This is a genomic window from Mesorhizobium sp. M0243 (genome assembly GCF_040321775.1).
Classification (GTDB): domain Bacteria; phylum Pseudomonadota; class Alphaproteobacteria; order Rhizobiales; family Rhizobiaceae; genus Mesorhizobium.
Genome location: NZ_JAMYSF010000016.1, coordinates 1 through 114,718, shown reverse-complemented (window position 1 = coordinate 114,718; position 114,718 = coordinate 1). Strand labels below are relative to the sequence as shown.

Below are 114,718 nucleotides of genomic sequence, written 5' to 3'. Positions count from 1 at the left end.
TCTGACCGCCGAGGATGAAGGACGCATTGAAATAGGAATCCGCCTTTTCGCCAGCGGGTGACGAATTGGCGATGACCTCCTTGACCGTGTCGCCAACAATGCGGACCGTTTGGTACATCGACGGCGTTTCGAGCACCGTAGAATGCCTTTCGGAGATCGCCTTGGTGCGCTCGTCGAGCAGGCTGACCACGGCCTGCGTCGTCGCCAGATTGCCCGCCGACATCAAAACGATGACACGCTCGCCCGGCTCTTCCCAGACATGCATCTTGCGAAAGGTGGAGATGGAATCCATGCCTGCATTGGTGCGCGTGTCCGACATGAACACGAGCCCGCGGTCGATCTTCAGGCCAACGCAATAGGTCATGGAATCTCTTCTAGAGCAATTCCAGGAAAAGTGTGAAGCGGTTTTCCGTGCGGAATTGCGTTAAAACAAGGGGATAGAGCGGTTCGGCGTTCCTTGAAACGATGAATCGCTCGGCAGCAATCGTGCGGAGGATTACTGCTCCACCGTGACGGTGACCGCAAGCCGTTCTTCCGCCTGTCCCAGCCGAATTCCCGACACCGGCGTGGCGTCGCGGTAATCGCGGCCCGTTGCCACCTTTACATAACGCTCGTCGGGTGAAATGCCATTGGCGGCATCAAAGGCAACCCAGCCGAGACCCGAGACATGCGCTTCGGCCCAGGCATGGCTGGCCGCCTGCTCGACCGTGGCATCCAGCATCAGATAGCCGCTGACATAGCGAGCTGGAAAGCCCATGGCGCGGGCGGCGGCGGCAAAGATATGGGTATGATCCTGGCAGACCCCGGTCTTGAGCGCCAAGGCTTCCTCCGCCGGCGTCGTCGCGTTGGTGGTGCCGGGCGTGTAGGCGACGCGTTCGCCGATGATGGCCATCAGCCGGTGCAGCCTTTCAATGTCGCTGCCCTTGCCGACCGACGCGGCGAGATCGCGAACACCGCTGCCGATCGTCGTCAATGGTGTCTCATGGCTGTACAGCCAGAGCGGCGTAAAGCCCTGGTGTGGTCCCGAGACACCCGCGGTGTCGCGCGTCACCACTTCGCCTGATGCTTCCACAGTGATGAAGTCGCGCTCGCCCTCGACGCTCAACAGCCTTGTGTCGTTGCCGAAATGGTCGACGAAGCGGACCTCTTCGCGCGCGCCTTCGATCGCCAGAGCCCAGGACAGAATGGTCTGCGTCGATCCGCTGACCGGAAGCAGCCGCAGCCGCTGCAACAGATAGTGCACCGGCGTATCGTAACGGTACTCGGTCCGGTGGGTGATCTTCAGCCGCATGCTTCTATTCCGTTTGTGAGCACGATCTCCGGACAAACGGTTTCCATTTGTCTGAGAAAACCGGCTCCACCTTTCGGGACCATGCTCAATTGAACCGATAATCTTGTGCGATCTCTTCGCCCAGCTTGGTGTTGTCGCGAATGAAATTGGCCAGGAACTCATGCAGGCCGGCGTCGAATATGCCCTTGATCGACCCGGCTCTCAGCATTGTCTGCGTCTTCTCGGCCGTTGCGTGGCAGGCATGGCGCTCGCCGTAATCGTCACCGAGGAATTTCAGATGCTCCGACAGGAAGCGATAGCAGAACATCAGCGAGCGCGGCATCCGGACATTGAGGATCAGATAATCGGCAATGTTGGTCGGCTTGTAATCGGCGTCGTAGACCCAGCGATAGGAGCGATGCGCCGAGACCGAACGCAGGATCGATTCCCACTGATAATTGTCGAGCGTCGAGCCGACCCAGGAGATCGACGGCAGCAGCACATAATATTTCACGTCGAGGATGCGCGCCGTGTTGTCCGCGCGCTCGACATAAGTGCCGAGCTGCGAGAAGTCGAAGATCTCGTTGCGCAGCATGGTGCCGTAGAATGAGCCGCGGATCAGCGCCGTCTCGCGCTTGATGGCGTCGAGCACGCTGGGTAGGTCGCGCTCGTCGATCGGCCTGGCCAGCATCCGCTTCAGCGACATCCAGGCTTCGTTGATGCTTTCCCAGGTTTCGCGCGTCAGCGCGGTACGCACCATGCGGGCATTGTTGCGGGCCGTCTCGATCGACGCCATCGTGCTCGACGGGTTCGACGTGTCGCGCAACAGGAAGTCGGCGACATTGGCGGCGGTATAGTCAGAATATTTCTGGCTGAAGGTGACGTCGGAACCGGCGCTGAGCAGCACCGAACTCCACTCTTCCGAGGCGCTCTGCGTGCGGGTCAGCGCCATGCGCAGGCCGGCATCGACCAAGCGCGCCATGTTTTCCGCCCGCTCGATATAGCGGTTCATCCAATAGAGCCCGTTGGCGGTGCGGCCTAAAAGCATTGAATTGGCCCCTCGGGCTAGTGAGTAGGGAATAGGCAGTAGGGAATAGTAAGAGTTTGAATCTCAATGGAATATGGCATTTCCCTGTCCTCTGCTTCCACTACTGCCTGCTGCCTGCTGCCTACTGCCTAATTCCTTACTCACTCACTTCAATCATCCAGCACCCACGTATCCTTCGTCCCGCCGCCCTGCGAGGAATTGACCACCAGCGAGCCTTCCTTCAGCGCGACGCGGGTCAGCCCGCCGGGCACGATCTGGATGCGGTCGGAGACCAGCACATAAGGCCTGAGATCGACATGGCGCGGCGCCAACCCCTTTTCCGTCAGGATCGGGCATGTCGACAGCGCGAGCGTCGGCTGGGCGATGTAATTCGAAGGTTTTGCCTGGAGTTTCTTGGCAAACGTCTCGCATTCCTTCTTGGTTGCTGCCGGCCCAACCAGCATGCCGTAGCCGCCGGAACCGTGCACTTCCTTGATCACCAGTTCGTCGATGTGTTCGAGCACGTATTTCAGGCTGTCCGGCTCCGAGCAGCGCCAGGTTGGGATGTTGCCCAGGATCGCCTTGCGGCCGGTGTAGAATTCGATGATCTCGGGCATGTAGGAATAGATCGCCTTGTCGTCGGCAATGCCGGTGCCCGGCGCGTTGGCGATGGTGATGTTGCCGGCCCGATAGACATCCATGATGCCGGGTATGCCAAGTGCGGAGTCCGGCCGGAAGGTCAGCGGGTCGAGGAAGGAATCATCGACGCGGCGGTAAAGCACATCGATCTGCTTGTAGCCTTCGGTCGTGCGCATCGCGACATGCCCGTCGACGACCCGCAGATCCTGGCCTTCGACCAGTTGCACGCCCATCTGGTCGGCGAGGAAGGCGTGTTCGAAATAGGCGGAGTTGAAACTGCCGGGCGTCAGCACCGCAATGGTCGGCGCACCCTTTGTGCTTTGCGGCCGCACCGCCGCCAGCGACTGGCGCAGAAGCTGAGGGTAGTTTTCCACCGGCCGCACCTTGATCTTCTGGAACAGCTCGGGGAACAGCTGCATCATCGTCTCGCGGTTCTCCAGCATATAGGAGACGCCCGACGGTGTGCGCGCATTGTCCTCCAGCACGTAGAATTCGTCCTCCGAGATGCGGACGATGTCGACGCCGATGATATGGGTGTAGACGCCGGCCGGCGGCCTGACCCCGATCATCTCCGGCAGGAAGGCCTCGTTCCTGGCGATCAATTCCCTGGGGACGCGCCCTGCGCGCAGGATTTCCTGGCGATGATAGATGTCGTCGAGGAAGGCGTTCAGCGCCTGCACGCGCTGCTCTATGCCCTGCGTGAGGCGCCGCCATTCATTGCCTGAAATGATGCGGGGAACGATGTCGAACGGGATCAGCCGCTCGGAGGCTTCCTGCTCGCCATAAACGGCGAAGGTGATACCGGTCTTGCGGAAGACGCGTTCGGCGTCCTGCATCTTCTCGGTCAACCTGGCTGGGTCCTGCTCCTTCAGCCAGCGATCATAAGCCGAATACGGTCTTCTCAATCCGGAGACTTCCGGAAGCATTTCATCGAACGCTGCCAATCGCATACTCCCCTGTGACGCCATTTCACTGGCGTCGCCGGAGAAAATCAAGCGCAATCGGTGATTTGGGAGATACGGACGATCAGTATGTTGCGCCTGCCTAAAATTGAGGCAGGTGAAATATGACCTTGGTCAGCCTTTGCCTCGTGCCCGGGCAAATGCGTTTGCCAGCTAGAAAGCGCGGAACGTGACGACGGTGAACGTGTCCTTGATGCCGGGGAGAATCTGCACCTTTTCGTTGACGAAATGGCCGACGTCTTCCTCGTCGTCGACGTAGAATTTGGCGAGCAGATCGTAATTGCCGGCGGTGGAGTAGATTTCCGAGGCGATCTCGGCATCGGCAAGCGCGCTGGCAACCTCATAGGATTTGCCGAGCTCGCATTTGATCTGCACGAAAAACGCCTTCATGGCTTCGTCCCGCTAAACGTCCAAGTCCAGCGGCCCTTCTGGCAGACTGGAGGCGGGCTTTCAAGCGCTGGAATCCGTACTCAGCCGGCCCAGGCCTGGGCTGCAACCTCCCGCAGCCCCTACACCAGCATGCAATCTGCCGCCGATCGCCAGCGATTATTCGCAATCGCTGAAACCGCGATGCGCTGCCAAGCGTATGTTATGATGCGTCTTCGGACAGCACCATTTTTGAGGGAAGATATTTCGCGGGATAACGGAGACAGGCCATGCGCCACGCCTTTTTCGCAATCGCAGTCGTTCCATTCCTCTTTGTATCGTCGGCATTGGCCGGCGATGCCGAGATCAAGGCGGGCCAGTCCGTCATCGACAGTCAGCTAGGGGCCCTCATTGCCGATGACGGCGCCACTGCCTACAGCTTCGCCGCCCCGAATGTGAAGCGGATCTTCCCGACCGTCGACGCCTTCATGAACATGGTGACCAACGGCTATCCGCCGGTGCGCAAGCCGCGGACCTATTCCTTCGGCAAGGTCGAGGAGACGGCTCCGGGTTCGATCGTCCAGCAGGTGCTGATCGTCGGCCCCAACGGCAAGGACTACGAGGCTGTCTACACGTTGCAGCAACAGCCCGACGGCACGTTCCAGATCACCGGTTGCAGCCTGCGCGCCTCGAATTCGCCCAGCACTTGAGGCCTCACAGCAACGGGATATCGCCCCTTGCCCAGCCCTCGGTGATTTCCGCGCCGCGCGCCTCGAAGGCGCCGGCCTCGATCGCAGCGCGGATATCCTGCATCAGCTTTTGATAGTAGGAAAGGTTGTTCCAGGTCAAAAGCATGGCGCCAAGTGCCTCCTGTGAGCGCACCAGATGATGCAGATAGGCGCGTGAGTAGTCCCGGGCGGCAGGGCAGTCGCTTTCCTCGTCGAGCGGCCGCGGATCGTCGGCATGGCGGGCGTTGCGCAGATTGACCTTGCCGCGCCTTGTATAGGCAAGGCCGTGGCGGCCGGCCCGCGTCGGCATTACGCAGTCGAACATGTCGATGCCGCGCGCCACCGATTTCAGGATATCGTCAGGCGTGCCGACGCCCATCAGATAGCGCGGCTTGTCCGCTGGCAATTCCGGACAGGTGATGTCGAGCATTTCGAGCATCACCGCTTGCGGCTCGCCGACGGCCAGGCCGCCAACCGCGTAGCCCTTCAGCTCCATCGCGCTCAGCGCCTGCGCCGAACGCACCCTGAGCGCTGCGTTGTCGCCGCCTTGCACGATGCCGAACATCGCCTTGCCCGGCTGATCGCCGAACGCCGTCTTGCAGCGCTCGGCCCAACGCAGCGACAGCTCCATGGCGCGCTCGATCTCCTTCATCTCGGCCGGCAGCGCCGTGCATTCGTCGAGCTGCATCTGGATGTCGGAATCAAGCAGTCCCTGGATCTCGATCGACCGCTCCGGCGACATCTCGTAGGCAGCGCCATCGATATGCGAACGGAAGGTGACGCCCTTTTCGGTCAGCTTTCTCAGCTTCGACAGCGACATCACCTGGAAACCACCGCTGTCGGTCAGAATCGGATGCGGCCAGCGGGCGAACTCGTGCAGGCCACCGAGCCGCGCCACACGCTCGGCGCCGGGCCGCAGCATCAGATGATAGGTGTTGCCCAGGATGATGTCGGCGCCGACACCGCGCACCTGGTCCATATACATCGCCTTGACGGTGCCGCCGGTGCCGACCGGCATGAAGGCCGGCGTGCGGATTTCGCCGCGCGGCATGTCGATCACGCCGCGTCGCGCCTTGCCGTCGGTTGCCAGAACCTTGAAGCTGAACGGCTTAGCCATTGAATTCCTTGTCGTGGACCGGGGCGTCCGGCGCCTGATTGTCAAGCGACTGGCGGTAGTGGATGCCGCGCATGGTGGAATCGCGGTGCTGGCGAATGCCCGCGCGCAGTTTTTTCACTTCCGCGACCAGCGCATCACGGTCAAAGGCTTGCAGATCATCGTCCATCGCTCGTCTCCGCTCGGAAAAGCAGGCTTGCGTCGCCATAGGAATAGAATCTGTAGCGGCTCTCGATGGCATGCGCATAGGCCGCGCGCATCGTGCCGAGGCCGCTGAAGGCCGAGACCAGCATGAACAGCGTCGAGCGCGGCAGATGGAAATTGGTCATCAGCACGTCGGCGGTGCGAAAACGGTAGCCGGGCGTGATGAAGATATCGGTCGGACCGGACCACGCAGCCAGAGTACCGTCCTCACGCGCCGCACTCTCCAGCAGACGCAGCGAGGTCGTTCCGACAGCGACGATGCGCCCGCCCCTTGCTCTTGCGGCATTCAGGGCGTCCGCAGTGGCTTCGCTGACCGAACCGGTCTCGGCATGCATCTTGTGGTCGGCGGTATCGTCCGCCTTCACCGGCAGGAACGTGCCTGCGCCGACATGCAAGGTGACGAAGCGGCGTTCGATGCCCTTGCTGTCAAGCGCTGCAAAAAGCTCCGGCGTGAAATGCAGGCCCGCTGTCGGAGCCGCAACGGCGCCTTCCTCGCTTGCATAGATGGTCTGGTAGTCGGCCCGGTCGCGTTCGTCGTCGTCGCGTTTCGAGGCGATGTAGGGCGGCAGCGGAATGTGGCCGACCGCGTGCAGCGCCTCGTCGAGGAACGGCCCCGACAGATCGAAGCCAAGCAGCGCTTCGCCGCCCTCGCCTTTCTCGATCACCGTGGCGTCGAGCTGACCGAGGAAACAGGAATTGCCGTCATGGCCGAAATGGATACGGTCGCCGGCTGCGATGCGCTTGCCCGGCCGCATGAAGGCCAGCCAGCGGTCCGGCGCCATGCGCATATGCAGCGTGGCTTCGACCTGCGCCGTCGCCTCACCCCGCCGCCGGATGCCTTTGAGCTGCGCTGGAATGACCTTGGTGTCGTTGAACACCAGCACGTCGCCGGCCCTGAGCAACGATGGCAGGTTGCCAACCGTCCGGTCGTCGAGCGCCTCGCCCGGCTTGACCACCAGCATCTTGGCGCTGTCGCGCGGCTCCGCCGGGCGAAGCGCGATGCGCTCCTCCGGCAAATCGAAGTCAAAGAGATCGACGCGCATCAGTAGAGCCGGACGAGCAGCGCTCCGACCAGCAGCAGCACCGCGCCGGCGATGCGACCGAGCGAGATTTCACGCACCGCGACGCCGAGGAAGCCGATGCGGTCGATGAGCATGCCGGCCAGCAACTGGCCGGCGACCAGAAACGCCATCAGCGCGGCCGCACCGATGCGTGGCGTCAGAATCGTCGACAGCGTGACATAGAAACCGCCCAGCATGCCGCCGGCCACGAACAGCCAGGGCGCCGGCGCCTTCCAGTCGAGCGAGATGCCCTGCAGCTTCACCACCGTGACGGAAATAATGCCGAGCACGATCGCGCCCGACAGGAACGAAAACGCAGCCGCCGCGACCGGGAGGCCCAGGCCGCGCGCCAGTTGCGAATTGATCGGCGCCTGAATGGCAATGAAGGCGCCGGACAGGATGCCGAGAAGCGACCAGACGACGCCCATCATTGTCGTTTGCCCTTACTTGACGTCGGCCGCGACCTTCAGCGAGACGATCTTGTCGGGATCCTGCACCGGCTCGCCGCGCTTGATCTTGTCGACATTGTCCATGCCTTCGATGACCTGGCCCCAGACCGTGTACTGACGATTGAGGAAGGCGGCATCGTCGAAGCAGATGAAGAACTGCGAATTGGCCGAGTTCGGGTTCTGCGAACGGGCCATCGAGCAGGTGCCGCGAGCATGGTTGGCGTTGGAGAATTCAGCCTTCAAATCCGGCTTTTCAGAGCCGCCCATGCCCGCGCGGGACGGCGCGAAGGAAGGCTTGCTGGAATTGCCGAACTTGACGTCGCCGGTTTGCGCCATGAAACCCTCGATAACGCGGTGGAAGACCACGCCGTCATAGGCGCCTTCCCTGGCCAGTTCCTTGATGCGGGCGACATGGCCCGGCGCCAGGTCGGGGAAAAGTTCGATGACCACATTGCCCTTGGTCGTTTCCATGATGAGCGCGTTCTCGCGGTCCTTGATTTCGGCCATGTCAGATATCCTTTTTCAGAAAAACAGAGTTATTCGACAATTTACTTGTCGGCGGCGATGCGCACCTTGATCATCCGGTCGGGATCGGTGACCGTGCCGTTGTCCGCCTGGTCGCCCTTCTTGATGTGATCCACCAGTTCCATGCCGCTGACGACATTGCCGACGATCGTGTACTGGCCATCGAGGGGCGGTGCCGGAGCGAACATGATGAAGAACTGCGAATTGGCCGAATTGGGGTCCTGCGAGCGGGCCATACCGACCACGCCGCGCTTATAATGTTCGGTCTGTGAGAATTCGGCGGGCAGGTCGGGCAGGTCGGAACCGCCGGTGCCAACGGCCTCGGCGCTGAAACCCTTTTTCATATTGCCGAACTTGACGTCGCCGGTCTGCGCCATGAAGCCGTCGATGACGCGGTGGAAGGCGACGTTGTCATAGGCGCCTTGGCGCACCAGCTTCTTGATCTGCTCGACATGCTTTGGCGCCAGATCGGGCCTCAGCGCAATGGTGACGTCGCCGTCCTTCAGCGTGATGATCATTGTGTTTTCCGGGTCGGCGGCGAAAGCCGAGACCGACGCAGCCACAAGACCGGCGAGCACGACAAGGAACGAGGCTAGCTTTTTCAGCTGCATGGTTTTCTCCGAAAACTTACTTCTTGAACTTGGCTGTGAGCGCGCCGGCAACCGCCGCCGGCACGAAGGGGCGAATGTCGCCGCCCATCGAGGCAATCTGGCGGACAAGTGTGGCGGTAATGGTGCGCACCGAAGGACTGGCGGGCAGAAAAACCGTCTGCAGTTCAGGCGCCATGGTCTCGTTCATGCCGGCCATCTGCATCTCATAGTCGAGGTCGGTGCCGTCGCGCAGGCCGCGGATCATGATCGAGGCGCCGTGCTTCCTGGCGGCGTCGATGACCAGCCCGTCGAAGGCGACGACCTTGATGCGGGCACCATCGCTGCCGAATTCCGTCTTCGTCGCCGTCTCGATCAGCTTCACCCGCTCCTCGAAGGAAAACAGCGGCTGCTTGCCCGGATGGATGCCGATCGCCGCATAAACGATATCGGCCACGGCCAGCGAGGCCTTCAGCACATCGAGATGGCCGTTGGTCAGCGGGTCGAAGGAGCCGGCATAGAGGGCGATGCGTTCAGTCATGGCTGGTGCTTCTAATGCATGATCCCAAAAAGTGGAAACCGGTTTTTGCGGACAAACGGTTTTTCGTTTGTCCTAGAGATCATGCTCAAATGAAAGCTAGAGCCTGTTCCATCTTCCGTCCATCAAGATGGAACAGGCTCTAGCGAGCCTCTCTCGCAAAGGCAAATCCGATCGGCGCGCCGGCCATGAACCTTTTCCGGCACATGAACGACAGATGAACACGCTGATCACGAAGCCTTCACGCAGCGTTCACTAGGTTGCACCTTAATAAGATGAAACCAAAATCCCACCTATCCGTTGTTAGGCGCAGGAGAACACGCACATGCTGATCTACATGCTCGCCACCGCAATGACCGTCGCCATGCTGATCGCCACCGTCTTTGGGCTGCATCACGAGGCACAACGCATCCGCGTCAAGGCAAACACCAAGCGCTTCGAAGGCTTCGGCCCGCGCAAGCCATATCGTCACTACTGATAAAGCCTGATTTGCTGCTGCGCCGGCCAACTGGCCGGCGTTGCCATGTCAAAACCTGGGTGCCGGACTTAGTCCGTACCCTCCGGACCGGCGTCAGGCGCCGGAGCGGCATCGGGACCGCCCTCGACCGTCTCGTCGCTTTCTTCGTCCGCTTGCGGTTCCGATATCCGCTCGACCGAAACCACCTTTTCACCTTCAGCCGTGTTGAAGATGGTCACGCCCTTGGTGGCGCGGCTGGCGAAACGGATGCCGTTGACCGGCACCCGGATGACGGTGCCGCCGTCCGACACCAGCATGATCTGGTCGTCATTGCCGACCGGGAACGTCGCCACCAGCCTGCCAATCTCGGCTGCCTTCGACACGTCGGTGGCGCGGATGCCTTTGCCGCCGCGTCCAGTCAGCCGGAAATCATAAGACGACGAACGCTTGCCGTAGCCGAACTCGGTCACCGTCAGCACGTATTGTTCGTGCGCCTTGAGCTCTTCGTATCGGCTTTCGGAAAGCTCCGTCTCCTCGCCGATCTCCTCATTGGTCAGCGCGATCTCTTCCTCTTCGCCGGCCGTTTCTGTGGCAAGACGCCGCTCCGCCGCCGCGCGCTTCAGGTAAGCGGCGCGTTCCGCCGGCGAAGCATCGACATGCTCTATCACCGACATCGAGATGATGCGGTCGGTCTCGGCCATGGTTATGCCACGCACGCCGACCGAATTGCGGCTCTGGAAGACGCGCACGTCGCCGACGGAGAAGCGTATGCACTGGCCGGAACTGGCGGTCAGCAGCACGTCGTCCTTGTCGGTGCAGGTCTCGACGCCGAGGATCTCGTCGCCTTCTTCCTCCAGCTTCATGGCGATCTTGCCGTTGCGGTTGACCTGGACGAAGTCGGATAGATCGTTACGGCGCACGGTGCCACGCGTGGTGGCGAACATCACGTAGAGTTCGCCCCAGCTGGCCTCGTCCTCGGGCAGCGGCATGATGGTGGTGATGCGCTCGCCCTGCTCCAGCGGCAGCATGTTGATCAGCGCCTTGCCCCGTGACTGCGGATTGCCGATCGGCAGCCGCCAGACCTTTTCCTTGTAGACGATGCCGCGCGAGGAGAAGAACAGCACCGGCGTGTGCGTGTTGGCCACGAACAGCCGGGTGACGAAATCCTCTTCCTTGGTCGACATGCCGGAGCGACCCTTGCCGCCGCGGCGCTGCGCCCGGTAGAGCGACAGCGGCACGCGCTTGATGTAGCCGGAATGGCTCACCGTCACGACCATGTCTTCGCGCTGGATCAGGTCCTCGTCTTCCATGTCCGAACCGCCTTCCGAGAGTTCGGTGCGGCGCGGCGTGCCGAACTCGTCGCGCACGGCGGCAAGCTCGTCCTTGACGATCTGCTGGACGCGCGCGCGGGAAGACAAAATGTCCAGGTAATCGATGATTTCGGCGCCGATCGTGTTCAACTCGTCTGCGATCTCGTCGCGGCCGAGCGCGGTCAGGCGCTGCAGGCGCAGTTCGAGGATGGCGCGCGCCTGTTCCTCTGACAGATTGTAGGTGCCGTCTTCATTGATCCGATGACGCGGGTCATCGATCAGGAGGATCAGAGATTCCACGTCGCCAGAGGGCCAGCGCCGCTCCATCAACTGCTCACGCGCCGTCTGCGGATCCGGAGCGGTGCGGATCAGCTTGATGATCTCGTCGATATTGGCGACGGCGATGGCGAGACCGACCAGCACATGGGCGCGGTCGCGCGCCTTGCGCAGCAGGAATTTCGTCCGCCTTGTGATCACCTCCTCGCGGAAGGCGACGAACGCCTTCAGCATATCGGTCAGGTTCATCACTTCCGGCTTGCCGCCGTTCAGTGCCACCATATTGGCGCCGAAGGAGGTCTGCAGCGGCGTGAAGCGATAGAGCTGGTTGAGGATGACGTCGGCAACGGCGTCGCGCTTCAATTCGATGACGACGCGGTAGCCCTGGCGGTCGCTCTCGTCGCGGATATCGGAAATGCCCTCGATGCGCTTGTCGCGCACCAGTTCAGCCATCTTCTCGATCATCGACGACTTGTTCACCTGGTAGGGAACTTCGGTGATGATGATCGACTCGCGGTCATTGCCGCGCTGTTCGATGTTGACCTTGCCGCGCATGACGATGGAGCCACGGCCGGTCGAATAGGCGTTGTAGATGCCCGAACGGCCAAGCACGATGCCGCCGGTCGGGAAATCCGGTCCCGGAATGATCTCCATCAACGCCGGCAGGTCGATCGCCGGATTGTCGATTAGGGCGATGGCGCCGTTGCAGATTTCGCTGAGATTGTGCGGCGGGATGTTGGTCGCCATGCCGACGGCGATGCCGCCCGAGCCGTTGACCAAAAGGTTGGGAAACCGTGCCGGCAGAACCTTCGGCTCGCTGCCCGACGCGTCATAAGTGTCCTGGAAATCGACGGTATCCTTGTCGATATCCTCCAGGAGCTCGTGCGCGACCTTGGTCAGGCGCGCTTCCGTGTAGCGCATCGCCGCAGGCGGATCGCCGTCGATGGAGCCGAAATTGCCCTGCCCGTCGATCAACGGAACGCGCAGCGACCAGTCCTGTGCCATGCGCACCAAGGCGTCATAGATGGAGGCGTCGCCATGCGGATGGTATTTACCCATCACGTCGGCGACAGGACGCGCCGACTTCACATATTTGCGGTTCCAGTGGTAGCCGCTCTCATGGGCGGCGAAGAGAATGCGGCGATGCACCGGCTTGAGGCCGTCGCGCACGTCCGGCAGCGCACGGCTGACGATCACGCTCATGGCGTAATCGAGATAGGAGCGCTGCATCTCCTCGACGATGGATATCGGCTCGATGCCGGTGGGGCCGCCGTCGGCGCCGCGCGGTGTCTTCTGGTCGGTCAAATCGGATCACAATCTAATCAGGAATCACTTGGTGCTTATATAGGAAGCAAGCCCGAAACTCCAACCTTCACGGCACTTTTCCAGTGTCATTTTTGATGGTAATTTCAAATGGATACCGCTGATTGCGACGATATGGCCAAGGCGGTTTTCGCCGCCCTCTCGCAAAAGCCTGCGTGTGTGCCTTTGCGGGCACGGGGCCGATTCACGAAGCAGAAACGGCCTGTGCGCCACGGCGGCTGCGATACTGGCCCGGCGTCTCCCCCATGATCCGCCGAAAACGACGATTGAAGGTCGACAGATCGTTGAAGCCGGCCTCGAAGGCGATCGCCGAGACCGTATCGTTCGACATGCGTAGCCGCACCGCTGCCCTGTGCAGCCGCGTCTTGAGCAAGAACTGATAGGGCGTCATGCCCGCGACCTGCCGGAAGATGCGCAGGAAATGGTAAGGACTGGTCGCAGTCTCATCCGCAAGCGCTGAAAGCGAGACCGGCCCGTCGGCATCCAACTCTATCCGCCGCACCACTTCGGCCACCCGTTTCTGATCGCGGCGGCTCGGCGCGCGCCTGACATGCGTGGCTCCGGTGGCAATCGTCGCGGCGGCACCGGCCATGCGCAGGGAAAGTTCCTCGAAGGCATCCATGTCAGCAGTCTCGCGCGCGGCTTCCGCCTCGGCCAGCAGTGGCGCCAGCACCGGCAAAGGCGGCAGACGCGGCGTGGCGAAGGCCAGCTTCCTGGCGCCCGGCACGCCGGCCACGACCCGCTCCATGTAAGACGGTCCGAAATGAAACGACAGGCAACGGTCGCCGCCGCCATGCTCATGCCCGCATTCGTAGCATGTGCCGGGATTGCCGAGCAGGAGCGCGCCGGGCGCCAGCATCGCCGTGCCTTGTTGCGCACGGTAGCGGAACGTGCCGCTGGTGACGGCAGCCACGCAGAAATCCTGATGTGCTTCCTCGAACGGCCGGTCGCCGGCACCGGCCGTGCAGATGACATCCGTCACGTGCCAGCCAGGTCCGGAGGCGAGAATATGTGTGGTCGCTGTCATGGCCGAAATATAGCAATTTTTCCCAAGCCCAGAACCCCTTCACCGCCTACCCTTCCCGGTCTCCTGACAAGAAGAGGCCACAACCATGTTCGATCAATCCTCGTTTGCCGAAGCCCTGCATAGCCCCGGACCGATCGAAGGGCTTGCCGAAAAACTGAGCCTTTACGGCCGCTTCGTCGGCGCCTGGACTTTCAACGCCTCGCGCCATCTCGAGGACGGTACGGTGCTGACCGGGCGTGGCGAGGTGCATTTCGGCTGGGTGCTGGAAGGCCGGGCGATTCAGGACGTGTGGATCCTGCCCGCGCGGGACACTGGTTCCCAGCCTTCGCTCGGCAAATGGACTTTTTATGGCACGACGCTGCGCGTCTATGATCCCGGCGCGGATGCCTGGCACATCTTCTGGAGCGATCCGCGCAACCAGTATTACAGCCGCCAGCTCGGTCGCGCCGAGGGCGACACGATCATGCAAGTGGGCGCCGACGGCACCGGCAGTTCAGTACGCTGGAGCTTTTCACGCATCACCGAAAACTCCTTCCGATGGCTGGGCGAACGCTCGCAAGACAATGGCGCGACATGGCGGCTGGAAGTCGAGTTCCTGGCGCGCCGAGAGGTTTGATCGCCGAGGAATGCAGCAGCAGCCCAGAATAAAAGCGTCGCGATCCTTTGCGCCGGCATCAACCACTTTCCCGCTGACAGTTCCCACCGACCGGGCTTTGCTCTACCAATATTCTGTCCGGGCACGGCCCGGCGGGAGGGTCAGAGATGCCGAGTTTCGACAGCCTGTTCAACGCCTTCGTCACCATTCTCGTGACCATCGATCCGCCTGGCCTGGCGCCGCTGTTCCTGGCCGTAACGCGCGGCATGAACCGCGAGGAGCGCCAGCAGGTTTCCGTCCGTGCCTCGATCATCGGCTTCCTGGTGATGGCGTTGTTTGCAGTTGCCGGCGCATCGATCCTGTCGGTGTTCGGCATAACGTTGCCGGCCTTCCGCGTCGCCGGCGGTTTCCTGCTGTTCTTCATCGCCTTCGAGATGGTGTTCGAGCGCCGGCAGGACCGTAAGGAGAAGATCGGCGACGTCGCCATCACCAAGGACATGATCCACAACATCGCCGCCTTCCCGCTGGCGATCCCGCTGATCGCCGGCCCCGGCGCGATTTCGGCGACGGTGCTGCTTTCCGGTTCATTTCAGGGATTTGCCGCGCAGGCAGCCCTGGTCGGCATCATCTTCGTCTGCCTCGCCATCACCTATCTGGTGTTCGTGCTGTCGGAACGCATCGACCGCATCCTCGGCCAGACTGGTCGTTCGATCCTGACCCGGCTGCTTGGCGTCATCCTGGCGGCACTGGCCGTGCAATTCGTGGCCGATGGCATCAAGGCGCTGATGGCGGGGTAACGCGACGAGCTGCCGCCGAAGCCGGCCCTATTTCACAGTCGTGTCGATCACTTCGAAATCGTGGGTAATCGTCGCGGTCTTGGCCAGCATCGCAGACGCCGAGCAATATTTTTCGATCGAAAGGTCGATCGCGCGTTTCACCTTGTCGCTGGAGAGTGCCCTGCCCTTGACGACGAAATGCATATGGATGCGTGTAAAAACCCTGGGCTCGGTTTCGGCCCGGTCGGAGTCGAGTTCGACGACGCAGTCCTCGACCGCCTCGCGGCCTTTTTCGAGGATATGCACGACATCATAGGCCGAACAGCCACCGGTGCCGATCAGCACCAGCTCCATCGGGCTTGGACCCGGCGTCTTGCCTTCCGATCCGTGCGCTGTTCCGAGCACGACCTTGTGACCGCTGCCGGATTCCCCGACGAAGGTGCGCTCCTCGACCCACTTTACGCGTGCTTTCACCGAACTCGTCCTTTCACCGTATTTCCTTGATCGGCCCGGTCAACCTCAATCACGATGCAAAACCCCGAAAGTCCATGAATGACTCTCGGGGCACTGTGTCTGACATAACTGTTGCGATCAGAACGGGATTTCGTCATCCAATTCGCGCGACGAACCGCCACCGCCGCCGCTCTTGGCACCGCCACCACCGCGATTGAAGCCTTCGCTCGGGCTGGACTGGCCGAAATCGGAACCACGGCTGCTGCCGCCACCGGTATAGCCGCCGACCTGACCGCCCTCGCCCTGTCCGCGTGCGTCTAGCATCTGCAGCTCACCGCGGAATTTCTGCAGCACGACTTCCGTCGTGTACTTGTCGGCACCGGTCTGGTCCTGCCATTTGCGCGTCTGCAACTGGCCCTCGACATAGACCTTCATGCCCTTCTTCAGATACTGCTCCGCCACCTTGGCGATGCCCTCATTGAAGATGACGACGTTGTGCCACTCGGTTTTTTCCTTGCGTTCGCCGGAATTCTTGTCGCGCCAGCTTTCCGATGTGGCGATGCGGATGTTGACGACCGGTTCACCCGAATTCAGGCGACGGATTTCGGGATCCGCGCCGAGATTGCCGACCAGAATGACCTTGTTGACGCTACCCGCCATGATATTTCTCCGCGCTCATCCGAAACAAATTTTTGTCGCAGCACCTTACAGGTTGCAGGCGATCGCCGCTTGCCATGGCTGCCTTTACCCACAAGGTTTTTGTTCCCTTTTCGTTCTTATCCGCATCGCTGCTTATTGTCAAGGAATGGCAGCAATGCCGAAGCCGATCATATGGGCTCGAAAAGACCGCTTGCCAAATCGATAAGTATGCACTTATGCTTTTGGCATGATCGAAGCAGAGATTTTTCGCGCACTGGCCGACCCGACGCGCCGCGCCGTCTTTGAGCGGCTGGCCGCCGGCGAGATGAGCGTGTCGGAATTGCGCACCGGGATGACGGTGTCGCAGCCCGCGGTGTCGCAGCATCTGGCGGTGCTGCGTGGCGCCGGGCTGGTGGTCGAGCGGCGAGCCGGCCGCAACGCCTATTACCGCGCCGATCCGCAGGGGCTCGCCCCCTTGCTCTCCTGGATCGAACGCTACCGGACCTTCTGGCCGGAACGCATCGAAAGGCTGAAGGCGGTTTTGAAGGACATGGATCAATGAAGAAGGCGGGATCAACGACCAACAACGGTCAAAGCGACGCCCCGGATGCGCTCGAGTTCGAGTACGAGCTTGCCGAGCCGCCGGAAAAGGTATGGCGGGCCCTGACCGTACCGGAATTGCTGGCCGCCTGGATGATGCCGAACGACATGAGACCCGAGATCGGCAACCGTTTTGCCTTCGCCGGAACGGGCGCGTCGATCGAATGCGAAATCCTCGACGCCGATCCCGAGAAGCTGCTGCGCTATTCCTGGCGGGAGCAGCCAGGCGACGCCGCGCGGCAGGATCCGCTCGACAGCCCATTGGACAGCATTGTCACCTTCACACTTGCCCGAACCGTTTCCGGCGGCACGCATCTGCGTGTCGTCCATGACGGCTTTGCCCGCAAGGCCATGCCTGCCGTCGCCATGGCAGGCGCCGGCTGCCGGGTTTCGCTCGGTGCAAACAGGTCATCTAAGCCAATCGCCGCAAACACGCCTCGCCTCCTGCTTCGCGCGGCCTGAAAACAAAACGGACGGAGAGAGATAATGAGCGGTGTTGCCAGTCTGGTGCCGATGGTTATCGAGCAATCGAGCCGCGGCGAGCGCGCCTTCGACATCTTTTCGCGGCTGCTGCGCGAGCGCATCATCTTCATCAACGGTGAGATCAACGACGACATCTCGGCGTTGGTCTGCGCGCAGCTTCTGTCGCTGGAATCGGACAATCCCGACAAGGAGATCTCGCTCTACATCAACTCGCCGGGCGGCGTGGTCACCAGCGGCTTCGCCATCTACGACACAATGCAATACATCAGCTGCCCGGTGTCGACCGTATGCATGGGCTTTGCCGCATCGATGGGCTCGTTCCTGCTGATGGCAGGCACACCGGGGCGCCGAATTTCCCTGCCGAACGCCACCATCCTGCTGCACCAGCCGCTGGGCGGCTTCCAGGGCCAGGCCTCCGACATCCAGCGCCATGCCGAGCGCATCGGCCGGACGAAACGGCACATGGCCGAACTCTACGCGCAGCATTGCGGCCGCAGCTATGAAGAGGTCGAGCGCACGCTGGACCGCGACCACTTCATGACCGCCCGCGAGGCCCAGGCATGGGGCATCGTCGACCATGTTTTCGACACGCGAAAAAAGGCGGCGTGAGCCAGGGCCGGATCGGAGTACGTCCGGCTGTCGAAGATTTGACGATGCCGGTCTGGTTCCATCGGCGGCGCGCCACTATAGTCTTGGGATGACCGACACTCATCAGTCCAGATCATTGCACCGCGTCATCGCCGTTATAGCGCTCGCCATTGGGGGCCTCACCAGCGGCGCGGCACTTGCCGAAGACAGTTCGCCGTCAACGCAAAAAGGCGCCCTGCCCGGCGTAACCGGTGACTACCGCATCGCCAAGCCGGCTCCGGAGTCCGACGACGCGTTTCCCGGCAACGGCCAGTTCAAGATCGGCGATACGGATGTCAGGATTTCCGGCAGCATCACCGTCGATGTCGGCGCCGGCTCGATCGGGCCGCCGCGCCACTGACAGTCTGTCGGCGCGTGCTGCGTTGCGCCAAACAGACAATCCGCACATGAAAACGGCCCCGCCGTGCTTTGCGCAAACGGACGGGGCCTTTTTGGATCTCAAATCCAATCTCTACCGGGAGTGTACTGCCGGCATTTGATTTCGGATGCAACGCGGCGTTCAACCGACGATCCGACTAACAGTCTCTGATTTTTACGGGGATATGGCAGGTCACGGTTTGTCGGGTGGCGAAAACGCTAAACCCTGGCACTTATGCCTGCCGCCGCTCCAGTAACAACTGGAACCCTATGGGACGATCCGGTGGCGTCATAGCTCCGCTCCTTTGTCCATTGCGACGTTGTCGTCACGAAGCACAAATCGCAAATGCCTGCGGCGTCTCGCAGGCCGCCTTTGGGCGGCGAGGCCATCGAAAGACGGCCGTCTTCGTTGACTGCTGGAGACTGCTCCCGTCAGCTGGTGGCGTCAACCATCAATAGCCGGTTACCGAAAAATGTGATCGCCGGGAGGTTACGTGCAGGTCAGCTTTTGCACAGCTTTGTCAGGAGCGTGTTCGGCCTTTGTTCTTTCCGCTTGCCCGTTCACGCGAAAGACGGTTAAACGCTTTGGTCGGGAATTGTGGCGTCTCTCGACGTGGCGGCAAAACTACCTACATAGGGGATGGCCGGGAAAACCCGCCATTCCAGGAAATTCCAGATTCTGAGGCGGCGACCGGCTATGGCCGACCATAAATATCTTTCCATTCGCGGGGCGCGCGAACACAATCTGAAGAATGTCGATCTCGACTTGCCGCGTGACAGCCTGATTGTCATGACCGGCCTGTCGGGGTCCGGCAAGTCATCGCTTGCCTTCGACACGATCTATGCCGAAGGCCAGCGCCGCTACGTCGAAAGCCTGTCGGCCTACGCGCGGCAATTCCTTGAGATGATGCAGAAGCCTGACGTCGACCAGATCGACGGCCTGTCGCCCGCCATTTCCATCGAGCAGAAGACCACCTCGAAGAACCCGCGTTCGACGGTCGGCACCGTCACCGAGATCTACGACTATATGCGGCTGCTTTTTGCGCGCGTCGGAATCCCCTATTCGCCGGCCACCGGCCTGCCGATCGAGAGCCAGACGGTTTCGCAGATGGTCGACCGCGTACTGGCGATCGAGGAAGGCACGCGCCTGTTCATCCTGGCGCCGATGGTGCGCGGCCGCAAAGGCGAATACCGCAAGGAATTGCTGGAGTTGCAAAAAAAGGGCTTTCAGCGCGTCAAGGTCGATGGCGTCTTCTATGAGATCGCCGACGTGCCGGCGCTCGACAAGAAGTACAAGCATGACCTCGACGTCGTCGTCGACCGCATCGTCGTGCGCGGCGATCTGGCGACGCGGCTTGCCGATTCCATCGAAACGGCGCTGAAGCTGGCCGATGGGCTTGCCGTGGCCGAATTCGCCGACAAGCCGCTCGATTCCAGCCAGACCGGCGAGGATTCGGTCAACAAGTCGAAGAACGAGACGCATGAGCGCATCCTGTTCTCGGAAAAGTTCGCTTGCCCGGTCTCCGGCTTCACCATTCCGGAAATCGAACCGCGGCTGTTCTCGTTCAACAACCCGTTCGGCGCCTGCCCGACCTGCGACGGTCTCGGCAGCCAGCGCGCCATCGATGGCAATCTGATCGTGCCGGACGAGAACATCTCGCTGCGCGACGGCGCCGTCAGCCCGTGGGCGAAGTCGACCTCACCCTATTACGCGCAGACGCTGGAAGCGCTGGGCAAGGCCTATGGCTTCAAGCTCGGCGACAAGTTCAAAGACCTGACCGAAGAGGCCCAGGAAGCCATTCTGCGCGGCACCGGCGAGCGCGAGATCACCTTCCAGTATGATGACGGCCTGCGCTCCTACAAGACGACAAAGACTTTCGAAGGGGTCATCCCCAATCTCGAGCGGCGCTGGAAAGAGACTGAATCCGCCTGGATGCGCGAGGAAATCGAGCGCTTCATGTCGGCGACGCCTTGCCCGGTCTGCAAGGGCTATCGGCTGAAGCCCGAGTCGCTGGCGGTGAAAATCGCCGGCAAGCACATCGGCGAAGTCACCGAACTTTCCATCCGCAAGGCCGACCAGTGGTTCACCGACCTGCCTGCGTCGCTCAACGACAAGCAGAACGAGATCGCGGTGCGGGTCTTGAAGGAGATCCGCGAGCGGCTGCGCTTCCTCAACGATGTCGGGCTCGACTATCTGACGCTGTCGCGCAATTCCGGCACGCTGTCGGGCGGCGAGAGCCAGCGCATCCGGCTGGCGTCGCAGATCGGCTCGGGTCTTACCGGTGTGCTCTATGTGCTGGACGAGCCATCGATCGGCCTGCACCAGCGCGACAATGCCCGTCTGCTCGATACGCTGAAGCATCTGCGCGACATCGGCAACACGGTGATCGTCGTCGAGCATGACGAGGACGCCATCCTGCATGCCGACTATGTCGTCGACATGGGCCCGGCCGCCGGCATCCATGGCGGCGAGATCATCGCCCAGGGCACGCCGCAGCAGGTGATGGCCAATCCCAATTCGATCACCGGCAAATACCTGTCGGGCGCGCTCGAAGTGGCGACGCCCGGCGTGCGACGTGAAGCGAAGAAGAACCGCCGCCTGAAGATCGTCGGCGCGCGCGGCAACAATCTGAAGAACGTCACCGCCGAAATACCGCTCGGCACCTTCACCGCCGTCACCGGCGTGTCCGGCGGCGGCAAGTCGACCTTCCTGATCGAGACGCTGTTCAAGGCTGCCTCGCGCCGCATCATGGGCTCGCGCGAACATCCGGCCGACCACGACCGCATCGAGGGCCTCGAATTCCTCGACAAGGTCATCGACATCGACCAGTCGCCGATCGGTCGCACGCCGCGTTCGAATCCCGCCACCTATACCGGCGCCTTCACGCCGATCCGCGACTGGTTCGCTGGCCTGCCCGAAGCCAAGGCGCGCGGCTACCAGCCGGGACGCTTCTCCTTCAACGTCAAGGGCGGCCGCTGCGAGGCCTGCCAGGGCGACGGCGTCATCAAGATCGAGATGCACTTTTTGCCCGACGTCTACGTCACCTGCGACGTCTGCCACGGCAAGCGCTACAACAGAGAGACGCTCGATGTCGTGTTCAAGGGCAAGTCGATCGCCGACGTGCTCGACATGACGGTCGAGGAAGGCGTCGACTTCTTCGCCGCCGTGCCCGGCGTGCGCGACAAGCTCGAAACGCTGAAGCAGGTCGGCCTCGGCTACATCCACATCGGCCAGCAGGCGACGACGCTGTCCGGCGGCGAGGCGCAGCGCATCAAGCTCGCCAAGGAACTGTCGCGCAAGGCAACTGGCAAGACGCTCTATATCCTCGACGAGCCGACCACCGGGCTGCATTTCCACGACGTCGCCAAGCTGTTGGAAGTGCTGCATGAACTGGTCGACCAGGGCAACACGGTGGTGGTCATCGAGCACAATCTCGAAGTGATCAAGACCGCCGACTGGGTGCTCGACCTCGGCCCCGAAGGCGGCGACGGCGGCGGCGAACTGGTTGCCTCCGGCACGCCGGAAGTAATCGTGCGCGAGAAGCGCAGCTACACCGGCCAGTTCCTCAAGGAGCTTCTGGAGCGGCGCCCCGGAGGCAAGCGCGAAGCGGCGGAGTGATCGGACCGGTTGGCGCCTGGAGAGCTTTTGAATGAAAATCAGAAGAGCGCTTGCCGGTGATCTCCAAACTGTCGTCTCGCTGACGGAAGCGGCCTATGCGCCTTACACTGCACTGTTAGGCGCACCGCCGATCCCAGTCACCGAAGACTATACGCCGCGCATCGCGCGCGGCGAGGTGTGGGTGTTGGAAAGCGGCAGCGAAATTGCCGGAGTACTCACACTGGAACGGCACGACGATCACGCGATGATCTTCTCCGTCGCGGTCTCTCCTGACTTTCAGGGCAAAGGCTTCGGTATTGCGTTGCTCAAACACGCGGACGAACAGACGCGGCTGTGGCGCTTGCCCGAGGTGCGGCTTTACACCAACGCCAGGATGGAGCGGAACATCGCGCTCTATCTGGCCTACGGTTTCCACGAAACGGGTCGCCGGCCCAATCCCTACCGGCCGGGATGGGTGCTCGTCGACATGGCAAAAGTCGTCGATGATACCACCGCGGCCTGATTTTTTCAGCACTGGGAGGATGACAATGAGCACATCGGGAACAATCCGCGCCGGCATGGGCGGCTGGACCTTCGAGCCCTGGGATACGTCCTTCTATCCCGACAAGCTTCCCAAGGCCAAGCAGCTGAACTACGCCACTCGCCAGGTGCCGAGCATCGAGGTCAACGGCACTTACTATTCCAGCTTCAAGGAGCCGACCTTCGTTAAATGGGCCAACGAGGCGCCGGACGGTTTCGTGTACTCGCTAAAGGGCAACCGCTTCGTCACCAACCGGCGCGTGCTCGGCGAGGCCGGCGAATCGATGATGCGCTTCCTCGGCTCGGGTGTTGCCGCGCTCGGTGAAAAGCTCGGGCCGATCCTGTGGCAGTTCGCGCCGACCAAGAAATTCGATCCGGACGATTTCGAAGCCTTTTTGAAACTGCTGCCGGAAAAGCAGGACGGCGTTGGGCTGCGCCATGCGCTCGAAGTCCGCAACGACAGTTTTGTCGTGCCGGAATTCGCAGCACTTGCCCGAAAATACAAGGCCGCGATCGTTTACGCCGACCATGCCAAATATCCCGACATCGCCGATGTCACCGGTGATTTCGTCTACGCCCGGCTGCAGACCGGCAGCGATGACAATCCCGACTGCTACACGCCGAAAGGCCTCGATGAATGGGCCGCGCGGGTAAAGATTTGGGCGCAAGGCAAGCAGCCGGCCGACCTGCGGCGCGCCGACCCCGCCACCGATGCGCCGGTCAAGCCGCGCGACGTGTTCGTCTACTTCATCACCGAGGGCAAGGTGCGCGCGCCGTTCGGCGCCATGGCACTGATGAAGCGAGTGGACCAGGGTCAGCCGGTGCCCTGACGCAGCGGAATCATGGCATCTTCGCTACCGTCGTAACCTTATCGATACCTCCTTGCTGCATGAATCCAGCCGAACCAGTCGCAGATTTGGGCCGCCGCGGGCAAGGACGAGGGGCATGTCGCTCGACTACACTTCACTTCTGCTGGCTGTCGGTTTTTCCGCTGCCTGCCTGAGCCTGACATTGTTTGGCATGTGGCTGACCGCTCGCTCGGAGAAATTCCTGCTGACATGGGCGATCAGTCTGGTGTTCGTGGTCGGCGATATTTTTGTCTATGACGCCTATATCGATATGCCCGGGCGCCTGCTCGGCATCGCCACGCTGGCTTTCCTCCTGCTCGGTTTCTCGACAATGCTGGGCGCGGCCTACCAGTTCAGAACCGGCGGCTCGCCAGTGCCGCGAACGGTGCTTGGCAGCGCCATTTCGCTGGCCGTGACGTTGCCTCCGATGGCTCTAGGCTATGACGGGCTGGGCTTCATGTTCGAAAATGCCTTCGCCGCCTTGCTTCTGTTCGCAACGGCGGTCGAATACTGGAAAGGCCGCGACGAAGCCCCTGCCCTGACGATCGGTATCACCGCGCTCTATTCCGCCACGGCCGCATCCTTCGCTCTCTGCGCCATGGTTCTAGCCTTGGATGGAAAGCTGGTCCTTGGACATGCGCCAAGCAACTGGGCCGAGGAACTGAGCCTCATCATCGTCATCGCCAGCATGACCGGGATCGGGGCGCTTTCCCTGGCCCTGAACCAGGGACGTCTGGCCCGGCATCACCGCCACAATGCCCTGACCGACCCGCTGACCGGCCTGCTCAACCGCCGCGCCCTGTTCGACCTGCACGGCGATGCGCCGGTCGGCGCCTTCACGGCGGTGGTCGTCTTCGATCTCGACAACTTCAAGGCCGTCAACGACGAATTCGGCCACGCCGCCGGCGATGAGGTGCTGAAGGTGTTCGCACGGGAACTCGCCGGCAATCTCCGCCCGGGCGACGTCGCCGCGCGCATGGGCGGCGAGGAATTCGCGCTGGTGCTGAAGCGGACCTTGCCCGAAACGGTGGAGGCCACCGCCGAGGCCATACGGACAGCTTTTGCCGCGCACCGCATCGAAACCGAGACAGGCTCGCTGATATGCACGGTCAGTGCCGGATTTGCTTTCGGCACCAAGGAAGGTCTCGGCTTCGACAAGGTGCTCAATACCGCCGACAAGGCGCTCTACGACGCCAAGCGCGGTGGCCGCAACCGCGTCACCGCCTCTCCGTTCAGGCGCGCAGGCTGATCGCGCATCTGTGGCAGCCACGATCACGATGAGCTGTGCGACTTCCAGAGCATTTCACCGTTTCAAGGAAACGGCGAGCTGCTCTAACCCGTTGTCTGATGCAATTATCCAGGGAAAGCGCTTCGCACTTTTCCCAGAATTGCTCTACGCCGCCATCACGATTTCATTGAATGCATCCAGGTCGACATAGAAGACCTTGGTGATCTCCTCGATCAGGTCGTCATGGCCGTAGCCTTGGGACTTCAAGATGTTGATGGCAGTGATGATATCGACGCGCTCGGTAAGCCGCCGCTTCTGGTAGTCCTCGACGTAACGTTCCATGGCTGTCCCTTAGCCTGTGTGCCCAAACGCGTTGAACGACAAAGATCGCAGGAGAGAAGCTAGGAAGCCTTGCTTGCGTGAGACTTGCCGGTGATAGCCGCGGCCTCGATCTGCGATAAACCAGACTGGTACGGAAGCGGCCGACTCACAAAAGCCTAGGAAAAGACTAGCACGCAGTTGCCGATGCACCAGAGACGCTGATGCAGGGCCGGAGAAATATTGGATTTGGCAAGGACTTCGGATCGTCAACTGAAGTGCGGCGGCGATTCTACACCGTCAGGAACTTCCGGACATCGGCACGGTCCAGATCTTCCGCCGGACCGGTATGGACGATCACGCCCCGGTCCATGATGTTGACCTCGTCGGCGAGTTCGCGGCAGAAATCGAGATATTGTTCGACCAAAAGCACGGCGATGCCGGCTTGGTCGCGCAGGTAGCGGATGGCGCGGCCGATGTCCTTGATGATCGACGGCTGGATGCCTTCGGTCGGCTCGTCGAGCACCAGCAGCTTCGGCCGCATCACCAATGCCCTCCCGATGGCGAGCTGCTGCTGCTGGCCCCCGGAAAGATCGCCACCGCGACGGCCGAGCATCTGCTTCAGCACCGGGAACAATTCGAAGACATGTGCAGGAATGTTGCGGTCGGCCCGTTTCAGCGGCGCGAAGCCTGATTCCAGGTTCTCCCGCACGGTGAGCAGCGGAAAGACCTCCCTGCCCTGCGGTACGAATGCGATGCCCGACCGGGCGCGGTCATACGCCGCGCTCCGGTCGAGCGCCTTCCCCTCGAAGGCAACGCTTCCGCTCGTCAGCCGGTGATGGCCGACGATCGATCTCATCAAACTGGTCTTGCCGACGCCATTGCGGCCGAGCACGCAGGTGATCTTGCCGGCGCCCGCCTTCAGCGACACGCCGCGCAGCGCCTGGGCGGCGCCGTAGTGCAGCGTGGCATTGGAAACTTCGAGCATGTCAGCGCCTTTTCCAGAACCGCAGAAACGACAAATCGAAGTGATGGAACTGCACCCGCCAAACCATGCTCATCTCCCCAGATAGACTTCGACGACACGCTCGTCGGCCGACACAAAATCGAGTGTGCCCTCACTCAGCACCGAGCCCTCATGCAGGCAGGTGACCTTGACGCCGAGCTCGCGCACGAAATGCATGTCGTGCTCGACGACGATGACCGAATGGTCGCGGGCAATATCCTTGAGCAGCCGCGCGGTTTCCTCGGTCTCGGCATCGGTCATGCCGGCGACCGGCTCGTCGACCAGAAGCAGCTTCGGATCCTGCGCCAAGAGCATGCCGATCTCGAGCCACTGCTTTTGTCCATGGCTGAGATTGGCCGCCAGTTCGTTACGCTTGTCGCCAAGCCGGATGATGCCGAGGATGTCATTGATCTGGCGCGTCTCGGCGGTTGAGCGGCGATGAAACAGCGCCGGGTAGATCGAGCGCGGCCCCTTTAGCGCCAGCATCAGGTTTTCCTCGATCGTGTGGCTTTCGAACACGGTCGGCTTCTGAAACTTGCGGCCGATGCCCATCATGGCGATCTCGGCCTCATCATGCTTGGTCAGATCGACCTCGCCGTCGAAGAACACGTCGCCTTCGTCGGGCCGCGTCTTGCCGGTGACGATGTCCATCATCGTCGTCTTGCCGGCGCCGTTGGGGCCGATGATGGCGCGCATCTCACCCTTGTCGAGCACCAGCGACAGATTGTTGATGGCGCGAAAGCCGTCGAAGGAGACCGAGACGCCGTCGAGATAAAGGATCGTGTTCGACTTTGACATGGTCGCTCACTCCGCCGGCTGCGGTTCGGGGTTGCTGGCGGACCAGTCGCCGGGCTTTCTCGCCTCGCTGCGAACGATTTTCGCCGGCGGCGGGACGTCGGCATCGGTGCCGGCTTCCTCGGCAATCGAAGCTGCCCGCAACGCCCTGGCGTTGCCGCGCCAGCTGTCCCACATGCCGATGATGCCCTTGGGCAGCAAGAGCGTGACGGCGACGAACAGCCCACCCAAGGCAAACAGCCAGAATTCCGGCAGCACGCCGGTGAACCAGGATTTGCCGGCATTGACCAGCAACGCACCGATGATCGGTCCGACAATGGTGCCGCGCCCGCCGACGGCGGCCCACACAACGACCTCGATCGAATTGGCCGGCTCGAATTCACCCGGATTGATGATGCCGACCTGCGGCACGTAGAGCGCGCCGGCTATGCCGGCCATGACGGCCGAGACGGTGAAGGCGAACAGTTTTACGTTCTCCGCCCGCCAGCCGAGGAAGCGCGTGCGGCTCTCGGCATCGCGCACAGCCATCAAGAGCTTGCCGTATTTGGAGCCGACGATCGCCCAGGTGACGAAGACGGCTAGCGCGAGCATCACGGCGCTGGCGGCAAACAGCGCCGAGCGCGTCGCGTCAGCCTGCACGTTGAAGCCCAGAATATCTTTGAAATCGGTCAGGCCGTTGTTGCCGCCGAACCCCATGTCGTTGCGAAAAAAGGCAAGCAGCAGCGCGTACGTCATCGCCTGGGTGATGATCGAGAGATAAACGCCGGTGACGCGGCTGCGGAAGGCGAACCAGCCAAAGACGAAAGCGAGCAGGCCGGGCACCGCGAGCACCATGAGGCCGGCGAACCAGAAATGGTCGAAACCGTACCAGAACCAGGGCAATTCCTTGTAGTTCAGGAACACCATGAAGTCGGGCAAGATGGGATTGCCGTAGACGCCGCGTGAGCCGATCTGGCGCATCAGATACATGCCCATCGCATAGCCGCCGAGCGCGAAGAAGGCGCCGTGACCGAGCGAGAGTATGCCGCAATAGCCCCAGACAAGATCGAGCGCCAAGGCGAGCAGCGCATAACAAAGATATTTGCCGGTGAGCGCGACGATGTAGGATGGGACGTAGAAGGCGCTGGTGGGAGACACCGCAAGGTTGAGCAGCGGCACAATGACGGCCACCGCCAGCAGGATGAAGATCGTGATGGCGACGCGGCGGTCCGCGCCGGCGGCAAAGAAGCGTCCCGTGATCATGCTTCCACCGCCCTGCCCTTGAGCGCGAACAGGCCGCGCGGGCGCTTCTGGATGAACAGGATGATCAGCACCAGCACGACGATCTTGCCGAGCACCGCGCCCGCATAGGGCTCGAGGAACTTGTTGACGATGCCGAGCGAGAAGGCGCCGACCAGCGTGCCCCACAGATTGCCGACGCCGCCGAAGACAACGACCATGAAACTGTCGATGATGTAGCCGCGACCGAGATTGGGCGAGACGTTGTCGATCTGGCTGAGCGCGACACCGGCAATGCCTGCAATGCCGGAGCCGAGCGCGAAAGTCAGCGCGTCTACCCATGGCGTCCTGATGCCCATCGAGGCGGCCATGCGCCGGTTGGCGGTGACGGCGCGCATCTGCAGGCCCCAGGGCGTGCGCTTCATCACGTAGAGCAGGATGCCGAAGACAGCGAGCGCGAAAACCAGGATCCACAGGCGGTTCCAGGTGATCGCCAACTGTCCGACATTGAACGAGCCCGACATCCACGAGGGGTTGCCCACCTCCTGGTTGGTCGGCCCGAAGATCGAACGCACGGCCTGTTGCAGGATCAGCGAGACGCCCCATGTCGCCAGCAGCGTTTCAAGCGGCCGGCCGTAGAGGAAACGGATGACGCCGCGCTCGATCATCAGGCCGACCAGGGCCGCGACGAGGAAAGCCAGCGGCAGCGCAATAACCAGCGACCAGTCGAACAGGCCGGGAAAGGAGGTGCGGATCACCTGCTGGACGACGAAGGTCGTGTAGGCGCCGAGCATGACCATCTCGCCATGCGCCATGTTGATGACGCCCATGACGCCGAAGGTGATGGCAAGGCCGATTGCCGCCAGCAGCAGCACCGAGCCCAGCGAAATGCCGTACCAGATGTTCTGGCCGGCATCCCAGAAGGCCAGCGTCGAATTGATGTTGGCGATCGCGGCTGTCGCCGCTTGCCTGACCGCGTCGGTGGAATTCACCTCGACAGACGTGAGCAACGAAACCGCGTCGCGGTCGCCCCGCGCCCCGATCAGCGCGATGGCAGCGAGCTTGTCGGCTTCAGGCCGGTCGGAGACCAGAACGGAGGCGGCACGAGCCTGTTCGAGCAGCGCCTTGACGCTTGCCACGCTCTCACTGGCGATTGCCGTGTCGAGCGGTCCGATGTTTGCGGCGTCGGGCGTCTTGAACATGGTGTCGGCGGCGGCAACGCGCACGGCCGGATCCTTGGCGCCAAGCGTCAGCGTGCCCAACGCATCGCGGATGACGCGACGCAGCGTGTTGTTGACCTTGACCTTGGTGATGCCGTCCTTGGCCGCCTCGCCCGATGCCTCGCCGCTCAACGGGTCGGAAAGCTGGACGCTTTCGCCCGCTTCCTTGCCGACAAACACCAGGGAATCGGCCTTGCGGACATAGAGGTTGCCGTCGGCAAGTGCCGCAAGCGGCCGCTCTACAGCCGGATCGCCGGCGGCCGCCAGTTCGTGGACGACGGCTCCGATCTCGGAAAAGCCCTTGGCCGTGGCGAATTTGGCGATGATGCCGCGCAGATCGGCTTCGCCGGCGCCGGAGGACGACAGCGTCGCCAGCAGGAACAACAGCATCAAACCAATCGTACGAAACAGGTTCATCGGTCTCTGGTAACCCCTGAAGGTTGAAGTGGGCGTCCGGACGGCGGAGGAAGCCGTCCAGACGCGCGCGGTCTGACTAGGTCAGCCCTGGGAGGGATCAGTTCGTGCCCTTGCCGCCGCACTTGCCGGTGGCAACATTGAAGTTGCCGCAGGACAGAGGCGCGCGCCAATCGGAGATCAGGTCCTTGGAATCAGGCAGATAGTCGGACCATTCGTCGCCCATCACCAGGCCCGGCGTGCGCGACACGGTTTCGAACTGGCCGTCGGCCTGGATTTCGCCGATCAGCACCGGCTTGGTGATGTGGTGGTTCGGCATCATCGTCGAATAGCCGCCGGTCAGGTTCGGCACCGAGACGCCGATCATGGCGTCGATGACCTTGTCCGGATCGGTGGTGCCGGCCTTCTCGACCGCCTTCACCCACATGTTGAAGCCGATATAATGGGCCTCCATCGGGTCGTTGGTGGTGCGCTTGTCGTTCTTGATGAACTTGTGCCAGTCGGCGATGAACTTCTTGTTCTCGGGCGTGTCGACGCTCTCGAAGTAGTTCCAGGCGGCGAGATGGCCGACCAGCGGCGCGGTGTCGAGACCGGCAAGCTCTTCCTCGCCGACCGAGAAGGCCATGACCGGAATATCCTCGGCCTTGACGCCCTGGTTGCCGAGTTCCTTGTAGAACGGCACGTTGGCGTCGCCGTTGACGGTCGAGACGACGGCGGTCTTCTTGCCGGCCGAACCGAACTTCTTGATCGCCGAAACCTCGGTCTGCCAGTCGGAGAAGCCGAACGGCGTGTAATTGACCATGATGTCTTCCGCAGCCACGCCCTTGGCCTTCAGATAGGCTTCGAGGATCTTGTTGGTGGTGCGCGGATAGACGTAGTCGGTGCCTTCCAGCACCCAGCGCTTCACCGAACCGCCATCCTCGCTCATCAGATAGTCGACGGCCGGAATGGCCTGCTGGTTTGGCGCCGCACCGGTGTAGAACACGTTGCGCTCACTTTCCTCGCCCTCATACTGGACCGGATAGAACAGGATGTTGTCGAGTTCCGAGAACACCGGCAGCACCGATTTGCGCGACACCGAGGTCCAGCAGCCGAACACCGCCGCGACCTTGTCCTTGGAGATCAGCTCGCGCGCCTTTTCGGCAAACAGCGGCCAGTTGGAAGCCGGATCGACGACGACCGCCTCGAGCTTCTTGCCGAGCAGGCCACCCTTGGCGTTCTGCTCGTCGATGAGCATCAGCATGGCGTCCTTCAGCGTCGTCTCCGAAATCGCCATGGTCCCCGACAGCGAATGGAGAATGCCGACCTTGATCGTGTCGTCGGCGGCCTTCGCCGGAGCGGACATCAACAGGCCGGCGGCGACCACGCTCGCCGAAAACATTTTTGTTATTGTCGAGAAATTACCCCTCATATTACGGACTCCCAAGCTGGTTGATTGCACCGCAACACTACAAAGCAACCCCCATGCCAACCGCTCTGGCAATCCCGAAAGGGCACAAATAAATTAGAAATATCAGCACCTTGGAATATAGAGCTTACAAAACAAAGAGAGGTGGCCAGAAATCGATTGAGGGAAATTTGCGCAGCTTGCGCTGCTGCTGCCTATTTTTCGATCATTTGCCCAATCTGCCTAGATTTTGGTCTCACCGGTGCCTCAGGCGACCGATGTTGCGGCGCGGTGCAAAAATAGGGCAAGCTCGCTCTTCAAGCGAGCGACGTCATGGTTTCAGGTATTTCACGTATTTTCATCGGCATAGTACTTCTGACGGCAGCAACCGGGGCAGCGCGAGCCGACTTCAGCGACGGCAAGATGCCTGACGGCGCCTATCATTGCGAAGTGTACCTGCTTGGCATGTTCCTCAGCCTCGGCGACATCACCATCAAGGGGAACGTCTACAGCGGCCCCGTCTACACCAGCCTCGGCGTCTTCGGCACCGCGCGGCAGGGCTATAACTATCAAATGGACGCAAACGGCGTGATCTCGTGGCTGGGGCCGCTGGGCGGATATACCGCCGGCGGCAATTCACTGTCGCTGACCCAGGCGACGCTGGACGGTGAAACCGCGCCTTCCTTCGACATCATCATGAAGCAGCCCGACGGCGCCTTCACCGCCTCGACCTGCACCAAGCAATGAGGCGGCAAGAAAAAGGCGCGGAACCTTGCGGGTTCCGCGCCAGCAGTCTGTCGGGAGGATGTGACTAGATCGTCTTTGCCGACATTTGCGCGGCGATGTAGTCGGCTTGGCGGATCGCGAGCGACACGATCGTCAGGGTCGGGTTTTCGGCGGCCCCGGTGGTGAACTGGCTGCCGTCCGACACGAACAGGTTCTTGATGTCGTGCGCTTGGCCGTGCTTGTTGACGACGCCGTCTTCCGCTTTCTCGCTCATCCGGTTGGTGCCGAGATTGTGGGTCGACGGATAGGGCGGCGTCGGGAAGGTGCGGGTGGCGCCGACCGCATCGTAAAGTGCCGTAGCCTGCTTGTAGGCGTGGTTGCGCATCGCGGTGTCGTTCGGATGGTCGTCGAAATGCACGTCGGCGATCGGCATGCCGTGCGCGTCCTTTTCGTCGGTATGCAGCGTGATGCGGTTCTCCGCACGCGGCATATCCTCACCGACGATCCACAGGCCGGCCATGTGGTCGTAGTGATCGAGTGCGGTGGTGAACGAGCGCCCCCAGGCACCCGGATCAAGGAACGCCGCCATGAACGGCAGGCCGAGCGACAGCGTCTCGAACTCGTAGCCACCCACGAACCCACGAGACGGATCGTGCCGCGCCTCGTCGCGGATGATGCCGGCCATGGTCGTGCCGCGATACATGTGCACCGGTCTGTCGAAGATGGCATAGACCGAGCCGGTGGTGTGACGCATGTAGTTCTTGCCGACCTGACCCGACGAGTTGGCAAGCCCATCGGGGAATTTTCCCGACGCCGAATTGAGCAGCAGCCGCGGGCTCTCGATCGAATTGCCGGCAACCGCGACGATGCGCGCCTTCTGCTCCTGCAGCTTGCCGTCCTTGTCGGCGTAGACGACGCCGGTCACCTTTCCGCTAGCGTCGTGGTTGATCTTGATCGCCATGGCGTTCGGCCTGACTTCGAGATGGCCTGTCGCCTCGCCCTTGGGGATCTCGGTGTAGAGCGTCGACCATTTGGCGCCCCATTTGCAGCCCTGGAAGCAGAAGCCGGTCTGCTGGCAAGACATGCGGTCGTCACGATCGACCGAATTGATCGCCATGTTGCCGGTGTGGCATTCCTTATAGCCGAGATTGTCGGCGCCGGCCTTCAGCACCTTGAAATTGTTGTTGCCCGGCAGCCGCGGCCAGTCATTGGTGCCGGTGACGCCCATCTTGGCTTCAGCCTTGGCATAGTAGGGCTCCAGCTCGGCCAGCGTGATCGGCCAATCGAGCAGGTTGGCGCCTTCCAATTTGCCGTAGGTCGACAGCGTCTTGAACTCATGCTCCTGGATGCGCAGCGAAGCTCCGGCCCAATGCGTGGTCGAACCGCCGACCGACTTGACGATCCAGGCCGGCAGGTTGGGAAAGTCTTTGGCCACACGCCAGTCACCCGACGTGGTGCGCTTGTCCGTCCAGGCGAGCTGGCTGAACGAACCCCACTCGTCATTGATGAAGTCTTCGTATTCGTGGCGCGCGCCGGCTTCCAGGATGACGACGTCGACACCCTTCTGGGCGAGTTCGTTGCCGAGCGTGCCGCCGCCCGCACCCGAGCCGATGATGACGACCACGCCGTCGTTGTTCAGATCAAATGAAGCTGCCATGGTTTCCTCCCATGATTTCTGTTTGCGGGTTCAGGAACGACGGGGCTCAGAGCCACTCGATGTCGTCGAAACCGCGCGCGATGTAGCCGCCCTTGGAATAGGACTCGCCCTCGTAACCGAAGATCGGCCACACCTCTTTCTGGTTGTAGAGGCTGACGACGAGGCCGCCTCTGATGGCCTGGAAGAATGGCGTCACCTCGATTTGCTTCAGCACGGCGATCCGCTGGTCCTCCCAGCCAAGGCCGCGATAGCCGCCGCCACCGGACTTCTTGTCGAGGTCGGCGATGCCGTCCTCGAGCATCGACTTGTAGGCGGCGTCCTTGCCGGCCTGCTCGTCATGACCTTTCACGGCAATGGCGTAATATTTGTCCGGAACCCGATCGTGCGGATAGATGTCACGCGCCATCTGGATCAGCGTCGCCATGGTTTCGGGCTTGAGTGCCGATGTCTCGAGCCCCCAGGCATGTTCGGGGCTGATGACGGCGCTGCCGGAGATGACGAGCAGCGCACCGATGCCGCCGCGTCTGAGAAGCTCTCGACGGGAAAGCCCAGGCTTCGCGTCATAGATCGTGACCATTTTATTCCTCCCTGCTTGCTATGTGCGCTCTGCTCAGAACGCCGTTGCTGGCGCGCCGCCCCTCAGAGGCGGCTGCGATGTCTCCTATTGGAAGCGACCTGTGCGTTGCAGAACTTCGATCTTGTAGCCGTCGGGGTCCTCGATGAAGAAAAAGCGGGCGATCAGCGATCCGTCGCGGTTGAACTCGACGATCTTCTTCGGATTGAGGCCAAGCGCACCGAGACGGTCATGTTCGCTGTCGAGATCGGCGACCGAGACAGCGAGGTGACCGTAGCCGTCGCCGAGCCCGTAAGGCTCTTGCCGATCCTTGTTCACGGTCAGTTCGAGTTCGAACCCCGACTCTGCGTTGCTGAGGTAAATGAGCGTGAATGTCTCGAAGTCCAGCCTGTCGGCGACATCGAGCCCGAATGCATTTCTGTAGAAATCGACCGATCGGGCCTCTTCGAGAACCCGGATCATGCTGTGGATCGCCTTGGCCAAATCAGTCTCCGCTCTGGTGTGGAGACGATTATGAGCGGCACGGACAAAAGGTGGTGGCAGCCGGTTACCACGCCCGAAGCCGTGAACCGTCCTCCATCGCCAACAAGGACAAAAGTTCGATTGCCGTGGCGGCGATTTTGCCCGAGAATGCATGTGGGGACAGGTCAAGCAGTATCAAACTGCACGCCCGTCCACCCAAGACCAACAATTATGGGAGGTTTGTCGGATGTGCAGGGTGTTTGCGGGCCAGGATCCCGAAGGCTATCGCCAGATCAACCGCTCGATTCGCATCGACGGCCACTCGACCAGCATCCAGCTTGAAGGAACATTCTGGGCGTTGCTCGACGAGATCGCCGAAAACCAGAACCTGACGACGCCGAAATTCATCTCCAAGCTCTATGACGAAGCCATAGAGATCAACGGCGCCATCCCGAACTTTGCGTCGATGCTGCGCACCACCTGCGCGCTCTATCTGCGCGGCCATCGGCCAGGGATGGATGAGCAGATGGTGCCGAAGCGGGAGGCCGCTTAGCGTATTGCGCTCAGCTGAGTTCTTGGGCGAGCCCGATGAGAAGCCCTCCAGGCCCTCGAATGTAACATAGCCGATACACGTCTCTATACTGGACGACTTCGCCTTCGAGCCGCGCACCGCGATTGCGGAGCCTTTCGAGCGTCCCGTCAATGTCGTCCACAGTGAACATGACGCGGAGGTAGCCCAGGGCGTTTACCGGGGCGTTGCGGTGATCCGCGACGACAGGCGGCGTGAGGAAACGGGACAGTTCGAGCCGGCTGTGGCCGTCCGGCGTCCGCATCATGGCAATCTCGACGCGCTGATCGCCCAGTCCCGTGACACGTCCGGCCCATTCTCCTTCGATCGTAGCCCGCCCTTCGAGCTCAAGGCCGAGCTCGCCAAAGAAACCAATCGTCTCTTCAAGGTCATCGACGACGATTCCTATGTTGTCCATCCGTTTGAGCGCCATGGTGTTCAGTCTACAAGGTGTCGTCCAGGTCGTAAACTCATTAGCCTGCTTGCCAGCTGAGCAAGTATGATCAAGGGATCTTGAGAGCCTGGTGATGCGTCGCGGTGGGCCTGGCATTGACCGCGACCTCGAACGCCACCCGGTCAGTGGCTGGTTCCTGATTCATGCCTGATGGCACGACGCTGTTTCTATCGGTCCAGCATCCGGGCAGGTAGGCGGATGCTTCGCGAGATCGTGGCCCGACTTTCGGGCAGCCATCCGGCTTCAACAACACACCCAGACCCGATCGGCAGTCGACCGAACCCTCGCTAACGATTTTGTGATGTGGTTGACGAGGTCATTTTCATCTCGCAGTCTATCGGCATTCGATCTGCGGATTAACCCAACTATCGTTGTCATGATTACTTGGGCGTCACTTCCCGGGCGCGTTCTCTTATTTTTGAGATTCCTAATATGAACCATCGCAATCCTGTTCGAATGAATCGGCGTCTTTTCCTGTCCTCGGTCGCAATATTTACGGCAACCGCGACATCGGCCGGTTTTGCGCGATCGTTCTCGGGCACTTTGCCCTGGACGCCAATGGCATCCGATCCACCCACGCAGGTCGTGGCCGGCGGCTGGCACTTTTTCTCAGCCCAGGAAGCAGCCCTTGTCGAGGCGATCGTCGACCGCATCATTCCGGCCGACGAGCTCAGCATGGGCGGCAAGGAAGCCGGTTGCGCCGTCTATATCGACAGGCAGTTGATGGGGGCGTTCGGAGCGTCGAGCCGGCTTTACACGCAAGGCCCGTTTCTGCCTGGACTGCCCACCCAGGGCTATCAGGGCGAGGCCAATCCGGCGCAGCGTTACCGCACCGGGCTTGCCGCCATCGACGCCTTCCTGAAACAGCGGGACGGCAAGACATTCGTCGAGCTCGCACCGGCCGAACAGGATGCCTTCCTGACGGCAATGGAGGCCGGGAAAGTCGACCTGCCCAATGGCGTCAAGGGTCCCGGTTTCTTCGGGCTTCTGCTGCAGAACACCATGGAAGGGTTTTTTGCCGACCCCGTCTATGGCGGCAACAAGGACATGGTCTCGTGGCGCATGCTTGGTTTTCCAGGTGCCCGCTACGACTACCGCGACCATGTCAGCAAACACAATCAGCCATATCCGCATCCGCCTGTCTCGATCATCGGGCGTCCCGAATGGCTCGGCAAAGGCGCCTGATCATGACCAAGATACTGCCTCGCAAAGACGTCGTGATCGTCGGCCTCGGCTGGACGGGATCCATTCTGGCCCACGAATTGACCGATCAGGGCCTGGACGTGGTGGCCATAGAGCGCGGCCCCTGGCGCGACACGGCAACCGATTTCAACATCGGCTATGCGCAGGACGAGTTGCGCTACAGCATCCGGCGCGACCTCTTCCTGCAGCCGACCGTGGAAACCATGACGGTGCGCAATGACCCGTCGCAGAAGGCGCTGCCGATGCGCGATTTCGGCTCCTTTCTCCCCGGCAACGGCGTCGGCGGCGCCGGCGTCCACTGGAACGGCCACACCTGGCGGTTCTGGGATTCGGACTTTCAGATAAAGACCAATCTGACGAAGAAATACGGTGCATCGAGAATCGCCGATCTCCAGGTCGAGGACTGGGGCGTGACCGGCGCGGAGATGGAGACCTATTACGACCAGTTCGAGTATCTGGCAGGCATCTCGGGCAAGGCCGGCAATATCAAGGGGCAGTTGCAGGAAGGCGGCAATCCGTTCGAGGATCCAAGGTCGCGGGATTATCCGAACCCGCCGATGCAGATGACCTACGCGCCAACCCTGTTCGCCGAGGTCGGCCGGTCGATCGGCCTGCATCCCTTCCCGACCCCATCCGCCAACATGTCGCGGGCCTATGTCAACCCGCTCGGCATCGCCATGGGTCAATGCACCTATTGCGGGTTCTGCGAACGCTTCGGCTGTGCCAACTATTCGAAGTCAAGCGCCCAGACCACCGTCCTTCCCGTGCTGATGAAGAAGTCGAATTTCGAGGTTCGCACCGACAGCGAGGTGCTGCATGTCGAGCTGGCCCCCGGAGGCAAGTCGGCGCGCGGCGTCACCTATGTCGATACGTCAGGCGAGGAATATTTCCAGCCGGCCGATCTGGTGCTGCTGTGCGCTTACGGCCTGCACAATGCCCGGCTGATGATGCTGTCCGGCATCGGCAAGATCTACGACCCCGGCAGTGGCGAAGGAACGGTTGGGCGCAATTACTGCTACCAGACAAATGCCGGCGTGCAGGTGTTCTTCGACGACAAGAACTTCAACCCGTTCATCGCCGCCGGCGCGCTCGGTCAGACGATCGACGATTACAATGGTGACGCGTTCGACCACGGCGCGCTGGACTTCGTCGGCGGCGCGGGCATCAACTGCATTCCCACCAACGGGCGCCCGATCGGAACCAGGCCGACCTTGCCCGGCACGCCGAAATGGGGCAGCGCCTGGAAGAAGGCAACGGTCGAGGGTTACAGGAGCACGCTTGGCTACTCGTCCCAGGGAAGCAGTTACGCGACGCGCAACAACTACCTCGACCTCGACCCGACCTACAAGGACCGTTTCGGTCGTCCGCTGATGCGCATGACGTTTGATTTTCCCGACAATGACATCCGCATGTCGAACTATGTCTGCGACCGGATGGAGGAAATCGCCAAGGCGCTCGGCGGCAAGCAGTACGCCGTCGGCCGCCGCAAGAAGGGCTGGGACAGCGTCCCCTACCAGAGCACCCACAATACGGGCGGCGCCATCATGGGAACGGACCCGAAGAAGAGCGCGGTCAACACCTTCCTCCAAAGCTGGGACGTCCCCAATGTCTTCGTCATCGGCGCGTCGGCCTTCCCGCAGAATGCCGGCAAGAACCCGACAGGAACCGTCGGCGCGCTCGCCTTCCGTGCCGCCGATGCCATCCGCAATCAATATCTGCGCAATCCCGGTGCACCCCTGGTGCAGGCATGAACAAGCTCGTTTTCACGCTCGCCATCGGCGCCGCGGCCCTCAACGCGGGCCCGGCACGGAGTGCCGACCAGGCGGACCAGATCATACGTGGACAGTATCAGGCCGTGCTCGGCGACTGCGCAGGCTGTCATACGCAGGCCGGGGGCAAACCGCTGGCTGGCGGACTGCCGCTCGAAACGCCGTTCGGCATGCTTGTCCCGCCCAACATAACCCCCGACGGCGAAACGGGCATCGGCAATTGGTCGGAAGCCGATTTCCGCAGCATGATGAAGTCAGGCATCGGCCACAATGGCGTGCGGCTCTACCCCGCAATGCCCTACCCCGCCTATACCAGGATGAACGATCGGGACATTTCCGACCTGTGGGCCTATCTGACGACGGTTGAACCGGTATCGAACAAGGTCGAGGCCAATCAGCTGCCCTTCCCGTTGAACATCCGGCTGGCGATGCTGGGCTGGAATGTCCTCAACTTTACCGAGGCAAGCTTTCAGCCGGATTCCTCCAAGTCGGCGGAGTGGAATCGCGGCGCCTATATCGTCCAGGGTGCTGGACATTGCGGCACCTGCCACTCGCCCAAATCTTTCCTTGGCGCCGACAAGGACAGCGAGTTCCTGCAAGGTGCCTCCCTGCAAGGCTGGTTTGCCCCCGACATCACCAACAATGCGCAATCGGGCCTTGGGAAATGGTCTCAGGAGGATCTGGTCCAATACCTCAAGACCGGCGTCAACGCGCATTCGATTGCATCAGGTCCGATGGCGGAGGCCATCGAGAACTCCACGTCGAAAATGACCGATCCCGATCTCAAGGCGGTTGCAGTCTACCTCAAGAGCCTGGGCTCGGATGTCGACAGCGTCCAACCGGCAAAGCCTGACGCGACACGGATGGCAACGGGCGAGGCAATCTATCGCGACAATTGCTCGGCTTGCCATGGTGGAGATGGTGCCGGGTCAGGCGTGCTTTTCCCTTCCCTTGCCGGCAATTCGATCGTCGCGCAGGGCAGTTCCGAAACATTGGCCCGGCTCGTCCTTGCCGGCAGCCAGGCCGTGCACACGGCTGATGCACCGACTACGCCCGCCATGCCCTCCCTGGCCTGGCGCCTGAAAGACCAGGAGGTCGCCGACGTCCTGACCTATGTGCGCGCCAGCTGGGGCAACGCCGCCCCGGCGGTCTCCTCTGACGATGTCGCTGCCGTACGCAAGGGGCTGACCCGGTAGACCCGTACTCTAGCTCTCTGCTGCGACAGCGAGCGCCAGACGGCTCATGTCTGCGAACAATTCCTGGCGCTCGGAATAGTCGGTCTGTTCGCCGGTCTCGATGTTGTCGACCACGACACACATCGACAGCGCACGCGCTCCGAAATGCTCCGATATGCGATAGAGCGCGCTGGTTTCCATGTCCACGGCCAGGGCTCCTTCCGACCGCGCAACGGCAAAACGGGCGCGCCCTTCCGGGTGATAGAAGATGTCGCTGCACACCGTCAGGCCGACATGATGGTCGATGCCGAATTCTACCGCCTTGGCCAGTGACGATGCGAGAAGCGCCGGGTCGGGGCCAGCGGGTCCATAGAGGCCGAAGACCTGGCCGCTCTGGGCGCTTTCCGCCTGTGCCGATTGTGAGATGACAAGGCTGCGCAGTTTCGCCTTTGCGGTCAGGCTGCCGCAGGTGCCGGTGCGGATCAAGGTCCGGGCGCCATAATGGTCCAGCAGTTCATGCGCATAGATCAGAAATGATGAAACGCCGATGCCCGTCGCCTGAATGCTGATGGACTTGCCACGAAACAGCCCGGTGAAGCCAAGCGTGCCGCGGCGGCGATTGATGCAGCGCGGCGCTTCCAGGAACGTTCGCGCCATCCACTCGGCACGCTGCGGATCACCCGGCAACAACACCGTGTCGGCGTAGTCGTCCTTGTCCGCTTCGTTGTGCGGCGTCACAAGTTGCTCCCCTAAGCCTTCCTGCCGTTTCACCCGCAATCATGGCGTTGTCACGGCGTTGTGCAAGGAGGAACATGGGAAAGGCTCTAAGACTCCAGCACGTCCTTGACGATCGTCGCCAGTTGCTTGAGCGAAAACGGCTTGGGCAGAAAGCCGAAATGCGCATCTGCCGGGAGGTTTCTGGCGAATGCGTCCTCGGCGTAGCCGGACACGAAGACGAACTTGATGTCCGGCTGGCGCTTGCGCAATTCACCAAGCAGTGTCGGTCCGTCCATTTCCGGCATGACCACGTCGGAAACGACGATATCGACCTTGCCGCCCAGCGCCTCGAACACTTCCAGCGCCTCGACGCCCGACGATGCCTCGTGCACGGTGTATCCACGCGAGGTCAGCGCCCGCATGCCGCCCATGCGCACGGCATCCTCGTCCTCGACGAGCAGCACCGTGGCCGAGCCCGACAGATCCTTGGCCGGATCGGCGACCTTTGCCGGCGCCGCCGGCGCATCGCCGGGCTCGCCTGCTTTTTTCGCTTCGGCGATGTGACGCGGCAGGAAAATGCGGAAAGTCGAGCCTTTGCCGACTTCGGAATCGCAGAAGATGAAGCCGCCGGTCTGCTTGATGATGCCGTAGACCATCGACAGACCAAGGCCGGTGCCCTTGCCGACTTCCTTGGTGGTGAAGAAGGGTTCGAAAATCTTCTTCAGCACGTCGGGCGCGATGCCGCTGCCGGTGTCCTCGACTTCGACCACGACATAGTCCGCCGGGGCGAGTTCGCGGTAGGAAAAGGCCTTGCACTCCTCGGCGGTGACATTGCGGGTGCGCACGGTGAGATCGCCGCCCGCCGGCATTGCGTCGCGCGCGTTGACCGCAAGGTTGACCACCACCTGCTCGAACTGCCCGATATCGACCTTGACCGGCCACAGGTCGCGGCCATGGTCGACCTTCAGCTTGATGTCGTTGCCGACCAGGCGGGCGAGCAGCATCCTGAGATCGGCGAGCACGTCGGTCAGGTTGAGCACTTCCGGTCGCAATGTCTGCTTGCGCGAGAAGGCCAGAAGCTGCCGCACCAGCGAAGCCGCCCGGTTGGCGTTCTGCTTGATGTTCATGATGTCGGGGAAGGACGGGTCCGACGGGCGGTGGTTGGTCAACAAAAGGTCGGACGCCATGATGATGGCAGTCAGCACATTGTTGAAATCATGCGCGATGCCGCCGGCAAGCTGGCCGACCGCCTGCATCTTCTGGCTTTGCGCCATCTGCCCTTCGAGCGCTTTCTGCTCCGTTGTCTCGACGGCGTAGACGATGGCCGACTCCTCGGCGCCCTCGCCGCCGGTGCCGTCGGCGACGGCGTTGACGTAGAAGCGGATGTGCCGTTCGTCGTTGCCGGGCAAAAGCGTGTCGATCGGCTCGATGTCGGCCTGCCGCTGCTGCGCTTTCTCGAAGGCAGCCGCGAAGGCCGGCCGGTCGCGTTCATGGATCACCGTGTCGAGCCGTACGCGACGGTCGACGGCGTCGCGATCGACGACAGACGAAAACAGCGACAGGAACGGCGCATTGGTACGCAGGATGCGCCCATTGTGGTCGACGCCGGCGATCGCCATCGGTGTCGAGTTGAAGAAGCGGGTGAAGCGCACTTCCGAAGCCCGCAAATCGGCAGAGGCATCCTCGCCTTGCGTGCGGTTGAGCACGATCGTGCGTGTCGGCCCGTTCAATCCTTCGCGGCTGGCCGAAACGCGGTGCATGAAGCGCACCGGCAGCGCTTCGCCCGTCGTGGTCGTCAGGTCGAGATCTATCACCGCGTTGCGTGTGGTGCCGGGGTCGGCCTTGACCGAGCGGACCAGCGCCATGCCGTCGCCGGCCACGATCTCCGACAGAGACACGGCGCCGGGCGTGAAGCTGGTGAGGTCGATGCCCAGCCATTCGGCGAGCGTGGCGTTGATATAGGTGACGCGGCCCTCCTGGTCGGCCGAAAAGAAGCCGGCCGGCGCGTGGTCGAGATGATCGATCGCCTTCTGCAGATCGAGGAAGAAGCGCTCCTGCTCGGCCCGCTCCTGCGAGATGTCGGCAAGCTGCCAGGCCAGCATCGGCAGCCGCTGGCCTGGAACGCTGAAGGCGCGGGCGCGTGCCCGGTACCAGCGGGCGCCAGGCTCGGCACCGGGCCGAATGGACTGTGCGAGCCTAAACTCGCCGTCGCCCGGCTGGCCGTCGCGCAGGCCGGATGCCAGGCGATAGATCGTCACCGAGGCTTCGGGGACATCCGAGAGCAATCCCTCGACGGTCTTCAGGTCGGCAGCGGACGATGCTCCGGTCATATCCGCATAGGCGCGATTGGCGTAGACGACGCGGCCCTTGGTGTCGGTGACGAGAAGCCCCTGCGACATCGAATCGACGAAGGATTTCGACAGTTCGTCGCCTGTCGAGCGTGGCGTGACCTGCACGAAGCCGATCGCCGTCGCGAACAGGAAGCCGACGCCGATCATCGCCAGCACGCCGAGCATGCCGAGCAGGAAAGGATCGCCGAGGCGCTCGCGGAAAAGCCCGAAGACGATCGCCGCCCCCGTCAGAACGACGATGAAAATGATAAGCCGGGTGACCGCGCCGGGTCGCGTATTCTGGTCGACGATCGGTACCGGATAGAAATCGCCGCGCGCTTCCTTGGCCATGTGCCCCCTGCTCGTGAATTCCGGTGTTCCGACACCCGCCCCTAGCGGGTTGAATCACATTCTCCTAGTCCGGAAAAGGCCTGGGCGGCAAATGTCGGATAAAAATGATGTCTTCCAGGCTTCGGAGTTTTTCTAGCTGTTCACCAGCGTGAAACGCAACTTGCGGTGGCCCGCTGCAACGGTCTAGTGTCTCTTCACTTCCAAGGGCGATCAGGGGAACCCAATGCAATGGCTCGATAGCGTGGCAGGTCCCGGTTATGCCGCAGCATTGTTGTGGACGTTTGCAGCGCTTGTCCTGCTGGTTATCGTTCTCGTTATCATCAAGCTGGTGCGCAACCTGACATTCGGAACCTTCGTCGCCGGTGGCCGGAACCGCAAGACGCGACTGGCCGTCATGGATGCCACCGCCGTCGACAGCCATCGCCGGCTGGTGCTGATACGCCGTGACGATATCGAGCACCTGCTTCTGATCGGCGGCCCGACCGACGTCGTCGTCGAGCGCGATATCCGACTTTCGGCGCTACGCCGGCCGGCATTGACCGGAGATGGCGGCTTGCAGCCGGTTCCGGCCGCCGCGGCCCCGGCAAGACCGCGTCCGCCGCAACCCGCTCCGCCGCCGGCGAGACAGGCTCCCGCTCCACAGCCGGTGAACACGACGCCACCCGCCCGCCCGCGTACAACAGCGCCGCCGGCACCTGCACCGAAGCCGGCAACGCAAAGCTATCAGCCGACCAATGTCACGCCGTTGCCTGCCTACGGCTCCGCCAACGCCAACACCGCCCGGCACGCGCCGCCCCCACCGCAGCCGGTGCAGGACAGCATCGACGACACGCTGATGAGGGAACTCGAAGTGTCGCTGGATCAGCCCCGTTCGGGCGGCCCGGTGGGCAAGCCGGCGGCGCCGCAGTCGCTCGACGACGAGATGACCAAGCTTCTCGGCGAACTCTCCAGTCAGAAGAGATGAGCAACCGCCGGGTCGCTATCCCCGCGGAAAACATCGTCGCCGGTCTACTGGTCTACTGCCGAACCACCTCGTCCGAAGCGCCAAATATCAAGGGTTTACTGCCTTCGCCCGCCCTGAGCGGTGGATGCCGCACCAATAAAAATGGCCGGAAAACCGGCCATTTCAGAATCGAGTTCGTTCGATGACAGCCGGCCGTGAGCCGCCGGCCTTGACCTTCAGTCGTCGCGATAGACTTTTTCGCGGCGCTCATGCCGCTCCTGCGCTTCGATCGACAATGTCGCGATCGGACGTGCATCGAGCCGCTTCAGCGCGATCGGCTCGCCGGTCTCTTCGCAATAGCCGTAAGTGCCTTCGTCGATGCGCTGCAGGGCGGAATCGATCTTTGCAATGAGCTTGCGCTGACGGTCGCGGGCCCTGAGTTCGATGGCGCGGTCGGTTTCCGAAGAGGCGCGATCGGCCAGATCGGGGTGGTTGGCGTTTTCTTGCTGCAGGATTTCCAGTGTTTCGCGCGCTTCGCGCAATATGTCATTCTTCCAGGTGACGAGCTTTGAGCGGAAGTAGGATTTCTGCCGCTCGTTCATGAACGGCTCGTCTTCGGAGGGTACGTAATCGGCGGTAACGATGTCGTTCATTCGACTCACCCAAACTGCCCCAATTTTGGCGCCTATATATTCGTCGTCCGACGCCTGCACAAGCGCAATCGGCCGCTGTCTCACGCAATTGTTAAAGTACCCGTCACGCGTCTCTGCGGCCGCGTACGGTCGCTTTGGTACAAAATTCGCCGAGACACTTTCGATCCGGTGGCACATGCTTTCCGAGATTGCCGTGACCCCGGGGGCCGATACGCAAGAGACCTTTGCAGCAAGCAGCATTGGGTGATTCGCCGTGTTGAAGAGCACGGGCCATTGTGCGCAACGCCGTTCTCGTGGCTAATCCCGGGACGCTTCGGCATTCGGAGGTTGGGTGAGCAGGCTTTATCTGTTGCGACATGCAAAGGCTGGCTGGGCACTGCCCGGCATGCGGGATTTCGATCGCCCGCTCGATGCCTCCGGCCGCGCCGATGCCGAAATGGTGGGGGCCGCCATGCGCTCCCGCCTCTATGTTCCGGACCGGACGCTCTGCTCCAATGCCAAGCGCGCCAAGGAGACGCTGGAAGGCCTGGCCGGCCAGACCGACACCGGCCGGGTTCTGTTCTTCGACGCGCTCTACAGCGCGGACGCGGCCGGGTACCTCCACCTTATCCGCGACAATGGCGGATCAGGCTCATTGCTGGTCATTGGCCACAACCCGATGATGGAAGACCTCACCATGGCAGTTTCGGGCGACGGCGACGAAACCGCGCGGGCCACGCTGAACCATGGGTTCCCGACCGCGGGCCTGGCGGTCGTCCGCTTCGACGGCGATCTTGCCAGCGCCGCCCAAGGCACCGGCTATCTCGAAGCGTTCCTGACGCCGGCCGATCTCTGAAGCCATTTCAAAGCCTGGTTGCAGAGCCTATATCGGACGGACCGAAGTCCGAGAGAGCAAATTTTGGCATCATCGCTGACCACCTTCACCGACGAAGCGAGGATTGCCCTCGACACGCTGTCGGGCCGCGCCACCGGGCTTTTTTCCCCATCGCTGCGCCTCGGCGTGACGGGATTGTCCCGCGCCGGCAAAACGGTGTTCATATCGGCCCTTGTCCACAATTTGATCCATGGCGGCCGCCTGCCGCTGTTCGAGGCGCAGAAATCTGGGCGCATCGCCCGCGCCTTCCTCGAGCAGCAGCCCGACGACGCGGTGCCGCGTTTCCAGTACGAGGACCACATCGCCGCCCTGGTCAACGACCGCGCCTGGCCCGATTCGACGCGTGCCATTTCGGAACTGCGGCTGACCATCGAATATGAATCGGCTTCCGGCTGGAGCCGCATGTTTTCCTCCGGCAGATTGTCGGTCGATATCGTCGACTATCCCGGCGAATGGCTGCTCGATCTGCCGCTGCTCGGCAAATCCTTTGCCGATTTTTCGCACGAAGCCTTCGAAATGGCCGTTCTGCCGGTGCGCGAGGATCTTTCGCAGAGTTGGCGGGCGCTGTCAGCCGGGGTCGACCCGAACGCCGATGCCGACGAGATGACGGCGCGCCGCCTGGCCGAAAGCTTCGCCGCCTATCTGAAGGCCTGCAAGCTCGACGAGCGGGCGCTTTCGACCTTGCCGCCCGGCCGCTTCCTGATGCCGGGCGATCTCGAAGGCTCGCCGGCACTGACCTTCGCGCCCTTGGCCGGGATCGGCGACAGGCGTCCGCGCCCGGGATCGCTGCACGCCATGATGGACAGGCGCTATGAGGCCTACAAGACGCATGTCGTCAAACCCTTCTTCCGCGAACACATCACCCGACTCGATCGCCAGATCGTGCTGATCGACGCCATGCAGGCGCTGAACGCCGGCCCCGGCGCCATGGCCGACCTGGAACGCGCGGTAACCGAGATCCTCAGCTGTTTCCGACCCGGCCGGGGCAGCTTCCTCACCGATCTGTTCTCGCGGCGCATCGACCGCATCCTGGTTGCCGCGACCAAGGCCGACCATCTGCATCACGAAAGCCATGACCGGCTGCAGGCGATCGTGCGGCGGCTTGCCGACCGCGCCGTGGCACGGGCGAATTTCACCGGCGCCGATGTCGATGTGGTCGCCATGGCGGCGGTGCGCGCGACGCGCGAAGGCACCGTCAAGCAAGGCCGAGAGACGTTGCCAGTCATTATCGGCACGCCGATCGCCGGCGAGAAGATCAATGGCGCAACCTTCGATGGAAAGACTGAAACAGCCATATTTCCCGGTGATTTACCGGAGAAAATTGATGCGGTTTTTGATCTTTCGGGAGCCGATCACAAGCAGGATGCCGCGGACCCTGCAATCCGCTTCGTCCGTTTCCGTCCCCCAAAGCTAGAACGCACGGCCGAAGGTATCACCCTGTCGCTGCCGCATATCAGGCTCGACCGTGCCTTGCAGTTCCTGATCGGAGATCATCTGGCATGACTGCGCCCCGCAAGCCGGCAGCGTTCCGCATCGAGCCGGAAGCCGAACCAAGGCAAGAGGCGCCGCAGGCGCGCCGTGCCCAGGCCGATGCCCAGCGCAAACCCCGCGCGATGAAGGCCGATGTCGCGATGGTCATCCCGGCGGAAGTCGATGTCTTCGACGAGCCTGACATCATTGCCGCGGAGCCGCCGCCGGCGATCGCCCCCAGAAAACGCTCACTGCTCGGCAGCATCTTCTTCGGCGCCTTTGGCGTGCTGGTTTCGCTAGCTGTCGGCCTGTGGACCGACCAGCTCATACGCGACCTCTTCGCGCGCGCCGAATGGCTGGGCTGGCTGGCCGCGGGCATGGCTGCCATCGCCGTGCTGGCGCTTATGGTGATCCTGATTCGCGAGTTCCTGGCGATCGCCCGCCTTGCCGAGGTCGAAAAACTGCAGAAGCGTGCGCTCGACGCGATCGCCCGCGACGATCCCAAGGCTGCACGATCGGTCGTCGACGAATTGTCGGCCTTTGTCGCGGCCAAACCCGAAACCGCGGCCGGCCGGCGCGCGCTGGCCGAACTGCGCGGCGAAATCATCGACGGCGGCAATCTCGTGCGCTTGGCCGAGGCTGAAATTCTCGGACCACTCGATGCCAGGGCGAAGGTGATGATTCTCGAAGCCGCCAAACGCGTTTCGCTGGTGACGGCGGTCAGTCCACGCGCACTGGTCGATGTCGCCTATGTCGTGTTCGAGGCCGGGCGGCTTATTCGCCGCCTGTCAGAACTCTATGGCGGACGGCCGGGAACGCTGGGTTTCTTCCGCCTGGCGCGCAGCGTGCTGGCGCATCTGGCGGTTACCGGCTCGATCGCGATCGGCGACAGTTTCGTCCAGCAGATCGTCGGCCACGGCCTGGCCGCGCGCCTTTCGGCCAAGCTTGGCGAGGGCGTCGTCAACGGCATGATGACGGCACGCATCGGCATTGCCGCGATGGAGACGGCGCGACCCCTGCCCTTCAGCGCCGCCAAGCGTCCCGGACTTGGTGATTTCCTCTCGGCGCTGACATCGTTCGCAACCAGGAAAGATGGTGAAACGACCCCATCCGGCAAGTGAGCCGGGCTGGAGTGTCTGGACCTTCGGAATTGTTACCGGACTGCTTTGCGGCGGCCCCGCGGTGACGAAGCATTAACCAATCTTGTTCATGGTCAGACGGGTTCCAAACAGCATCTTTGTTGCCGGGTGTCGTCGATGAAAAGCGTAATTCTATCCAGTGTCCTGCCCCTGGCAACGGTGATTACGGCAGTCGTCGGCATTGCCGGAGTGGCCTCTGCGGCGGAGCCGGACAAGCAGTTCTTCCAGTCCGCCGAAGGCAAGTGGATCGGTCCCGGCGAAATCGTCGCCGGCAAGTACAAAGGCACGAAGTTCAACTGCAGCTTCACCGGCTCGACGCCCGACGGCAAGGTCGGCATGTCGCTCGACGGCGGCTGTCGGGTCGGCATGTTCACCCAGCCGATGTCGGCCAAGATCGAGCGCAAGGGCCGTGAGGGCTACAAGGGCAGCTTCATGGGTGGCGCGACCGGTTCCGGCCTCGACATCATCGGGGGCAACGTCGTCGATCCCCGCAAGGTGGTCTTCACCATCAACCGCAACCAGCTGCGCGGCGTCATGCAGGCTCGCATCCCTGACGACAATTCGATGACGGTGACTATTGCCGTGCGCGTCGACGACCAGCTGGTGCCGGTGATCGGCATGAGCCTGAAGCGCGTCGACGCGGTCGAAGTCGGCTCCATCGCGCCGAACTGAACAATTCAAAAGAAAAGGCGGCGACCCAACGGTCGCCGCCTCGTTTGATCCAATCGAATCAGGGCGTTAGCCTTTGATCGTGGCCGTCAGTTCGTCATAGGCCTTGCAGGCGTCGGCCAATGTCGTAGCGCCCTGATACTTGGTTGTCACCGCCTGGACCTTGGCCGTCAGATCAGCCGCTTTGGACGGGTCCTTGGTAATCGCTTCCTGAAGTGCTGCAGCCATGTCCTGCGCCTTCTTGGTCGCGATCTCCGCCGTGCACTCGGGGGCCTTCGAGCAAGCCGAACCGGCAAGCACCGCCAGGCCGACGGCAACAAACAAAAACTTCTTCATGTCAGTCATCTCCTCAAAAAGGGCGCGACTTGATCGTCGATCACCCTCCAATGGCCGAAGCCGAGCGTCCTTAGCCTTCGATTGCGGCAAGATGCAACGTGTTCCCGGTGTCAACTTGTGTATCGCGCCTGCAACATCGGCGGCGGCAGGATTTGAGGCTATTTTATCAGCGGCAGCAAGTTCAGCTGCGTGGCTGCAGCAGCGCCAAGACGGCTGTCAATGCGGCAAGGACAGCAGTCAGAGTCAAAGGCCCAGTCGCGCCATAGGTGTCCACGACATAGCCGCCGACAACCGCGCCGATGGTGATGGCAATTTGGAAAGAGGTGACCATCAGGCCGCCCGCTGCCTCCAGCGCATCAGGCGCCGCGCGCGACATATTGGTCGGCAGCACCACCGGCGCCATGCCAAAGGCGAAACCCCACAGCGTAACGAAGCCGAAGGCAACGCCGATATGCGAGCCCCAAAGCACCAAAGTAAGTGCCGCAACCGCCATCAACGCCGCGGTGACTGCGAGGGCCATGTGGATGTTGGTGTCGGCCATGCGGCCGCCGGCAACATTACCGATCACGGCAGCGATGCCAAACCCGAGCAGAGCCAGGGCAATCGGTCCGGTTGTAAGGAGTGTCACCTGTTCGAGGAAGGGACGCACATAGACCGAGCCGGCAAAATGCCCCGTCATCAGCAAAACAATAGCCAGCATGCCGAGTTGGATGCCGCGCCGCCGGGTCAGCCGAAATACATCTGCAAGGCTGTTGCTTGCCGTTGCAGGCAAGGTCGGCAGGCTGAGAAACTGCAGCAGCATGGCAAGTGCGGCCAGCCCCGCCGTCATGGCCATGGCACTGCGCCACCCTATCCAGTCACTGATCAGCGCGCCCATCGACGGTGCGGCAATGGTGGCAAGCGAGACGCCGAGGGTGACGATCGCCATGCCCCGACCTGTCGCATTGGCGCCCACCAACCTCGCCACGACGGCGACCGAAAGTGCCCAGAAAGCGCTGAGAGCGATGCCCAGCCCGGCCCGGCCCAACAGCAACAGCCAGAAATCGGTCGCCAGCGCCGCCAGGATATTGGAACCGACCGCAAGGGCGCTGAGACCAACCAGCACCGCCTTGCGGTTCAAGCGGCCGATGAGAACATTGCTCAACATGGCCGTCACGGCGCCGACGGAAGCGGTGGCGGTGACGACCTGGCCGGCCGTCCCCTCGCTGATGCCGAGATCGCGTGCCATTGGCGTCAGCAGACCTGCGGGCAGGAATTCGGCCGACACCAGGGCAAAGCTGGTGGCCGCCAATGAAATGACCGCGAACCAGGTGGCTGAACTCCACGCGGCTGGTGCATCGGCATCAAGGCCAATCGCGGCGTCTTCAATCTGTAATGTTGTGTCAGTCACGGAAAGATCTCCAAAGTTTGGAGGTCTTAAATAGGCGAGTCCGCTCGGATGATATGTATCTTAGAATCCGAAATTCATATCCATTCGTCCGGGAATTGTGCGACGCACAACGCCCGGCGAGACATTGGTGATGCGCTTGAACGCGCGCGCGAACGATGCCTCGGAATCATAGCCCAAACGGGTAGCGACTTCGGCAACCGACAAGCCGTTTTGGCCCAGCAATTCGCGGGCAAGCTGCATGCGCAGGCGGGCGAGATAGTGTGCGGCACCCTCCCCCAATACCGCACTGAAACGCTCGGCGAAAATCGAACGCGATTGGCCTGCCACGCCGGCCAGGCTTCCCAGCGTCCAGTTGTGGCCGGGGTCGCGGTGCATGGCCGCCAAAGCGCGGCCTATATGGGGGTCGCGGATGGCTGCGAGCCAACCGGTGGTCGAGGCTCCATTGCAATTGACCCAGCAGCGTATGAGCCGTGCCGTCAGCAAGTCGGCCATACGCGAAAGAATCGTGGCGCTGCCCATCTGCGGTTGCGAGGCCTCCACCGTCATGGCCGCCAGCAAAGGACCGACGACCGGGTCATTGCCGGCCACGTCGCAACCCTTGATGAGAGGCGGCATCAACGTGATCAATGGGTTGAGCGCATAGGAGTCCAAGGCCATGGAGCCGCAGAAAAGGGTGCTCGTGGCGCCCGTTCCTTGCCGTACCACTTCGCAGACGTTGCCCCCCAACTTGATCACCTGGCAACCTTCGAGCGAGCCCCCTGCAACGTCCGGCGCGCTCGCCAGCCGATGGGCGATGCCTTGCGGCAGCAGCACCAGATCGCCATCGCGCAACTCCTGCCAGCCTTGCGATTCAGTATGAATCCAGCACGGGCCCTGGCCGACAAAGTGAAACCGAAGCAGCTGTTGTTGCGGAAAGTCTATGCTCCATGGGTGCCGGAGCTCGCAGCGGCCATAGTTGACACCACTCAAGCGAAAGTCTTGCAGAACTTCGCTGAGCGCATCCATCGGGATATGTGGCGTCGAAGACGGGCGGGACGAATAGTCAGGCATATACGTGATATAGATGCCGAACGTCCGGCAGGCAAGCGGGGACCGTTGTTCCACCAGGGGAATCGCTGCAGCGGCACCCTACCTTTCCCAGCAGATTTCTCGCCTTGCCTCCCACTCCAACTGCATGCAAGGAGTTCTGCTAGACACAGGGACAAGAGGCATGGCGGCGGAAGCATCGGGCAGCGATCTGATTCAGGTGGTGGCGCTACTTGCGGCCGGCGTCGTTGCCGTTCCGATCTTCAAGCGCATGGGCCTCGGCTCGATCCTCGGCTATCTGGCTGCCGGCGTGGTGATCGGCCCGTTCGGCCTCGGCGTCTTTTCCGAATCGGAAGCCATTCTTCATGTCGCCGAACTCGGCGTGGTGATGTTCCTGTTCATCATCGGGCTGGAAATGCAGCCGTCGCGGCTGTGGGGCCTGCGCCGTGAGATCTTCGGCCTCGGCGCGCTGCAGGTCGGCGTCTGCGCGCTCCTGCTGACCGGTGTCGGCATGGCTGGAGGGTTTCCGATCGCGCAATCCTTCGTCGCCGGCGCCGGCTTCGTGCTGACCTCGACGGCGATCGTCATGCAGCTTCTGGAGGAACGCGGTGAAATCGCCGCACCGAAAGGCCAGCGCATCGTATCGGTGCTGCTGCTCGAGGATCTTGCCATCGTGCCGCTGCTGGCCCTGATCGCGTTCCTGGCACCCGGTGGAGCCGACACCAGCCTGTCGGAGCGGCTGACCGAGGTCGGCATCGGCCTCGCCGCTATCGTCGGCCTGGTGGTGGCCGGCCGCTATCTGCTCAACCCGTTCTTCCGCATCCTGGCGGATGCCCGTGCCCGCGAGGTGATGACGGCGGCAGCGCTCCTGGTCGTTCTCGGATCCGCCCTCGCCATGCAGCTCAGCGGCCTGTCGATGGCGATGGGTGCCTTCCTGGCCGGCGTGCTTTTGTCCGAATCGACCTTCCGCCATCAGCTCGAGGCCGACGTCGAACCCTTCCGCGGCATCCTGCTCGGTCTGTTCTTCCTCGCGGTGGGCATGTCGCTCGACCTGCATGTGGTCGCGGCGAACTGGCGGCTGATCGCCGTCTATGTCGTCGCCTACATGGTGATGAAGGCGTTCGGCATCTACATCGTCGCCCGCATCCTGAAATCAGGCCACCGCGAAGCGCTTGAGCGCGCGGTCTTCATGGCACAAGGCGGCGAATTCGCCTTTGTCCTTTACTCGGCGGCCGCGGCGGTCGGCATCATCGACAGCCAGGCCAACGCGACGCTGACTGCGATCGTCATCATCTCCATGGTGCTGACGCCGCTGGCCATCATCGCCTTGCGCTATCTGACGCCGCGCGACGAGCAGTCGCTCGACGGCGTCGATGTCGCCGATGGCCTGACCGGCAGCGTCCTGGTCATCGGCTTCGGTCGCTTCGGCCAGATCGCCAGCCAGCCGCTGCTGCTGCGCGGCATCGACGTCTCAATCATCGACAATGACGTCGAAATGATCCAGGCGGCGGCCGATTTCGGCTTCAAGGTCTACTATGGCGACGGCACGCGACTGGACATCCTGCATGCGGCAGGCGCCGGCCGGGCGCGCGCCGTGCTGATCTGCGTCGACAAGGCCGATGCCGCCGTCCGCATCGCGGAGCTCATCAAGGCTGAGTTTCCTTTGCTCACCGTGCTGGCCCGCGCTTTCGATCGTGGTACCGCGCTGCAGCTCATTCGCGCCGGCGTTGATTACCAACTGCGTGAAACCTTCGAATCCGCACTTGTTTTCGGCGGCTCGGCCCTGGAATCGCTGGGCGTCGATCCCGAAGACGTGGCTGAAACGATCGAAGACGTCAGGCGCCGCGACACCGATCGCTTCGAAACCCAGCTTGCCGAAGGCATTCGCGCCGGACAGCGCTTCCTGAGAGGCAATATCGGCACGCCGATTCCGACACCGCTCTCCACGCCGCGCCGGCCTGGTCAGGCACTCAATGAAGAAACCGCGGGTGTGCTGCACAAGTCCGAACCCGCCGATTGAGCAAGGAACTATGCATGGAATTGGACAGCAGGGCCCTGTCGGTCACCAAATTCTGGCGGGATGCCGGCGAGGATGCCTGGTTCGAGAAGAACGAAGCATTCGATGCCGACTTCCGCGACCGCTTTCTCGGCCTGCACTACGCCGCCGCGCGGCGTGAATGCGACGATTGGCTGGAACACGCCGAAGGCGCGCTGGCGCTGATGATCCTGCTCGACCAGTTTCCCCGGAACTGTTTTCGCGGCACCGGCCATATGTACGCGACCGATCCGCTCGCCAGATATTTCGCAGAGAGGGCGATCGCGGCTGGTCATGACCTGGCACTCGAGGAAAGACTCCGTGTTTTCCTCTATCTGCCGTATGAGCATTCGGAACTGCTGGCCGACCAGGACATTTCGGTCGAGTTGACGCAAGCCAGGGCAGAGCCCTACCTGAAGTATGCTGTCGAACACCGCGATATCATTCAGAATTTCGGCCGTTTTCCGCACCGAAACAGGATGCTTGGCCGCGAAACCACCCCGCAGGAGCAGACGTTTCTGGATGGTGGCGGCTTCTCGGGCTAAAGTTCGGCCGTCGCCTTGCCCAGAAATCAGGCCAGCCACCAATCCCGGCCGGACGACAATCGCTCGATGCCTGAGGTATCGACGGCGACCAGCCGGTCGGTGATGCTGCGACCGCTGACAACCAGGCCGGGTGCGATCTCGGCCAGCGGCGCCAGCACGAAGGCGCGCTCCAGCATGCGCGGATGCGGCACCTCCAGCCCGGTCTCGTGGATGACGCGGTCGCCGAACACCAGAATGTCGATATCGATCAGCCGCGGCCCCCAGCGCTCCTCCCGGACCCGCTTCAGCTTGCGCTCCGCATCGAGGCAGAGATCGAGCAAGGCACGCGGTGCAAGCACGGTGGAAATCTCGGCGGCCGCATTGAGAAAATCCGGCTGATCGAGCTTGCCCCAGGGCGGCGTGCGATAAAGCGAGGAAACGCCGGTGACGCGCGTATCCGCGTCGGCATCCAGCATTCGCAGCGCCGCGCCCATGGATTTCGCCGGATCGCCAAGATTGCCGCCAAGGCTGAGATAAACGGTACTATTCGGGCCAGACAACGGTCACCTCGACATAATCGAGCACGCCGGGCACCGGTGCGTTCGGCTTGCGCACCGTGATCTCGGCTTTCTTTATCTGCGGAAAACGCGCCGTCAGCGCACGGGCCACTTCGAGCGCCAGCGACTCGATCAGAAAACGGCGCTGCCCGGTGATGATCTTTTCAATGACGGTGAATGCAATGCCGTAATGGACCGTATCCTCGATGGAATCCTCGGCAAGCGCCCGGCCTGGATCGACGGTGAGAACGGCATCGACATAGAAGCGCTGGCCGAGCCTTTCCTCCTCGTCCAGCACGCCGTGCCGGGCAAAGAAAGCGCAGTTCTTCATGCGGATGACATACATCGCTCAGTTTCTCGCCCGGTCCGTCTGACGCGCCAGCATAGCATCCGCGAGCGCCAAAGCGTCCACGTTGAATGCGACATCGTGGACGCGAAACAGATCGGCGCCCTGGAGCCTCAAGATGACGCTGGTCGCCGCTGTTCCGACCGCTCTGTCGGCGGCATCACGGCCGGTGACCGTGCCGATGAAGCGCTTTCGCGACGTACCGGCCATCAGCGGCAAGCCAAGTGCATGCAATTCCGAAAAGCGTGCCATCAGGTCGAGATTTTCCTCCGCCGTCTCCTTGGCGAATCCGAAACCGGGATCGAGCACGATACGATCGTCGGCGATGCCGTTCTGGCGGACGATTTCCAGCGACCTTCGCAGGAACGTCAATTGATCGGCAATCACATCCGGCAGTTTCTGGCGATCCCGCCCGGTATGCATGATGACAAGCCCGGCGCCGGTGTCGGCGGCGACACGCGCAATATCGGGCTCGCGCTGCAAACCCCATACATCGTTGACGATATGAGCGCCGGCGGCAACCGCCAGCCGCGCCGTGTCGGCGCGATAGGTGTCGACCGAAATCAGCACCTCACTCACGCCCGCCAGCGCTTCGATCACAGGCAGGATGCGGTCCTGTTCCTGACTGGCCGATACCGCGGCAGCACCTGGGCGCGTCGATTCTCCGCCGACATCGACGACCAGTGCCCCTTCCCCGATCATGCGGCGCGCCTGGGCCAGCGCCTTTTCAGGGGCGTCGAACTGGCCGCCATCGGAAAAGCTATCGGGCGTGACATTGAGGATGCCGACGACCACGGCCTTGCCGCCAAGGTCGAGATGGCGTCCATGCGCCAACTGCCATCGCCTGGCCGTCATTGCTCATCGACCATGGAGTTCATCAATCATGTGTGATCCCTGGCGGATCAATTTCATTGCGCCGGCAACGGCCGTAAAGCAAGGTGGTCGAAGAGGCAACATGATGAAACGATCCATGCTTGGCATGAAAAAACCGTCCTTGGGCGTGAAACAATCCTTGGCTTGCGCGCTGCTGCTCGCCATGAGCCCGCTTCCGGCGGCTGCCGCCAATCTCGTCAAGACGTACAGCTATTTCGCCATCGGCGGCAGCACGCTCGACGACATCGAGGCACAACTCTCCAAACGCGGGCCGGAGGTGAAAAGCACAGGCACGCGGCACCCGGGCGCCACGCAAATGGCCTTCACCACCCGGATCAGCTATGCGCAGACGCCGAGTTCCTGCCGGATCGCCGACGCGGTGGTGACCGTCAAGGTGAAGGTGATCCTTCCCGAGTGGCGCCGCCCGCGCAAAGCAGATGCCGATGTCAGGCTCTTCTGGGATACGCTGTCCGCCGACATCAAGCGCCATGAGGAGCGCCATGTCGAAATCGCCAAGAACCATGGCGGCGAACTCGAAGAGGCCTTGAAGGCCACCTACCCGCAAAAGAACTGCGACGCCGCCAAGGCCAAAGCGGCCGCGATCACCGCGGCTGTCCTGGCCAGGCACGACCGCGCCCAGCTTCAGTTCGACCGCGTCGAAAGCGTCAATTTCGAAAGCCGCATCTTGCGGCTGCTGCGCTACCGCATGGAGCGCATCGGGAACGGCCGACTGCCGCCGACCAGAACGCACCCGAACTGAAAGCCAAATTCGTCGAAGCGTAGTGCCAGATTCGAAAAACTTTCGAGCCCCTGTCGAAACCGGCCTATATGGGACGACATATATCAGGCTCGCCCGACGCGAGCTTAAAACACCAATGCGATCCAAACGGTCAAGAAACCGGAACGGCTGAACAGCGCCGGTCAAATCGCAAGCTTTTGGATGAACGATCATGGACCAGGCTGTCCATAACAAAACGATGGCGGAAACCGGCACGCCGATAAAAGAGAGCGAAAAGAACGCCATCATCGGCGGCGTGCTGTTGTCGATGCTGTTGGCGGCACTCGACCAGACCATTGTCGCGCCGGCCATGCCGACCATCGGGCATGCGCTCGGAAACGCACACTATCTGCCATGGATCGTCACCGGTTATCTCCTGACCGCTACCGCCGTGGCCCCGCTCTACGGCAAGATTTCCGATGTCTACGGCCGCCGGCCGACCGTCTATGCCGCGATCCTGATCTTTTTGGCGGGATCGCTGGTCAGTGCGATGGCTCCCAACATGTTTGTGCTGGTTGTCGGGCGGGCGATCCAGGGCGCCGGCGGCGGCGGCTTGTTCGCTTTGACGCAGACCGTCGTCGGCGATCTCGTTCCGCCGCGCGAGCGGGCACGCTATGCCGCCTGGTTCTCCGGCACATGGGCTGTCGCCAGCATTGCCGGTCCATTGCTCGGCGGCACTTTCGCAGAGCACCTGCACTGGTCACTGATCTTCTGGATCAACATTCCGCTTGGTGTTCTTGCGATGGCGATCATCAACAAGCCGCTCAAGAAACTGCCCGTTGCCGCAAAGCGCCATCGTATCGACGGCCTCGGCGCGTTGCTTCTGATCATTGCCACGGCGCTGCTGCTGCTCGCATTGAACTGGGGCGGCAGCGCCTATCCCTGGATTTCGCTTGAAGTCATCGGCGTTCTCTGCGGTTCGGCGATTTTCTGGGGCGCTTTTGCCTTGCGGCTTATGCGAGCCGCCGAGCCGCTCATCTCGCTTGAAGTGCTTGGCAATCCAATCGTTCTGGCAGGCACGCTTTCGATGTTCCTGCTTCAGGCCGCAAGCGTCGGCATGGCTGTGTACCTGCCCGTCTATCTTCAGGCGGTGCTCGGCCTGTCGGCAGCAGAGTCGGGCATCGCGATGCTTGGGCTTCTGCTGGGGACCGTCGGCGGCGCGGCATTCAGCGGGCGCATGATACCGCATTTCACCCACTACAAGCGCATTGCAATGGTGGGCGTCGTCTTCAGCATGCTGTGCCTCTGCCTGCTGGCCGTCGTCGCAGGATATGCAACGCTGCTGGAGGTAGAGGTCTTGACGATCTGCATCGGGTTTGGAACCGGAACGACGTTTCCGGTCACCACCGTGTCGGTCCAGAACGCCGTCGATCGCGTGCATCTCGGCGTCGCGACGGGCGTGCTGACATTCCTGCGTTCGCTTGGCAGTGCGCTTGGTGTCGCGATGCTCGGCGCGGTCGCTCTGGGCTACGGCCTGCCGCTTGCCGGTGAAGGCGTGCGGATCGTGGGCCATAGCGCGACGGTCGAGCCGTTCGTGATGATCTTTGCCGTCGCCGCCGCTACATTGCTGCTGGGGCTGATCACGCTGACGCTGATGCCCGAAAAGGAGCTTCGCGGTTACGCCGACAATGCGACGCCGATGCTCGCCGAGTAAGGTTCAGCCGGAGACGCCAAGCTTCTTCTGCAGGCTGGTCGACGAGGTCGTGTACTGGAAAACGATGCGCTCGCCGGGGCTGATGATGCGCTTGGCGGCCTGCGCCATCAGCGCCACTTCGTGGAAGCCCGACAGGATCAGCTTCAGCTTGCCCGGATACCAGTTGATATCGCCGACCGCGAAGATACCGGGCACCGATGTCTGGAACTTCTCGGTATCGACCGGAATAAGGTTCTCGTGAAGGTTGAGACCCCATTCCGCGATCGGTCCGAGCTTCATGGTCAGGCCGAAGAACGGCAGCATGCGCGTGCAAGGCACCTCGACATCGCCGTCCGGTCCCTTGATGGTGGCCGATGACAGTTGGCCGTCGGCACCGGTCAATCCGGTCACCTGCCCGACCTGGAATTCCAGCTGCCTCATTTCCTGCATGGCATACATCTTGTTGACGCTGTCGGGGGCGGCACGGAACTCGGGCCGCCGGTGCACCAGCGTCACGCTCTTTGCCACTGGCTGCAGGTTCAGCGTCCAGTCGAGTGCCGAGTCGCCGCCGCCGACGATAACGAGGTCATGGCCGCGAAAATCCTCCATCCGGCGCACCGAATAGAAGACACTCTTGCCTTCATAGGGCTCTATGCCGGGGATCGGCGGACGCTTGGGCTGGAAGGAGCCGCCGCCGGCGGCAATCACCACCACCTTGGCCTCGAACACCTCATTTTCGTCGGTGGTGACGCGAAAACTGCCGTCCTCCAGTTTTTCCAGGCTGGAAACCATTCGGTTGTAGCTGAAATCAGGCTTGAACGGCGCGATCTGCTCGAGCAATTTGTCGACCAGCCCCTGCGCCGAGATCGAAGGCCAGCCTGGAATGTCGTAGATCGGCTTTTCCGGATAGAGCTCCGCGCACTGGCCGCCCGGCCGATCCAGAATGTCGATCAGGTGGCACTTCATGTCGAACAGGCCGAGCTCGAACACGGCAAACAGGCCGACCGGCCCTGCCCCGACAATAAGCACGTCTGTCTTGGTGGTCTCGGTCATGCGATGTGCCTCGCTGCGAAGAGAGCAGGACACTGCATGACCAATGCTCCGCTGCCAAGCCGCAGCGGGAAAAATCAGTTGGCAAAGATCCTGCGCTTATCCCTGGCGGGCGGGCACGCGGACAACCAGGCCGTCAAGCGCATCGCGGACCTTGATCTGGCATGACAGGCGCGAGTTGGGCTGGACGTCGTAGGCGAAGTCCAGCATGTCCTCTTCCATCGCTTCCGGCTCGCCGACTTCAGCCGTCCAGGCTTCGTCGACATAGACGTGACAGGTGGCACAGGCGCAGGCACCGCCGCATTCGGCTTCGATCCCGGGCACGGCGTTGCGGATCGCGTTCTCCATGACCGTAGAGCCGTTCTCGGCGTCCATGTCGAAATGCGTGCCGTCATGGGCAATGAAAGTCAGCTTGGTCATTTGTCACCTGAAGGGAGTTCCAGCCGAGATAATCACTCCGGCTGACAAGTCAACTGCCGCATGAAAGCGCCGCCCGATGACGTTTTTCCGCAAATCGGGTTCGGCGCGGATTCAGCGGTTGATGGCGGCGATGAAATCGCGCACTTCGTCGATCAGCGTGCCAAGCCGCTTGAGCGTCTGGCCGTCTTCCGGCCGGTGCTCGATCTCGGTGGCGCAATCGGCAATGGCAAAGGCGCCGACGCCCCGTGCCGAACCCTTTAATCCATGGGCGAGCAGAAGCCGGTCCTTGATGTCGGCGTCGACTATTCTGTCGCGCACGGACAGCGCCTGCTGTACAAACAGCGCCAGCACCTCTTGCTCAAGGCTGCGGTCGCCCATCGTCTGGCGGGCAAGGTGTGCCAAATCGACCGGCCGTGACCGCCTTGGTCCGGATACGTCGCCCCCGGGCATTGAGAAGGCAATGCCGCTTTCGCCACGCATGAACTCGAACTCCGTTTCTTCGATTCGCCCAAAAACCTAGGCGAATCCAATGGACAACGGGTTAATGAATGGCCGGGAAAAATGTTGCCAAAGCGGCGCCCAAATCACAGTTCCGTTAACCTTATATTTAAAGTTTTACGTATCCCGCGGAATGCATGTTTTCTTTACCCCCCTGTGTCATTACGATACGAGGGGTCCATTTTCAGCCTCCTGCGCGGGGCAAGACAAACAGAATTATAAGCCCGCGGCAGCTAGTACAGGGTAGCGAAGGCATGGCAAAGAAACCAACGACGACGAGAACTCTCGACAGCGACGTGGCCAGGGAACTGGAAAAGGCGCTCGATCTCGACCTCAGCAACGAGATCGGCAGCGGCGACCTCGACATCGCGGCTTCGATGGAGGATCTGGAAGCTCAGATATCCCAGGCGGCCGACGAGCTGGCGCGCGAGGGACGCAATCATAAGCCGGAACAAAACCCGGAGCCTGTGGTCAATCAGAACCACGCCGCGAAACCCGCGCCCAAGGCCAAGCCTGCCGAATTGCGCCCCGTGGAACCGCGCAATGGCGCCCAGCCCGCGGGTTTCGCGCCGGCCAATGACGATCGCCAGAAGGACTACAAGACGCTTCTGCACAGCCTCAACAGGCGTGCCTCGAACACCATTTACTGGGTCGTCGCCTTCGTTTCGCTCGCCTGGTTCGCCGGCGCCGGCGGTTTGGCCAATCTGCTTTTCGGACCGAGCATCTGGAGAATCCGTACGCTCGACCAGTTCCTTGCCCGTCCGGAACTGATCGGCCTCGCTGTCGCGGCCATCGTGCCCGTCATCCTGTTCTGGGCCTTCGCCGCCATGATTCGCCGCGCCCAGGAAATGCGCATCGCCGCACAGTCCATGACCGAAGTGGCCTTCCGCCTGACCGAGCCGGAAAACCTTGCCCAGGATCGCGTCATGATGATCGGCCAGGCCGTTCGTCGCGAAGTCGCGGCCATGGGCGAAGGCATCGAACGCACACTTGCCCGCGCCGTCGAACTGGAAACGCTTGTCCACAGCGAAGTCAACCAGATCGAACGCTCCTATTCCGAGAATGAATCCCGCATCCGTTCGCTGGTCGACGGGCTCGGCAGCGAGCGCGAAGCCGTCGTCACCCATGCCGAGCGCGTCCGCGCCTCGATCACCGGCGCGCATGAGACGCTGAAGGACGAGATCGGCGCCGCCTCCGATATCATCCGCGACTCGATCCTGAATGCATCGACCAAATTGTCGATGACGATCACCAATTCCGGCGACACGCTGATCGATCGCATCAACGAAAGCTCGATGTCGATCTTCGATTCGGTCGAAGGCCGGCTCGATTCGATCACCGATCGGCTGTCGACCTCGGGCGAGGCCTTCGCCAGCCTTCTCGACACCCGCATTGCCAAGCTGACGGACACCACGGACGGCCTGACGCGGTCGTTGACCGATCTGCTCGACGATCGCACCACCGGCATGGTGTCGCTGCTCGGCGGCGCCGCGCGCACCCTCAATTCCGAATTCGAGGCCAGCCTCAACGGCATCGAGCGGACGCTCGCCGAACGCGGCCAGGCACTGATCAGCGAGTTCCAGACCCGCGCCGAGGCGCTCGACACCGGAACGCAGAAGCTCAATGCGGCACTCGAGGCCCGCGCCCGCCAGATCAACGAAACGCTGGTCGAGCGCGCCCGCGAAATCGCCCACACCTTTGCCGAGAGCAAGGACACGTTGTCGGCGATGATCGATCAGGGCAAGACCCAGATCGGCGCCGACATGGCCGACATCGTCACTTCGACCTCCTCTATGCTCGAAGCCCGCGCCAGCGACTTCGCCGGGCGCATGGAAGCCGCCCGCCACGTCGTGTCGCGTTCGTTCGACAGTGACATCCAGCGGCTCGCCGACGCCCGCGTCGGCATCGAGGAAGCCGTCGAGAACCACAGCAGGAAACTGTCAGAAAGCCGCGAACGCATGGCCACGGCCATGGAGGCCGACCTGGCGAAGTTCGCCGAGGGCCGCGCCGGCATCGATGCGGCGGTGACCAACCAGGTACAGAAGCTGGCCGAAGGCCGCAGCCTGATCTCGCGCGCTCTTGAAGAGGATCTGCGCAAGGTCAATGAATCGCGGGCGGCCATCGATGCATCGCTCGGCAGCCATCTAGAAAGGCTGGAAGAAGGCCGCAACAGGCTCTCCACTGCCTTGAACGAAGACTCCGGGAAACTGGTGCAAGCTCGTACGATCATTGATGAAATGGTCGCAGGTCATGTCGGAAAACTCGCCGAGGGCCGCAACATCCTGTCGCGCGCTTTGGAAGCCGATCTCGGCAAACTGTCCGACAGCCGCGCCGACATCGACGGTCTGGTCGCCGGTCAGGTGGAAAAGATCGCCGAAGGCCGCGCCGTGCTCGCCAAGGCGTTGGAAAACGACATCGTCGGCATCAAGAGCCTCATCGAAACCCATTCCGCCAAACTGGCAGAGGACCGCACACAGCTTTCCCATTCGCTCGACAATGATCTGTCCGGCATACGCGGCCTGATCGAAGGGCATTCAGGACGCCTCGCCGAAGACCGCAGCCTGCTGTCGCAGACCCTTGAAGCCGACCTTGCCAAGCTGGCCGAAAGCCGTTCGAGCATCGACGGTCTGGTCGCCGGTCAGGTCGAGAAGCTGGCCGAAGGCCGCGACATTCTCAAGCGCGCGCTGGAATCCGACCTGAACACGATCAAGGGCGTCATCTCAAGCCAGTCGGAAAAGCTGGCCGAGGATCGCGGGCAGCTTTCGCGGGTGCTGGAAACCGACCTGCAGAATGTGAACAGCGTCATCGCCGATCACATGAACAAGCTTGTCCAAGACCGCTCCGCCCTGTCCAGGGCACTTGAGGACGACCTCGCCAAGCTGGCCGACAGCCGCTCCAGCATCGACGGGCTCGTCGCCGGTCAGGTCGAGAAGCTTTCCGAGGGTCGCGACATCCTGCGGCGCGCTCTGGAATCCGACCTCAATGCGATCAAGGGAACCATTGCCGATCAGTCGCAGAAGCTGGTCGATGACCGGGCACAGTTCGCCCGGGCGCTCGAGGCTGATCTCGAAAGCGTCAACGGCTTGGTCAACAGCCATTCCGAAAGGCTCGTCCAGGATCGTTCAACGCTGTCGAAAGCGCTTGAAGCCGACCTCGAAAATGTCGGCGGCCTCGTCAACAGCCACGCGGAAAGGCTTGTCCAGGAACGCTCGACCCTGTCGAAGGCGCTCGAGGACGATCTCGCCAAGCTGGCCGAGAGCCGCTCCAGCATCGATGGCCTGGTCGCCGGCCAGGTCGAGAAGCTCGCCGAAGGCCGCGATGTTCTCAAGCGCGCGCTGGAAGCCGATCTCGCCAAGCTGGCCGAAAGCCGCTCCAGCATCGACGGTCTGGTCGCCGGCCAGGTCGAGAAACTGGCCGAGGGCCGCGACATTCTCAAACGCGCCCTCGAAGCTGACCTGCAGAAGCTTACCGAAAGCCGTGGCGATATCGACGACGTCATCGCCGGACATGTCGGCAAGCTGTCCGAGGGCCGTAATATGCTGGCCCGCGCACTGGAAGACGATCTGGGCAAGTTGGCCGAGGCCCGCAAGGACGTCGACCGGTCGCTGTCGGGTCACATCGACCAGATCGCCGCCAGAAGCACCGGCATTTCCGACGCGATCGCGGCGGATGTCGAAAAGATCGAGCAGGCGTTCAGCCGCCAGACGGGCATCATCGAGGAGCGCGCCGGCACCATGGAGCGTGCGCTCTCGACAGGCGTCGACAACGTCCGCGCCGTGCTCGAGAAGAGCGCCGTATTTGTCGCCGGCGCCCTGCGCGAGAAGGTGCTGGAAGTCACCAGCACCCTGCACGAGCAGGCCGGCGCCGCGTTCAGCGACGCCGACCGCAAGATCGCCGAGCGCGCCGAGCAGACCTCCGCCGCCCTGCTGGCGCGGGCCGAAGACATCGCCCGCACCTTCGAGGATGCAGACCGTCGCCTGCACGCCCGTGCGGAAGATACGTCGAGCGCCTTGCTTGCCCGTGCGGACGACACGTCCAGCTCGCTGCTGGCCCGCGCCCATGAAACCGCCGATCAACTGGCTGCTCGCGCAAGCGAGATCGCCGGCACCTTCGAAGCGGCGGACCAGAAGCTCGCCGCCCGCGCCCAGGAAACCGCCGATCAGCTGACCGCCCGGGCTCAGGACACCGCCGATCATCTGGCAGCTCGTGCAAGCGAGATTGCAGGCACGTTCGATGCCGCCGACCAGAAGCTGGTCGCCCGCGCCATCGAAACGGCCCAGTCGCTGGCCGCGCGCGCCGGCGACATCCTGCGCAACTTCGAAGGCGCCGACCAGCGGCTCGGCATGCGCATCGGCGAATCGGCCGAAGCGCTTGCCGCACGCGCATCGGACCTTGGCCGCATCTTCGATGCCGCCGACCAGCAGCTCGTCTCGCGCATCGCCGAAGGTTCGGAAGCGCTGTCGAGCCGTGCTTCGGAAATCGGCCGTATCTTCGACGACGCGGATCAGCGCCTGGTGTCGCGCATCGCCAGCAGCACCACCACGATCGGCGAGCATGCCGAGACCATCGTCGGTGCCTTTGCCGATACCGAGCAAAGGGTCGCCGAACGCGCCAGGCGGACCGGCCAGGACATGGCCGTGCACGCCCGCGAAATCGAGCAGGCGCTTGCCGGCGCCGACGAGCGGCTCGCCTCGAGCGCCGCGGCCGCGGCCGCCCGTGTCGAAGAGCAGGTCTCAGGCGTCGAGAACCGCCTCGCCTTCACAGCCGAGACGATGGGCCAGAAGCTCAACGAGCAGGTGTCGAATGCCGAGGCGCAACTCGTCTCGCGCGCCAATGTGATCGCCGAGACCTTCACCGCGGTCGGCCAGCATATCGGCCAGAGCACCAACGATGCCGCCAAGACGATCGGCGCCAACACCCGCGAACTCAACACCATGCTCGCCGCACGTTCGGCCGAAATGTCGAAGATCCTCGACGAAACCGCACGGCCCTTGGTCGAGCGTTTCGCCCAGGGCGGCTCGGACCTGCAAAAGAGCATGGAAGAGGTCACCGAACGCGCCACCGAGAAGCTGCGCACCGAGAATGCCGCGCTTGTCGACGCACTCGCGAACCGCACCGCCGAAACCTTGTCGGCGGTCGAGGGCGCCCGCTCGTCGCTGTCCGACAGCGTCGCCGATCTCATCGGCCGGATGACCAAGTCCAGTTCGCAGCTCGGCCAGCTGATCGAGCAGGCCGCGGTCAATCTCGGCCAGGTCGATGAACGCCTGAGCGGCAGCACGCAAAGCTTCGCCGCCACCACCGAGAAAGCCGCGCAGACCTTCGCCAGCTCGGCGCGACTGGTCGATTCGAACACGACAAGGCTGACGGAACTGTCGTCGTCCACCTTGCGCGAGGTGGCGTCGATCGCCACCAAGTTCGACGAACACAGCCGCCTGCTGTCCAGCGCTTCGGACCTGCTGAGCTCGGCCCAGAGCAATCTCGAACACACGCTCGAGAGGCAATCGTCGCTCGAAGACCTCGCCGTCGGCCTAGTCAAGAAGTCGGAAGATCTCGAAAGGGTCATGCGCTCGTTCGAAAATCTCGTCGGCCAGACGCTGCAGAATGCCGAAGGCAAGACGATGGAATCGGCCGACAAGATCCGCAATGCCATCACCGACGTCGTCGATTCGGCAACCAAGCGCTTTGCCGATGCGACCGAAGAGATGCGGCGCACCGCGGGCTCGATCAAGAGCGAACTCGACCTGACCCGGGCCGAGCTCAAGAAGGGCGTCATCGAAATGCCGGAAGAGGCAAAGGAATCGACCTCGGCCATCCGCCGCGCCGTTTCCGAGCAGATCAACGCCCTCAAGGAGCTTTCGGACATCGTGGCCAAGTCCGGCCGCGGCGGCGGTGACGGATCAGAACCACGCAACCTGCGCCCGGCGCCGCAAGCGCCGGCCGCACGCGCCGCCGAGCCGCCGCGCCGTGCACCGGCACCGCAGCCGGACCTGCGCACGCCTCAGGCGCCCTTGGGCGGCCCTGCATTGCGAGGCACGCTCGACCTTGAGCGTCCTGCCGAGGCGGCACCGCGTCCGCGCGGCGATGCCAGCGCCCGCACGCCTCAGGGCGGATGGGTGCGCGATCTGCTTACCGCGGCATCGAACGATGAGGACCTCAGGTCGGCAGCCCCTACGGCCCCCGTGGAAGCGCAGCGCGCTACCCCTGCCCAGCGCTCGCCCCTGCATGTCGTGGAATCGCTGAACTCGCTCTCCGTCGACATCGCGCGTGCCATCGACCACGATGCTTCGATCGAGCTGTGGAACCGCTACCGGCGTGGCGAGCGTGACGTCTTCACGCGGCGGCTCTACACGCTGAAGGGACAGCAGACGTTCGACGAGATTCGTCGCAAGTATCAGGCCGAGGCCGAGTTCCGCGCCGCCGTCGACCGCTACTGCGACGATTTCGAGAAGCTGCTCAAGGATGTCTCGCGCAACGACCGCGACAACATCATGGCGCAGACCTATCTGACGTCGGACACAGGCAAGGTCTACACCATGCTGGCCCATGCGAGCGGCCGCCTGCACTAAGACAGGAATTGAACAGGCGGGGCCATGGTCCCGCCTGTGACTGTGCTGAACCTCCGGCACGCGCCGAACCTGCCCGCAGCACGTTTGCAAGCCGATCGACGCGTTCGGGACTTGCCCAAGTCGGATTTCCGACGCACTGAAGTCCACCGACAATACCCGCTGCCCTGACGCTCGAAGGGTGTGATCGTGAAGACGGCAATCATATTCGACTGCGAGTTTCTTTGCCTGGAGGGCTCGCAACGCCGATTCTGGTGCGCGGCACACGACCCCGACCCGGTGATCGCGCAGATCGGCGCGGTCAGGCTTGGACTTGAAGGCGACTTTCCCCTGCTCGGCACACACAAGGCCTATATCAGACCGGTCGACCGGTTTGGTCAGAGATACGCCCTCGACCCGTTCTTCACCAAACTGACCGGCATCACCGAGGAAGATCTGGAGACCGAAGGCGTGGCGCTAGGAGATGCGCTCGCCGACGTCGATCGTTTTTCCGACGGGTCGCGATTCTGGTCCTGGGGCAAGGACGAATTGAACATGATCGCCATCAGTTGCTATGTCGCGGGCATTCAGCCTCCGGTCCCGGCCACCCGGTTTGACAATGCCGTCAAGCTGCTGATCGCGGCCGGAATGCCGATCGAGGATCTGGCGAGAACGCCGAGCAACAAGCTCGCCGATTACTACGGCGTCGAACACCCGCCATTGCAGGGGCACGACGCGCTCGGTGACGCGCTGTCCGTCACCTATACCCTGCAGTACCTGATGAAGACCGGAAAGCTCCGCCCGGAAATCTTCGACCGCTTGTAGGTAGAGAAGCCTGGGGGGATGAAGCTTTGTGGGATTCCGGCGCCCCCGCGCTCAGATCACCGAATCCGTCCAGCTCACGATCTGCCCGGCGGCGTCGCCGAACGCCTTGTCGAGCGCGCTGACATAGGCAGGATTGCCGCTGCCCGAGACGGGTGCGGCTGCGGTAAAGCTCTTGGAGGCACGGACCTCGCCGTTGCGATCGTTCAGGATCCGCACGAACAGATCGACCTCGGCATGTTCGCCGCCGTCGACACGCACCTCGAAGGAGCGGATTTCGACGATCACCTGATAGTCGATCGCCAGGCCCTCGCCCGGCTTGCCGACGCCGGCAAAGCTGCCCGAGCGCTGGAAGGTCTCGGCCAGCCGCGCCTGCACGATCAGCGGCAGCCGGTCGGCCCATTGCGCGCCCTTGAGATACTGGATCGAGCGATCCGACGGTTTGATGACGATGTTCTGGCTGTCCAGCGCCTTGAGCGCCGACGGCTGCGCGATCAGGATCTGCTTGCGGCTATGGCCATGCGCGTCGACCGAAGGCGCTGACAGCTCGAACGTATCGAGCGGCGCGGGCTTGCCGCCCAACGCCGCGCAGCCGGCCAGCGTCAAGGCAAGCAGTGCCGCAGCCGAAGTCAACCCGCCCGTTTTCACCCACACAGACTTCACGCGCGATCCCCGTTGTCCCCGGATCGTAAGATCGACCCGCTTTCGCGGCTCATGTTTCTGGGGCGCGCCGACGCCGAAGTCAACGCCGCGCCCTGCCATCGAATTGCCGAACCTCGCCATCCCCACCCGAAAGGATGCGCTGCGGATTGCGGCTGAGATCGGTTACCGCCTCTTCGATGCGGCTGATCGAACGACGGCTGTCCTGCACCAGCGCTTCGACATTCGAAAGCCCTTGGCCCGAGAATCGCGCCAGATTGTCGGTGATGACGCCAAGGCGGGCATTCAGCGTGTCGGCAACCTGTTTGAACGACTTCAGCGTCGCCCGGGCATCCGCCATCACGCCGTCGGCCTGGCCCGACCCGAGCAAGGTATCGACCTTGGCAAGAATGCCATCGACGCGCACCGAGGCATCGTTGAGCCGTTGCGCGAGCTGCTTTGCATCCTTGATCGTCTGGTCGATGTCGTCGGCCCGGTTGGCGAACTTGTGGGTCACCTCAGCGATGTCGGCGGCGGCCTTGTCGGCGCTCTCACTGGCCTTTTGAATGTTGGCGAGCGCCGAGCGCACTTGTGCGGGATCGATACCGTCGAGCACGTTGTCGACCTTGGCCAGCGTGCCTTGCGTCCGTTTGGTAAAATCGTTGACCGACCCCACGGCTGTATCGACGTTCTTGATCACGCCGTCGAGCTGCTTCGACGTCTCCTTGAGGTTACCGGTTACCGCGTCGACATTGGCGACGATGCTCTTGATCTTGTCCTTGTCGACGGCGTTGAGAAGGCCTTCGGCTGCTTTCAGCGTGCCGTCGAGTTTGCCGGAAACGCCTTTCAGCTCATCCGCCAGCGTGCTGGCGGCGGACAGGAACTTGTCGATCCCGTCCGAATTCTTGGCCAGCGCATCGGAGAAGGTCTGGACATTCTGGACGGTCTGCGTCAGCGGCCCGCGAACGTCCTTGGTGAAGCCTTCGAGCTCGGTCAGCACCTTGTCGGCGCGGGTGAAGATATTCTGCGCCGTCTGCAAGAGGTTGGTCACCGCCGACGGGTTGGCGACGATCTCGGCGACCTTACCTTCCTTTTCCGCCTGGTCGAGGAGTTTCACTTCCTTGGGGTCGGCGCCCTTGAGCTCGATGTTGGCCTGCCCGGTCAGGCCGGCAAGCCCGATATCGGCTTGCGTCGATTTGGTGATCGGCGTCATGCGGTCGATCTCGGTATCGGCGATGGCAACCGTCGGATTGTCGACGTCGATATAGACGCGCTTGACGTCGCCGACCTTGACGCCGTTGAACAGCACGAAACTGCCGCGGCCAAGCCCGGACGCCGAGCCCGGAATTCGCACGCGCAGCAACGTCGTCTCGCCCTTGTCGCCGATGGCCGCCGTCCAGTAGACGAAGGCAAACGCCGCCAGGATCGCGGCCAGCGTGAAGATGCCGACAATGACGTAGTTGGCTCTGGTTTCCATTGTCCCACTTATGGCTATGCGCGCGCCGCAAGATCAAGTTGCCGGGCGCGTTTTCCGCGGAAATAGGACTTTACCCACGGTTCCTCGCTCTTCAGCATGTCGTCGATGGTGCCTTCGACCAGCACTTTCTTCTTGCCGAGCACGGCCACCCGGTCGCAAGCGGTGAACAGCGTGTCGAGATCGTGCGTCACCATGTAGACGGTCAGATCCATCGTATCGCGCAGCTTGACCACCAGCTCGTCGAACTCCGCCGCGCTGATCGGATCGAGGCCCGATGTCGGCTCGTCGAGGAAGACGATGTCGGGATCGAGCGCGAGCGCCCGGGCCAGCGCGGCGCGCTTGATCATGCCGCCGGACAGTTCGGACGGGAATTTCTGCGCTGCATCGGGCGGCAGCCCGACCAGCTCGATCTTGAGCATCGCCAGTTCGTCCATCAGCTTTCGCGGCAGGTCGAGATATTCGCGCATCGGCACCTGGACGTTTTCCAGCACTGTCAGCGCCGAGAACAGCGCGCCGTGCTGGAACAGCACGCCAAGCCGCATGTCGATGCGCAGACGCTCCGCATCATCAGCTTTCTCGATATCGACGCCGAACAGCTTGATCGTACCCGACTGCTTGCGCGTCAGGCCGAGAATGGTGCGCAGCAGAACGGATTTACCAGCACCCGAGGCGCCGACAAATCCAAGGATTTCGCCGCGCCTTATGTCGAGCGACAGTCTGTCGAGGATAAGCTTGTCGGCGAAGGACACGCTGATGTCATGCGCGGATAGCACGATGTCGCCCTCACCCGCGTCATCAGCCAATGCGCCTGCCCTTTTCCTGTTTCGCAGCTTCATCTCAGAACTCGATCGCTGCGTAGAACATGGCGAAAAGTCCGTCGAGGATGATGACGACGAAGATCGACTTCACAACCGAAGCGGTAACATGCTGGCCGAGCGATTCGGCGCTGCCGCCGACCTTCATGCCTTCGACCGAGGCAATCGTGCCGATGATCATGGCCATGAACGGCGCCTTGATCAGGCCGGCAAAGATGGTGCTGAGATCGATGGCGACGCGCAGCCGGTCGATGAAGGCGGCGGGCGGGATGTCGGAATAGAGCCAGGCAGCCAGTATGCCGCCGCCGAGTGCGGCGAAATTGGCGATGATGGTCAGGCACGGCAAGGCGATGACCAGCGCCACGAGCCGCGGAAAGACCAGGACGCCGATCGGGTTGAGCCCGATGACTTTCAGCGCGTCGACCTCCTCGCGCATCTTCATCGAGCCGATCTCGGCGGTGATCGCGCTGCCGGAGCGGCCGGCGATCATGATTGCCGTCATCAGCACGCCGAGTTCGCGCAGGATCAGCACACCGACCAGGTCGACGACGAAGATATCGGCGCCGAAATAGCTGAGCTGATAGGCGCCTTGCTGGGCAACGATGGCGCCGACGATCGCCGACATCAGCACCACCACCGGAATGGCGCCGACGCCCATGCGGTCGATCTGGTTGAAAATCGCCGCCGGGTTGACGGCATGGCCACGGCCGAGCTTCATCTGCGCGCCACGGATGGTGGCGCCGAGGATGTTCATCGAGGCGAGAAAATCGTCGCGCATCTCGTAGACCCGGCGGCCAACCGCCTCCAGCGCGCGAATGACGATGTTGGGCGGTCGCGCCGGGCCGGATTCGGGTTCGCGCCGCACGGCCTCGCCGACAGCTTCGAGCAGGATCGAAGCGATCTCGCTCTGGCCTTGCATCTGGATCTCGACGCCCTTCTTCTCGAAGGCGCTGACCAGCCGGTCGATCAGCCAGGCGCCGGCGGTGTCCATCTTCTCGATCTTGGAAACATCGAGCGCCAAGGTTTTGAAGCCGCTTCGCTTTTCGATCTTGCGCATGTCGGCGTCGATGAGCGCGACGGTCCTTGTGGTCCAGATTCCGGAGAAAGCGCAGCCAAGAACGCCATCCTCCTCGCCGATCGCCACGCGCGGTTCGTGGTCAGCCTCCCCTGCGGTCGTGCCGCTTGCGTCGCGCTTGCCGATGGTCAACATGGCGTCCTGTTTAGCCTGACGGGTCTGACCTGTCGATTTGCCGACAACGGTTGTCGCATAGCAGGAGCAGAAAAATATGGCGCGTGTCATTTCGGTCGAGGCCGAGCGTTTTCCCATCGCCGGAACCTTCACCATTTCGCGCGGTTCCAAGACCGAAGCCGAGGTGATTTCCTGCACGATCGGCGACGGCGGCCACTTCGGCCGCGGCGAATGTGTCCCCTACAAGCGCTATGGCGAGACCATGGAGGGCGTGCGCGACGCCATCGAGGCCATGCGTGGCCGGATCGCCGGTGGCATCGGCCGGACCGCCTTGCTCGATGCGATGCCGGCCGGAGCCGCCCGCAACGCCATAGACTGCGCCCTGTGGGATCTGGAGGCAAAGCTCAGCGGAACCTCGGTAGCAGTCGCGATAGGTGCTCTTCCCTTGCAGGCGCTCGAAACCGCCTACACGCTGTCGCTGGGCGAGCCGGAGGCGATGGCGGCGCAGGCCCGCGCCAATGCCGCGCGGCCGCTACTCAAGGTCAAGATCGGCGGCGACAACGACATTGCCCGCATCCGCGCGGTCAGGCAGGCAGCGCCAGACAGCCGCATCATCCTCGACGCCAATGAGGGCTGGAGCGACGACAACATCGTTGCGAACCTCGCCTTTGCCGCCGAACAAGGCATCGCGCTGATCGAACAGCCGCTGCCGGCCGGTCGTGACGAGATCCTGCGCCATATCGCCCATCCCGTGCCGATCTGCGCCGATGAAAGCGTGCATGAGGCTGAGAATCTCGAAGCGCTTGTCGGTCTCTACGATGCCGTCAACATCAAGCTCGACAAGTCGGGAGGCCTGACTGCGGCACTGGTGCTGCGCGATCGCGCCCGCGAACTCGGTTTCGGCGTGATGGTCGGCTGCATGGTCGGCACGTCACTGGCGATGGCGCCAGCGGTGCTGCTTGCCCAGCATGCCGATTTCGTCGACCTCGACGGTCCGCTGCTGCTTGCCCGCGACCGGGTACCGGGCCTTATCTACCAGGGATCGCTGGTGTCACCGCCCGATGTGGCGCTGTGGGGCTGAGCGCGCAGCAAGCCCGATGAGCACCAGCCCGATCAAGGCGATCGGGATCATGGCAAAGAAGCCGTCCACGCCGAGACGGTCGTAGAGCGGGCCGGACGCCAGCGTCACCACCGCCATGAAGAAGCCGTTGGAGAAATAGGCAATGCCTTGCGCGGCACCTGTCCGCTCCTCGGAGACGGTTTCGCCGATCATCTTCTGCAGGCCGATCAGCCCAAGCGCCACCGAGACCGAGTGCAGCGACTGGACACCGAAGAAACCGGGAATGCCGAGGCCGAGCGGCCAGACCAGCGGAAAGGCGATCCAGCGCACGATGGAGCCGATCCCCGCCATCACCATGATCGACACGACGGAGAACCGGTCAAAAAAGCGGGTGAACATCATGAACATGCAGACTTCCGACACCACACCCCAAGCCCATAAGAGACCGACAACCGAATCACTGATGCCGATCGATTTCCAATAGATGGAGACGAAACCGTAGAGGAATGCGTGGCTGGCGGTGATGACACCGACGCCGACGGAAAAATACAGGAAATACGGGTTGAGAAGCTTCGGCGCCGAATGCTGAATGTCGGCGGCCGACAGCGGTGAGGCGCGCCGCGGACGGCCTAGACGCGGCGCCAGCAGGCCGGCGGCAAGGGCCGCGGCAAACGCCGCCAGAATGACAACCGGAACGGCCTGCGAGCCGGCTGCCGACAGAATGAAGCCGCCGGCGACATTGGCGCAGAGATAGGAGATCGAGCCCCATTTGCGCATGCTTGTGTAGTTCGAACCGAAGCGGCGGACACCCGAAAGCGCCAGCGAATCGGCGATCGGCGAATGCGGCGTCCAGACAATGGTCAGCGCCAATGAGACCGCCAGCACCATCGCATAGGTCGGCGGCAGGAAATAGCCTGCCGACAAGAGCAGTGATGCAGCCATCAGCGCGACATAGACATCGGCGCGGTCCCTGGCACGGTCGGCCAGCGCGGTCAGTAACGGCGTCGTCACCACGCGCAGGAACATCGGCGCCGCCAGAATGACGGCGATCTGCTCGGCGTGAAAACCCTTGGCCTGCAGCCACAGTGGAAAATAAGGCAAATGCGTTCCGAGCGGCACGTACAGCGTCGCGAAGATCAGGCTCATGCGCAGTTCGAAATGGCGCGGCTTGACGAGTTGTTCGGACGAGAGCTGCGGCAGGGCCATGAATCGATCCAATCGCGCTGTATTCGACCGGACGGCAACGCGTGTCGATCCCTTAACATGGACGAAAACCGGACGAAACCGGTTGGACTAATTGATTGATTCCGAAGCCCGAAAAGACTTCGGACTATGCCGCCTGCCCTACCCGGTCTTCGATGAGCAACGGGATAAAGGGCTCGTCCGGCGCTTCGGGCAGCACCTGCGCCCAGGTCAGAATTTCCATGCGGCCGTCAAAATGCTCGACCACGGCCGTACAACTTTCCACCCAGTCGCCGGTGTTGATGTACTGGACATCGCCAAAATTCTCGATGACGGCATGATGGATGTGGCCGCAGATGACGCCGTCGACATGCGAGCGGCGCGCCTCGTCCGCAAGCATGGTCTGGAACGAGCCGATGAAGTTCACCGCCTTCTTGACGTTGTGCTTGGCCCAGGACGAAAACGACCAATACGGCAGGCCGAGCAGTTGCCGCAGCCGCGTCACCACGCGATTGACCAGCATGGCCGCGTCATAGGCATGGTCGCCGAGATAGGCGAGCCAGCGCGCATTGTGGACCACGGTGTCGAACTGGTCGCCATGGATGACGAGCAGGCGCTTGCCGTCGGCGGTCTCGTGGATGGCGCTGTCGGCGACGACGATGCCGCCGAAATGCACGCCCTGGAACTGGCGGGCGAACTCGTCATGGTTGCCAGCGATGTAGGTGATGTTGGCGCCCTTGCGCGCCTTGCGCAGCAGTTTCTGCACGACGTCATTGTGGCTTTGCGGCCAATGCCAGCTCCGTCGCAGCCGCCAGCCGTCGACGATGTCGCCCACCAGATAGATGATATCGGCATCGTGATATCGAAGGAAATCGATCAGGAACTCGGCCTTGGCCGCCTTCGAGCCCAGATGGACGTCGGAAATGAACATGCTGCGGAAAGTGCGGGGCTCTTGGCCGGACATCGCGATTTCACCGTTGCTTTCGCGAGCCTATGCCCCGATTCATGCAACAACCGTATGACGGTTGCGATTGGTCCAGCCGAAGGACTAGCCTGCCGGCCAAATCACAGGAGAAATCGTCATGGATCTTGGTATCCGCGGAAAGAAGGCCATCGTCTGCGCTTCGAGCAAGGGGCTCGGAAAAGGCTGCGCCATGGCGCTGGCCGAGGCCGGTTGCGACATCGTCGTCAATGGCCGCAACGCCGAACTGGTGGCCAAGACCGCCGCGGAGCTGCGCGAGCGTTACGGCGTGTCGGTGACGGAAGTCGTCGGCGACGTCTCCAAGCCCGAGGTGCAGAAGGCGCTGCTCGCGGCCTGTCCCGAGCCAGATATCCTCGTAAACAACAATGGCGGGCCGCCGCTTCGCGACTTCCGCACGCTTGATCGCGAAAAAATCCTCGAAGGCGTCACCCAGAATATGGTGACGCCGATCGAGCTGGTGCAGGCTGTCATCGACGGCATGGCCAAGCGCGACTTCGGCCGCATCGTCAACATCACCTCGTTGTCGGTCTATGTGCCCATTCCCGGCCTTGATCTCTCGTCCGGCGCGCGCGCCGGCCTGACCTCGTTTCTTGCCGGCGTGGCCAGAACGGTGATCGACCGCAACGTGACCATCAACAGTCTTTTGCCGGGTAAGCTCGACACCGACCGGCTGCGCGGGCCGCACGAGGCCGGCAGTGTCGAAAGCCCTGAGGCCGCAGCCGCGCGCAAGACCCGCATCAGCGCCGACGTTCCGGCCAAGCGGCTCGGTACGCCGGAGGAATTCGGCCAGATCTGCGCCTTCCTGTGCTCGGTCCATGCCGGCTATCTGACCGGGCAGAACATACCGGTCGATGGTGGTCTCTACGTCAGCGCCTTCTGATCAACTTGTCCGTGAAACTGCAGGAATGGTCTGTCAGAAAATCAAGATAAGCATCTGATTAATTGTGGCTTTCGACGCGCCACCGGGTAAAGCTCTCGGCGCGTCAATTAGCGTCGCGAAAAACCACGGCTGCATGCTAAAAGGGAATCTCCAGCCAGATTTCGAGGGAGCGGCCGCATGGAAGGCGAGAGCAAAAAGACGGCACGTTCGGACCTCGACGAAGCCGCCCTCTACTTCCACAAGCACCCAAGGCCGGGAAAACTCGAGATCCAGGCGACCAAGCCGCTCGGCAATCAGCGCGACCTGGCGCTCGCCTATTCGCCTGGCGTCGCCGCCCCGTGCCTGGAAATCCGCGACGATCCGGCGACCGCCGCCGACTATACCGCGCGCGCCAATCTTGTCGGCGTCGTCACCAACGGATCGGCCGTTCTCGGCCTCGGCAATATCGGCCCGCTGGCCTCCAAACCGGTCATGGAAGGCAAGGCCGTCCTGTTTAAGAAGTTTGCCGGCATCGATGTCTTCGACATAGAGATCGACGCGCCCGGTATCGAGCGCATGGTCGAGACGATCTCGGCCCTGGAGCCGACCTTCGGCGGCATCAACCTCGAGGACATCAAGGCGCCGGAATGTTTCGAGGTCGAGGAGCAGTTGAAGGCCCGCATGGCCATACCGGTCTTTCACGACGACCAGCACGGCACCGCCATCATTGTCGCCGCCGCCGTGCTCAACGGGCTGGAATTCGCCGGAAAAACCATATCGGACATCAAGATCGTCACCTCCGGCGCCGGGGCTGCCGCCCTTGCCTGTCTCAACCTGCTGGTCTCGCTCGGCGCCAAAGTCGAAAACATCTGGGTCACCGACCGTTTCGGCGTTGCCTACAAGGGCCGCACTGATGAGATGGATCGCTGGAAAGACCCTTATGTAAAGGACACCGAGGCGCGCACGCTGGCCGACGTCATATCGGGCGCCGATGTCTTCCTCGGCTTGTCGGCGGCAGGCGTGCTGAAGCCGGAACTGCTTGAGCACATGGCGCCAAAACCGCTGATCCTGGCGCTGGCCAACCCCAATCCCGAGATCATGCCGGAAACGGCGCGTGCGGCGCGTCCCGATGCGATGATCTGCACAGGCAGGTCTGATTTTCCTAATCAGGTCAACAACGTACTTTGTTTTCCTTACATATTTCGCGGCGCGCTCGACTGTGGTGCCAGCGCTATCAACGAGGAGATGAAGATGGCGGCGGTGCGGGCGATCGCAGCGCTAGCACGCGAAGAGCCATCCGATGTCGCGGCACGCGCCTATTCCGGCGAGACGCCGATCTTCGGCCCTGAATTCCTGATCCCTTCGCCCTTCGATCCGCGCCTGATCCTGCGCATAGCGCCCGCGGTCGCCAAGGCAGCCTGCGACACCGGTGTCGCGACGCGGCCGATCACCGACTTCGCCGCCTATATCGACAAGCTGAACCGCTTCGTCTTCCGCTCCGGCCTGGTGATGAAGCCGGTGTTCTCCTCCGCCAAGGCATCGAGCGCCAAGCGCGTCATCTATGCCGACGGCGAGGATGAGCGCGTGTTGCGCGCCGCCCAGGTGGTGCTCGAAGAAGGCATCGCCGAGCCGATCCTGATCGGCCGCCCGCACGTCATCGAGGTGCGCCTGAAGCGCTACGGCTTGCGCATCAAGCCCGGTGTCGATTTCGGCCTGATCAACCCGGAAGACGATCCGCGCTATCGCCATTATGTCGACCTTTTGATCGAACTCGCGGGCCGGCGTGGCGTCACGACGGAAGCCGCGCGCACCATGGTCCGCACCGACAACACGGTGATCGCAGCACTTGCGCTGAAACGCGGCGATGCCGACGCCATGGTCTGTGGACTAGAAGGGCGCTTCGAGCGGCACCTGCGCAATGTCACCTTGATCATCGGCCCCCGTGCCGGCATCAAGGACCACGACCTGTCGACGCTTTCCATGCTGATCTCGCAGCGCGGCATCATCTTCCTGACCGACACCCACGTCTCCGTCGACCCGACGGCGGAAGAAATCGCCGAAATGACCGTGCTGGCGGCGGAAGAAATCCAGCGCTTCGGCATCGAGCCTAAGGCAGCGCTCTTGTCGCATTCCGATTTCGGCTCGCGCGATTCGCCCAGTGCCCTGAAGATGCGGCAAGCAGCGGCGATCCTGGCGCGCATCGCGCCTGACCTTGAATGCGATGGCGAGATGCATGCGGACACTGCTCTGTCGGAGCACCTGCGCCAGCGCGTCTATCCCCATTCGAGGCTGAAGGGCGAAGCCAATTTGCTGGTGTTCCCCAACCTCGATTCGGCCAACATCACGCTGACGGCGCTCAGAACCATGACGGATGCGCTACACGTCGGGCCGATCCTGCTCGGCACCGACATGCCGGCTCATATATTGACGCCGTCGGTCACCTCGCGCGGCGTCGTCAACATGACGGCGCTTGCCGTGGTCGAAGCCGCCCACAAGGCACAGGCGGTCGTCAATCTGGGCTGAACACGGATTTCGCGGTAAACTGCAGTTAACCGCGAACACGGTAGCCTTGCGGGCTAACAGTCGGATTTGGAAGGCGGAGTTTGGGCGGATGGCAAGCGGAGGGTGGAAGCAGGCGCATGCTGCCGTGCTGCTTGGCCTCCTGTTGTCCGCAACCTGGGGGGTGGCCGAGCCACAGGCTGCTTCGCGGGTCTGCCGCCAGCTGGAAGCCGATCTTGCCGCGTCCTCGCGCGGCGGCGGTGGCGGTCCGGCGCTGATCCGGAAATACGATTCCGCAATTGCCAGGCAGCATGAGCAGATTTCGAAGGCTCGCAGCCAAGCGAGCCGGGCCGGGTGCGGTTTTTCGCTGTTTGGTCGCAACCTCAATCAATGCGCCGGACTCAACGCCACGATCGACCGCATGAATGCCAATCTCGACGCCTTGCAGAACAAGCGCGAGCGGCTGGCCGGCGGCGGCTCTCGCCGCGACCGCGGACGCATCCTGGCGGCGCTTGACGCCAATGGCTGCCGCGACGACATCGTAGCGCCTCGGCGGACGCCTTTGCAGGAAGCCAACCGCGACGGCGGCAGCGCAAACCTGTTCAATCAGCTTTTTGGCGGCAACAGCCAGCAACTCGATATGCTTGATGCGCCTAGCCCGCCCGACGATCCAGGCGAGGAGCGCAATGTCCGCCGGGTGCTCAACCAGCCCGGCATACCCGATTTTCCGAGCGTCGGCGGTGAGTTCCACACCTCCTGTGTGCGCACCTGCGACGGCTACTTCTTCCCGATGTCGAACTCAGCCTCGGCTGGCGATTTCGAACGTGACCAGAAGAATTGCGAATCGAGCTGCCCCGGCACCGAAATGCAGGTTTTCTACTCGCGCGGCATGGGCGACGATTCGGCCTCGATGACGTCATCTGTCACCGGCCGGCCCTACAGCGAATTGCCGACCGCCTATCTCTACAAGCAGCCCGATATGTCGCGGCCGCCGGCTTGCGGCTGCAACGCCGCCGCGCAGGGTTTTCAGATCATCGCCGGCAACCCGCCGAATCCGGAACAGTTGCAACCCGAGACGGACTCCGCACCGTTCATTCCGGTGCCGATCTCCAAACCGGATCCAGGTGCCGATCCCGAAACGCTGGCCAATCAGGAAGGCGGGCTCGACCGCGAGACGATCAAGCGGGTTTCCGCCAAGCCGGTGACGTCGCCGATATCAGCCTTGCCGCCGGAACAGCGGAAGGTCAGGGTCGTCGGGCCAACGTTCCTTCCCGACCCATCAGCGGCAATAGATCTGCAAGCTCCGGCCCCGAAGGCAGTCCGGTAAGGGCTGTTCTGAGCGGCATGAACAACGCCTTGCCCTTGCGGCCGGTCGCTTCCCTGATGTTGCCCGTCCAGTCCTTCCAGATCGTCGCGGTCCAAGGTTCCTCCGGCAACAGGTCGAACGCCTGTCGAAGGAAATCGCGGTCGTCATCGGAAAATTCCGGCTTCTCCTGCGGTCCTTCGCGCAGGATACGCCACCAGTTGACCGCATCGGCCAGCCTGTCGAGATTGCCGCGCACCGTCAGCCAGAACGGTTCGGCCTGATCGCCGGAGACGCCGAGCACGATCAGACGGTCTTGTGCCTCGGCGAACGGCATGTGGTGCAGCAGCGACCGGTTGAGCACGAACAGCTCGTCCGGATCGAACTTGGCGGCGGATTTCGATGTCGCCGCCGGATCGAAGCGTTCGGCGAGTTCGCCCATCGTCGGCACCGCCGCGACATTCTCCGAAGTGCCGACCAGCACGGCCAATGATGCGACGGCCATCGGCTCGATGCCGTCCTCGCGCAGGCTCTCGATGGAGAGTGCGCCGGTGCGCTTCGACAAGCCCTCGCCCGATGCGGTGGTCAGGAGATTATGGTGGCCGAACACTGGCAGCTCGGCAGCCAGCGCCTGGAACAGGGCGATCTGCACGCCGGTGTTGGTGACGTGGTCGTCGCCGCGGATGATATGGCTGACGCCCATCTCGATGTCGTCGACGACAGAAGGCAGCGTGTAGAGATAGGTGCCGTCCTCACGTATCAGGACCGGATCGGAAAGCGAAGCGAGATCGACGGTTTCCTCGCCGCGCACCAGGTCGTTCCAGTGGATTTCGGTGCGTTCCGGCTGTTGTGGATCGCCTGAGAAATTGGGGAGGAGAAACCGCCAGTGCGGCTGGCGGCCATCGGCCTGGTATTCGGCGATCTGCTCGTGCGTCAGGGTCAACGCCTCGCGGCCATAGACCGGCGGCAGGCCGCGCGTACGGCGCACCTTGCGCCTGAGATCGAGTTCCTCCGGCGTTTCATAGCAGGCATAGAGAACGCCTGCCGCCTTCAGCCTCTCGACCGCCGCGTCATAGATATCGAAGCGCCGCGACTGGTACTCGGTGGCGTCGGGAAAAATGCCCAGCCAATGCAGGTCGTAGAGGATGGCGTCGGAAAACTCCTGCTTCGAGCGCGCAATGTCGGTGTCGTCGAAGCGCTGGATGAATCGGCCCCTGTTGTTCATGGCGAACAGCCAGTTGAACAGGGCCGTGCGCGCATTGCCGATATGAATGCGGCCGGTCGGCGACGGGGCGAAACGAACGGTAACTGTCATGAGCGGGGCGTACCGGATGCTTTTGTGGTTGACAAGACGCGCCCCCGCGCTGCCCGGCAGACATAGAACATGGCGGCTGGAATGAAAAGACCGACGCCTCAGGAGGCGCCCAGTCCGGAGGCCTTTGTAACCGAGCGCTGCCAGCCGCTGGGGCCGGCGACCGGTTGAAGGCGATCAGCGGCCGAAATCATCGGAACTGAGGCGGGTCCAGCGGTCGCCCACCAATCCACCGATAAAAATGTCGCCGGAGCGGACCGCTTCCGTGACCTCGGCGACCCGCGAGCGCACCATCGTTCCCCCGGCATAGCGGAAGAAGACATTCTTGTAGCCAAAGAGTTGGGGGATGAATTTGGTTTGCGTCTGTCCGGTGATGCCGACGCAGCCCATCTCCCATGCGGCGGCGACAAGCGCATCCAGTGTCGCGCCCCAGTGCGATCCGAATGCCTGGATTTGCAACAGGTTCGCCATGTCGCCGGCTTGACCGTAGAAGGCATAACAACCGAGCATTTTGCCCGTTTCGTCGTAGATCCCACCGAAATGAAGGGGGCCGTCGGCCCGCTTCTCGGCCGCCAGCGCAAGCAGTCGTGGCAGTTCCCCATCCTTCCAACTCGGCCGAAGAGCGTAACCAGACAGGAGAGTCGGCAGCTTCTCGGCAAATTGCACGGCATCGATCGGCTCACGGTGGGTGCGATGTGACGATGAATGGAGGACGGGGGGCTCGAACCTTTTCTTCGCGAGAGCATCGAATGCTCTCGCGCATGGATCGAGTACAAGGCGAGGCAGGCCAGGCCATTTACGGTGCAGTGCGGAGGCGGCCATCGCCGCCGGCCGGAAAACATATGTCCATCCCAGACAATGCACCGGAAGGAGTTGGTACTTCATCGGGCGCGCGAAGGCCAAGGATGTCCGGTTGGCCGAATCGGTCAGTTGCAGATCGAATTCGCCTTGATGCAAGGCACGCAGCAATTGGGGTCCGGCCGAGCCGTCATCGGTGCCGGGGTCGGCCATGAGCGGCCCGATGATCGCCGCATTCAATGCCGCTCCATTGAGCTCGTAGCGGGCTTTCAGAACGCCGAGGAACCCACCCAGACGACCGTGCCGGTTGATCTGGACAAGAGCGTTGCTTTCCCCGGAGTGGCCGACAGGGTCGAGATAAATCTCTCTCATATACGCGGCCGTCTCCGCGATCGCGCGATCGAGGAGGTGACGGCGGCGCCGGCGAAACTTCGTCAGGAAGAGTGCGGCGACGCGCTCGAGATCTTCGGCGGCGAGCGGCCGAACCAAGCCATGCTGAGATTCCAGCACTGACGGCGCAGCCAACTTCTCCTCGGCATTTGCAGAAAGATGCATCGTGAAGAACGTCCGTAGGTTGCCCTCCATCGGATATATATCAACCAATGGTAGAAACAACGTATCTCGGTCGGTATGATGAACAGAGGTCTCAAGACTTACTATCCGGACAGGACTTCACAGGCAAATCAAGTCGGCCAGAATCACGGCGCTGATCGGCGGGTTGGCCGCGGCCCTGCGATCGCATGCCCTGCTCCAGTCCGCTGGGCTGACCGTGCCGGACAGAGGCGGCCTCCGGCCGAAGCTGGAGGCCGCCTCAGGTCAGCTCACAAGTCCCTTGGTCAGCTCGAGCGCCTGGCGTTCGAACAGGCGACGGTAGATGCCGCCTTTCAGCCGGATCAGTTCGTCATGCGAGCCTTCCTCGACGATGTTGCCGCGATCGAAGACCAGCAGGCGGTCCAGCGCCCTCACCGTCGAAAGCCGGTGCGCGATGACCAGCGTCGTGCGGCCGACCATCAGCCGCTCCATCGCCTGCTGGATCAGCACCTCCGACTCCGAATCGAGGCTCGATGTCGCCTCGTCGAGGATCAGGATGCGCGCATCGGCAAGGAAGGCGCGCGCGATCGCCACGCGCTGGCGCTCGCCGCCCGACAGTTTCACGCCGCGTTCGCCGACCAGCGTGCCATAGCCCTTCGGCAGGTTGGTGATGAAGTCATGCGCACTCGCCAGCTTCGCGGCATGCTCGATCTCCTCCTGCGTCGCACTCGGCCTGGCATAGGCGATGTTTTCGGCCAGCGACCGGTGGAACAGGATCGGCTCCTGCTGGACGATGGCGATCTGCCCGCGCAACGAGGCTTGCGCCACCTGCGAGATGTCCTGGCCGTCGACCAGGATTTCCCCCGCATTCACATCATAGAGCCGCTGGATAAGCTTGACGAAGGTGGTCTTGCCCGACCCGGAATGGCCGACCAGCCCGACGCGCTCACCCGGCGCGATGTCGACCGAAAAGTCGCGGTAAAGCGCCGATCGGTGATGGCCATAGTGAAAGGTGACGTTGTCAAAGCTGATCCGTCCTTCGGTGATCCGGATCGGCTTGGCACCGGGCCGGTCCTCGATGCCGAGCGGTTCGGACTGGAAATCGACCAACTCTTCCATATCGTTGATGGAGCGCTGCAGATTGCGGATATGCGTGCCGATATCCCTGAGATAGCCCTGCAGCACGAAGAGCGAGGTCAGCACGAAGGCAACATCGCCGGCGCTCGCCTGCCCCCACGACCACAGCATCAGCGCCAGGCCGATCACCGCGGCGCGCATGACCAGCAGCAGCACCCCTTGCGTGGTGCCGTTGATGGTACCGCGCACCCAGGTGCGCCGTGTGCGCGCACGCCATTTGGCGACGACCTTGGCCAGTCGGCGTTCTTCGCGCTCCTCGGCGCCAAAGCCCTTGACCACGGCGTTGCAGCTGACCGCGTCGGCCAGCGAGCCGCCGAGGCGGGTATCCCAGGTGTTGGCGAGCCTTGCCGCCGGCGCGACATAGCCAAGCGACAGCAGCGCCGTCACCGTGATGAACAGCACCGAACCGGCAGCAACGACCGCACCCATCAACGGCCAGAACCAGCCGAGCAGCAACGTCGAGCCGACCAGCATGACGACCGACGGCAGCAGCGCGATGAGGATGGTGTCGTTGAGCAGGTCGAGCGCCCACATGCCGCGCGTCACCTTGCGAACGGTCGAACCGGCAAAGCTGTTGGCATGCCAGTCGGTGGAAAAGCGCTGGACGCGATGGAAAGCATCGGCGGCGATGTCGGCCATCATCTTCAACGTCAACTCGACGATCCCCATGAACGCAAGATTGCGCAACACGACGCCGGCCAGCGCCAACGCCATCAGCATCGAGAACGCCGTCATCGCGGCATTCCAGGCAATCGCGTCGGCGCCGGCGCTGCTGGCGACGGCGTCGACCAGCCGGCCGGAGTAGAGCGGCGTCAGCACATCGGCCAGCGTCGACAGCAGGAAGCTGCCCATGATGAGCGAGAGCCGCCACGGCTGGCGCCGCCAATGGGTGAGCGTGAAGCCAAGAACGCTGCGAAAGGCGCTCGCGCGCAAATCGATCTTAAAACGAGCCATGATGTCATTCGGGCACAAACGAGCCCGATCCCGGTAGGTCGAAAATTGAAGAAGCCGCGCAAGGGGCCAATGAGTGCCCGGAAAGCGGAGTGGCATATTTGGCGTCTCGCCCATAATCGGGCGGCGATCGGCATCGGCATAAGTCTGTGCTCGATCCGGCGTCCGCTCGAAGGGGAAACCTTCGCGGAGCGCCGGATGAGACCTAGGCTTCGCGGCCTCGCATTACCATGTGAAATACTGCCATTCGGACCTCCCGCAAGACAATTGCGGAGCGGTCGTTATAGAGACGCTTCGATGCATCGCCAAGACGGGCTGAGGCCAAAAGCGTATCTGGTCCAACCACTGCGATTATTTTGCAACAATGGCGGGCAAGCCGCGCCTCATTCAGGAACGCGATCGAAGCGCATGTAGCGGCCATCGGTTGATGGCTTGAACCCGAGCTTTTCATACATGCCATGGGCATCGCTGGTCGACAGGCTCCAATGGAAAACGGTCCTGACCTCCGGATGGTCGATCAGGGCCTGAACAAGCCGGCTTCCTATGCCTTGCCCGCGATTCTCCGGCCAGACGATGATATCGGCGAGATAGGCGAATACCGTGCGGTCGGTGATCGCGCGGCCGAAGCCGACTTGCTTGCCATCGACATAGGCACCGACGCACAGTGAATTGGCAAAGGCGCGGCGATGGACTTCATCAGTGCGTCCGGCGCCCCAATAGCTTGCCATCAACAGGTCCGATGTCGCACGGAAATCGATCCGTGACATGTCGAAGCTGATTTCACAATCGGGCATGGCTGTCTCCGGCCGCACCGCCGCGCGCTTTCGGTACTTAGCTGCGATCCCTGAAACGATTGGTGATGGGATAGCGGCGGTCGCGGCCAAAATTCTTTTTGGTGATCTTCACGCCCGGCGCCGCCTGCCGTCGCTTGTATTCTGCGATGTAGAGCAGGTGCTCGATGCGCGTCGCTGTCGCCCGGTCATGGCCGCGCGCGACGATATCGTCGACACCCATCTCGTTCTCAACCAGGCATTCGAGAATATCGTCCAGCACCGGATAGGGCGGCAGCGAATCCTGGTCGGTCTGGTTCTCGCGCAATTCCGCCGATGGCGCCTTGTCGATGATGTTTTTCGGGATCACCTCGCCCGAGGGGCCAAGCGCGCCCGGCGGCACGTGGCTGTTGCGCCAGCGCGACAGCGCGTAGACCTGCATCTTGTAGAGATCCTTGATCGGATTGAAGCCGCCATTCATGTCGCCATAGAGCGTAGCGTAGCCGACCGACATCTCGCTCTTGTTGCCGGTGGTGACGACCATCGAGCCGAACTTGTTGGAGATCGCCATCAGGATGGTGCCGCGCGCGCGGCTCTGCAGATTCTCTTCGGTGATGCCTTCCTTGGTGCCTTCGAACATCTGCGTCAGCGCGTGCAGAAACCCTTCGACCGGCTCGAAGATCGGCACGATGTCGTAGCGGCAGCCGAGCGCCCGGGCGCAATCCTCGGCATCTTTCAGCGAGTCCTTCGAGGTGTAGCGGTAGGGCATCATCACCGCGCGCAGGCGTTCCTCGCCGAGCGCATCGACGGCGAGCGCCGCGCAGATCGCCGAATCGATGCCGCCGGACAGACCAAGCACCACATTCTTGAAGCCGTTCTTGTTGACGTAGTCCCGCAGGCCTAGCATGCAGGCGCGATAGTCGGCCTCCTCCCGGTCCGGAATTTTCGACATCGGCCCTTCGGAACAGACCCAGTGATCGCCCTGGCGTTTCCATGTAGTGACGTCGACCGCTTCCTCGAACTGGCTCATCTGGAAGGCAAGCGTCTTGTCGGCGCCAATGGCAAACGAGGCGCCGTCGAAGATCAGCTCGTCCTGGCCGCCAAGCTGGTTGGCATAGATCATCGGCAGCCCGCATTCGATGACCTGGCGGATGACGACCTGGTGGCGGACATCGATCTTGGCGCGGTAGTAGGGCGAGCCGTTCGGCACCAGCAGGATTTCCGCCCCGCTTTCGGCCAGCGACTCGCAGATATCGACATCGCCCCAGATGTCCTCGCAGATCGGAACTCCGATGCGCACGCCGCGGAAATTGACCGGCCCCTGGATCTCGGGTCCGGCCTGGAAGACGCGCTTCTCGTCGAACTCGCCGTAGTTAGGCAGATCGAGCTTGTAACGTTCCGCGATGATCTTGCCGCCATCGGCGAAGACGATCGAATTGTGCGTGCCGCTCTTGCGCTTCAACGGCGTGCCGATGATGACGCCGGGACCTCCATCCGCGGTGTCGGCGGCAAAATCCTGTGCCGCCTTTTCGCAGGCTTTCAAAAAGGCCGGCTTCAGCACCAGATCCTCCGGCGGATAGCCGGCGAGGAAAAGCTCGGTATAGAGCACGAGATCGGCGCCTTGACGTGCGGCATCCGCCCTCGCCTCGCGGGCCTTGGCGAGATTGCCTGATATGTCGCCGACAGTCGGATTGAGCTGGGCGACGGCGATGCGCAGGATGTCGAGCTTCTTGGTCATGCCTGCTGACTTAGCGCGGCAAAATTGCCCGGGCAATGGCGTTCGTTTGGACCAATTCGGACCGATTGACATACGTCAACCGTGTACGGACCGATCAACGTACTTCAATCGTGGCGATACGACCAGGTATCAGTCGTCGCCCATATATTCGCGCAGCGCTTGCGGCGAATGGTTCTCGCCGATCGACATCGCCAGGATGCGTGAAATATGCCGGCGCGGCAGATGCGTCTCCGCTGCCCATTGGTTGATTTGCCTCTGGATCTTGTCCAGGTCCTTCTTCGAAGTCGGGCTTTCGGCGATGTCTAGGCCGGCGTCGCGCAACGCCGCGGCCATATCGCCCGAGATGACGAACGCATCCCAACCCAGCCAGCGCAGGAAATACTGGCCCGTATTGCCGCCCAGCCGGCTGCCATGCTTGCCGAGCCAGGCCATCAGCCCGACCTGGTCGTCAGCCGGCCAGTTGGCGAGGAATTGGCCGAAACCGCCATATTCCTTCGACACGCGCTCGACGAAGGCAGCGTTGTCGCGCACGGATCTGATCTTCTGCGGGTTGCGCACGATGCGCTGGTCCGCCGTCAGATCGTGCCAGAAATCATCGGGCTGGAACAACAGCCGCTTCGGCTCGAAGCGCAGAAACGCCTCCTCGAAGCCCGGCCATTTCTGCTCGATGACGCGCCAGACGAAACCAGCGGCGAAGACGCGTTCGGCCATAACAGAGAGAATGCGGTCATCGGCGATGTCAGCCACGGCGGCATTGTCAGGCGCCGGACCCAGCAGCGACGTAAGTTCCTCTTCGCCGCCCTTGCGTTTTGCGGCGCGTGCGCGAATTTTCTTGAAATCGGCCATTGGTCCCTCGGCAACTGGAATCAATCTAACACTTCCCGTGTGAGCCGGCAGCCTCTACCTCTTACGGCAAGCCAAAGACCCTGGAGATGGCCATGAACAAGACGATCGACGACCTGGCGAACCGCTGGCTCAAGCGGCGGCCGGACGGCCTCAGCCAGCTCGAAAGCCGGGTGCTGCAATCGACGCTCGAACGGACCACCATCTCGCGCGACACCAACAAGGCCGTCGCCTTCCACCAGACCTTCGGCGACCGGCTCGCCGACACGATCGCCCGCATCGGTGGGTCATGGTCCTTCATCCTGACCTTCATCGCCTTTCTGATCCTGTGGACATCAGGCAATGTCTGGCTGCTGTCGCGTGACGCCTTCGATCCCTACCCGTTCATCTTCCTCAATCTCGTTCTGTCGATGGTCGCCGCCTTGCAGGCGCCGGTGATCATGATGGCGCAGAACCGCCAGACCGAACGCGACCGCATCGACGCCGCCCACGATTACGAGGTCAACCTGAAAGCCGAGATCGAGATCATGGCGCTGCATGAAAAGCTGGATGAACTGCGCCACGGCCAGATTCTCGGTATGCGCGACGAGATCGTGCAGCTGACCGAAATGGTCAAGCGGATCGACGAAAGGCTGTCTTCGCAGCAGTCGGCTTCATGACCGACGCAATCCATCATTTCATCGAACAATACGGGCTGCTCGCGGTCTTTATCGGTTGCGTCGCGGAGGGCGAAAGTGCCGCCATCCTTGGCGGCTTCTTCGCCCACCAGCAGGTCTTCGTCCTGTGGCACGCGGTTCTTGCGGCCGCGCTCGGCGCCTTCGTCGGCGATACTTTCTTCTTCATCCTCGGACGAAGCTTCGCCGACCATCCCTATGTCGTCAGATTGCGCAAACGGCCCGGCTTCCGCCGCGCCTTTCGGCTGCTCAACACCCATCCCGACATTTTCGTGCTGTCCAACCGCTATATCTACGGCATGCGCCTCGTCGGCGGCATTGCAGCCGGGCTTTCCAACATTGCCGCGCCGCGCTTCGTCATCCTCAACGCGCTTTCATCGGCGGTCTGGGCGGTACTGTTCGGCACGATCGGTTATGTCTTTGGACTGGGAGCCGAGCACGTCATCGGCCAGGCGTTGATGCATCACGAACGGTTGCTGATCGGGCTTGGCATCGGCCTGACCGTGGCCGTTCTGGCATGGCTCGTCGCCCGTCACATCGCCAGGAAGGAACGCGCCAGGGAGGACTGATCGTCAATCCACGCCGAGCGCCTGATCCCCCCGATCGAGGATCAGCGGGATGATCAGGTCTTCCTCGTCGGCAAGATGCCTTGTCAGCATGGCGATCAGCCGGCTGTTTTCGTCGGCATAGGCGTCGGCGGCAAAGCGCTGTCTGTCTTCGTTTTCCTGAAGCGTCTTGATGAACGCATTGGCCGCCTCGGCATTGCGCTCCAGCCCTTCATGAATGGTGTGATGGTCGGCATCGAGAATCTCGAAGCCGCGCTTCAAACGGGGCTCGGCCTTGGCGAAGACCGGAAAATATTGATAATCCTCGACATTGTGGTGACCGTCGAGATGCCCAAGAAAATGATCGAGGCGCGGCGCGAACCAGCGCGCGAAATCAGGCGCCGTCAGCCGTCCCTCACGGTAGTCCCCAATACCGTTGGCCAGCATGCCGCCAAGTTCGCGGAACATGTCGTGCCGCTGCAGCCACATATTGGCGATGCCATGGATGTTGGCATGGTCCTGCCAGTTTTCACGCGGGTATTTTTCGACGAGCCAGCGCAGATCGTCTGGCAGGCCAGCACGCTCAAGAAGCAGAAAGCTCGTGGCTTCGGACATGACAGTCTCCTTTGGTGACTGGCATGTAGGCATCGAAAGGCTAGATCGGTAGTCCCGTAATCCGCTCGATAATGGCGATACCCCAGACGCCGGCGACGATGAGCACCGAAATCAGCACCGCCAGCGAACCGCAATCCTTGGCCAACTGGATATCGACATTGAACTCGCGGCTGAAAGCGTCGCATGCCGCCTCGATGCCGGTGTTCAGCACTTCGACCATGATCAAGAGCAGTACGGCGCCGATCAGCAAAGCATAACCGCGCCACGAGATCGAAACGAACCAGCCGAGCGGCAAGGCAAGCGCCAGCAGCATCAGCTCCTGCTGGAAAGCTTTCTCGCTGGTGGCCAGCTTGCGAAACGCCCGCACCGAATTGAAATAAGCATCGATCAGCCGCTGCATGCCAAACCCCTTTGCGAATCACCGGCACGGGATAATGCAATGGCTGGCCAGATCAATGGAATAAGGTGACTTGTCCAAGATTCATTCAGCAACCGGTATGGACGGTGTCGACTTTTCAAACTGCGGCAGCCCGTCGTCGATCGAATAGTAGTCACCCTTGTCACCGACGAAGATATGGCATTCCCCCTCAAGACCTGTGGGCTTGTCGAACGATCCCGCCATGACTGAAACGTAGTCCTGGTCTCGCGGCTTCCAGAACAGCACCGATCCGCATGCCTTGCAGAACCCACGCCTGGCGAAGGTAGAGGCTTCGTACCAGGTGATACTTTCCGTGCCCTCGATCACAATGTCGGCGTTGGCAACATTGGTCGCGGCATAGAAATGTCCGCTCTGCTTGCGGCATTGCGAGCAATGACAATAGACGACGCCACGCAGCGCTCCGTGCGTTTTGAAGCGAACCGCTCCGCACAGACACGATCCCGTGTGATTGTCGCTCATTTCGACCTCCTCGAGGAAAACTCTGCCTCAGCATCGTCGTCAGGATTCCAGCTTTGCGACGACCACACGCAAGCAAATGCGACATGTACTGGCGTGGTGAATCCGAAATTCGGTTTCATTTTCAAGAGCGCGATGCGCGAATTTCGGATTCAAAGCCACCAAACTGGCGTCGTTTTCGATTATTGGGTGCGCAAATTTAAGCTTTTACAGCCGCAGGTAGAGAAAAACTGTGGAATCTCGGCAAATTAAGGAAACTTTAGCGCTGGCGCATTTATGGTCATGGCAAGCGAAGGTCGTGGGTGGGGACGCATCCCTTTGCAAGTTGTTCTGGAGTCGGTCGCATTCCCCAGGTCGGCGACAAAGGGAACCCGCGAATTCTACAGCGGAATCCGAGGGGAAGAATCAAAAATGCAGCCGGCAGCTCTTCCGACCGAACGAAGCACCGACATCGCGGCCAGTGTCGTTGCCACAATGCGCCAGCTGGGCGTGCTCAGCCTGCCGCGCAACTACGAGATTTTCTACGAGGCGCTGAGCGGCACCAATCGCGAACTCAGCCTCGCCGTCGTTTCGCTGAGCAGCCGGCCGACACAAGATGAACTGGACCAGATCGGGCGCACTTTCTTTGCCCACAACCATGGTCCGGGCATCGTCGAGCATGCCAGAGACGTCATCGCCAGGGAGCTCGAGGAGGTTGCTTCGTTGCTGCGGAGCGAGCGCAGCCACATCGAGAAATACGGCAGGATCCTCGATGAGACATCGAGCGGCCTCAGCGGCCGCAGCCTTCTCTCTCAGGATCTCCTGCAGAAGATCGCCAACGCCATGGCGGTTGCCACCAATTCGACGATCGATCACGGCCGGCAGGTGGCCTCGACGCTCAGCGACAAGACGGCCGAACTCGAGAGCGTCAAGTCGAAGCTTGAGGAGTATAAGCGGCTGGCCGACACCGATCCGTTGACCCATATCTGGAATCGGCGCGCCTTCGACAAGGAGATCACCAGGATCTACAACAGCAACAGGGGTATCCTGTTCAACGCCCTGGTTCTTGTCGACATCGACCGCTTCAAGGATATCAACGACCGCTATGGCCACCCGGTCGGCGACAAGATCATCCAGAGCATCGCCGATATTTTCCAGACCAGCATTCGCGGCGACATGTTCGTCGCCCGCACCGGCGGCGAGGAGTTCGCGCTGATCATCGAGGGCGCCAGCGAGGACGCCACCTATGACGTCGCGGAGCGTATTCGTGCCCTGATCGCGCAGACGCCGTTCACCAGCAGCCAGACCGGTACGAATTACGGCACCGTTACCGTCTCGATGGGTATCTGCATGGCGTCCGAAGCCGAAGGACCCGAAGATCTCTACACCAAGGCCGACCGGGCGCTCTATCGCTCGAAGGTCAGCGGCCGCAACCGCGTCACCAGGCACTCGACGATGGCAGGCCCCCGGGCCGGCAAGAGCTGGCTGCTCTACAAGAAGGACTGACAGTCCCTGCCCGCTGGTGCCGGGAACACTGGACTAGCGCAGACATAAAAGGCGCCCGATTTCTCGGACGCCCTTTCGTGGATCTTATTCGGACTGCGCGAAAATCAGCCGTTGGCAACCTGCTTGTGCTGCACCGGGTGGCTCTTCTTCAACAGATCCGAGACCAGGAAGGCCAGTTCGATCGCCTGATCGGCATTGAGGCGCGGGTCGCAATGGGTGTGGTAGCGGTCCTGCAATTCCTCGGCGGTGATGGCGCGTGCGCCACCGGTGCATTCGGTGACGTTCTTGCCGGTCATTTCGACATGGATGCCGCCCGGATGCGTGCCTTCGGCGCGGTGCACCTCGAAGAAGGTCTGCACCTCCTTCAGAATGCGGTCGAACGGCCGCGTCTTGTAGCCGGCGGCCTCGATCGTGTTGCCGTGCATCGGATCCGACGACCACACCACGGAGCGGCCTTCCTTCTGCACCGCGCGAACCAGCTTCGGCAGATGGTCGGCGACCTTGTCGGAACCGAAGCGGGCGATCAGCGTCAGCCGGCCGGGCTCGTTCTCGGGATTGAGCAGGTCGATCAGCTCCAGCAAGCCGTCCGGCGTCAGCGACGGACCGCATTTCAGGCCGAGCGGGTTCTTGATGCCACGGCAATATTCGACATGCGCATGGTCGGGCTGGCGGGTGCGGTCTCCGATCCAGATCATGTGACCCGAGGTGGCGTACCAGTCGCCAGAGGTCGAATCGACACGCGTCAGTGCCTCCTCATAGCCGAGCAGCAGCGCCTCGTGGCTGGTGTAGAAATCGGTCTCGCGCAGCGCGTAGTTGGTTTCCGAGGTGATGCCGACGGCCTTCATGAAGTCCATCGTCTCGGTGATGCGGTTGGCAAGAGACTCGTATTTCTCGCCCTGCGGACTGTCGGACACGAAGCCGAGCATCCAGCGGTGCACATTCTCCAGGCTGGCATAGCCGCCTTGCGCGAAGGCGCGCAAAAGGTTGAGCGTCGCCGCCGACTGGCGATACGCCATCTCCTGGCGAGCGGGGTCCGGAATGCGCGACTTGGGGTCGAATTCGATGCCGTTGATGATATCGCCGCGATAGCTGGGCAGCGTCACCTCACCCTTGGTCTCGTTGTCGGACGATCGCGGCTTGGCAAACTGGCCGGCAACGCGGCCGACCTTCACCACCGGCTGCGCGCCAGCGAAGGTGAGCACCACCGACATCTGCAGGAAGACGCGGAAGAAGTCGCGGATGTTGTCCGCGCCATGCTCGGCGAAGCTCTCGGCGCAATCGCCGCCCTGCAGGAGGAATGCGTCACCGGCGGCGACAGAAGCGAGCTGCTTCTTCAGCTTGCGCGCCTCACCGGCAAAAACCAGCGGCGGAAAGGTTGCGAGCTGGGCCTCCGTGTTCTTCAGCGCGGCAAGGTCCGGATAGGCAGGAACCTGCTTGATCGGCTTTGCTCTCCACGAATTCGGCGACCATTTCGTCATCGCTGCACCAACACTCTTTCCGGCGAGCACCCTCGCCCCCACTCCAGCCCCTATATGGGATGGCGGCTCCATACACGAAGCCGTTTTCGTATTCTAGACCGGAATTCAAGCGCTGGCGAATGGTCCGGGGCGGGCTATGCCGCCTTCTCCACCAGCCGCGCCAACTGCGTCATGACCACCGCCGAGCCCGCCAATCGCTTCTCGGGGGTTGGCCAATCGCGCACGAAGACGACGCTGTGGTCCGGCCGGATCTTGGCCAGCGAGCCCTGCTCGCCGATGAACCGGACGAGCCCGACCGGGTTGGAGAATTCGCGCTTGCGGAAATGGATGACGACGCCCTTCGGCCCGGCGTCGAGCTTCTCGACATTGGCCTTGCGGCAAAGCGCCTTGATGAAGACGATCTTGAGCAGATGCTTGACCTCTTCCGGCAACGGGCCGAAGCGGTCGATCAGCTCGGCGCCGAAAGCGTCGATTTCCTCGGTGTTCTCGAGATCGCCGAGACGGCGATAAAGCGCCAGCCTGAGCTGCAGGTCCGGAACATAGCTTTCCGGGATCATCACCGCCGTGCCGACGGCAATCTGCGGCGACCAGCCGCCATCCTGGACCTCGCCGGAATCCTTCACCTCGGCGACAGCCTCTTCCAGCATCTGCTGGTAGAGCTCGAAGCCGACCTCCTTGATGTGGCCGGACTGCTCTTCGCCCAGAAGATTGCCGGCGCCACGGATGTCGAGGTCGTGGCTGGCGAGCTGGAAGCCGGCGCCCAGCGTATCCAGCGATTGCAGCACCTTCAGCCGGCGCTCGGCGGTGTCGGTGAGCTTGCGGTTGGCCGGCAGCGTGAACAACGCATAGGCGCGCACCTTCGAGCGACCGACGCGACCGCGTAACTGGTAAAGCTGCGACAGGCCGAACATGTCGGCCCGATGGATGATCAGCGTGTTGGCGGTCGGGATGTCGAGACCGGATTCGACGATGGTCGTGGACAACAGCACATCGTACTGGCCGTCGTAGAAGGCATTCATGATGTCGTCGAGTTCGCCCGGCGGCATCTGGCCATGGGCCACCGCCACCTTCAACTCCGGCACGGATTCCTTCAGGAAATCATGGATTTCCGAGAGATCGCTGATGCGCGGCACCACATAGAAGGAATGGCCGCCACGATAGCGCTCGCGCAGCAGCGTCTCGCGGATGACCAGCGGATCGAAGGGCGAGATGAAGGTGCGCACCGCCATGCGGTCGACCGGCGGCGTGGCGATCAGCGACAGTTCGCGCACCCCGGTCAACGCCAGTTGCAGCGTGCGCGGGATCGGCGTCGCCGACAGCGTCAGCACGTGCACGTCGGTCTTCAAATCCTTCAGCCGCTCCTTGTGCTTGACGCCAAAATGCTGCTCTTCGTCGATGATCAGCAGGCCAAGGTTCTTGAACGAGATTGCGGAACCGAGCAGCGCATGCGTACCGATGACGATGTCGACCTGGCCCTCGGCGATACCTTTCTTGGTCTCGGCCAGTTCCTTGGCGCCGACTAGCCGCGACGCCTGGCCGACACGGATCGGCAGGCCGGAGAAACGCTGCGAAAAGGTCTTGAAATGCTGGCGCGACAACAATGTCGTCGGCACCACAACCGCCACCTGAAAGCCTTCCATCGCCGCGATGAAGGCGGCGCGCAGCGCCACTTCGGTCTTGCCGAAGCCGACATCACCGCAAATCAGCCGGTCCATCGGCTTGCCGGCGGCCAGATCGTCGCGCACCGAGTCGATCGCCGTCTGCTGGTCGTCGGTCTCCTCATAGGGAAAGCGGGCCGCGAACTCGCCATAGAGGCCTTCTGCCGGCACCAGTGGCGGTGCGGAGCGCATTTGCCGCTCGGCGGCGATGCGGATCAGCTGCCCGGCCATGTCAAGCAGGCGTTTCTTCAGCCGCGCCTTGCGCGACTGCCAGGCGCCGCCGCCAAGCTTGTCCAGCGTCGCCTCGGCTGTGTCAGAACCATAGCGCGACAGGAGTTCGATGTTCTCGACCGGCAGGAACAGCCGGTCGTCGCCGGCATAGTGGATTTCCAGGCAGTCATGCGGTGCACCGACCGCTTCGATGGTGCGCAGCCCGATAAACCGGCCAATGCCGTGGTCGGCGTGGACGACAATGTCGCCGGCCGACAATGCCGAGGCCTCGGCAATGAAATCCGAGGGACGCTTCTTGCGTTTCGAGCGCCGGATCAACCGGTCGCCGAGAATGTCCTGTTCGGCAACGACGACCAGTTTTTCGGTTTCGAAGCCGGATTCGAGCGGCAGCACGGCCAAGGCCGCCTGACCCGGCTCGAGCTTTTCGGCTTCCGCCAGCGTTGCAACCTGCTTGAGGTTGCCGAGATGGTGTTCGGCAAGGATCTGGCCAAGCCGATCGAGCGAGCCCTCGGTCCAGCCGGCGATGACGACGCGGCGGCGCGCCGCGCGCTCATCGGCGATGTGTTTGACGACAACGTCGAACACATTGACGTTCGGGTCGGCGCGTTCCTCGACAAAGCTGCGGCCAGGGCGCGAACCGGCATGAAAAACCTTTTTCGCGCCGGCGTCAGGCGCGTCAAACGGCGTGAAGTCGATCGCTTCACGCGGCCCTAGCGAGGCAATCAGGTTTTCCGGGGAGAGATAGAGCAGGTCCGGTGCGACCGGCTTGTAGGGCACGGCGTCCTTCAAGGCACCGTCCGCCTGCTTCTTGCGCGCCTCGTAATGGTCGAGGATCAGCGTGTGGCGCTCGGCCAGCGCCTCATGCGCCAGATGGTCGAAGATGACAGGCGTGTGAGGCAGATAGTCGAACACCGTCTCCAGCCGCTCATAGAAAAACGGCAGCCAGTGTTCCATGCCGGCAAACCGCCTGCCTTCGCTGACTGCTGCATAGAGCCCGTCATCGCGCTGTGGAGCGCCAAAGGCTTCGATATAGGAGCGGCGGAAACGGCTGATGGTTTCCGGCGTCAGCGCCACTTCGCTCATCGCCTGCAACGCCATCGACTTGCGCTGGCCGGTGGTGCGCTGCGTGGCGGCGTCGAAGACACGGATCGATTCCAGCGTGTCGCCGAAGAAGTCGAGCCTGAGCGCTTCGGTCCAGCCGGGGGCGAAAAGGTCGAGAATGCCGCCGCGCACCGCGAATTCACCGATACCGCGCACGGTCGGCACGCGTTCGAAACCGGACGTTTCCAGTCGCGACACCAGTACGTTCATGTCGATCTGGTTGCCGGGCCTGGCGTGGAAGGTCTGTGCCTCGACGAGATCCGCCGGCGGAATGCGCTGCAGCAGCGCATTGGCGGTGGTGAGAATGACGGCGCGGTGCGGCTTCTTCGCCAGCGCGATCATGGCGGTCAGTGCATCGAGGCGCTTGGCGGCCGCATCCGAGCCGGGCGAGACGCGGTCGTAGGGCAAGCAATCCCAGGCCGGCAGTTCCAGCACCGGCAGGCCGGGGGCCGCGAAAGACAGCGCCTCGATGATCGCCGGCAGGCGCTGACCGTCGCGCGCGACGAACAGAACCGGCTTGTCGGGCGCGATCTCGAGTGCTGCCTGCACCAGCGCAAAGGCTTCGTAGCCATCGGCGACGCCGTCGACGATGAACTGACCGGCGCGGTCTTTCGGCAAACCGATGGTGGGAATGAGGCTCATCAAATCACGGTCTTGTTTTATCGCAATTCCCCAGGGAAAACCGCTTCGTACTTTTCCTGGAATTGCTTGTGTTCAGAATGTCAGAGAACGGCGGAAAGCCAGGATCTTTTGCAGGACGGCACAATCGATGTCGGCCGGCACCGGGCGTTCGCCGGTGACCATGGGCAGGAATTCGGTATCGGGAATGTCGAGGAGCCTCTCATATTGGTCGATTTCCTCAGCCGTCAAGGCGCCGATCTCAGCGTCGGCGAAAGTGCCGAGGATAAGGTCCATCTCGCGCATGCCGCGATGCCAGGAGCGAAACAGAAGCTTGCGGCGGCGGACGTCGAGCCCCTCGCTTGATCTCGTCGTTCCGGTCATCGTGCCGCATCCTTGCTTGCTGCGGGCGCATATAGCGTGGATAGAAGGGGCTGTCAGCCTTGCAACGGCCCGGTTGGCGTCTAACATCTCGGTGTGACGAACATTCCTGACAGTATCGGCGCTAGCACCCCCGTCTGTCCTGCCGGACATCTCCCCCTCAAGGAGGGAGATCGTATGGCACGACTGCTTTCGCCAATTTCCAACTGCGCAAGGCGGGCGGCGAGGTCGGAACTGCTAATCTCCCCCCTTGAGGGGGAGATGGCCGGCAGGCCAGAGGGGGATGAGCGCAGACACCGCATGGTTTCTCTCAGATGAGGCCTTCCATCCTCGATCCCTTGTTTGTCCCGATCACCTCGCTTGCCGGCGTCGGGCCGAAAGTCGGCGCGCTTATAGAAAAAGTCGTCCCGGCCGACCTCGGTGACCGCCCCGCCCGCGCGGGCGACCTTCTGTTCGTGCTGCCGCACACCGTCATCGACCGCCGCAGCCGGCCGGGCATCGCAGGATCCGCGGAGGGCCAGATCGTGACGCTGGAGGTGCGCATCGACCGCCACCAGCCGCCGCCGCGCGGCAACAGGTCGGTGCCTTACCGGGTCTTCGCCCATGACGACACCGGCGAGATCGCGCTGACCTTCTTCCATGCTCACGCTTCCTACCTCGAAAAGGCGATGCCCGAGGGCGAGCATGTCGTGGTCTCGGGCCGCATGGAATGGTTCAATGGCCGCCCGAGCATGGTCCACCCCGACCATATCGCGCTGGCCAGCGAGGCGGAAAACCTGCCGCTGGTCGAACCGGTCTATCCCCTGACAGCCGGGCTCTCGGGCAAGGTGCTACGCCGGGCGATCGGCCAGGCGCTGGCGCGTGTGCCCGAATTTCCCGAATGGCAGGAGGGCGCTTTCATGCGCCGCCACACGTCTCCCTCCTTTGCCGGCGCGCTTGCCCGCATCCACAATCCGGCCGACCCGATCGATGTCTCCGTCGATGGCGCTGCCTGGCGGCGCCTCGCCTATGATGAGCTGCTGGCGGGCCAGGTCTCGCTGGCGCTGGTGCGGGCAAAAGTCCGCCGCCTGTCCGGCCGCCCCCTGGTCGGCGACGGCCGCATCGTCGAAAAACTGCGAGCCGCACTGCCCTATTCGCTGACATCGAGCCAGGAGTTCGCGCTAGCCGAAATCAATGCCGACCTCGCCGATCCCGAGCGCATGCTGCGGCTTCTGCAGGGCGATGTCGGCTCCGGCAAGACGGTCGTCGCGCTGCTGGCCATGGCGCGGGCTGTCGAGGCCGGCGGCCAGGCAGCCTTGATGGCACCGACCGAAATCCTGGCGCGCCAGCATCTGGCGACCATCACGCCGCTTGCCGCCAAGGTCGGGTTGCGCATCGCCATCCTCACGGGCCGCGAGAAGGGCCGCGAACGCGCTGATACGCTGGCCGGCTTGGCAAGCGGCGAGATCGACATCGTCGTCGGCACCCATGCGCTGTTCCAGGAGACGGTCATGTTCCACGATCTGGTCTTTGCCGTGATCGACGAGCAGCACCGTTTCGGCGTCCATCAGCGGCTTGCCATCACCGCCAAGGGCGACGCGCCAGACATGCTGGTGATGACGGCCACTCCCATCCCGCGCACGCTGGTGCTGACCGCCTTCGGCGACATGGACGTATCGAAGCTGACGGAAAAACCGGCCGGCCGCCAGCCGATCCGTACCGTTACGCTGCCACTCGAGCGGCTCGACGAACTGGTCGACCGCATGGTGGACGCCGTCGCCGGCGGCCAGAAGATCTACTGGATCTGTCCGCTGGTCGAGGAATCCGAAGAAATCAAGCTGATGTCGGCCGAAGACCGCTTCGCCTCGCTGAAACCATTGTTCGGCGATCGCATCGGTCTCGTTCACGGCCGCATGAAGGGTGCCGAGAAGGACGAGGCGATGCGCGCCTTCAAGCAGGGCGAGACACGCATCCTGATCGCCACCACGGTCATCGAGGTCGGCGTCGACGTACCGGACGCCACCGTCATGGTCATCGAGCATGCCGAGCGCTTCGGCCTCGCCCAATTGCATCAGTTGCGCGGCCGGGTCGGGCGTGGTGACAAGCCCTCCTCCTGCGTGCTGCTCTACAAGGACCCGCTCGGCGAGACCGCAAAACGCCGGCTGTCGGTGATGCGCGAGACCGAGGACGGGTTCCTGATCGCCGAGGAGGACCTGAGGCTGCGCGGCGAAGGCGAATTGCTGGGCACCCGCCAGTCCGGCACGCCGGGTTTCCAGGTGGCGCGCATCGAGGCGCATGCCGACCTTCTGGAGGCCGCCCGCGACGATGCCAGGCTGATCCTGTCGCGCGATCCGGAGCTGCAATCAGACCGAGGCGAGGCGTTGCGCCTGCTGCTTTATTTGTTCGGCCGCGACGAGGCCGTGCGGCTCCTGCGCGCCGGCTGAGCCAGGGCGGCAACCGACGGGTTGGCGAGCATTCCCTCGATCGGCTCGCCATTCACGACAACCATTTGCTTGACCTCGGGCGCCACCAGCCCGGCCGAGACGATCAGCTTGGCGCCGTCCTCGATCGTCATGTCGAGCAGCACGATGTCCGACTTCGGCACATACATCAGGAATCCGGTGGTCGGGTTCGGCGTGCACGGCATAAACACGGCAATCAGCGGATCGCCTTCCTGGTCAAGCTTCTGGTTGATCTCGGTTTCCTTCTCGCTGGCGACGAACACCAGCGACCACACACCCTTGCGCGGATATTCGACCAGCCCGACCTGGCGGAACATGTCACCCTTGTTCGACAGCACGGTCTCGAAAATCTGCTTCAGCGAGCCATAGATGCCGCGCACCAGCGGCATGCGGCCAAGCAGGCGCTCGCCGAAATTGACGATGGCGCGGCCGACGATGTTTGCCGTCAGGAAGCCGATCAGCGTGATCAGGATGAGCGCCACGATCAGCCCGAACCCCGGCACCGGAAACGACAAATAGGTGTCAGGGCTGTAGCGGGCCGGAATATAGGGTTTCACCCAGGAATCGACCCAGCCGATGAAAGACCATGCAATGTAGGCGGTGATCGCCAGCGGCGCGCAGACAATGAAGCCCGTGAGGAAATAGTTCCTCAGCCGGGTCACGCCGGAAGTCTTGGGAGCGTCGGACATGATTCACCGGAGGCGCGGGTTGCAGCGCAACATTAGTGAACCGGACGAAGCTTTGGAACTGCGAAGTTTTTAAAGAGCCGATTATGCCGCCGCTTCCAGCGAAGCAATCCAAACGGAAGCAGCATACGTTCGCGATTAGCCGAAACATCCCTCCCCTTCGTCATCCACGGGCGGAGCAAGGAGCGAAGCGACGCGGCGCAGACCCGAGGATCCATTCCGTGACGTCGGCCGAAGAATGCAACCCCTCAAGATGGTCGGCGAATCCTTCGGTCGCTATACTTCGTTCATGACGGGCTATGTCTATTTAACTGCGAGCCGGAAACGCGGCACCATCTATATTGGCGTCACAAACGATCCGATGCGATCCAGCGCGAGAAGTCGCTGAAACGTTGGCCGCGTCAATGTAAGATCGAACTGATCGGAATGGCCAATCCGGAGTGGTTCGAACTTTTCCGCGGGACTGGGTGGTAGCGCCAAGTTCTGCACCGCTTGATCCGCCACCACCGTCACGGAATGGATCCTCGGGTCTGCGCAGGAGCTTCGCTCCCGCTCCGCCCGTGGATGACGAAAGGATGAGGCCTACTCCACCGTCACCGATTTCGCCAGATTGCGCGGCTGGTCGACGTCGGTGCCCATGAACACGGCGGTAAAATAGGCGAGCATCTGGATCGGCAGCGCGTAGATGATCGGCGAGATGATTTCCGGCACGTCCGGCAGCACGATCGTCTCCATCGTCTTGACGCTCGTCAGTGCCGCACCCTTGCTGTCGGTGATGAGGATGATCTTGCCGCCGCGCGCCGCCACTTCCTGCATGTTCGACACGGTTTTTTCGAAAATGCGGTCGTGCGGCGCGATGACGATGACCGGCATGTTCTCGTCGATCAGTGCGATCGGGCCATGCTTCAGTTCGCCGGCTGCATAGCCTTCGGCGTGGATATAGGAGATTTCCTTGAGTTTTAGCGCGCCTTCCATGGCCAGCGGGAAATTGGTGTCGCGGCCGAGATAGAGCACGTTCTTATAGTGCGCGAGGTCGCGCGCGATCTTTTCGATCTGATGGTCGAGCTTCAGCACCTGATTGGCATAGCGCGGCGCTTCCGAAAGCTCGCGCACAAAGGTCTTTTCCTGCTGCTTCGAGATTGTCCCGCGCGCCACGCCGGCACGCACGGCTAGCGATGCCAACACCGACAGCTGGCAGGTGAATGCCTTGGTCGAGGCAACGCCGATCTCCGGTCCCGCCAGCGTCGGCAGCACGACGTCGGATTCGCGCGCCATCGTCGATTCCCGCACATTGACGACGGCGCCGATCTTCATCCCCGCCTTGCGGCAGTAGCGCAGCGAGGCCAGCGTGTCCGCGGTCTCGCCCGATTGCGAGATGAAGAAGGCGGCATCGTTCTTCGACAGCGGCATTTCGCGGTAACGGAATTCCGAAGCGACATCGATATCGACCGGTAGTCGCGCGTAGCGCTCGAACCAGTACTTGCCAATCAGGCCGGCGAGATAGGCGGTGCCGCAGGCCGAAATCGCCAGCCGGTCGATTTTGGCGAAATCGAAAGGCAGGTCGAGCGGCTTGGAGACGCCGCCGACAAAATCCAGATAATTCGCCAGCGTGTGCGAGATGACCTCGGGCTGCTCATGGATTTCCTTCTCCATGAAATGGCGCCGATTGCCCTTGTCGACCATGAAGCTGGTCGAAAGCGACTGCTGGCGCTTGCGGTCGACCTTTGTGCCGTCGATGTCGAAGATGGTGACGCCGTCGCGGCGCACCACCGCCCAGTCGCCATCTTCGAGATAGGTGATCGAATTGGTGAACGGTGCGAGCGCGATGGCGTCGGAGCCCAGAAACATCTCGCCATCGCCATGGCCGACAGCCAGCGGCGGACCGTTGCGCGCGCCGACGATCAGGTCTTCATCGCCCTTGAACATGATGGCCAGCGCGAAGGCCCCTTCCAGCCGCTTCAGCGCCTGGTGCGCGGCTTCGACCGGCTTCAGCCCCCTGGCGAGTTCGCGCGCCACCAGATGCGCCACGACCTCGGTGTCGGTCTGCGACGAAAAAGAATAGCCGTCGCGGATCAGTTCTTCGCGCAATTCGGCGAAATTCTCGATGATGCCGTTGTGGACGATGGCGACGCCATCGGAAAAATGCGGGTGCGCATTGGTCTCGTTGGGCACGCCATGCGTCGCCCAGCGCGTGTGACCGATGCCGATCGTGCCATCGAGCGGCTCGTCCTTGAGCCGGCGCTCCAGGTTGATCAGCTTGCCTTCGGCACGGCGCCGGGCGAGTTCGCCACGCTCGATGGTGGCGACGCCGGCCGAGTCATAGCCACGGTACTCCAACCGCTTCAACGCATCGACAATGAGCGGCGCAACCTGCGAGCGGCCGACGATTCCAACGATACCGCACATGCAGAAAGCCCCCGAATCCCCAGAAAACCAGCACTATTTAGGGATGGCCGGCCTGCCGTGAAAGTCACATTGCATTTCGTCCCGTGTAACGGAACGCTCATTCTTGTCGATGCACCATGACAGACCGCTCTTGCAATCCGGTTACTGCAATCGTTCGGTTTTTTGCGGGCCGGTTTTACTTTTTCTTCGCAGCCGCGGCCGAAGCAAAGCGCTCGCGCAATTCCTTGCCCTTGCCTGGAATCGTCTTCTGGCGGGCGCGGCCGAAGGCCAGCGCGTCGTCGGGCACGCTTTCGGTGATCACGCTGCCCGAGGCGATGTAGCCGCCCTTGCCGATGGTGACAGGCGCCACCAGCGACGAATTGGAGCCAATGAACGCGCCCTCGCCGATGTCCGTGAAGAATTTCGAATAGCCGTCATAATTGCAGGTGATGGTGCCGGCGCCGATATTGGCGCCCGCACCGACGCGGGCATCGCCGATATAGGTCAGATGGTTGACCTTGGCGCCCTCTTCGATAACCGCCTGCTTGACCTCGCAGAAATTACCGACTTTGGCCTTGTCTCGGAGATCGGCGCCCGGCCGCAGCCGCGCGTACGGCCCGACATCGCAATTGGACGCAATAGTGGCGCCCTCGATATGGCTGAAGGCATGGATCTTGGCGCCCGTGGCAATTTTCACGCCCGGGCCGAACCAGACATTGGGCTCGACGATCGTGTCAGCGCCAATCTCGGTGTCATGCGAGAAATACACCGTCTCCGGCGCAATCAGCGTCACACCCGACAGCATCGCTTCGTGCCGGCGACGCGCCTGCCAGATGCCCTCGGCCTGCGCCAGTTCGGCGCGATTGTTGATGCCGAGCGCGCTCTCGAAGCTGGCTTCGGTGGCGACGACATCGAGGCCTCGCGCGCCGGCGATCTCGACAATGTCGGTTAGGTAGTACTCGCCCTTGGCATTCTTATTGCCGACCGCGTCGAGCAGCCTCAGCGCGTGGGCGCCGGCTACCGCCATCGTCCCGGCATTGCAGAAGCCGATTTTTTTCTCCTCCTCGGAGCAATCCTTTTCCTCGCGGATGGCGACCAGCTTGCCGTCCTTTTCGATCAACCGGCCATAGCCGGTCGGACTGGGAGGACGGAAGCCAACCACGACGACGGCAGCACCTTCAGCCAGTTTCAGCCGCGCCACCGTCAGCGCATCGGCGCCGATCAGCGGCGTGTCGCCAAACATCACGAGAATATCGTCATGACCCTTTGATATCGCTTCGCGCGCGGCCAGCACGGCATGCGCGGTGCCGAGGCGCTTGTCCTGCACGAAGGTCTCAGCCTTTGGAGCGAATTTCGCCGCCGCCTTGCGCATCTCTTCCGCGCCATGTCCAATCACCAACGCTTGGCTGCCGGCGCCGGCAGCTTCGGCCGCCCTCACCACATGGGCGACCATCGGCAGCCCGGCGATCTGGTGCAGCACCTTCGGCAGCACGCTCTTCATGCGCGTGCCTTCGCCGGCGGCAAGGATGACGGACAGGCAGGATCTCTGGCTCATGGAACGACAACCATATGAAAAGGGTTGGGAATCAAAGCATGCTAGCAGTGGCGCCATGCTTCACCAATGCGGTTAAATTCCGGTGCGATGGTAGAGCAACTGACTTTTAATCAGCGGGTCCACAGTTCGATCCTGGGCTCAGCCTGGGCATTTGCCCGCCGCTACCCCAGCCGCCCCAGCACCGGGAAATTCTCCAGCAGCCAGTAGGAAACGGTCTGCACGCCGCCGGTGAGGAAAAACACGCCGGCAACGACCAGCAGCGCGCCGATCGCCTTTTCGACACGGCCGAGATGGACGCGGAATTTGCCGAGGAAGCGCATGAAGGCGCCTGAAAACAGCGCGGCGATCAGGAACGGGATGCCCAGCCCGAGCGAATAGGCGGCGAGCAGCAGCGCGCCCTCGCCCACCGTTTCGCGACCACCTGCCAGCGTCAGGATCGGCCCCAGCACCGGGCCGATGCAGGGCGTCCAGCCGAAGGCGAAAGCCAGCCCCATGACATAGGCGGCGACAGCACTCGCCGGTTTTCCCTGCGACTGGAAGCGCGCCTCGCGCGACAGCAGCGGAATGCGCAGGATGCCGAGGAAATTCAGGCCCATCAGGATGATCAGCACACCGGCGCCCATTGCCAGCGGCTCCTGCCAGACGCGCAGCAGCCGGCCGATGGTCGAGGCGCCGGCGCCCAGCGCGACAAAGACGGTCGAGAAGCCGAGCACGAAGGCGATCGAGGAAAAGAGCAGCGCGCCGCGTGCGCCTTCACGCGCTGTCGCACCGGCATTGCCGCGGAAATCGTCGACCGACACGCCGGCCATATAACAGAGATAAGGCGGCACCAGCGGCAGCACGCAAGGCGACAGGAACGAGATAGCTCCCGCCCCGATCGCGCTGACATAGCCGATGTCCAATGCCATTTCCAAGAACTCCAATGCCGTGACGCCGATATAGCGACGCGCAGCCTTGTCCACCAATCACCATTGTGTTGGCAAGATCATCCATTGCCCGACGCACTTGCCAGGAAGAAACGACGGCTCGCAGGCGTTGATGCTGTGAGGCCGCGATTTCCCGCGCGTCTCCAGATATCAGTCAGGGAGATTTCCATGAAAACCATAACCGCAGGACTGGCAGCGCTTCTACTCAGCACCGCCGCATCCTTCGCCGCCGACGCGTGGAAGGAAGCCGAGGTCAATGGCACCAAGATCTACACCGACGCCAACGGCATGACGCTTTACACCTATGACAAGGACGAGAAGGGCAAGACCAACTGCTACGACAAATGCGCCACCAACTGGCCGCCGCTGAAGGCCGAAGCCGGCGCCAAGGCGGATGACGAATGGACCGTTGTCGACCGCACCGACGGCACCAAGATGTGGGCCTATGACGGCAAGCCGGTCTACACCTTCATAAAGGACAAGAAGCCCGGCGACGTGACCGGCGACGGCGTCGGCGAAGTCTGGCACATCGTCAAGGCCGACTAAGCCACTCTATCCCAGTCCCGCCTGCTGACTGGTCGCCGGGCATCGCTCCATGCCGCCGGCGGCCAGCATCAATCAGCCGTTCTGGCGTCGAACCGACGCTATTCCCGGCCGTCACTCCGCGACTCGGTGGAAAAGTGAAACCAGGTCGTTTTCGCCGGCTCGGCACCACATCTCCCTTTCCCAAAATTCTGTGATTTTCTCCATACACTCTTAGAGTGTATTGCTGCGGACCGGCCCGCAATTTGGGCGCTTCCCCTTGACCGGATGCAAAAGCGCGGCCATGTGAGCGACAAATAGAACGAGATTTCGTCGCGCGCAGCGGAATTCTTCTGCCGCACCACAGCTGATATGAGACCTCATGGACGTCGTCGTCGTCGAATCGCCGGCCAAGGCGAAGACAATCAACAAATACCTCGGCAAGAACTACAAGGTTCTGGCCTCGTTCGGCCATGTCAGGGATTTGCCGGCCAAGGATGGCTCGGTGCGTCCGGATGAGGATTTCGCCATGTCCTGGGCGGTCGACACCGCCTCGGGCAAGCGGCTTGCCGACATAGCCAAGGCGGTCAAGGATGCCGACGGCCTGATCCTCGCCACCGATCCGGATCGCGAAGGTGAAGCCATCTCCTGGCATGTGCTGGAGGTGCTGAAGCAGAAGCGCGCACTAAAGGACAAGCCGGTCAGCCGCGTCGTCTTCAACGCCATCACCAAATCGTCGGTGCTGGAAGCAATGGCCAATCCGCGCCAGATCGATGCGCCACTGGTCGATGCCTATCTCGCCCGTCGGGCGCTGGATTATCTCGTCGGCTTCACGCTGTCGCCGGTGCTGTGGCGCAAGCTGCCGGGCGCCCGTTCGGCCGGACGCGTCCAGTCGGTTGCACTGCGCCTGGTCTGCGACCGCGAATCCGAGATTGAGCGCTTCATCCGCGAGGAATACTGGCAGATCGCCGCCCTGCTCGGCACGCCGCGCAACGAGAATTTCGAAGCGCGGCTGACGGCGTTCGATCGCAAGAAGCTGCAAAAGCTCGATATTTCCAACAAGGCGCAGGCCGACGACATCAAGTCGATGCTCGAAGGCGCGACCTTCAAGGCGGTGTCGGTCGAAGCCAAGCCGACCAAGCGCAATCCCGGCCCGCCCTTCACCACGTCGACGCTGCAGCAGGCCGCCTCATCGGGCCTCGGCTTCTCGGCCAGCCGCACCATGCAGGTGGCGCAACGTCTCTATGAAGGCATGGAGATCGGCGGCGAGACCACAGGTCTCATCACCTATATGCGAACCGACGGCGTGCAGATGGCACCCGAGGCGATCGACGCCGCACGCGACGCCATTGCCAAGGAATTCGGCGCAAAATACCTGCCGGAAAAGCCGCGCCAATATACGGCCAAAGCCAAGAACGCCCAGGAAGCGCACGAAGCGATCCGCCCGACGGATTTCATGCGCACCCCGGCATCGGTCAGGCAATATCTCGATTCCGACCAGATGCGGCTCTATGAGCTGATCTGGAAGCGCGCCATCGCCAGCCAGATGCAGTCGGCCGAGATCGAGCGCACCACCGCCGAGATCGAAGCGGTCAATGGATCGCGCACCGCCGAGCTTCGCGCCGTCGGCTCGGTCGTTCGCTTCGACGGCTTCATTGCCGCCTACACCGACCAGAAGGACGACGATACGGAAGACGAGGAAAATCGTCGCCTGCCCGAAATCCGCGCCGGCGAGCAGCTTGCCCGCCAGGCGATCAATGCCACCCAGCACACCACCGAGCCGCCGCCGCGCTATTCCGAGGCGTCGCTGATCAAGAAGCTGGAAGAACTCGGCATCGGCCGGCCTTCTACGTATACGGCGATCCTGAAGACACTCGAAGACCGCGACTATGTCACCATCGACAAGCGCCGACTGGTGCCGCAGGCCAAGGGCCGGCTGCTGTCGGCCTTCCTCGAAAGCTTCTTCAAACGTTATGTCGAGTACGACTTCACGGCATCTCTGGAAGAGAAGCTCGACGAGATCTCGGACGGCAAGCTCGCCTGGAAAGACGTGCTACGCGATTTCTGGAAGGATTTTTCCGGTGCCGTCGCAGACATCAAGGAACTGCGCGTCACCGACGTGCTCGACGCGCTCAATGAGGAACTGGCGCCGCTGGTGTTTCCCGCGCGGGAGGATGGCTCCAATCCGCGCATCTGTCCGAAATGCGGCACCGGCAATCTGTCGCTGAAGCTCGGCAAATTCGGCGCCTTTGTCGGCTGCTCGAACTATCCCGAATGCTCCTTCACCCGTCAGCTCGGCGACGCCGCCAATCCCAATGGCGAGAATGGCGGCGGCGAAGACGGCACCAAGGTCATCGGCAAGGATCCGTATACGTCTGAGGAAATCACGCTGCGCAGCGGCCGCTTCGGTCCCTATCTGCAGCGCGGCGACGGCAAGGAAGCCAAGCGCTCCAGCCTGCCCAAGGGCTGGACGGCCGAGTCGATAGACCATGAGAAGGCGTTGGCGCTGCTGTCGCTGCCGCGCGATGTCGGCCAGCATCCGGAAACCGCCAAGATGATCTCGGCAGGGCTCGGCCGCTACGGTCCGTTCGTGCTGCATGACGGCACCTATGCCAATCTCGAGAGCATCGAGGACGTGTTCTCGATCGGCCTCAACCGCGCCGTGTCGGTGATCGCCGAGAAGCAGTTGAAGGGCAAGGGTGGCCGCAATGGCGGCACTGCCGCTGCGCTCAAGGAACTTGGCGACCATCCCGATGGCGGCGGCAAGATCGTCGTGCGCGACGGCAAATACGGACCTTACGTGAATTTCGGCAAGGTCAACGCCACCCTGCCCAAGGGCAGGGATCCACAGTCGGTGACCATCGAGGACGCGCTGGCGCTGATTGCCGAGAAGGAAGCCAAGGGCGGCGGCGGCAAGAAACCTTTCCGCAAGGCAGCAGCGGCCAAGGCCCCGGCAACCAAGAAAGTGGCAGCCAAGAAGCCGGCCGCGAAGAAAAAAGGATAGGGCAGCGTGGCGCGCAAGATCACCGGCAGAACCCACGGCGATCCGCGCACCGCCGACACCAGGGCCAAGGTCAAGGACGACTACCGACCGTCGCGTGACGAAATCCTGCGCTACATCGCCGAAAATCCCGATCGCGCCGGCAAACGCGACATCGCAAAGGCGTTCGCGCTGCGCGGCGACGACCGCATCTGGCTGAAGGACATTTTGCGCGACTTGCAGGACGAAGGCGTCCTTACCAAGGAGCGCAAGGGGTTGGCCCGCGTCGGCGCCCTGCCCCATGTCACGGTCCTCGATATTTTCGACCGTGATGCCGATGGCGTGCTCTTGGCGCGTCCTACCGAACACACGGCCAATGGACCGCCGCCCATCGTTTCCATCCGCCTGTCGCGCAGTGGCGGTGGACCGGCGCCCGGCATTGGCGACCGCGTGCTGGCCAAGACCTTTCCGGCCGACGAGACGAACGTTGCCCTGGGCGGCCCCGCCTACACCGGGCGGGTGGTGAAGATTTTCGAAAAACGCACCGATGCCGTGCTCGGTGTCTTTCGCATCTTGCAGGACGGCACCTTCCGCATCGAGCCGGTGGAACGGCGCCAGCCCGAACTGATCGTCGACAAGGAATTCCAGAACGGCGCCAAGAACGGCGACCTGGTCGAGGTCGAGCCCGCGCGGGCTTCTCGCTATGGGCTGCCGAGAGCCAAGGTGCTCAACGTGCTGGGTTCGCTGACCAGCGAAAAGGCGGTCTCGATGATCGCCATCCACGCGCATGACATTCCGCATATCTTCCCGGCCGACGTCATCGCCGAATCCGAAGCGGTCAAGCCGGCGACGCTGGATCACCGCGAGGACTGGCGCGACCTGCCGTTGATCACCATCGATCCGGCCGACGCCAAGGATCATGACGACGCCGTCTTCGCCACGCCGGATCTCGACGAGAAGAACCCGGGCGGCGTGGTTGCCACTGTCGCCATCGCCGACGTCGCCGCCTATGTGCGCTACGGCACGGCACTCGACCGCGAAGCGCTGAAGCGCGGCAATTCGGTGTATTTCCCGGATCGCGTCGTGCCGATGCTGCCCGAGCGCATCTCCAACGATCTCTGCTCGCTGCGCGAGGGCCAGGACCGGCCGGCATTGGCAGTGCGCATGGTTTTTTCGGCCGAGGGCCGCAAGCTCAGGCACTCCTTCCATCGCGTCATGATGAAGTCGGCGGCAAAGCTCGCCTACCAGCAGGCTCAGGCGGCGATCGACGGCGCGCCGGACGACAAGACAGGCCCGATCCTCAAAACCGTGCTGAAGCCACTGTGGGACGCCTATGCGATCCTGAAGCGCGGCCGCGATGGCCGCCAACCGCTCGAACTCGACCTGCCGGAGCGCAAGATCGTGCTAAAGCCGGACGGCACCGTCGATCGCGTCATCGTGCCGGACCGGCTCGATGCCCACAAGCTCATCGAAGAATTCATGATCCAGGCCAATGTCGCGGCGGCCGAAACGCTCGAGGCGAAGAAACAGGAACTGGTCTATCGCGTCCATGACGCGCCATCGCTGGCCAAACAGGAATCGCTGCGCGAGTTCCTGCAGACATTGGGCCTGTCACTTGCGCGCGGCGCGCAGATGCAGCCAAGCCAGTTCAACGGCATTTTGGAGCGCGTGCGCGGCGCCGACAATGAAGGCCTGGTCAACGAAGTGGTTCTGCGCTCGCAGAGCCAAGCCGAATACTCGCCAAAGAACATCGGCCATTTCGGTCTCAACCTCCGCCGCTACGCCCATTTCACCTCACCGATCCGCCGCTACGCCGATTTGATCGTGCATCGCGGACTTATTGCCGCACTCGGATTGGGTTCGGGCGGGCTGACGCAGGACGAAGCGGCACGGCTCGAAGATGTCGCCGTGCTGATTTCCGGCACGGAACGCCGCGCAATGGCGGCCGAGCGGGACACGGTCGACCGTCTGATCGCCAGCTATCTCGCCGAACGCGTCGACGACCGGTTCGATGCCCGCATCTCCGGCGTCACCAAGTCAGGACTATTTGTCCAATTGCCGCAGTACGGCGCGGATGGTTTCATCCCGGTGTCAACTCTGGGCGGCGATTACTATATATACGATGAAACGGCCCGCTCCCTGTTCGGGGAACGCTCGGGCAAAGGCTACCAGCTCGCGGACCGCGTCGAGGTCCGACTCGTCGAGGTGGCGCCGATGGCCGGCGCGATGCGCTTCGAAATGTTGACCGACCCGAAGCCTTTGCCGGGCTCCAAGCGGTCGTTTCACAAGGCCAAGGGCCGCGCCCGCGCGTCGCAATCGCGACCGGGTTCGCGCGGCAGGAGACGATGATGACAACAGCCATGGAAGAACAGGTTTTCGGCGGAGAACATCACTCGGGCCGGGCCGCGCGCCCGCTGTGGACGGCGATGAAGCGCGGCCTGCTCGGCCGCTGCCCGCATTGCGGCGAAGGCAAGCTGTTTCGCGCTTTCACCAAGACCGTCGACACATGCAGTGTCTGCGGCGAGGAACTGCATCACCACCGCGCCGACGACCTGCCTGCCTATCTCGTCATCGTCATCGTCGGCCACATCGTGCTCGGCGCTTTCATGGGCGTCGAGGCGACCTCCACCCTGTCCACATGGCAGCACATCGCCATCTGGGTGCCGCTGACCATCCTTTTGTCGGTGGCACTGCTGCAACCCGTCAAGGGCGCCGTCATCGGACTGCAATGGGCCTTCTATATGCACGGCTTCGGCGGCGAGCACGACGTGATCGAGCCGCATCCAGGAGCCTGAGTCGCAACCAAGAATGCGGCCTGGCGCAACATGCCGACCGTGAAAGGCCACTTTCGCTTGCCAGAAGTTTCCGCTAGGTCCTGCGCATGGACGGTATGACCAAGGCGGAAGTCGACAAGATCGAGCGGAGCATGATCGCTCATAGCGACCCGCCAATTCGCCCGCGCGACGCGGCAACCCTGATCCTGCTCGACCGCAAGGGCGATAACGTGCTGGTTCTGATGGGCCGCCGCCATGCCGGCCACGCCTTCATGCCGGGCAAGTTCGTCTTTCCCGGCGGCCGCACCGATCCGGCCGACAGCCGCATTCGGGTCGCCGCCGCATTGCACCCGGAGCAGGAAGCCAGGCTGGTCGCCGGGCCGGGCCGCACAAGCGCCGCACGGGCCCGCGCCATCGCCCTGTCCGCCATCCGCGAAACCTATGAGGAAGCCGGGCTGCTGATCGGCCGCAAGGGTGCTTTCGCAACCCTCAGGCCCGATTGGCAAGGCTTTGCCGAACACGGCGTGCAACCCTCTCTCGACATGCTGCGCTTCGTTGCGCGCGCCATCACGCCGCCCAACCGGGTGCGCCGCTTCGACACCCGCTTCTTCAGCGCCTGGCGTGACGACGTCGCGGTCGAACTGCCCGGTGGCGGCCCGACCAACGAGCTTGAAGAGCTGGTCTGGCTGCCGCTTGCCAAGGCCAGGGAAGCCGACATACCCGACATCACCCAAATGATCCTGGACGAGCTGCAAAAGCGCCTCGCCCATGACCCGCTGTTGCGTCCGGGCGGTCCCGTGCCCTTCTACCGGCTTGTCCGCAACCGCTTCACCCGCGAACTTCTCTAGAGCAATTCCAGGAAAAGTGTGACGCGGTTTTCCGCCCGGAATTGCGTAAGATCAAACAGACAGAGTATTCAGAATCCCATGACGGTCGATACCCAACCACAGGGCGACGAACGCGTACACTGGCTGCCGATGGTGGCGGCGATCTCGTCGATCAGCGTCGTCGGCATCGCCATCGGCCTTGGCATGCCGCTGCTCAGCGTCATCCTCGAAACGCGCGGCCATTCGGCTTCGATGATCGGCCTCAACACCGCCGTCGCCGGCCTCGCCTCGATCGCCGGTGCGCCGCTGGCGACCCCGCTCGCCATGCGCTTCGGCGTTGCCTGGACAATGATCGCCATGATCGCCGCCGGCGCGCTGGCCTTTGTCGGCTTCCATTTCGCACCCGATTTCTGGATGTGGTTTCCGCTGCGCATCGTGCTGCACATTGCGCTGACGGTGCTGTTCATCCTGTCCGAATTCTGGATCAGCACCTCGGCGCCGCCGCACCGACGCGGCCTTGTGCTGGGCATTTATGCCACTGTCCTGTCGCTCGGCTTTGCCGCCGGACCGTGGCTGTTCGCCCATCTCGGCAGTTCCGGCTTCAGGCCGTTCGGCGTCATCATCGCGTTGGTGACGCTGGCGGCCATACCCGTGCTGGCAGCACGCAACGAGAGCCCGTCGATCGCCTCGGATGGCGAAACCAGCAATTTCCTGCGCTACATCTGGCTGGTGCCGTCGGCGACCGCTGCCGTGCTGGTGTTCGGCGCGGTGGAAACCGGCGGCTTTGCCCTGTTCCCGATCTATGGCAGCCGAATCGGCTATTCCGAAGCCGATGCAGCACTTCTCCTGACCATGATCGGCCTCGGCAATGTGTTGTTGCAGATCCCGATCGGCATGATCAGCGACCGCGTCAGCGATCGCCGCTACCTGCTGATTGCCTGCGCCACGGTCGGTCTTATCGGCACCGTCTTCATGCCCTTCTTCGCCCAGAATTGGCATCTGATGGCCGCGCTTCTGTTCGTCTGGGGCGGCGTCGTCGCTGCCATGTACACGATCGGCCTCGCCCATCTCGGCTCGCAGCTTTCCGGCCATGAACTGGCGTCGGCCAACGCCGCCTTCGTGCTGTGCTACGGCGTCGGCATGGTGCTCGGCCCGCAGGCGATCGGCATCGGCATGGATGCGTTCGGCCCGTCCGGCTTCGGCTGGTCGCTCGGCCTGTTCTTCGCCGCCTATATCGCTTTGGTCGCCGTCAGGTTGGTTCGCAAGATCCTGCTGTAGCGCGACTGTGGCCAGCCATGCATTTGGCACGGCACGGAGACAGGCTGCTGACAGAACCGTGTCAGGAGCACAGGGCTAAAAAGGCGTCCCAAAACACTCGAGGACCCTTCCATGATCGACAGCGGCTTTGAAACCACATCGCTACGAATGACACTGCTTCTGCTCGTAACGTTCCAGGCTCCGGCCGCCGACGTCGACCGCATCATGGATGCCGTGGTGGCGATAGCGCCGCTGGCCATGGGCAAGTATGACCGCAATGCCTATCAGTCGGCGCACGGCATCGAACGCTACAGGCCGCTTGACGGTGCGGCCGCCGGCGCCGAAACCGAATTGAGGCGGCGGCCCGGCACGGTCGAGGTTTCCTTCGAACTGCCGGACGATCAGGCGCTGGCCGCTCGTGTCGTCGAGGCGATTTTCCAAGCACATTCCTATCAGGAACCGGTGATCCGCATTCAACCGATTCTCGCCAGCCGTTCCAAGGGGCTGGACGACCGCGCCAATCCGAATCGCTGGTGGAACACGACCGGAGACTGGAAGAAGGTTGCTGCACCGGCGACAGAAACCGCATGATTTCCGTTCACCAGCAGGCTCAGGCGGATCGCACGAGGCTTGCCGGGCTTGACTTTCCGGGCGCGTTCTTTATGTGTCGCGCCAAGTTTCCCGCGTCCGGGTGTTTCCCCGTGCTCCAGCGGCCAAAACCCCACGAACAAACGGACTGATATCATGGCCAAAGCCGCAAACATCAAGATCAAGCTTCTGTCGACCGCCGACACCGGTTTCTTCTACGTGACCAGCAAGAACAGCCGCACCAAGACCGACAAGCTGTCGTTCCGCAAGTACGACCCGGTCGCCAAGAAGCACGTCGAATTCAAGGAAACCAAGATCAAGTAATCTGGGTTTCCCGCTGCAATGCCGAAACGCCGCCCAATGGGCTAATGCAGTTCACTTAGGCACCTTCAGTGTTCTGACAGGATATTTGGCTGGTAGCTTTTTGACGACACGGGGGCATGATCGCCCCCGTGTTTTTG

General features: G+C 62.5%; 104 protein-coding genes and 1 pseudogene (1 of these 105 cut by a window edge). 45 read left to right on the top strand and 60 right to left on the bottom strand.

The window, feature by feature from the left end:
- From NKJ11_RS20870 to NKJ11_RS20850, 5 genes are all read right to left on the bottom strand, one after another.
- On the bottom strand, positions 1-364 hold the start of the coding sequence (locus NKJ11_RS20870) for a proteasome-type protease (protein ID WP_023812981.1). The gene continues 368 nt to the left of window position 1, outside the view; only the first 364 of its 732 coding nucleotides appear in the window; its start codon is at positions 362-364; the stop codon falls past the left edge of the window.
- Positions 365-496: 132 nt separating this feature from the next.
- A complete protein-coding gene (locus NKJ11_RS20865) occupies positions 497-1,291 on the bottom strand; it encodes a transglutaminase family protein (protein ID WP_352442601.1) in 795 nt (264 codons plus the stop codon).
- Positions 1,292-1,376: 85 nt separating this feature from the next.
- Complete coding sequence (locus NKJ11_RS20860) at positions 1,377-2,318, bottom strand: alpha-E domain-containing protein (RefSeq protein WP_023812983.1); 942 nt, start codon at positions 2,316-2,318, stop codon at positions 1,377-1,379.
- A 149-nt stretch (positions 2,319-2,467) separates the two neighbouring features.
- Positions 2,468-3,880 carry a circularly permuted type 2 ATP-grasp protein gene (locus NKJ11_RS20855; RefSeq protein ID WP_023812984.1) on the bottom strand — a complete coding sequence of 471 codons (1,413 nt, stop codon included), beginning with the start codon at positions 3,878-3,880 and terminating at the stop codon, positions 2,468-2,470.
- A 171-nt stretch (positions 3,881-4,051) separates the two neighbouring features.
- A complete protein-coding gene (locus NKJ11_RS20850; RefSeq protein ID WP_010909609.1) occupies positions 4,052-4,288 on the bottom strand; it encodes an Lrp/AsnC family transcriptional regulator in 237 nt (78 codons plus the stop codon).
- Between the two features lie 266 nt (positions 4,289-4,554).
- Between NKJ11_RS20850 and NKJ11_RS20845 the strand changes: the two genes are divergently transcribed.
- Complete coding sequence (locus NKJ11_RS20845) at positions 4,555-4,974, top strand: DUF4864 domain-containing protein (protein ID WP_352612940.1); 420 nt, start codon at positions 4,555-4,557, stop codon at positions 4,972-4,974.
- Between the two features lie 4 nt (positions 4,975-4,978).
- Here the strand turns inward: NKJ11_RS20845 and tgt are convergent, their stop codons facing one another.
- From tgt to coaD, 7 genes are all read right to left on the bottom strand, one after another.
- A complete protein-coding gene (gene tgt / locus NKJ11_RS20840) occupies positions 4,979-6,109 on the bottom strand; it encodes a tRNA guanosine(34) transglycosylase Tgt (RefSeq protein ID WP_023812987.1) in 1,131 nt (376 codons plus the stop codon).
- Entirely contained in the window at positions 6,102-6,275 is a 174-nt protein-coding gene (locus tag NKJ11_RS20835) for a hypothetical protein (RefSeq protein ID WP_023812988.1), read from the bottom strand. Before NKJ11_RS20835 ends, tgt begins: the two co-directional genes overlap by 8 nt.
- Complete coding sequence (queA, locus tag NKJ11_RS20830) at positions 6,265-7,353, bottom strand: tRNA preQ1(34) S-adenosylmethionine ribosyltransferase-isomerase QueA (RefSeq protein WP_352442599.1); 1,089 nt, start codon at positions 7,351-7,353, stop codon at positions 6,265-6,267. Before queA ends, NKJ11_RS20835 begins: the two co-directional genes overlap by 11 nt.
- Positions 7,353-7,802 (bottom strand): DMT family transporter, encoded by a 450-nt coding sequence (locus NKJ11_RS20825; RefSeq protein ID WP_352442598.1) that lies wholly within the window; start codon positions 7,800-7,802, stop codon positions 7,353-7,355. Before NKJ11_RS20825 ends, queA begins: the two co-directional genes overlap by 1 nt.
- A 12-nt stretch (positions 7,803-7,814) precedes the next feature.
- Positions 7,815-8,327, bottom strand: coding sequence for a peptidylprolyl isomerase (locus tag NKJ11_RS20820; protein WP_352442597.1), 513 nt, complete (start codon positions 8,325-8,327; stop codon positions 7,815-7,817).
- 41 nt (positions 8,328-8,368) lie between these two features.
- Positions 8,369-8,863 carry a peptidylprolyl isomerase gene (locus NKJ11_RS20815; RefSeq protein ID WP_245273275.1) on the bottom strand — a complete coding sequence of 165 codons (495 nt, stop codon included), beginning with the start codon at positions 8,861-8,863 and terminating at the stop codon, positions 8,369-8,371.
- A gap of 109 nt (positions 8,864-8,972) precedes the next feature.
- Positions 8,973-9,473, bottom strand: coding sequence for a pantetheine-phosphate adenylyltransferase (gene coaD / locus NKJ11_RS20810; RefSeq protein WP_023812993.1), 501 nt, complete (start codon positions 9,471-9,473; stop codon positions 8,973-8,975).
- Positions 9,474-9,795: 322 nt separating this feature from the next.
- Between coaD and NKJ11_RS20805 the strand changes: the two genes are divergently transcribed.
- Positions 9,796-9,948, top strand: a complete 153-nt coding sequence (locus NKJ11_RS20805; RefSeq protein ID WP_352553047.1) for a hypothetical protein — start codon at positions 9,796-9,798, stop codon at positions 9,946-9,948.
- Between the two features lie 68 nt (positions 9,949-10,016).
- Here the strand turns inward: NKJ11_RS20805 and gyrA are convergent, their stop codons facing one another.
- Entirely contained in the window at positions 10,017-12,818 is a 2,802-nt protein-coding gene (gene gyrA / locus NKJ11_RS20800; protein WP_352612943.1) for a DNA gyrase subunit A, read from the bottom strand.
- Between the two features lie 202 nt (positions 12,819-13,020).
- Complete coding sequence (locus tag NKJ11_RS20795) at positions 13,021-13,863, bottom strand: helix-turn-helix transcriptional regulator (RefSeq protein WP_352612945.1); 843 nt, start codon at positions 13,861-13,863, stop codon at positions 13,021-13,023.
- A gap of 85 nt (positions 13,864-13,948) precedes the next feature.
- Between NKJ11_RS20795 and NKJ11_RS20790 the strand changes: the two genes are divergently transcribed.
- Together NKJ11_RS20790 and NKJ11_RS20785 are read left to right on the top strand one after the other, a co-directional pair.
- Positions 13,949-14,479 carry a hypothetical protein gene (locus NKJ11_RS20790; RefSeq protein WP_023812997.1) on the top strand — a complete coding sequence of 177 codons (531 nt, stop codon included), beginning with the start codon at positions 13,949-13,951 and terminating at the stop codon, positions 14,477-14,479.
- Between the two features lie 146 nt (positions 14,480-14,625).
- Positions 14,626-15,255 carry a MarC family protein gene (locus NKJ11_RS20785; RefSeq protein WP_023670949.1) on the top strand — a complete coding sequence of 210 codons (630 nt, stop codon included), beginning with the start codon at positions 14,626-14,628 and terminating at the stop codon, positions 15,253-15,255.
- 27 nt (positions 15,256-15,282) lie between these two features.
- Here NKJ11_RS20785 and NKJ11_RS20780 read toward each other — a convergent pair whose 3' ends face one another.
- Together NKJ11_RS20780 and NKJ11_RS20775 are read right to left on the bottom strand one after the other, a co-directional pair.
- Positions 15,283-15,708: an OsmC family protein gene (locus NKJ11_RS20780; RefSeq protein WP_023812998.1), complete on the bottom strand. Its 426-nt coding sequence runs from the start codon at positions 15,706-15,708 to the stop codon at positions 15,283-15,285.
- Positions 15,709-15,825: 117 nt separating this feature from the next.
- Positions 15,826-16,347 (bottom strand): single-stranded DNA-binding protein, encoded by a 522-nt coding sequence (locus tag NKJ11_RS20775; RefSeq protein ID WP_127270744.1) that lies wholly within the window; start codon positions 16,345-16,347, stop codon positions 15,826-15,828.
- Between the two features lie 226 nt (positions 16,348-16,573).
- Between NKJ11_RS20775 and NKJ11_RS20770 the strand changes: the two genes are divergently transcribed.
- From NKJ11_RS20770 to NKJ11_RS20735, 8 genes are all read left to right on the top strand, one after another.
- Entirely contained in the window at positions 16,574-16,888 is a 315-nt protein-coding gene (locus tag NKJ11_RS20770) for an ArsR/SmtB family transcription factor (RefSeq protein ID WP_013531836.1), read from the top strand.
- A complete protein-coding gene (locus NKJ11_RS20765) occupies positions 16,885-17,388 on the top strand; it encodes an SRPBCC family protein (RefSeq protein ID WP_352612947.1) in 504 nt (167 codons plus the stop codon). The genes NKJ11_RS20770 and NKJ11_RS20765 overlap by 4 nt, the downstream gene beginning before the upstream one ends.
- A 24-nt stretch (positions 17,389-17,412) precedes the next feature.
- Entirely contained in the window at positions 17,413-18,018 is a 606-nt protein-coding gene (locus tag NKJ11_RS20760; RefSeq protein WP_127295901.1) for an ATP-dependent Clp protease proteolytic subunit, read from the top strand.
- 88 nt (positions 18,019-18,106) lie between these two features.
- On the top strand, positions 18,107-18,397 hold the full coding sequence (locus NKJ11_RS20755) for a hypothetical protein (RefSeq protein WP_352612949.1): 291 nt from the start codon (positions 18,107-18,109) through the stop codon (positions 18,395-18,397).
- 714 nt (positions 18,398-19,111) lie between these two features.
- Entirely contained in the window at positions 19,112-22,033 is a 2,922-nt protein-coding gene (uvrA, locus tag NKJ11_RS20750; protein WP_352612951.1) for an excinuclease ABC subunit UvrA, read from the top strand.
- Positions 22,034-22,064: 31 nt separating this feature from the next.
- Positions 22,065-22,535, top strand: coding sequence for a GNAT family N-acetyltransferase (locus NKJ11_RS20745; RefSeq protein ID WP_352612952.1), 471 nt, complete (start codon positions 22,065-22,067; stop codon positions 22,533-22,535).
- Between the two features lie 25 nt (positions 22,536-22,560).
- Positions 22,561-23,382 (top strand): DUF72 domain-containing protein, encoded by an 822-nt coding sequence (locus NKJ11_RS20740; protein ID WP_023813004.1) that lies wholly within the window; start codon positions 22,561-22,563, stop codon positions 23,380-23,382.
- Between the two features lie 115 nt (positions 23,383-23,497).
- The gene (locus NKJ11_RS20735) at positions 23,498-24,649 is read left to right on the top strand and encodes a GGDEF domain-containing protein (protein ID WP_023813005.1); all 1,152 of its coding nucleotides are present in this window, start codon (positions 23,498-23,500) and stop codon (positions 24,647-24,649) included.
- A 144-nt stretch (positions 24,650-24,793) separates the two neighbouring features.
- Here the strand turns inward: NKJ11_RS20735 and NKJ11_RS20730 are convergent, their stop codons facing one another.
- From NKJ11_RS20730 to urtA, 6 genes are all read right to left on the bottom strand, one after another.
- Entirely contained in the window at positions 24,794-24,970 is a 177-nt protein-coding gene (locus tag NKJ11_RS20730; RefSeq protein ID WP_023759335.1) for a hypothetical protein, read from the bottom strand.
- Positions 24,971-25,238: 268 nt separating this feature from the next.
- A complete protein-coding gene (gene urtE / locus NKJ11_RS20725) occupies positions 25,239-25,934 on the bottom strand; it encodes an urea ABC transporter ATP-binding subunit UrtE (RefSeq protein ID WP_023813006.1) in 696 nt (231 codons plus the stop codon).
- A gap of 69 nt (positions 25,935-26,003) precedes the next feature.
- Entirely contained in the window at positions 26,004-26,750 is a 747-nt protein-coding gene (gene urtD / locus NKJ11_RS20720) for an urea ABC transporter ATP-binding protein UrtD (RefSeq protein ID WP_352612956.1), read from the bottom strand.
- Between the two features lie 6 nt (positions 26,751-26,756).
- Positions 26,757-27,989, bottom strand: coding sequence for an urea ABC transporter permease subunit UrtC (urtC, locus tag NKJ11_RS20715; RefSeq protein ID WP_352794197.1), 1,233 nt, complete (start codon positions 27,987-27,989; stop codon positions 26,757-26,759).
- Positions 27,986-29,602 (bottom strand): urea ABC transporter permease subunit UrtB, encoded by a 1,617-nt coding sequence (gene urtB, locus NKJ11_RS20710; RefSeq protein ID WP_352794195.1) that lies wholly within the window; start codon positions 29,600-29,602, stop codon positions 27,986-27,988. Before urtB ends, urtC begins: the two co-directional genes overlap by 4 nt.
- Before the next feature lie 97 nt (positions 29,603-29,699).
- Positions 29,700-31,010: an urea ABC transporter substrate-binding protein gene (gene urtA, locus NKJ11_RS20705; RefSeq protein ID WP_352794193.1), complete on the bottom strand. Its 1,311-nt coding sequence runs from the start codon at positions 31,008-31,010 to the stop codon at positions 29,700-29,702.
- 309 nt (positions 31,011-31,319) lie between these two features.
- Between urtA and NKJ11_RS20700 the strand changes: the two genes are divergently transcribed.
- Positions 31,320-31,733 (top strand): hypothetical protein, encoded by a 414-nt coding sequence (locus NKJ11_RS20700; protein WP_352553018.1) that lies wholly within the window; start codon positions 31,320-31,322, stop codon positions 31,731-31,733.
- Positions 31,734-31,797: 64 nt separating this feature from the next.
- Here the strand turns inward: NKJ11_RS20700 and NKJ11_RS20695 are convergent, their stop codons facing one another.
- From NKJ11_RS20695 to NKJ11_RS20685, 3 genes are all read right to left on the bottom strand, one after another.
- Positions 31,798-33,369 (bottom strand): GMC family oxidoreductase, encoded by a 1,572-nt coding sequence (locus NKJ11_RS20695; RefSeq protein WP_352794191.1) that lies wholly within the window; start codon positions 33,367-33,369, stop codon positions 31,798-31,800.
- Between the two features lie 46 nt (positions 33,370-33,415).
- Positions 33,416-33,946: a gluconate 2-dehydrogenase subunit 3 family protein gene (locus tag NKJ11_RS20690; RefSeq protein ID WP_352794190.1), complete on the bottom strand. Its 531-nt coding sequence runs from the start codon at positions 33,944-33,946 to the stop codon at positions 33,416-33,418.
- 84 nt (positions 33,947-34,030) lie between these two features.
- Positions 34,031-34,426, bottom strand: coding sequence for a VOC family protein (locus NKJ11_RS20685; protein ID WP_023813014.1), 396 nt, complete (start codon positions 34,424-34,426; stop codon positions 34,031-34,033).
- 226 nt (positions 34,427-34,652) lie between these two features.
- On the opposite strand from NKJ11_RS20685, the gene NKJ11_RS20680 reads away from it, so the two are divergent.
- Complete coding sequence (locus NKJ11_RS20680) at positions 34,653-34,958, top strand: ribbon-helix-helix domain-containing protein (RefSeq protein ID WP_023813015.1); 306 nt, start codon at positions 34,653-34,655, stop codon at positions 34,956-34,958.
- 10 nt (positions 34,959-34,968) lie between these two features.
- Here the strand turns inward: NKJ11_RS20680 and NKJ11_RS20675 are convergent, their stop codons facing one another.
- Complete coding sequence (locus tag NKJ11_RS20675) at positions 34,969-35,406, bottom strand: VOC family protein (protein ID WP_023813016.1); 438 nt, start codon at positions 35,404-35,406, stop codon at positions 34,969-34,971.
- 579 nt (positions 35,407-35,985) lie between these two features.
- On the opposite strand from NKJ11_RS20675, the gene NKJ11_RS20670 reads away from it, so the two are divergent.
- From NKJ11_RS20670 to NKJ11_RS20660, 3 genes are read left to right on the top strand one after another with little or no spacing between them, the layout of a single operon-like run.
- Positions 35,986-36,612: a gluconate 2-dehydrogenase subunit 3 family protein gene (locus tag NKJ11_RS20670; RefSeq protein ID WP_352794188.1), complete on the top strand. Its 627-nt coding sequence runs from the start codon at positions 35,986-35,988 to the stop codon at positions 36,610-36,612.
- Between the two features lie 2 nt (positions 36,613-36,614).
- On the top strand, positions 36,615-38,381 hold the full coding sequence (locus tag NKJ11_RS20665) for a GMC family oxidoreductase (RefSeq protein ID WP_352612815.1): 1,767 nt from the start codon (positions 36,615-36,617) through the stop codon (positions 38,379-38,381).
- Positions 38,378-39,595 (top strand): cytochrome c, encoded by a 1,218-nt coding sequence (locus tag NKJ11_RS20660; protein ID WP_352612814.1) that lies wholly within the window; start codon positions 38,378-38,380, stop codon positions 39,593-39,595. Before NKJ11_RS20665 ends, NKJ11_RS20660 begins: the two co-directional genes overlap by 4 nt.
- Before the next feature lie 9 nt (positions 39,596-39,604).
- Here the strand turns inward: NKJ11_RS20660 and NKJ11_RS20655 are convergent, their stop codons facing one another.
- Positions 39,605-40,312, bottom strand: a complete 708-nt coding sequence (locus tag NKJ11_RS20655; protein WP_352612813.1) for a purine-nucleoside phosphorylase — start codon at positions 40,310-40,312, stop codon at positions 39,605-39,607.
- A gap of 86 nt (positions 40,313-40,398) precedes the next feature.
- Positions 40,399-42,972 carry a cell cycle histidine kinase CckA gene (gene cckA / locus NKJ11_RS20650; RefSeq protein WP_023813021.1) on the bottom strand — a complete coding sequence of 858 codons (2,574 nt, stop codon included), beginning with the start codon at positions 42,970-42,972 and terminating at the stop codon, positions 40,399-40,401.
- A 223-nt stretch (positions 42,973-43,195) separates the two neighbouring features.
- Here cckA and NKJ11_RS20645 point away from each other — a divergent pair, with 223 nt between their 5' ends.
- Positions 43,196-43,936 (top strand): hypothetical protein, encoded by a 741-nt coding sequence (locus tag NKJ11_RS20645; RefSeq protein ID WP_352440300.1) that lies wholly within the window; start codon positions 43,196-43,198, stop codon positions 43,934-43,936.
- Positions 43,937-44,151: 215 nt separating this feature from the next.
- On the opposite strand, the gene dksA is transcribed toward NKJ11_RS20645, so the two are convergent.
- Complete coding sequence (gene dksA, locus NKJ11_RS20640) at positions 44,152-44,568, bottom strand: RNA polymerase-binding protein DksA (RefSeq protein WP_013531862.1); 417 nt, start codon at positions 44,566-44,568, stop codon at positions 44,152-44,154.
- A 331-nt stretch (positions 44,569-44,899) separates the two neighbouring features.
- Here dksA and NKJ11_RS20635 point away from each other — a divergent pair, with 331 nt between their 5' ends.
- The 4 genes from NKJ11_RS20635 (at position 44,900) to NKJ11_RS20620 (ending at position 48,723) form a co-directional block, all read left to right on the top strand.
- Positions 44,900-45,403, top strand: a complete 504-nt coding sequence (locus NKJ11_RS20635) for a SixA phosphatase family protein (protein ID WP_352612812.1) — start codon at positions 44,900-44,902, stop codon at positions 45,401-45,403.
- A 63-nt stretch (positions 45,404-45,466) separates the two neighbouring features.
- Positions 45,467-46,945 (top strand): YcjX family GTP-binding protein, encoded by a 1,479-nt coding sequence (locus NKJ11_RS20630; RefSeq protein WP_352612810.1) that lies wholly within the window; start codon positions 45,467-45,469, stop codon positions 46,943-46,945.
- On the top strand, positions 46,942-48,033 hold the full coding sequence (locus NKJ11_RS20625; protein WP_023813026.1) for a YcjF family protein: 1,092 nt from the start codon (positions 46,942-46,944) through the stop codon (positions 48,031-48,033). Before NKJ11_RS20630 ends, NKJ11_RS20625 begins: the two co-directional genes overlap by 4 nt.
- A gap of 135 nt (positions 48,034-48,168) precedes the next feature.
- On the top strand, positions 48,169-48,723 hold the full coding sequence (locus NKJ11_RS20620; protein ID WP_127295926.1) for a hypothetical protein: 555 nt from the start codon (positions 48,169-48,171) through the stop codon (positions 48,721-48,723).
- A 66-nt stretch (positions 48,724-48,789) separates the two neighbouring features.
- Here NKJ11_RS20620 and NKJ11_RS20615 read toward each other — a convergent pair whose 3' ends face one another.
- The 3 genes from NKJ11_RS20615 to NKJ11_RS20605 form a co-directional block, all read right to left on the bottom strand.
- Entirely contained in the window at positions 48,790-49,056 is a 267-nt protein-coding gene (locus NKJ11_RS20615; RefSeq protein ID WP_027036746.1) for a hypothetical protein, read from the bottom strand.
- A 181-nt stretch (positions 49,057-49,237) separates the two neighbouring features.
- Positions 49,238-50,446 (bottom strand): MFS transporter, encoded by a 1,209-nt coding sequence (locus tag NKJ11_RS20610; RefSeq protein ID WP_352794186.1) that lies wholly within the window; start codon positions 50,444-50,446, stop codon positions 49,238-49,240.
- A gap of 60 nt (positions 50,447-50,506) precedes the next feature.
- Positions 50,507-51,496, bottom strand: coding sequence for an AraC family transcriptional regulator (locus NKJ11_RS20605; protein ID WP_352794215.1), 990 nt, complete (start codon positions 51,494-51,496; stop codon positions 50,507-50,509).
- Between the two features lie 160 nt (positions 51,497-51,656).
- Between NKJ11_RS20605 and NKJ11_RS20600 the strand changes: the two genes are divergently transcribed.
- Together NKJ11_RS20600 and NKJ11_RS20595 are read left to right on the top strand one after the other, a co-directional pair.
- Complete coding sequence (locus NKJ11_RS20600) at positions 51,657-53,492, top strand: monovalent cation:proton antiporter-2 (CPA2) family protein (RefSeq protein ID WP_027036749.1); 1,836 nt, start codon at positions 51,657-51,659, stop codon at positions 53,490-53,492.
- Positions 53,493-53,506: 14 nt separating this feature from the next.
- Positions 53,507-54,052: a DUF924 family protein gene (locus tag NKJ11_RS20595; protein WP_352794184.1), complete on the top strand. Its 546-nt coding sequence runs from the start codon at positions 53,507-53,509 to the stop codon at positions 54,050-54,052.
- A 26-nt stretch (positions 54,053-54,078) separates the two neighbouring features.
- Here NKJ11_RS20595 and folK read toward each other — a convergent pair whose 3' ends face one another.
- From folK to folP, 3 genes are read right to left on the bottom strand one after another with little or no spacing between them, the layout of a single operon-like run.
- Entirely contained in the window at positions 54,079-54,591 is a 513-nt protein-coding gene (folK, locus tag NKJ11_RS20590; protein ID WP_127272685.1) for a 2-amino-4-hydroxy-6-hydroxymethyldihydropteridine diphosphokinase, read from the bottom strand.
- The gene (gene folB, locus NKJ11_RS20585; protein WP_023813034.1) at positions 54,575-54,934 is read right to left on the bottom strand and encodes a dihydroneopterin aldolase; all 360 of its coding nucleotides are present in this window, start codon (positions 54,932-54,934) and stop codon (positions 54,575-54,577) included. The genes folK and folB overlap by 17 nt, the downstream gene beginning before the upstream one ends.
- Before the next feature lie 3 nt (positions 54,935-54,937).
- Positions 54,938-55,789 (bottom strand): dihydropteroate synthase, encoded by an 852-nt coding sequence (gene folP, locus NKJ11_RS20580; protein WP_023813035.1) that lies wholly within the window; start codon positions 55,787-55,789, stop codon positions 54,938-54,940.
- Positions 55,790-55,892: 103 nt separating this feature from the next.
- Here folP and NKJ11_RS20575 point away from each other — a divergent pair, with 103 nt between their 5' ends.
- Together NKJ11_RS20575 and NKJ11_RS20570 are read left to right on the top strand one after the other, a co-directional pair.
- A complete protein-coding gene (locus NKJ11_RS20575) occupies positions 55,893-56,567 on the top strand; it encodes a DUF922 domain-containing Zn-dependent protease (RefSeq protein ID WP_352794213.1) in 675 nt (224 codons plus the stop codon).
- Between the two features lie 190 nt (positions 56,568-56,757).
- Complete coding sequence (locus NKJ11_RS20570; protein ID WP_352794181.1) at positions 56,758-58,239, top strand: MDR family MFS transporter; 1,482 nt, start codon at positions 56,758-56,760, stop codon at positions 58,237-58,239.
- Between the two features lie 3 nt (positions 58,240-58,242).
- On the opposite strand, the gene NKJ11_RS20565 is transcribed toward NKJ11_RS20570, so the two are convergent.
- The 3 genes from NKJ11_RS20565 to NKJ11_RS20555 form a co-directional block, all read right to left on the bottom strand.
- On the bottom strand, positions 58,243-59,271 hold the full coding sequence (locus tag NKJ11_RS20565) for an NAD(P)/FAD-dependent oxidoreductase (protein WP_352440292.1): 1,029 nt from the start codon (positions 59,269-59,271) through the stop codon (positions 58,243-58,245).
- A gap of 96 nt (positions 59,272-59,367) precedes the next feature.
- Positions 59,368-59,688, bottom strand: coding sequence for a 2Fe-2S iron-sulfur cluster-binding protein (locus NKJ11_RS20560; protein ID WP_013531878.1), 321 nt, complete (start codon positions 59,686-59,688; stop codon positions 59,368-59,370).
- 111 nt (positions 59,689-59,799) lie between these two features.
- Positions 59,800-60,168 (bottom strand): Hpt domain-containing protein, encoded by a 369-nt coding sequence (locus NKJ11_RS20555; protein ID WP_023813039.1) that lies wholly within the window; start codon positions 60,166-60,168, stop codon positions 59,800-59,802.
- Between the two features lie 272 nt (positions 60,169-60,440).
- Between NKJ11_RS20555 and NKJ11_RS20550 the strand changes: the two genes are divergently transcribed.
- Together NKJ11_RS20550 and NKJ11_RS20545 are read left to right on the top strand one after the other, a co-directional pair.
- Positions 60,441-66,752, top strand: coding sequence for a kinesin (locus NKJ11_RS20550; RefSeq protein ID WP_352631658.1), 6,312 nt, complete (start codon positions 60,441-60,443; stop codon positions 66,750-66,752).
- A gap of 186 nt (positions 66,753-66,938) precedes the next feature.
- A complete protein-coding gene (locus tag NKJ11_RS20545; RefSeq protein WP_128303562.1) occupies positions 66,939-67,553 on the top strand; it encodes a 3'-5' exonuclease in 615 nt (204 codons plus the stop codon).
- Positions 67,554-67,604: 51 nt separating this feature from the next.
- Here NKJ11_RS20545 and NKJ11_RS20540 read toward each other — a convergent pair whose 3' ends face one another.
- From NKJ11_RS20540 to NKJ11_RS20525, 4 genes are all read right to left on the bottom strand, one after another.
- Positions 67,605-68,213, bottom strand: coding sequence for an ABC-type transport auxiliary lipoprotein family protein (locus NKJ11_RS20540; protein WP_502905812.1), 609 nt, complete (start codon positions 68,211-68,213; stop codon positions 67,605-67,607).
- Between the two features lie 79 nt (positions 68,214-68,292).
- Positions 68,293-69,666, bottom strand: coding sequence for an MlaD family protein (locus NKJ11_RS20535; protein ID WP_352794177.1), 1,374 nt, complete (start codon positions 69,664-69,666; stop codon positions 68,293-68,295).
- A 14-nt stretch (positions 69,667-69,680) separates the two neighbouring features.
- Positions 69,681-70,502: an ABC transporter ATP-binding protein gene (locus NKJ11_RS20530; protein WP_013531884.1), complete on the bottom strand. Its 822-nt coding sequence runs from the start codon at positions 70,500-70,502 to the stop codon at positions 69,681-69,683.
- Position 70,503: 1 nt separating this feature from the next.
- The gene (locus NKJ11_RS20525; RefSeq protein ID WP_023810578.1) at positions 70,504-71,691 is read right to left on the bottom strand and encodes an MlaE family ABC transporter permease; all 1,188 of its coding nucleotides are present in this window, start codon (positions 71,689-71,691) and stop codon (positions 70,504-70,506) included.
- A 76-nt stretch (positions 71,692-71,767) separates the two neighbouring features.
- Between NKJ11_RS20525 and dgcA the strand changes: the two genes are divergently transcribed.
- Entirely contained in the window at positions 71,768-72,751 is a 984-nt protein-coding gene (gene dgcA, locus NKJ11_RS20520) for an N-acetyl-D-Glu racemase DgcA (RefSeq protein WP_352631662.1), read from the top strand.
- On the opposite strand, the gene NKJ11_RS20515 is transcribed toward dgcA, so the two are convergent.
- Both NKJ11_RS20515 and NKJ11_RS20510 read right to left on the bottom strand, forming a co-directional pair.
- Complete coding sequence (locus NKJ11_RS20515) at positions 72,722-73,936, bottom strand: MFS transporter (protein WP_352794175.1); 1,215 nt, start codon at positions 73,934-73,936, stop codon at positions 72,722-72,724. The two genes, dgcA and NKJ11_RS20515, sit on opposite strands and share 30 nt — an antisense overlap.
- Before the next feature lie 124 nt (positions 73,937-74,060).
- On the bottom strand, positions 74,061-74,876 hold the full coding sequence (locus tag NKJ11_RS20510) for a UDP-2,3-diacylglucosamine diphosphatase (RefSeq protein WP_023810575.1): 816 nt from the start codon (positions 74,874-74,876) through the stop codon (positions 74,061-74,063).
- A gap of 118 nt (positions 74,877-74,994) precedes the next feature.
- Here NKJ11_RS20510 and NKJ11_RS20505 point away from each other — a divergent pair, with 118 nt between their 5' ends.
- From NKJ11_RS20505 to NKJ11_RS20495, 3 genes are all read left to right on the top strand, one after another.
- On the top strand, positions 74,995-75,774 hold the full coding sequence (locus NKJ11_RS20505; protein ID WP_352440283.1) for an SDR family oxidoreductase: 780 nt from the start codon (positions 74,995-74,997) through the stop codon (positions 75,772-75,774).
- Between the two features lie 177 nt (positions 75,775-75,951).
- The gene (locus NKJ11_RS20500; protein ID WP_352552978.1) at positions 75,952-78,276 is read left to right on the top strand and encodes an NADP-dependent malic enzyme; all 2,325 of its coding nucleotides are present in this window, start codon (positions 75,952-75,954) and stop codon (positions 78,274-78,276) included.
- Positions 78,277-78,364: 88 nt separating this feature from the next.
- Positions 78,365-79,579 carry a DUF2865 domain-containing protein gene (locus NKJ11_RS20495; RefSeq protein WP_352794173.1) on the top strand — a complete coding sequence of 405 codons (1,215 nt, stop codon included), beginning with the start codon at positions 78,365-78,367 and terminating at the stop codon, positions 79,577-79,579.
- On the opposite strand, the gene gltX is transcribed toward NKJ11_RS20495, so the two are convergent.
- The 6 genes from gltX to NKJ11_RS20465 all read right to left on the bottom strand — a co-directional run bounded on the left by gltX (position 79,497) and on the right by NKJ11_RS20465 (position 87,638).
- Positions 79,497-80,870 carry a glutamate--tRNA ligase gene (gene gltX, locus NKJ11_RS20490; RefSeq protein ID WP_352794171.1) on the bottom strand — a complete coding sequence of 458 codons (1,374 nt, stop codon included), beginning with the start codon at positions 80,868-80,870 and terminating at the stop codon, positions 79,497-79,499. The genes NKJ11_RS20495 and gltX overlap by 83 nt on opposite strands.
- A 174-nt stretch (positions 80,871-81,044) precedes the next feature.
- A complete protein-coding gene (locus NKJ11_RS20485) occupies positions 81,045-82,250 on the bottom strand; it encodes a hypothetical protein (protein WP_352794169.1) in 1,206 nt (401 codons plus the stop codon).
- Between the two features lie 231 nt (positions 82,251-82,481).
- A complete protein-coding gene (locus tag NKJ11_RS20480; protein WP_352794167.1) occupies positions 82,482-84,287 on the bottom strand; it encodes an ABC transporter ATP-binding protein in 1,806 nt (601 codons plus the stop codon).
- Between the two features lie 380 nt (positions 84,288-84,667).
- Positions 84,668-85,078: a GNAT family N-acetyltransferase gene (locus NKJ11_RS20475; protein WP_127296171.1), complete on the bottom strand. Its 411-nt coding sequence runs from the start codon at positions 85,076-85,078 to the stop codon at positions 84,668-84,670.
- A 37-nt stretch (positions 85,079-85,115) separates the two neighbouring features.
- Positions 85,116-86,792: an NAD+ synthase gene (locus NKJ11_RS20470; RefSeq protein ID WP_023810566.1), complete on the bottom strand. Its 1,677-nt coding sequence runs from the start codon at positions 86,790-86,792 to the stop codon at positions 85,116-85,118.
- A gap of 129 nt (positions 86,793-86,921) precedes the next feature.
- A complete protein-coding gene (locus NKJ11_RS20465; protein WP_023810565.1) occupies positions 86,922-87,638 on the bottom strand; it encodes a DNA-3-methyladenine glycosylase I in 717 nt (238 codons plus the stop codon).
- Between the two features lie 92 nt (positions 87,639-87,730).
- Here NKJ11_RS20465 and NKJ11_RS20460 point away from each other — a divergent pair, with 92 nt between their 5' ends.
- Both NKJ11_RS20460 and NKJ11_RS20455 read left to right on the top strand, forming a co-directional pair.
- Entirely contained in the window at positions 87,731-88,294 is a 564-nt protein-coding gene (locus NKJ11_RS20460; RefSeq protein WP_023810564.1) for a DUF1003 domain-containing protein, read from the top strand.
- A complete protein-coding gene (locus tag NKJ11_RS20455; RefSeq protein WP_352552967.1) occupies positions 88,291-88,878 on the top strand; it encodes a DedA family protein in 588 nt (195 codons plus the stop codon). Before NKJ11_RS20460 ends, NKJ11_RS20455 begins: the two co-directional genes overlap by 4 nt.
- A gap of 3 nt (positions 88,879-88,881) precedes the next feature.
- On the opposite strand, the gene NKJ11_RS20450 is transcribed toward NKJ11_RS20455, so the two are convergent.
- From NKJ11_RS20450 to NKJ11_RS20440, 3 genes are all read right to left on the bottom strand, one after another.
- Positions 88,882-89,469 (bottom strand): hemerythrin domain-containing protein, encoded by a 588-nt coding sequence (locus NKJ11_RS20450; RefSeq protein ID WP_352552965.1) that lies wholly within the window; start codon positions 89,467-89,469, stop codon positions 88,882-88,884.
- Positions 89,470-89,509: 40 nt separating this feature from the next.
- Positions 89,510-89,869: a diacylglycerol kinase gene (locus tag NKJ11_RS20445; protein ID WP_023810560.1), complete on the bottom strand. Its 360-nt coding sequence runs from the start codon at positions 89,867-89,869 to the stop codon at positions 89,510-89,512.
- Positions 89,870-89,950: 81 nt separating this feature from the next.
- Positions 89,951-90,367 (bottom strand): GFA family protein, encoded by a 417-nt coding sequence (locus tag NKJ11_RS20440; RefSeq protein WP_023810559.1) that lies wholly within the window; start codon positions 90,365-90,367, stop codon positions 89,951-89,953.
- A 408-nt stretch (positions 90,368-90,775) separates the two neighbouring features.
- Here NKJ11_RS20440 and NKJ11_RS20435 point away from each other — a divergent pair, with 408 nt between their 5' ends.
- Positions 90,776-91,849, top strand: coding sequence for a diguanylate cyclase domain-containing protein (locus tag NKJ11_RS20435; RefSeq protein WP_023810558.1), 1,074 nt, complete (start codon positions 90,776-90,778; stop codon positions 91,847-91,849).
- Positions 91,850-91,953: 104 nt separating this feature from the next.
- On the opposite strand, the gene NKJ11_RS20430 is transcribed toward NKJ11_RS20435, so the two are convergent.
- The 3 genes from NKJ11_RS20430 to NKJ11_RS20420 all read right to left on the bottom strand — a co-directional run bounded on the left by NKJ11_RS20430 (position 91,954) and on the right by NKJ11_RS20420 (position 97,319).
- Positions 91,954-93,327: a class II 3-deoxy-7-phosphoheptulonate synthase gene (locus NKJ11_RS20430; protein ID WP_013531905.1), complete on the bottom strand. Its 1,374-nt coding sequence runs from the start codon at positions 93,325-93,327 to the stop codon at positions 91,954-91,956.
- A gap of 134 nt (positions 93,328-93,461) precedes the next feature.
- Entirely contained in the window at positions 93,462-96,959 is a 3,498-nt protein-coding gene (gene mfd / locus NKJ11_RS20425) for a transcription-repair coupling factor (protein ID WP_352794165.1), read from the bottom strand.
- 72 nt (positions 96,960-97,031) lie between these two features.
- A complete protein-coding gene (locus tag NKJ11_RS20420) occupies positions 97,032-97,319 on the bottom strand; it encodes an FAD assembly factor SdhE (RefSeq protein ID WP_127296163.1) in 288 nt (95 codons plus the stop codon).
- A 311-nt stretch (positions 97,320-97,630) separates the two neighbouring features.
- Between NKJ11_RS20420 and recG the strand changes: the two genes are divergently transcribed.
- On the top strand, positions 97,631-99,739 hold the full coding sequence (gene recG / locus NKJ11_RS20415; protein WP_352794163.1) for an ATP-dependent DNA helicase RecG: 2,109 nt from the start codon (positions 97,631-97,633) through the stop codon (positions 99,737-99,739).
- Here the strand turns inward: recG and NKJ11_RS20410 are convergent.
- Positions 99,691-100,446, bottom strand: coding sequence for a DUF502 domain-containing protein (locus tag NKJ11_RS20410; RefSeq protein WP_027036784.1), 756 nt, complete (start codon positions 100,444-100,446; stop codon positions 99,691-99,693). The two genes, recG and NKJ11_RS20410, sit on opposite strands and share 49 nt — an antisense overlap.
- Before the next feature lie 286 nt (positions 100,447-100,732).
- Here NKJ11_RS20410 and NKJ11_RS20405 point away from each other — a divergent pair.
- Positions 100,733-100,917: pseudogene (locus NKJ11_RS20405) on the top strand (GIY-YIG nuclease family protein).
- Between the two features lie 108 nt (positions 100,918-101,025).
- On the opposite strand, the gene glmS reads toward NKJ11_RS20405, so the two are convergent.
- The 3 genes from glmS to NKJ11_RS20390 form a co-directional block, all read right to left on the bottom strand.
- Entirely contained in the window at positions 101,026-102,849 is a 1,824-nt protein-coding gene (gene glmS / locus NKJ11_RS20400) for a glutamine--fructose-6-phosphate transaminase (isomerizing) (protein WP_352794161.1), read from the bottom strand.
- A gap of 175 nt (positions 102,850-103,024) precedes the next feature.
- A complete protein-coding gene (gene glmU, locus NKJ11_RS20395; protein WP_352794159.1) occupies positions 103,025-104,383 on the bottom strand; it encodes a bifunctional UDP-N-acetylglucosamine diphosphorylase/glucosamine-1-phosphate N-acetyltransferase GlmU in 1,359 nt (452 codons plus the stop codon).
- Positions 104,384-104,544: 161 nt separating this feature from the next.
- Positions 104,545-105,291, bottom strand: a complete 747-nt coding sequence (locus tag NKJ11_RS20390; RefSeq protein ID WP_023810549.1) for a cytochrome c biogenesis CcdA family protein — start codon at positions 105,289-105,291, stop codon at positions 104,545-104,547.
- A 186-nt stretch (positions 105,292-105,477) separates the two neighbouring features.
- On the opposite strand from NKJ11_RS20390, the gene NKJ11_RS20385 reads away from it, so the two are divergent.
- The 8 genes from NKJ11_RS20385 (at position 105,478) to rpmG (ending at position 114,581) form a co-directional block, all read left to right on the top strand.
- Positions 105,478-105,855: a COG4315 family predicted lipoprotein gene (locus tag NKJ11_RS20385; RefSeq protein ID WP_128303545.1), complete on the top strand. Its 378-nt coding sequence runs from the start codon at positions 105,478-105,480 to the stop codon at positions 105,853-105,855.
- Between the two features lie 358 nt (positions 105,856-106,213).
- On the top strand, positions 106,214-108,835 hold the full coding sequence (topA, locus tag NKJ11_RS20380; RefSeq protein WP_352794157.1) for a type I DNA topoisomerase: 2,622 nt from the start codon (positions 106,214-106,216) through the stop codon (positions 108,833-108,835).
- Positions 108,836-108,841: 6 nt separating this feature from the next.
- Complete coding sequence (gene rnr, locus NKJ11_RS20375) at positions 108,842-111,160, top strand: ribonuclease R (protein ID WP_352794155.1); 2,319 nt, start codon at positions 108,842-108,844, stop codon at positions 111,158-111,160.
- An 11-nt stretch (positions 111,161-111,171) separates the two neighbouring features.
- The gene (locus tag NKJ11_RS20370) at positions 111,172-111,606 is read left to right on the top strand and encodes a DUF983 domain-containing protein (RefSeq protein ID WP_027036792.1); all 435 of its coding nucleotides are present in this window, start codon (positions 111,172-111,174) and stop codon (positions 111,604-111,606) included.
- Between the two features lie 86 nt (positions 111,607-111,692).
- Positions 111,693-112,433 (top strand): NUDIX hydrolase, encoded by a 741-nt coding sequence (locus NKJ11_RS20365; RefSeq protein ID WP_352794153.1) that lies wholly within the window; start codon positions 111,693-111,695, stop codon positions 112,431-112,433.
- A 78-nt stretch (positions 112,434-112,511) separates the two neighbouring features.
- The gene (locus tag NKJ11_RS20360) at positions 112,512-113,690 is read left to right on the top strand and encodes an MFS transporter (protein WP_023810543.1); all 1,179 of its coding nucleotides are present in this window, start codon (positions 112,512-112,514) and stop codon (positions 113,688-113,690) included.
- A gap of 111 nt (positions 113,691-113,801) precedes the next feature.
- A complete protein-coding gene (locus NKJ11_RS20355) occupies positions 113,802-114,260 on the top strand; it encodes a YqfO family protein (protein ID WP_023810542.1) in 459 nt (152 codons plus the stop codon).
- Positions 114,261-114,413: 153 nt separating this feature from the next.
- The gene (gene rpmG / locus NKJ11_RS20350) at positions 114,414-114,581 is read left to right on the top strand and encodes a 50S ribosomal protein L33 (protein ID WP_006201775.1); all 168 of its coding nucleotides are present in this window, start codon (positions 114,414-114,416) and stop codon (positions 114,579-114,581) included.
- The last annotated feature ends 137 nt before the right edge of the window (positions 114,582-114,718 follow it).

Coding starts and splice junctions, on each gene's coding strand:
- topA (WP_352794157.1), top strand. CDS start 106,214: ATGGACGTCGTCGTCGTCGAATCGCCGGCCAAGGCGAAGACAATCAAC.
- NKJ11_RS20550 (WP_352631658.1), top strand. CDS start 60,441: ATGGCAAAGAAACCAACGACGACGAGAACTCTCGACAGCGACGTGGCC.
- NKJ11_RS20690 (WP_352794190.1), bottom strand. CDS start 33,946: ATGGTCACGATCTATGACGCGAAGCCTGGGCTTTCCCGTCGAGAGCTT.
- NKJ11_RS20670 (WP_352794188.1), top strand. CDS start 35,986: ATGGCATCCGATCCACCCACGCAGGTCGTGGCCGGCGGCTGGCACTTT.
- NKJ11_RS20695 (WP_352794191.1), bottom strand. CDS start 33,369: ATGGCAGCTTCATTTGATCTGAACAACGACGGCGTGGTCGTCATCATC.
- NKJ11_RS20600 (WP_027036749.1), top strand. CDS start 51,657: ATGGCGGCGGAAGCATCGGGCAGCGATCTGATTCAGGTGGTGGCGCTA.
- NKJ11_RS20755 (WP_352612949.1), top strand. CDS start 18,107: ATGACCGACACTCATCAGTCCAGATCATTGCACCGCGTCATCGCCGTT.
- cckA (WP_023813021.1), bottom strand. CDS start 42,972: ATGGCCAAGGAAGCGCGCGGCGATTTCTATCCGGTACCGATCGTCGAC.
- NKJ11_RS20770 (WP_013531836.1), top strand. CDS start 16,574: ATGATCGAAGCAGAGATTTTTCGCGCACTGGCCGACCCGACGCGCCGC.
- NKJ11_RS20730 (WP_023759335.1), bottom strand. CDS start 24,970: ATGGAACGTTACGTCGAGGACTACCAGAAGCGGCGGCTTACCGAGCGC.
- NKJ11_RS20605 (WP_352794215.1), bottom strand. CDS start 51,496: ATGCCTGACTATTCGTCCCGCCCGTCTTCGACGCCACATATCCCGATG.
- NKJ11_RS20500 (WP_352552978.1), top strand. CDS start 75,952: ATGGAAGGCGAGAGCAAAAAGACGGCACGTTCGGACCTCGACGAAGCC.
- gltX (WP_352794171.1), bottom strand. CDS start 80,870: ATGACAGTTACCGTTCGTTTCGCCCCGTCGCCGACCGGCCGCATTCAT.
- folB (WP_023813034.1), bottom strand. CDS start 54,934: ATGTATGTCATCCGCATGAAGAACTGCGCTTTCTTTGCCCGGCACGGC.
- NKJ11_RS20365 (WP_352794153.1), top strand. CDS start 111,693: ATGGACGGTATGACCAAGGCGGAAGTCGACAAGATCGAGCGGAGCATG.
- NKJ11_RS20440 (WP_023810559.1), bottom strand. CDS start 90,367: ATGAGCGACAATCACACGGGATCGTGTCTGTGCGGAGCGGTTCGCTTC.
- NKJ11_RS20505 (WP_352440283.1), top strand. CDS start 74,995: ATGGATCTTGGTATCCGCGGAAAGAAGGCCATCGTCTGCGCTTCGAGC.
- NKJ11_RS20465 (WP_023810565.1), bottom strand. CDS start 87,638: ATGGCCGATTTCAAGAAAATTCGCGCACGCGCCGCAAAACGCAAGGGC.
- NKJ11_RS20535 (WP_352794177.1), bottom strand. CDS start 69,666: ATGGAAACCAGAGCCAACTACGTCATTGTCGGCATCTTCACGCTGGCC.
- NKJ11_RS20370 (WP_027036792.1), top strand. CDS start 111,172: ATGGAAGAACAGGTTTTCGGCGGAGAACATCACTCGGGCCGGGCCGCG.
- NKJ11_RS20765 (WP_352612947.1), top strand. CDS start 16,885: ATGAAGAAGGCGGGATCAACGACCAACAACGGTCAAAGCGACGCCCCG.
- rpmG (WP_006201775.1), top strand. CDS start 114,414: ATGGCCAAAGCCGCAAACATCAAGATCAAGCTTCTGTCGACCGCCGAC.
- NKJ11_RS20475 (WP_127296171.1), bottom strand. CDS start 85,078: ATGCCCGATTGTGAAATCAGCTTCGACATGTCACGGATCGATTTCCGT.
- NKJ11_RS20410 (WP_027036784.1), bottom strand. CDS start 100,446: ATGTCCGACGCTCCCAAGACTTCCGGCGTGACCCGGCTGAGGAACTAT.
- NKJ11_RS20470 (WP_023810566.1), bottom strand. CDS start 86,792: ATGACCAAGAAGCTCGACATCCTGCGCATCGCCGTCGCCCAGCTCAAT.
- NKJ11_RS20615 (WP_027036746.1), bottom strand. CDS start 49,056: ATGAAGAAGTTTTTGTTTGTTGCCGTCGGCCTGGCGGTGCTTGCCGGT.
- NKJ11_RS20860 (WP_023812983.1), bottom strand. CDS start 2,318: ATGCTTTTAGGCCGCACCGCCAACGGGCTCTATTGGATGAACCGCTAT.
- NKJ11_RS20665 (WP_352612815.1), top strand. CDS start 36,615: ATGACCAAGATACTGCCTCGCAAAGACGTCGTGATCGTCGGCCTCGGC.
- mfd (WP_352794165.1), bottom strand. CDS start 96,959: ATGAGCCTCATTCCCACCATCGGTTTGCCGAAAGACCGCGCCGGTCAG.
- NKJ11_RS20845 (WP_352612940.1), top strand. CDS start 4,555: ATGCGCCACGCCTTTTTCGCAATCGCAGTCGTTCCATTCCTCTTTGTA.
- NKJ11_RS20530 (WP_013531884.1), bottom strand. CDS start 70,502: ATGAAGCTGCGAAACAGGAAAAGGGCAGGCGCATTGGCTGATGACGCG.
- NKJ11_RS20660 (WP_352612814.1), top strand. CDS start 38,378: ATGAACAAGCTCGTTTTCACGCTCGCCATCGGCGCCGCGGCCCTCAAC.
- urtA (WP_352794193.1), bottom strand. CDS start 31,010: ATGAGGGGTAATTTCTCGACAATAACAAAAATGTTTTCGGCGAGCGTG.
- NKJ11_RS20775 (WP_127270744.1), bottom strand. CDS start 16,347: ATGGCGGGTAGCGTCAACAAGGTCATTCTGGTCGGCAATCTCGGCGCG.
- NKJ11_RS20595 (WP_352794184.1), top strand. CDS start 53,507: ATGGAATTGGACAGCAGGGCCCTGTCGGTCACCAAATTCTGGCGGGAT.
- NKJ11_RS20680 (WP_023813015.1), top strand. CDS start 34,653: ATGTGCAGGGTGTTTGCGGGCCAGGATCCCGAAGGCTATCGCCAGATC.
- NKJ11_RS20785 (WP_023670949.1), top strand. CDS start 14,626: ATGCCGAGTTTCGACAGCCTGTTCAACGCCTTCGTCACCATTCTCGTG.
- NKJ11_RS20645 (WP_352440300.1), top strand. CDS start 43,196: ATGCAATGGCTCGATAGCGTGGCAGGTCCCGGTTATGCCGCAGCATTG.
- NKJ11_RS20420 (WP_127296163.1), bottom strand. CDS start 97,319: ATGACCGGAACGACGAGATCAAGCGAGGGGCTCGACGTCCGCCGCCGC.
- NKJ11_RS20865 (WP_352442601.1), bottom strand. CDS start 1,291: ATGCGGCTGAAGATCACCCACCGGACCGAGTACCGTTACGATACGCCG.
- NKJ11_RS20385 (WP_128303545.1), top strand. CDS start 105,478: ATGAAAACCATAACCGCAGGACTGGCAGCGCTTCTACTCAGCACCGCC.
- NKJ11_RS20735 (WP_023813005.1), top strand. CDS start 23,498: ATGTCGCTCGACTACACTTCACTTCTGCTGGCTGTCGGTTTTTCCGCT.
- NKJ11_RS20790 (WP_023812997.1), top strand. CDS start 13,949: ATGTTCGATCAATCCTCGTTTGCCGAAGCCCTGCATAGCCCCGGACCG.
- urtC (WP_352794197.1), bottom strand. CDS start 27,989: ATGATCACGGGACGCTTCTTTGCCGCCGGCGCGGACCGCCGCGTCGCC.
- NKJ11_RS20560 (WP_013531878.1), bottom strand. CDS start 59,688: ATGACCAAGCTGACTTTCATTGCCCATGACGGCACGCATTTCGACATG.
- NKJ11_RS20850 (WP_010909609.1), bottom strand. CDS start 4,288: ATGAAGGCGTTTTTCGTGCAGATCAAATGCGAGCTCGGCAAATCCTAT.
- urtB (WP_352794195.1), bottom strand. CDS start 29,602: ATGAACCTGTTTCGTACGATTGGTTTGATGCTGTTGTTCCTGCTGGCG.
- NKJ11_RS20430 (WP_013531905.1), bottom strand. CDS start 93,327: ATGACGAAATGGTCGCCGAATTCGTGGAGAGCAAAGCCGATCAAGCAG.
- dksA (WP_013531862.1), bottom strand. CDS start 44,568: ATGAACGACATCGTTACCGCCGATTACGTACCCTCCGAAGACGAGCCG.
- NKJ11_RS20510 (WP_023810575.1), bottom strand. CDS start 74,876: ATGTCCGGCCAAGAGCCCCGCACTTTCCGCAGCATGTTCATTTCCGAC.
- NKJ11_RS20825 (WP_352442598.1), bottom strand. CDS start 7,802: ATGATGGGCGTCGTCTGGTCGCTTCTCGGCATCCTGTCCGGCGCCTTC.
- NKJ11_RS20745 (WP_352612952.1), top strand. CDS start 22,065: ATGAAAATCAGAAGAGCGCTTGCCGGTGATCTCCAAACTGTCGTCTCG.
- NKJ11_RS20480 (WP_352794167.1), bottom strand. CDS start 84,287: ATGGCTCGTTTTAAGATCGATTTGCGCGCGAGCGCCTTTCGCAGCGTT.
- urtE (WP_023813006.1), bottom strand. CDS start 25,934: ATGCTCGAAGTTTCCAATGCCACGCTGCACTACGGCGCCGCCCAGGCG.
- recG (WP_352794163.1), top strand. CDS start 97,631: ATGAGGCCTTCCATCCTCGATCCCTTGTTTGTCCCGATCACCTCGCTT.
- NKJ11_RS20740 (WP_023813004.1), top strand. CDS start 22,561: ATGAGCACATCGGGAACAATCCGCGCCGGCATGGGCGGCTGGACCTTC.
- NKJ11_RS20450 (WP_352552965.1), bottom strand. CDS start 89,469: ATGTCCGAAGCCACGAGCTTTCTGCTTCTTGAGCGTGCTGGCCTGCCA.
- uvrA (WP_352612951.1), top strand. CDS start 19,112: ATGGCCGACCATAAATATCTTTCCATTCGCGGGGCGCGCGAACACAAT.
- NKJ11_RS20760 (WP_127295901.1), top strand. CDS start 17,413: ATGAGCGGTGTTGCCAGTCTGGTGCCGATGGTTATCGAGCAATCGAGC.
- NKJ11_RS20805 (WP_352553047.1), top strand. CDS start 9,796: ATGCTGATCTACATGCTCGCCACCGCAATGACCGTCGCCATGCTGATC.
- NKJ11_RS20515 (WP_352794175.1), bottom strand. CDS start 73,936: ATGGCCCTGCCGCAGCTCTCGTCCGAACAACTCGTCAAGCCGCGCCAT.
- glmU (WP_352794159.1), bottom strand. CDS start 104,383: ATGAGCCAGAGATCCTGCCTGTCCGTCATCCTTGCCGCCGGCGAAGGC.
- NKJ11_RS20360 (WP_023810543.1), top strand. CDS start 112,512: ATGACGGTCGATACCCAACCACAGGGCGACGAACGCGTACACTGGCTG.
- NKJ11_RS20565 (WP_352440292.1), bottom strand. CDS start 59,271: ATGACCGAGACCACCAAGACAGACGTGCTTATTGTCGGGGCAGGGCCG.
- NKJ11_RS20355 (WP_023810542.1), top strand. CDS start 113,802: ATGATCGACAGCGGCTTTGAAACCACATCGCTACGAATGACACTGCTT.
- NKJ11_RS20820 (WP_352442597.1), bottom strand. CDS start 8,327: ATGGCCGAAATCAAGGACCGCGAGAACGCGCTCATCATGGAAACGACC.
- NKJ11_RS20575 (WP_352794213.1), top strand. CDS start 55,893: ATGAAACGATCCATGCTTGGCATGAAAAAACCGTCCTTGGGCGTGAAA.
- folP (WP_023813035.1), bottom strand. CDS start 55,789: ATGACGGCCAGGCGATGGCAGTTGGCGCATGGACGCCATCTCGACCTT.
- NKJ11_RS20555 (WP_023813039.1), bottom strand. CDS start 60,168: ATGCGTGGCGAAAGCGGCATTGCCTTCTCAATGCCCGGGGGCGACGTA.
- NKJ11_RS20700 (WP_352553018.1), top strand. CDS start 31,320: ATGGTTTCAGGTATTTCACGTATTTTCATCGGCATAGTACTTCTGACG.
- NKJ11_RS20815 (WP_245273275.1), bottom strand. CDS start 8,863: ATGATCATCACGCTGAAGGACGGCGACGTCACCATTGCGCTGAGGCCC.
- NKJ11_RS20625 (WP_023813026.1), top strand. CDS start 46,942: ATGACTGCGCCCCGCAAGCCGGCAGCGTTCCGCATCGAGCCGGAAGCC.
- dgcA (WP_352631662.1), top strand. CDS start 71,768: ATGGCGCGTGTCATTTCGGTCGAGGCCGAGCGTTTTCCCATCGCCGGA.
- NKJ11_RS20835 (WP_023812988.1), bottom strand. CDS start 6,275: ATGGACGATGATCTGCAAGCCTTTGACCGTGATGCGCTGGTCGCGGAA.
- NKJ11_RS20485 (WP_352794169.1), bottom strand. CDS start 82,250: ATGGAGGGCAACCTACGGACGTTCTTCACGATGCATCTTTCTGCAAAT.
- NKJ11_RS20495 (WP_352794173.1), top strand. CDS start 78,365: ATGGCAAGCGGAGGGTGGAAGCAGGCGCATGCTGCCGTGCTGCTTGGC.
- tgt (WP_023812987.1), bottom strand. CDS start 6,109: ATGGCTAAGCCGTTCAGCTTCAAGGTTCTGGCAACCGACGGCAAGGCG.
- glmS (WP_352794161.1), bottom strand. CDS start 102,849: ATGTGCGGTATCGTTGGAATCGTCGGCCGCTCGCAGGTTGCGCCGCTC.
- coaD (WP_023812993.1), bottom strand. CDS start 9,473: ATGACTGAACGCATCGCCCTCTATGCCGGCTCCTTCGACCCGCTGACC.
- NKJ11_RS20390 (WP_023810549.1), bottom strand. CDS start 105,291: ATGGCATTGGACATCGGCTATGTCAGCGCGATCGGGGCGGGAGCTATC.
- NKJ11_RS20675 (WP_023813016.1), bottom strand. CDS start 35,406: ATGGCGCTCAAACGGATGGACAACATAGGAATCGTCGTCGATGACCTT.
- NKJ11_RS20435 (WP_023810558.1), top strand. CDS start 90,776: ATGCAGCCGGCAGCTCTTCCGACCGAACGAAGCACCGACATCGCGGCC.
- NKJ11_RS20460 (WP_023810564.1), top strand. CDS start 87,731: ATGAACAAGACGATCGACGACCTGGCGAACCGCTGGCTCAAGCGGCGG.
- NKJ11_RS20620 (WP_127295926.1), top strand. CDS start 48,169: ATGAAAAGCGTAATTCTATCCAGTGTCCTGCCCCTGGCAACGGTGATT.
- NKJ11_RS20455 (WP_352552967.1), top strand. CDS start 88,291: ATGACCGACGCAATCCATCATTTCATCGAACAATACGGGCTGCTCGCG.
- queA (WP_352442599.1), bottom strand. CDS start 7,353: ATGCGCGTCGATCTCTTTGACTTCGATTTGCCGGAGGAGCGCATCGCG.
- NKJ11_RS20795 (WP_352612945.1), bottom strand. CDS start 13,863: ATGACAGCGACCACACATATTCTCGCCTCCGGACCTGGCTGGCACGTG.
- NKJ11_RS20525 (WP_023810578.1), bottom strand. CDS start 71,691: ATGTTGACCATCGGCAAGCGCGACGCAAGCGGCACGACCGCAGGGGAG.
- NKJ11_RS20445 (WP_023810560.1), bottom strand. CDS start 89,869: ATGCAGCGGCTGATCGATGCTTATTTCAATTCGGTGCGGGCGTTTCGC.
- NKJ11_RS20570 (WP_352794181.1), top strand. CDS start 56,758: ATGGACCAGGCTGTCCATAACAAAACGATGGCGGAAACCGGCACGCCG.
- urtD (WP_352612956.1), bottom strand. CDS start 26,750: ATGTCAAAGTCGAACACGATCCTTTATCTCGACGGCGTCTCGGTCTCC.